Consider the following 90,014-nt stretch of genomic DNA (forward strand, 5'->3'; position numbering starts at 1 on the left):
AGGGCGGCTTCAAGGGCTGGCTCGGCCTTGCCGAGGAGGTCTCGGATATCTCGCTGGCCTGCCGCCAGGTCGGTCCGATCAAGTTCAAGAACAAGATGGAGCAGGGCGACGACATGTTCCGCCAGCGCCGCTCGCTGTTCTTCAAGAAGATGCAAATCGTGCGCGGCTGTGACGCCAAACGCAATGTGCTGGTCTACATGGTCTATTCGGACCGGCTGATCGAGGGCTCGCCGAAGAACTCGACCTCGACGGTGCCGGTCATGCCGTGGGGACCGGCTGACGCAAACGTCCAGAAGTGCGGCGAGTTCTTCACTCAGTGACGCGCTTGCGTTCACCCAGTGACGCGCTCGCGTTCACTCAGTGACAAGAGTGCGGCTGGCGCGCGGCTTTGCGAGATGCGAGCCGGTCAGCCGCACGAATGCTTGTGGCGCGGCCTCGTGGCCGCGGCCCGACTGCAGCGACATTGCCCCGATTGAAGCGACCCGGCTGGGTTGGTCGGCGCGGTCCGTCCGCAGGTCCGCGTCGCGCGGCGTTGCGCGATCTTGCGCCGTCATGATGGCATCCCTCAACTGAACGCGCCCGGTGGTTCCGGGCTTCTCGGTTTCGATGGCTTGGGTCGCAGTCGAATCGCGCCCGGTTCGACGGAACCCAGCCCCCGTTCGGGCTTCTCTTCAGCAGAAAAACGTAAAATGCATGTGAAGTGCGGAAGGCGCGCGTGTGACGGCGCGCAGTGTGGGCCTGCTTCCAAGCGCGAACAGAGCCTGCAAGACCACTTTCAGGCGCCGCGCGACCCCTCTGAAAAGACTGGGATTTTCCGCTGAATGTTTCGTCGCCTGGCGCATGACGAAACAATTCTCACAAAGACGAAACCATTTTCCGCTTTTGGCGCATCACGCGCGAAACGACGCATGGTTATCAGCTTCACAACGACGACGCACCGCCGGCCAAGGAATTGGGACACGAGATCATGCGCACGCTCAGCTTCATCCTTGCCTTCGCTTTCGTGCTCGCCGGCTCTTCGTTCGCGGGGGCGCCGGACGGCAATCTCCCGGGTGTCGGCACCTTCCAGTACAGCGGCTCGCCGGTCACCACCACGGCGCCGCAGCCGATCGTGGTCGCTGCGCGTTTCTGATCGACAGCCAAGAAAATCAAAAGAAAAATCACAAGAAAAACCAGCCGATAAAGGCCATCATGATTGTCCGATTCTGCGCCGCAGCGTTCGTTTCGCTTCTGACGATCAGCGCTGCCCACGCGCAGGTTCGCGCTCCTTCGAGGCTACCGGATCCCCGCAGCGAGTTCATGCGTCAGTGTGCGCCGCGGATGCTCGGGCGCTGGGAGCATCCCGAGGAGGTCTGCGGCTGCCTGCATGATCACGCCGTTGCTGCCGTCGAGGACCGCGATCTGCGCGAGGCGCTGTTGCGCGGCATCAGCGAGACCGGCGTGCCAACGATCGAGACTGATTGGGTGCCCGCGTCCAAGCAGGGCGAGATCGGCTCGACCTTCACCAAGATCGCCAAACCGACCTTGCAGTGCATGTTCGACCCGGCGAAGTCGTAACCATCACTTCGATTTCGGACCGTAGCGCGGCACGCAGGCGATGGTCCGCGCCACGCCCTTGTCGGTCATTCTCGCACCGCGCACTTCCTTGACCTGCCCGGCGGGGCAGGTTCCGTCATCCACTTGCACGCGCTGGCCGAGCTTGAGATCCGTGATGTCCTGTTCACGTCCGACGGTGACGGCATGCGCCGCCGTCGCGAGGGCGAGGGAGATCAGCAGCGAGAGGCAGGTCGCGCGGCGCAGCAGCATGATGTGAGGTCCCGGCATCGATGCCGCAATGTAGGGAGCGGCAGGCGATTCTCATAGTGAACGTTCGTCACGCCCGCCGGGTAGATTTGCTCCTCGCGCGCAAGGCGCCGCGCGACGCCAGCGCGAGCCGTTCGGCGGAGGCCACGAGTTGCGGAACCGCGTGGCCGGAAAATCCCAGCACGAACCCGGGCAGGGGACGCGCGCGCGAATAGGTGTCGGCCAGCAGCCAGCCTTCTGCGCCCGCGGCCTGCTTCGCCTGCGCCGCGACCGTAAGCTCGACCGACGGATCGAACCGGGCGACGAGGTGCAGCCCTTGCGACGGTACAGGCACCGACAGCGCGCCGTCGGATGCTGCTTCCAGGGTCTCAGCCAGCGCGTCGCGCGCCTCGCGATAGAGCTTTCGTACCCGCTTCAGGTTGGCGGCGAACGCGCCGGAATTGAGCATGTCGGCCACCGCGCCCTCCATCAGCGTGCCGGGAAAGCGGTCGAGCGCGGCGCGCGCGGCCGTGACGTCCGCGATCAGGCGCTCGGGCAGCGCGCAATAGCCGATGCGCAGGCCCGGAAACAGCGTCTTGGCGAACGTGCCCATGTAGATCACGCGCTGGAGATGATCGATGCCAGCAAGCGACATCAACGGCGCGCCGTCATAGCGGAACTCGCTGTCGTAATCGTCCTCCAGCACGAAGGCGCCGGCCTGCCTCGCCCAATCCAGCAGCTCCAGCCGTCGCGGCATCGACATCTGCACGCCCAGCGGAAACTGGTGCGACGGCGTCACATAGGCCGCGCGTGCGGACGATGCGGCGGTGCGGCCCTTGGCGACACGTATCCCGTGCTCGTCGACGGGAACGGGTACGGCGCGATAACCGCAATGCGAAATGGTTTTTCGCGCGGCGGGGTAGCCCGGGTCCTCGCACCAGACCTGGTCGTTGGGCTTCAGGATCGCGCTCAGCACGATGCGCAGCGCATGCAGCGTGCCTGAGGTCAGCATGATCTGATCGGGGTCGCAGCGCAGGCCACGTGCCGACAGCAGATGATCGGCGATCGCCGCGCGCAGCTCGCGGCTGCCGCGCGGATCGCCATAATGCAGATGCTCGGACCCGAACGCGCGCATGCGCCGCCCGACGAAGGCACGGAAGCGCTGCACCGCACGCTCGTCGATATGGGTGCAGCCGAGCGAGAACGCGCCTTGCCGCGGCGCTTCGACCACGGCCTTCGGCTTCTTCGGTTCGGCGGCGCGCGCCGGTATCCGCGCTGCAACGAAGGTGCCGGAGCCGACGGTCGCAGCGGCAAAGCCGTCAGCGATCAGCCGTTCATAGGCAGTGACGACGGCGTTGCGGCGGAAGCCGGTCTGCTTGGCCAGTGTCCGCGACGGCGCCAGCGGCTCACCGGGTTTGACCAGGCCAGAGACGATCATCTCGCACAGCGCCTGGTACAGCCGGTGCGCCGACGACGCGCCCGCGGTGATGTGCGGGCCGGTCAGGTCGAGCGGCAGTTCGGCCTTGGCCGGCGAGGGGACTAAATTGGTCGGAATTTTTTGCATGGAATTGGCACTATCGCAGACCAAATCCGCGGCTACAACTCTCCTGGAATTGTTCCAAGCCCGACAGGAGCGGCCGTGAGCCAGACCGAAAGCCAGAATTCCTATCCGACGTCAGCGCGCAACCAGGTCAAGCGCCGTCACGACCGCGGCTTCTACGATCACGACACCGTTCACCGCATCCTGGATTCCTCGATGCTCTGCCACGTCTCCTATGTCATCGACGGCCAGCCCTATTGCACGCCGACCTTCTTCTGGCGCGAAGGGACCAAGCTCTATTGGCACGGCTCGAGCGCGAGCCGCATGCTGCGCAACCAGACCACGGGCGAGCGCGTCTGCCTCACGGTCGCCCATCTCGACAGCCTCGTGCTGGCGCGCTGCGGCTTCAACCATTCCGCCGACTATCGCGCCGTGATGGCGTTCGGCACCGCCTATCTCGTCACTGATCCCGAGGAAAAGGAGCGGGCAGTGATCGCGATGGTCGACCGTTTTTTCCCGGACCGCACCGCGACCCTGCGTCAGAGCAACACGCAGGAGATCAAGGCGACCTCCTTCATCGCGATGGAGATCGAGGAAGCCTCGGCCAAAGTCCGCGCCAAGGGTGTCGCCGATGACGACGAGGACTACGAATTGCCGATCTATGCCGAGCGCATCCCCGTGCGCACCGTCTTGGGCGCGCCGGAGCCGTGCCCGCGCCTGCTGGATGGTGTAACCCGGCCTGCGACGCTGAATGGCTATTCGGAAGGCCGGCTGCTCGAAGATGCATTGCGGGATGCTTATTTTGTGGAGTACCCGAACGGCTGAAATCGGCTAGCTTGCGCGCACCATTGACCAATTGGATGCCTGGAGTCGCCCGATGAATGCCGAAACGCAGCAGAGGATTCTTGACGCCGTCGATGTCGGCTTCGAAGCCCAGCTTGCGACCACAAGCGATTTCGTTGCGATCCCTTCGACCCGCGGGGCCGAGGGGCCGTGCCAGGACATGATCGGCGACCTCCTGCGCGAACGCGGCTACGAGGTCGACGACTGGCACATCGATGTCGATGACCTCAAGGATCTGCGCGGTTTCGGTCCGATCGAGCACGATTTCTCCAAGGCGCGCACGGTGGTGGGCACCTACCGCCCGCAAACGAATCGCGGCAAATCGCTGATCCTCCAGGGGCACTGCGACGTGGTGCCCGCGGGGCCGCTGGAACTGTGGGACACGCCGCCATTCTCGCCCGTCATCAAGGATGGGAAGATGTTCGGCCGCGGCGCCTGCGACATGAAGTCGGGCACGATCGGCGCGCTCTACGCGCTGGACGCGATCAAGGCGGCGGGTTTCAAGCCGACGGCGCGGATCCACTTCCAGTCCGTGATCGAGGAGGAGAGCACCGGCGTCGGCGCGCTCTCGACATTGCAGCGCGGCTATCGTGCCGACGCATGCTTCATCCCGGAGCCGACCGGCGGCAAGATGGTGCGCTCGCAGGTCGGCGTGATCTGGTTTCGCCTGCGCGTGAAGGGCCATCCGACCCACGTTGCCTTCGCCGGCTCCGGCGCCAACGCAATCATGGCGGCCTATCATTTGATCCAGGCGCTGCAAAAACTCGAGGTCGAGTGGAACGAGCGCGCGAAAGCCGATCGGCACTTCAAGACGCTGAACCATCCCATCAACTTCAACCCCGGCATCATCAAGGGCGGCGACTGGGCCTCCAGCGTGCCGGCCTGGTGCGACGTCGATTGCCGTATCGCGGTCCTGCCGGGCTGGTCGATCGCCGATCACCAGAAGGAGATCATGGCCTGCGTTGCGGCTGCCGCGCGCAACCACCGCTTCCTCGCCAACAATCCGCCGGAGGTCGAATGGTCGGGCTTCCTGTCGGAGGGGTATGAACTGACCGACGCCGCGGCGCCCGAGGCCGCGTTCGGCAAGGCCTTCAACACCGTCTATGGCGGCGAAATCCAAGACCTCGTCTTCACCGCGCTCACCGACACCCGCTTCTACGGTCTCAATCACGGCATCCCCAGCCTCTGCTTCGGCGCGAGCGGCGGCGAGATGCACGGCTTCAACGAATTCGTCGACCTGGAGTCGCTGAAGAAGTCGACCAAGGCGATGGCCCTGTTCATCGCGGATTGGTGCGGGGTGGAGAAGGCGTAGGTCTCTCCGCCGTCATTGCGAGGAGCCCTTGCGACGAAGCAATCCAGAGCGTCGCTGCGGAAGCAGACTGGATTGCTTCGCTGCGCTCGCAATGATGGGCGGACGGTCCTGTAGGGTGGGCAAAGGCGCCCTTGCGCCGTGCCCGCCATCTCTCTTCTACCCCGAACGAAGTGGTGGGCACGCTTCCGCCTTCGCTCTTCGAGCTACGGCGGACAAGTCGCTTTGCCCACCCTACGGCATCTCGGCTGAGGCGACCGCTGCCCGAAACACGGGCGCGTCCAAATGCTTTAAGCTTAAAAGAAAGACTAGGACGCCGTCCTGACTGGTGGCAGACTGGCGCCCAGTTCGACGGCCGAATCCTTGGGTGTCACGATGCGAGATTGGGATGATGCTTATGCCAATTCGGCCCATATCCCGGGCTCGGACAAGATGCCGGCCCAATGGGCGGAGCGGGCGGCGGCTTACCGCGCCGGCCTGAAAGACTTCCGCGCGGACGTCGCCTACGGCCCGGGCGAACGCCAGCGTCTCGACCTGATCCTGCCTGACGGCGACAGCAAGGGCCTCGTCGTCTTCGTCCACGGCGGCTACTGGATGCGCTTCGACAAGTCGACCTGGACCGATCTTGCCGAAGGCGCGCGGCATCACGGCTGGACTGTCGCGCTGCCGAGCTACACGCTGACGCCGGCCGCACGCATCTCCGACATCACCGTAGAGATCACCGCCGCGATCACCAAGGCGGCCTCGCTCGTCTCCGGCCCGATCCGGCTCGCTGGCCATTCCGCCGGCGGCCATCTCGTCACGCGCATGCTGTGCAACGACAGCCGGCTCGAGCCCGCCGTCTACAACCGCATCGCCGGCACGCTCTCGATCAGCGGGCTGCATGATCTGCGACCGCTACTCAAGACGAAGATGAACGAGACGCTGCGCATGACCATGGAGGAGGCGACGCTTGAAAGCGCGGCGCTGCACCTGCCGCGGGGACATTCGCCGGTCACGGCGTGGGTCGGCGGCGGCGAACGGCCCGAATTCATGCGTCAGTCCGATCTGATCGCCAATGTCTGGACCGGCTTCGACGTGCCGACGCGCCTCGTCGTCGATCCCGGGCTCAACCATTTTACGGTGGTCGACGGACTGAAGGATCCGTCGTCCCCGATCACCGCGCGCCTGATCGGCCTCGACTGACGCGGCGAGGATTGATCGATCGAAAGGGCCTGCCATGACGTCCAGCGATTACGATCCGACGAGCGAAGGCGCCGAGACCGATTTCGCCCGGCGCATGTCCTACGGCGACTATCTGGCGCTGGATGCGATCCTCGGCGCGCAGCATCCGCTCTCGGAAGCCCATGACGAGATGCTGTTCATCATCCAGCATCAGACCACGGAGCTGTGGATGCGGCTTGCCATCCACGAGCTCAGCGCCGCGCGCCGCGCCATCGCCAGGGACGAAGTGCAGCCCGCGATGAAGATGCTGGCTCGGATGTCGCGCATCTTCGAGCAGCTCAACGGCGCCTGGGACGTGCTGCGCACCATGACGCCCAGCGAGTATACGCGTTTCCGTTCGCAGCTTGGCCAGTCCTCGGGCTTCCAGTCGCGTCAGTACCGACTGATCGAATTTCTGGTCGGCAACCGCAACCACGCCATGCTCAAGCCGCACGCGCACGATGTGGAAACGACCAGGCTGCTCGAAGGCGAGCTTGCCACGCCGAGCCTGTACGACGAGGTGCTGCGGCTCGCCGACCGCAACGGGCTCAAGATGCCCGCGTCCGTGCTGGCGCGCGACGTTCGCGAAACCCACAGCTTCAACGAGGGCGTGCTCCAGGCCTGGCGTATCGTCTATGAAGCGCCGGAGACGCATTGGATGCTCTACGAGCTTGCCGAGAAGCTGGTCGATTTCGAGGACTACTTCCGGCGCTGGCGCTTCAACCATGTCACGACGGTCGAGCGCGTCATCGGCTTCAAGCGCGGCACCGGCGGCACCGGCGGCGTCAGCTATCTCAAGCGCATGCTGGAGGTCGAGCTGTTCCCCGAGCTCTGGCGCGTCCGCACGATTCTGTAGAGATCCCATGACCAAGCTTCGCGTCTATGACGACACCAGGGCCTTGTTCCATTTGCCTGAGGGCGTGATCTATCTCGACGGCAATTCGCTCGGCGCGTTGCCGCTGGGCGTTGCCGAGCGCGTCAGCAACGTCATCACGGCTGAGTGGGGCAACGAGCTGATCCGCGCCTGGAATAGTGCGGGCTGGTATGCCCAGCCGCGCCATGTCGGCGATCGCATCGCGCGATTGGTCGGTGCGGAAGCCGGCTCCGTGATGGTCGGAGACACCCTGTCGCTCAAGGTCTACCAGGCCCTCGCCGCCGCGCTCGACATGAACGCATCGCGCAAGGTCGTGCTATCGGACACCGGAAACTTTCCGACCGATCTCTACATGGCCGAGGGCCTGATCGCGACGCTCGGCCGCGGCCATCAATTGCGCCTGGTGGCGCCGGAAGAGATCGAGGCCGCGTTGTCGGAGGAGATCGCTGTCCTCTACATCACCGAGGTCGACTACCGCACCGGACGGCGCCATGACATGGCGACGCTGACCGCGAAGGCGCATGCGCTCGGCATCGTCACGGTCTGGGACCTCGCGCATTCGGCCGGCGCGCTGCCGGTCGATCTCGCTGGCTGCGGTGCCGATTTCGCCGCCGGCTGCACCTACAAATACATCAACGCCGGCCCCGGCGCGCCGGCCTTCCTCTACGTCGCCCCGCGCCACGCCGACGGCGTGCGCGCCGCGTTGTCGGGGTGGATGGGTCACGCAAAGCCGTTTGCGTTCGAGCTTGGCTACGCGGCGGCCGGCGGCGTCGAGCGCATGCGCGTCGGCACTCCGCCGGTGCTCGCAATGGCGGCGCTGGAGGCCTCGCTCGACATCTGGGACAGGGTCGACATTCGTGAGGTCCGTGCGCGCTCGCTGGCACTTGGCGATCTCCTGATCGCCGAGGTCGAACGCCGCTGCCCGGAGCTCAAGCTCGTCACCCCGCGCGCGCACGAGCACCGCGGCTCACAAGTCTCCTTCGCCTTCGACGGCGGCTACGCTGCCATGCAGGCCCTGATCGCCCGTAGCCTCATCGGCGATTTCCGCGCGCCTGACATCATGAGGTTCGGGATTACACCGCTCTACATTGGGGAGAGCGAGATCATGCGAGCAGCCGAGATCATCGAGGAGGTGATCGCAGGCGAGGTCTGGCGCCGGCCGGAATATCAGGTGGTGAACGCGGTGACCTGAAGAAGGTCTCGTGCGCCGGACGCGGCGCAGCGCCCCCGGCGATGCGAAGCATCGTCCGGTGCGGTGCGCCGCAGAGCCTGGGCCCACGCTGCACTGAACTCCGTATCGAGATGGGTCCCGGCTCTGCGCAGCAACGCTGACGCGTTGCAGCGCGTCCGGGACACGAAAGCTGCGATCAAGCTATTTGAGTCCACCCCACAACGCCGTCACGATCGCATCCAGCCCATCCGTCAGCGCCGCCGGCCCCGGTTGCAAGATGATCGGCGACTTGATCTCGACGATGCGGTCGTCGCGCACGGCGGGGATCTCGTTCCAGCAATCGCGCGCGCGGATGCGGGCAGGGACGACTTTCTTGCCGCACCAGGAGGCAAGGATCACGTCGGGCGCTGCCTCGCGCACTGCCTCCGCCGAGACGATGCGATCCTTTGCCGCCTGCCGATGTCGCAATTCCTGAAACACATCCTCACCGCCGGCGATCTCGATCAACTCGGACACCCAGCCGATGCCGGAGATCAACGGATCGTCCCATTCCTCGAAATAGACCTTTGGCCGCGCCGAGGGGCGAGGTGTTGCCGCTATCTCTGCGAGGCGCCGTTCGAGATCACGGGCAAGGCCTTCGGCGCGTTCAGCGGCGCCGACCAGCGCACCAAGTGTCCGGATCATCGCCAAAATCCCGGCGATGTCGCGCTGGTTGAAAACATGGACGTCGACGCCCGCGCGCACGAGATCGGCGACGATGCCGGCCTGGAGGTCGGAGAAGGCCAGCACCAGCTCCGGTTCCAGCGCCAGGATCTTCGGGATGTCTGCGGAGACGAAGGCCGACACCCGCGGCTTTTCCCGCCGCACCTGAGGCGGGCGGACGGCGTAGCCGGAGACGCCGACGATGCGGTCCTGCTCGCCGAGCAGGTACAGCGTTTCGACCGTCTCTTCGGTCAGGCAGACGATGCGGCGGGGCGGGAAGTGGCGCATGGGAAGAGCATATGCGCAAATGCCGTCGCCGATGTCAGCAGGGCCATTACCTCGGACGTCATTGCTTTGCCGCCCGAAGCAATTCACGCTGAAACAACAATGAATTGGGAGGAGATCCGATGACGCCGCTCGAGAAGCTTAAAGCGATGAAGATGCCGTTTGCCGAGCTCAAGGGCGTCGAGTTCGTCGAGGCCGAGAAGGACCGCGTGGTGGCGCGGATGACGGTCAGGCCCGACCTCTGCACACTCCACCACACCATCCACGGCGGCGCAGTGATGGCGCTCGCCGATTCCGTCGGTGCCGCCGCGACCGTGATCAATCTGCCGGAGGATGCCAAGGGCACCACGACGCTCGAGAGCAAGACCAATTTCATCGGCGGGGCGAAGGAGGGAACCACGGTTATCGCCACGGCTACACCGGTCCATCGGGGACGGCGGACCCAGGTCTGGAGCACCCGGCTGGAGACCGAGGACGGCAAGCTGGTTGCCGTGGTGACCCAGACTCAGCTGGTCCTCGTATGACTACGGGGGCTTGATTTTATTAACGAATTGGTCGCTTTCGATGCCTGAAACTTGGGCAGGTTCCCGTCTTGAAAAATATGCTGCGACGCACAATATTGGGGACCTAGGGATTCGAACGCCTCCTCGAGGGACACCAAGAGGAGTTTTGACGTGGTACTTGAAGACACGACCCGCACGACGCCCGTTCCGGGCTATGTCCGGACCTTGAGCCAGCAGGAAGAATTGCCGCTTCTGCGCGATCACCTCCTGCGGCTTGATTCCGCAAGCCGGCACGACCGTTTCAACGGCTTTCTCGACGACAGCTTCATCGAGCGATACGCCGCCCGCTGCGCCGAGGACGGCACCGTGATTGTCGCCTACATCGTCGACGGCGTGGTCCGCGGTGCGGCCGAGCTGCATCCGCCGGAGGACGATTCGTTGCCCGAGGTCGCCTTCAGCGTGGAAGCCTCGGCACGGCGCCAGAATGTCGGCACCATCTTGTTCAGCCGGCTGATCGCGGAAGCGCGCTGGAAAGGCTACAAGCGCCTGCGCATCACTACCGGCGCCGAGAATCACGCCATGCGCGCGCTCGCCAGGAAGTTCGGGGCGAATCTGCAATTCCGCCATGGCGAATCGACCGGCACGATCGATCTCGCCAAGACGCCCGAGGCCGAGCTCGCTGAACTCGCGGCCTCGCCCTTCACGGCCGGCCGCGCTCTTCTCAGCTTCAACTCGACCTGCTGGAAGATCATCTCCAGCATGTACGGCAATCGCGCCGCCTAAATCCCAACGCGGACTGGAATCAAAAAAGCGGACCGGCAAAACCGGTCCGCTTTCGTATTGGGGATAGGGAATTGAGCGCTCAGGTACCGGTGCGCTTGTCGTTGCCGAAGCGGCGGACGACACGGCGTTCGACCACCACCGAGCGCTGCGCACCCTGTTCGCCTGCGATCACGCGTGTGGCGGTGATGCGGCCGTTGGTGCGGGCCTGCTTCTTCACCTCGGCCTGCACGATTTCGATCGGCATCCCCATCAGCGCTGCCGCGATCTCGGCCTGCTGCTCATGATCGTCGGTGATGCCGACGGCGGCGAAGATCGCCTCGTCCAGGGTCGGCGGATCGTGGCGCACGCGCCGCGTGCCATATTTAGTGTTCCAGTCTGCGCTCATAACGGCCTCGGTTTGATGCCGGGATACCTAGTGCCGGAGATGTTGCATTGCAATATGAATTTGGTGTGGCATCACAGCTATGCGCTCACAGCTTTTCGAGCCTGTCGGCCTCATAGAGGTCGAGCGTGGTTGGCCCCGTGGCCAGCGAGCGCAAGGTGCGCACGAACTCGCCGGATGCAGGTACCGCAAAGTGGGCGGCGAGCGCGGCGCGGTCGGCCCATTGCTCGAGGAACACCAGCCTGAGCGGATTCTCGCAGTCGACATGCACTCCATGGGAGATGCAGCCGGGTTCCTGTCGCGACCGATGAACATGCTCGAGGCTCAGGCGGCGCGCCTCGTCGAACGTCTCGGTGCGGACCGTTACGCTGCCAGTCACAACGATCATGCGCTGTCTCCCGACGTGATTTCCGCTAGGGGGGCGATGCCTCGCGGGGCGTTTCTTTCATCGGTGCCTGCGGCCAGCGTTTCAGCGCCGCGTGTCCGGCCTCGGTCAGCCCGTAGATTCCCCGGTCCGCACGTTCGAACCAGCCATACACATTGTTAAGCAAGATCTTGCCGGCATCGGGACAGCGCTTGCGCAATTCGCGCACCTTTCGTGGCCCGCCGACGAGTTCCGACGCACAGGCCAGCGCCTGCTGGCGATAGGCCGTCATGATCGGCGCGCGGGTGCTGCCGCCGAGCACGGGATCGCCCTGGCGGCGCTGATGTTCGGCGACGAGGCGAGAGCGCTTTTTCGGCTCGCGGCGCGGCGCTGCCGTCGGTGGCTTCACCAGCACCTCGACCTGGCCGCGGTCAGTGACCCCAAGCATACCGAAGCCGAGGCGGCGGCACAGATTGCGATAACGCGCATCGCTCTCGCGTCCCTTGCCGCGGATCGACATCTTTGCAGCGATCCAGACCTCGTCGCCGGCCGGTGCGCGGTCAACCGCCTGGAGGATCAGCTCGAGATTGAAGGCGAGCTTGAGCTCACCAATCACCACGACAGGCGGATCGCCCGCGCTGAGGCCGACGAGGTCGCAGCCGCCGATCTCGCCCTTGACCGTGAAGCCGAGCTCTTCGAGGAAGCGTTTGACGGGTAGATAAAGCGCGGTTTCCAAGGAAAGCGTCCGGGTCTTGCGTTCCGATCCGAGAATCAGTTGCGGCCAGTTTAGCCCGGAACGCAGTTGTGGCTCTGCGCCATTTGATCGGGAACCGATGGTGCGGTTATCCTGCGACCGGGACAGTCGGGCGCTTTACGAAGATGACGATCAGGAATGGCCTCTATCACATTCGCATCGAGATGCTGGATGCCGTCCAGGGCGGCAATCAGGGCGTCATGGTGCTGCGCGACGGCACCATGCGAGGCGGCGATTCATTCTTCTTCGCCTATGGCAGCTACACCTCGGCCGACGGCAAGTGGAAGGGCGAGTTGACCAACGAGGAGCATTCGCCCTCGTTCGACGAGCGCCCGGTGTGGGGCCGCAAGGTCGTGACTATCGGCTTCAGCGGCACCTACACAGGCGAGACCGCCTATGGCGAAGGCATCGCGCTCGCCGGCAAGCAGAGCATCCGCTTCAAAGGCGATCTGCGGCTATTGGTGCCGGACTAAACCCGGCCGCTCACCGGGATCAGCGCGCCGGTGACGCCGCTCGCGGCATCGCTGACGAGGAACAGGATCACTTCGGCGAGTTCCTGCGGCGTCACCCATTTGGAAAAATCCGCCTTCGGCATGTCGGCGCGGTTGGCCTTGGTGTCGATGATCGATGGCAGCACCGCGTTCACGGTCACCTTGCCCTTCCACTCGTTGGCAAGCGCCTCGGTGAGGCGATGCACGCCGGCTTTCGACGCCGCATAGGGGCCCATGCCGGAACCTGCCTGAAGCGCGCCCATGGCGCCGATATTGACGATGCGGCCAGCCCCGGACGCGGCGAGATGCGGCAGCGCCGCGTGCGAGGTGTTGAGGGCCGTCAGCACGTTGAGCGCATGCATGCGCTGCCACGTCTTGATGTCGCCGTCGCCCACGGTCTCGAACGCGAAGCCGCCGGCGATGTTGATCAGCGCATCCAGCCTGCCGAAGTGCTTTGCCGCCGCCTCGACCGCCGTCTTCGCTTGTGCTGGGTCGGACAGATCAACGCCGCCGATCTCGATGCGTTCGGGCGTTGCCGACATCTGCGAGGGCGCGTGATCGATGCCGGCCACACGCGCGCCGCGCGCCAACGCTGTCTCGGCGACAACCTTGCCAAGGGCGCCGAGCGCGCCCGTCACGATCAGAACCTTGCCTTGCATCGTCGTTCTCCCGGCACGGCCGCTTACGATTGCAGATAACGCGCCTTCAGCGCGGTTTGCTCCGGTGTGCCGAGCTTGAGGCCGTCGCGCAAGTAGGTTTCGAGACCGCCATATTCGTTGGAGACGGCCTCGAAGGCAGCACCAAGATATGAGGCTTCGACGCCGCCGATCGCATCGAGGACGTCGGCGGGAAGATCGGAAGCGTTCGATGCGTCGCGCCTGTAGTGTTGGTTGGTCAACAGGTAGTCCTCGGCAATGACCTCGTCGGCCACGCCGAGCGCATGCAAGATCAGCGCGCTTGCAAAGCCAGTGCGGTCCTTGCCGGCGGTGCAGTGGATCACCAGCGGCGCGCGGTCTTCCAGGAGATGGTCGAACAGCGCGCGAAAACTGTGCGTGTTGTGGCGGACATAGTTGCGGTAGGACTCCCGCATGAGCTCGAGCGCGACCGGCGCGGTGAGCCTGCCCTTGGCAAGCTCGGCGCGCAGCGCGGCCACCACGGTCGGCTCGATCGGCAGCGAATGCACGGTGATCTCGTTCACGACGCAGACGCCGGCCGCGCGCTCCTCGACGCCGCGAAAATCGAAGGCGCTACGCACGCCTAGCGCACGGACGATCTCGACGTCGGCGGCCGTGAGCTGGCCGAGATGGTTGGAGCGGAAGATGTGGCGCCAGCGCGTGGTGCGGCCATCCGAAGTCGGATAGCCGCCGAGGTCGCGAAAATTGCTGGCGCCTTGCAGGGCGAGGTGGCGGGCAGGGGAATCTGGCATGAGATCAGCTTGGGTTATGTTTCCACTGGACGCACTACGGCGTCCTTGAGTGCATTCAGGGGGTAATCATGGGCCGGCACAAGGCCATTGTTTTGGCGATCACCATGCTGTCGGGCGGAATTATCGGTGCGGGACAGGCGGATGCGCAGACGTTCCGGACCTATCGCTGTGCCGATGGTACGCAGTTCATCGTGGGATTTTATGACGATGACAAACGCGCCTTCCTCCAGATCGACGGCGAACCTGTCACGCTGAAGAAGCGGCTGGCGCTTTCTGGCACCCGCTATTCGGGGGCAGGGATCACACTGAGGATCGGCAAGACCGGAGCGACCACGGTCCAGCATCTGAAGCGGCCGGTCACTTCCTGCACGGTGATCGAAAAGCCCGCCCTCTAGCCGGGAGTCCAGCAGGAATCAAAAAGGGCCGAAACCTCGTTGTTTCGACCCTTTTTCAAACTTCCGTCGGACGCTTGCGCGAGCGCGGCGGTATCATACCAAACACAAACATTAGCGTTCCCATTTGGGCTTTGCTTCGTCGACCGCATCCTGGTGGTACCAGCTGTCGCTGCAGATCGAGACGTTCGCGGGAAGCGAAGCATGATCGGCGGGAAGACGGGTGTCGCCATAGCGGCGTCCGGCGAGAGCCGCGCGGCCCCCGACAGGGAATTGGTAGATCGTTGCAGATCCGTGATTCAGACCATTATTCATCATTGCGATTGCTCCTGGGTCGAAGCGCCTTGGCCTCCATGGTGCGCCCGACTCGTTCGATTGTGGTTACTGGATTCTCCATATCGGCCGCGCATCCCGAATTGGAAAGTGCTGAAAAGGAAATCAGTTGCTGCCTAATCTGTAGGCATGTGACCCTCTGCATCCCCTAAGGCACCGTGTCGGTGGCTAACGCCTGGGCCATTCCAAAGGTTGCTAGGCAGGGCGCAGGACTTTGCGAAAGTTGCCGGACGTTGATGCGCGTTTCATCGGCAACCTCCGGCAACGGTGCGTCTGCTCCAGAATCAGGCGTTTTCCGCGGGATTTTTGCGGTGCAGCTTCACGCGAAGGTGCGCGGCTATGACGCATGCCGCCGAGGACGGTTTGCCGTCGGCGGGCCGATCCCGGCGGCGGTGGAAAACCTCCCGCGCTGCGGCCTTTTGGCACGCAAAATGCTTGTAGAGGGTCGGCCGATGATGGCCGGGTACAAACGTGCGGGGGCTCTCAACCCCACCTTTCGCATCATCTACAGAGAGGCTCAATGACCAAGTATAAGCTCGAGTACATTTGGCTCGACGGATATACGCCGACTCCGAACTTGCGCGGCAAAACACAGATCAAGGAATTCGCGTCGTTCCCGACGCTCGAACAGCTTCCGCTCTGGGGCTTCGATGGCTCCTCCACGCAGCAGGCCGAAGGCCACAGCTCCGATTGCGTGCTGAAGCCGGTCGCCGTGTTCCCGGACGCCGCGCGCACCAACGGCGTGCTCGTGATGTGCGAAGTCATGATGCCCGATGGCAAGACCCCGCACGCCTCCAACAAGCGCGCCACCATCCTCGATGACGCCGGCGCATGGTTCGGCTTCGAGCAGGAATACTTCTTCTACAAGGACGGCCGTCCGCTCGGCTTCCCGGCCTCGGGTTATCCGGCGCCGCAGGGCCCGTACTACACCGGCGTCGGCTTCTCCAACGTCGGCGACGTCGCCCGCAAGATCGTCGAAGAGCATCTCGACCTCTGCCTGGCTGCCGGCATCAACCATGAAGGCATCAACGCGGAAGTCGCGAAGGGCCAGTGGGAATTCCAGATCTTCGGCAAGGGCTCCAAGAAGGCCGCTGACGAAATGTGGATGGCCCGCTACCTGATGCTGCGCCTGACCGAGAAGTACGGCATCGACATCGAGTTCCACTGCAAGCCGCTCGGCGACACCGACTGGAACGGCTCGGGCATGCACGCCAACTTCTCGACCGAGTACATGCGTACGGTCGGCGGCAAGGAGTACTTCGAGGCGCTGATGGCGGCCTTCGACAAGAACCTGATGGACCACATCGCCGTCTACGGCCCGGACAACGACAAGCGTCTGACCGGCAAGCACGAGACCGCGCCGTGGAACAAGTTCAGCTACGGCGTTGCCGATCGCGGCGCCTCGATCCGCGTTCCGCACTCCTTCGCCAACAACGGCTACAAGGGCTATCTGGAAGACCGCCGTCCGAACTCGCAGGGCGACCCATACCAGATCGCTTCGCAGATCCTGAAGACGATCGCGTCCGTGCCGGCCGACAAGAAGGCCGCGGCCTAAGATCCTCCCGGCCCGGGCCGGGGGGCTGGCCCGGGTTGGTCTTCAATCCGCCGGAGCCGAAAAGGCTCCGGCGGATTTTTGCATTCCGATGACAGCCGTCGTTGTGGGTCTGCCGGCCATGCCGGCTTGAAGTCTGTCCATCGCCGGCGAAACCGGGATAGAATGCCCCGGGATGCGCGGGGCCGGGGACACGGCTGGTGTTTGAAGGCTTCTACAAGGTGCGATTTCAGCTCGGCGACGCGGTCGGCCGGAGCGTGATGCATGTCGGCAATGGCAAGATGCTCGGCGGCAATTCGGCCTTCGCTCATATCGGCAGCTATGAGAGGACCGAAGCCGGCGTCGACATCGTCATCAAGACGGTCCGCCACAACCCCGACCCGAACTACCGCGCCATGGCCGGCACCGACGATGCGACCTTGCTTGCGAAAGGCTGGGCGGACGGCGATCTCTATCGCTTCAAGGGCGAGCTGAAAGAGCTGCCCGGCGTGCCCTTCCAGTCGGTGATGACGCCGATCACTGAAGACGAGGTGCCGATCGCGGGCGGCGTCGGCGAGGCCGGCATCGCCGACGGGCTCTATTCGGTGCACCTGCGCATGCTCGACGGCGTCGATGGCGGCCTGACCGGCGTGATGCTGCTCAACCAGGGCCGCATCCTCGGCGGCGATGCCTCGTTCTACTATCTCGGCAGCTACACTGCTGCGAATGGCCGCTGGAAGGGGCAGATCCTCAACCAGGAGCACACGCCGGCCAAGGACGATCCGATCTTCGGCGGCCACGAGGTCGGCATCGGTTTCTCCGGCACCTATGACGCGGAGCAGGCGGTGCTGGAGGCAACGGCGCTCGCCGGCAAGCGCAGCCTGCGCCTGACCGCCGCGCTCAAGCTGATGCATCGCGCCTGATCGCGACAGGAATAGCCCATGGAAAAAATTCGCATGCTCTCGACGCTCGGCCTGATGGGCGCGATGCGCAGCCTGTCCTCCGCCTTCGAGGCTGCCCACGGCATCCATGTCGATGCCGACTTCGCGCCAACCCTGGCACTGCTGAAACGGCTACGCGACGGCGAGGCCGCCGATCTCGTGATCCTCACCCGTGAGGGGCTCGACGAGATGATCGGCGAGGGCCGCGTGGCGGCAGGTAGCGCGGCCGATCTGGCGCGCTCCTTCGTCGGCATTGCTGTGCGGGCAGGGCGCGTGCATCCCGACATCTCCACCGAAGCTGCATTGCGCAAGTCGCTGCTCGCGACGCGATCCGTCGCCTATTCGCGGCTGGGCGCGAGCGGTGTCTATTTCGCCCAGCTGATCCAGCGATGGGGTATCGCGGCCGAGATCAACGCCAAGGCCACCATCGTCGAGCAGGGCTTTACGGCGGAGCGGCTCGTCAGCGGCGAGGCCGACCTCGCCGTGCAGCAGATCAGCGAGCTGAAGCAGGTCGATGGCATCGAGGTCGTCGGCCCGATCCCGCAGGATTTGCAGACACCGGCTGTGTTCTCCGCCGGCCGCATGGCCAACGCCAGACATGCCAAAGCGGCCGATCGGCTGCTGCGCTATCTGGCATCGCCGGAGGTCGTACCGGTGCTGCGCCAATCGGGACTCGAGCCTTGAATTTGCCGGAGCAGAGACGCAACGTGGCGCCCATGCGGACTTGTCTCCTTGCCATCCTCCTCGCGCTTGCAGCGCCGTTATCGGCGCATGCGCAGTCGGCCGATCTCGTCCTGTGCGACCGGCTGGCCGCCGATCCCAGCGACCCCGACAAGCCGGCCGATGTGAAGGGCGTGACGGAGCTTGCTGCATCCGACATTGCGACCGCCGTCAAATTCTGCAAGCAGGCCGCACCGTCGTCGCGGCGCGCGATGTTCGCGCTCGGCCGCGCCTATGCCGCCAACCGGCAGACGGCGGAGGCGATCGCTGCCTGGCGCAAGGCGGCCGACAAGGGATCGAGCGCGGCGATGGTCGAGCTCGGTGTCGCCTACGGCACCGGCTCCGGTGTTGCGAAAGACGAAGCACAAGCACGCAAGCTGTTCGAGCGGGCGGCGCAGGCCGGCAATCCTCGCGGTGTCAGCAATCTTGCCGCGCTCGGCGGCGCCGGCGGTGCTGCGCCGGCCGACCCCGCACAGGCGCGCGCGCTGCTCGGCAGGGCGGCCGAGACCAACGCGGAGGCGCAGTACCAGCTTGGCCTGATGCTCTCCAACGGCAACGGCGGGGAGAGGGACGACGTCGCGGCGCGCGCGATGTTCGAGAAGGCGGCGGCGCAAAACCATCCCGGCGCGCTGGAGCGGATGGGCGCCTTCGCGCAGGAAGGCCGCGGCGGTGCCAAGGACAAGGACGCCGCAAAGACCTACTACGAACGTGCCGCCGCGCTCGGCGACGAGGACGCCAAGAAGGCGCTGGAGCGGCTGCGCTGCCCCTATGCGATCAAGGACAAGCAGGGCAAGCTCGTCACCACGCTGTGCTTCTAGCTCACTTGTAGTAGTAGGCGACGTTGTTGCGGGCGTCGCGATAAGTCGTCTCGAGAAAGTCCGGATATTGAGCGGCCGCGCGCGCGACGGCGCGCACGACGCACTCCCAGAAATCGCCGTTCCAGTTGAAGTGCTCGAAGGTGGCATCTTCGAACTTCACGGCGATGATGATGGCCTCCCGGATTGCTGCGTCATCGGCGCGTGGATGGGCGCGCTTCACATAACCGAACATCGGCCCTTCATGGGCGTGGTCGCGGTCGTAGCGGTACTTCGCGCGGAACTGCTCCGGCGTGAGCGTGCGATTGACGCGAACCTCTTCGTCGCTCGGGCGTCCGTCGAGTGAGTCGAGCCGGTAGCGCCGGCACCAGAGCTCGAAGGCCGCATCGAGCAGCGGCTGCTTTGCAGCGCTGGCAATGATCGTTGCGATTTGCGCTTCGGCTGAAGGCTCTGTCTGGTTCATGCCGCTTTGTCGTGCGCTCACTCCGGCGGGTTCGAAGGGGCCTCAAGGATGAACCAGCTCCGGCACGGGCCGTTGAATCACAACATGAGGAGGGCCGCCCGGGATCGCACGAAACAAAAAGTCAAAAACAACCCCATGCACAGTAGCCAAGTCGTCGAAATCACTAAGTTCGTATTTTACGAAAATCAATTGACCCGTCGGGCAAAACAGGGGCATGATGGCATCATGCGGCGAGTGGGCTCCGCTCCCGGCCCTGCGCTGAAAAGCCGGATGACCTCGGTGCGTCTGAGTTCGTAGCGCATGATTCGAGGCTCCAGTTTCGGGGCTTGAATCATGTCCGCGGTGATACCATCAAGCCGCATTGGCCCTGCGAGGCGCCGCTAACTGGTTCGACCTGGTCGCGAATGACCCGCAACGGACCTCGCCTCTTAAGCCAACTGGTGACGTTCATATCCTGTCCGCGTTCCTCCTGTGATATTAATGACGCAATCGGCCAGATACGGCGCGCACTTTGTCGGAAGACCGATATTAGTCGGACACCGCGATGTTCCCCCGCTAAACCTGATACCGCAGAGCCCCGCTTAACGGGTCCATGCGCGACGGGCGCCGCAACGGCGCAACGGAATTTCAAACGTCGCTCTCTGGGCTGCGGGGAGATTTGGGTTGTCTTATTTTGTAGCGTCTGAAGGCGCGCTGGAAGCCGGCGCGGCCGTTGTTGCGCGCAAGCGATCGATTAGCCGCTTTGCGGCGCTGACCTTGGCCGCGTTGTCCCGCCGCCTGCTGGGCACCAGCTCCATGGTGGCGCTCGGACTGGTCCTGGCGACATCGACGCCATCGCGCGCCACCGACTGGACCGGCGGAACCTCAACCGACTGGTTCACCGCCACCAACTGGTCGGCCGGCGTTCCAACCAGCGCGGGCACCGCGAAGATCGACACCGTCGCGCCCAATGCCACAGTGGTCGGAGCGACCGGCGCGCAAGCGAACACTGTCATTGTTGGCTATTCAGACACCGGCACGCTGACGATCCAGAACGGCGGCACGGTGAGCAGCGGTCTCGGCTATCTCGGCCTCTTTGCCGGCTCGACCGGCACCGCGACGGTTGATGGCGCCGGCTCGGCCTGGACCAATTCCGGCTTGTTCATTGTCGGCCAAGCCGGCACCGGCACGCTGACGATCCAGAACGGCGGCGCTGTGAGCAGCGCCACCGGCTATCTCGGCGCCTTTGCCGGCTCGACCGGCACCGCGACGGTTGATGGCGCCGGCTCGGCCTGGACCAATTCCGGCAACCTCGTTGTCGGCAATTCCGGCACCGGCACGCTGACGATCCGGAACGGCGGCACGGTGAGCAACGCCGGCACCGGCTATCTCGGCGGCGCCTCGACCGGCACCGCGACGGTTGATGGCGCCGGCTCGGCCTGGACCAGTTCCAGCCTCATTGTCGGCTTTGACGACACCGGCACGCTGACGATCCAGAACGGCGGCGCGGTGAGCAACGTCACCGGCCATCTCGGCGTCAATGGCGGCTCGACCGGCACCGTAACGGTGGATGGCGCCGGCTCGTCCTGGACCAATTCCGGCGACCTCGTTGTTGGCAGTTTCGGCACCGGCACGCTGACGATCCGGAACGGCGGCGCGGGGAGCAACGTCATCGGCATCCTTGGCGCCAATGCCGGTTCGACCGGCACCATGACGGTCGATGGCGCCGGCTCGTCCTGGAGTTCCAGCGGGCTCTATGTCGGCAATTCTGGCGCCGGCACGCTGACGATCCGGAACGGCGGCACGATGAGCAACGCCGGGTTCGGCTATCTCGGCTTCAATGCCGGCTCGACGGGCACCGCGACGGTTGACGGCGCCGGCTCGACCTGGACCAATTCCGGCGACCTCAAAGTTGGCAATTCCGGCACCGGCACGCTGACGATCCAGAACGGCGGCGCGGTGAGCAACGCCGTCGGCTTTCTCGGCTCCCTTGCCGGCTCGACCGGCACCGCGACGGTTGATGGTGCCGGCTCGGCCTGGACCAATTCCGGCAACCTCGTTGTCGGCAATTCCGGCGCCGGCACGCTGACGATCCGGAACGGCGGCACGGTGAGCAACGTCATCGGCGATCTCGGCAACAATGCCGGCTCGACCGGTACCGTAACGGTGGACGGAGCCGGCTCGTCCTGGAGTTCCGGCGCGCTCTATGTCGGCGATTCCGGCGCCGGCACGCTGACGATCCGGAACGGCGGCGCGGTGAGCAACGCCACCATCGGCCATCTCGGCTTCAATGCCGGCTCGACCGGCACCGTGACGGTTGATGGCGCCGGGTCGTCGTGGACCAATTCCGGCCTCGTTGTCGGCTTTCGCGGCACCGGCACGCTGACGATCCAGAACGGCGGCGCGGTGAGCAACGTCGGCAACGGCTTCCTCGGCTACAATGGCGGCTCGACCGGCACCGCGACGGTTGATGGCGCCGGCTCGACCTGGACCAATTCCTTCAACCTCTTTGTCGGCTATTTAGGCACCGGCATGCTGACGATCGCCAATGGCGGCACCGTCTCGACGGCTTCGGGCATGCAGATCGCCGCTTTTGCCGGCTCGACCGGCACGCTCAATATCGGCGCCGCCTCCGGCCAGGCCGCGACCGCGCCGGGCACGCTGACCACGCCCTCGGTCGCGTTCGGGGCAGGCACCGGCAGCATCGTCTTCAACCACACCGCCTCGAACTACAACTTCGCCCCGGTCATTTCCGGCGCGGGGTCGGTGACGGTGGAGAACGGCACCACCATCCTGACCGCGACCAACACCTATAGCGGGGCGACCACGGTCAATGGCGGCACGCTGGCGGTCAACGGCTCCATCGCCAATTCGGCGGTGACGGTCAATGCCGGTGGCACGCTCGGCGGCAACGGCACCGTCGGCAATACCACCATCAACGGCGGCGGCGTGCTCGCGCCCGGCAATTCGATCGGCACGCTGACGGTCGGCGGCAATCTGGCGTTCAGCACCGGCGGCCTCTACCGCGTCGAGGTCTCGGCATCGGCCGACCGCACCAATGTCACAGGCGCCGCAACGCTCACTGGCGCCACCGTGCAAACGGTCTTCCAGCCGGGCAGCTATGTCAGCAAGAACTACACCATCCTGTCGGCGGCCGGCGGCCTCGGCGGCACCAGTTTCGGTGGTGTGAGCGGGCTGCCGAATTTTAATGCCGGCCTGAGCTACACGCTGTCCGATGTGTTGCTGAACCTCACGGCCTCGCTCGGCGCCGGCACCTCGCTGCCGGGCAATCCGCAGACCGTCGCATCCACGCTCAACAACTTCTTCAACAATGGCGGCGCGCTGCCGCCGGGCTTTGTCGCGCTGTTTGGTCTCACCGGCAGCAATCTTTCAGCCGCGCTGTCGCAAACCTCCGGCGAGACCGCGACCGGCTCGCAGCAGACGACCTTCAACGCGATGAACCAGTTTATGGGATTGCTGACCGATCCCTTCATCGACGGTCGCGGCGATGGCGTTTCAGCGGGATCATCGGCGGGCGCATCGGCCTATGCCTCGCCGGACAGGTCGCGCTCCGGTGCGGCGCGGGACGCCCATGCGATGTTCACCAAGGCGCCCGTCATGGCCGATCCGTTCGCGCAGCGCTGGAGCGTGTGGGCGGCAGGCTATGGCGGCTCGCAGACCACGGACGGCAACACGACACTCGGCTCCAACAACACGACCAGCCGCATCGCAGGCACCGCGGTCGGCGCCGATTACCGTATCTCGCCGAATACGCTGGCAGGCTTTGCGCTGGCGGGCGGTGGTACGACCTTCAGCACCGTCAATGGCGGCTCTGGCCGATCCGATATGTTCCAGGCCGGCGCCTTCGTCCGGCACAATGCGGGCGCGGCATATCTCTCCGGCGCGCTGGCCTATGGCTGGCAGGACATCACCACCAACCGCACCGTGACGGTGGCCGGCATCGACCAATTGCGCGCGCAGTTCAACGCCAATGCCTTCTCGGGTCGCGTCGAAGGCGGCTATCGCTTTGTCAGCCCGTGGATGGGCGGCATCGGCATCACGCCCTACGCAGCAGGCCAGTTCACCACCTTCGACCTGCCGGCCTATGCCGAGCAGGCGGTATCCGGCGTCAACACCTTTGCGCTGGCCTACGCATCAAAGAGTGTCACCGATACGCGCAGCGAACTCGGCCTTCGCAGCGACAAATCATATGCGATGCCGGACGGAATCTTCACGCTGCGAGGGCGCCTGGCATGGGCGCATGATTTCAACCCCGGCCGCAATATCGGCGCGACGTTCCAGACGCTGCCGGGCGCATCCTTTGTCGTTGGCGGCGCCGCGCAAGCCAGCGACTCCGCGCTCGTCACCGCTTCTGCCGAAAAGAAATGGCTGAACGGCTGGTCCGCCGCCGCCACTTTCGAAGGCGAGTTCTCTCAGCTCACCAAGAGCTACGCCGGCAAGGGCGTCGTGCGGTATGCGTGGTGAGGTGGCGGCTTCCCGAACGACGCCTCTCCAAAGCCATCTGGTGATGTCGATATCCGCGTTCCTCCTGTGATATTAGTGACGCAGTCGGCCAAATACGGCGGCGCGCTTTGTTGGATGCCGATATTGGTCGGACTCCGCGATGTTCCCCCGCTAAACCTGATTCCACAGAGCCCCGCTTAACGGGTCCATGCGCGACCGGCGCCGCAACGGCGCAATGGAATTTCAACGGTCGCTATTTGGGCTGCGGGGAGGTTTGGGTTGTCTTATTTTGTAGCGTCTGAAGGCGCGCTGGAAACCGGCGCGGCCGTTGTTGGGCGCAAGCGATCGATTAGCCGCTTTGCGGCGACCATGCGCGCGGCGATGACGCGCGCGGCGCTGTTCGCCGGCGTCTTGCTCGGCGCGCTCGCGACCGGAGCGCAGGCCCAGACGGTGATCAACGTCACGGTCGCCAACGACACCGGCACCACCTCGGGGGGCTCGACTGGCGGCGCCGGCACGCTTAGCGCCGCGCTCGCGCAGATCAATGCTTCCACGCCCCCCGGCGGCTTCATCATCAACCTGCAGACCAATGTCACGCTGTCAGGGCCGCTGTCGCCGATCTTCAACTCGGTGACCATCAACGGCAACGGGTTCACCATCAGCGGCAACAATTCGCAGCGCATCTTTATGGTCGGCGTTGACACCGCGACGCAGACCATCGCGGGGGTGGCGGGCTCGATCATCGCGGACCGCCCTCAGGTGGCGATCAGCAACGTCATCCTGTCCGCGGGCCTCGCCCAGGGCGGCGGCAACGGCGCCGGCGGCGGCATGGGGGCGGGCGGCGCGCTGTTCGTCAACCAGTCGGCCGACGTGACGCTGAGCAATGTCAGCTTCGCCAACAACAACGCGAAGGGCGGCAACGCAACAACCAACACGTTTCGCGGCGGCGGCGGCCTCGGTGGCAGCGGCGGCGGCAGCGGCGGCGGCGGCATCTTCGGCGGCGGCGGCCCCGGCGGCGGCGGCATTTTCGGCGGTTCCGTTGCCGCTGCCGGCGGCGGCGGCTATAGCGGCGCCGGCGGAAACGGCACGAACGGCACCGCGGGCCTCCTGTCGATAGCCGGCCTCAACGGCGCCGGCGGCGCCGGATTTGGTGGTGGCACCACGGGTGGTGCCAATGGCGGCGGCGGCGGCGGTATCGGAAATGCGGGCGGGGGTGGCGGCTTCGGCGGCGCAAGCAGTTCCGGCTCGACCGGCGGGGCGGGTGGTTTCGGCGGCGGCGGCGGCACCGGCTTGAACGGCGGCGGCGGCGGTGGTTTCGGCGGCGGCGGTGGTGGTTTCAGCGGCCCTGGCGGCGCCGGTGGCTTCGGTGGCGGCGGCGGCGGCGGCGGCGGTGCGGGCGGCTTTGGCGGCGGCGGCGGTGGCGGCGGCGGCGCGGGTGGGTTTGGCGGTGGCGGCGGAGGCGGCGGGACCGTTGGGGCGGGTGGCTTTGGTGGCGGCGACGGCGCCAGTGGCGGGAACGGCGGCGGCGGCGGCATGGGCGGGGCGGTGTTCGTGGTCAAGGGCGGCTCGCTCACCATCAACGGCAACGGCTCGACCTCGGGCGGCAGCGTAGCCGGCGGCACCGGTTCCAATGGCGGCGGTGCGGGCTCGGCCTTAGGCACGGGCCTCTTCGTGCAGGGCTCGACGCTGACCTTCGGTGGCAGCGGCAGCTACACGGTGTCGGACGCCATCGCCGATCAGAACGGTTCCGGCGGCGCCGCGGCCTCGGACGGCCTCGGCGGCACCGGTGGATCGAGCGCCATTACCAAGAGCGGCATCGGCACGCTCAGCTTTTCTGGCGCCAACACTTATACTGGAGCTACGACGATCAATGCCGGCACGCTAAGGGGCGCTGCGGCGAACACATTCAGCGCTACGAGCGCGACGACAATCAACACCGGCGGCACGCTCGATCTCGGTTTGCTGGCACAAACGATCAATATCGTTTCGCTATCGGGCGGCACGTTGGCCAACGGCGCGTTGACCGGCGCAGTGACCTCAAGCGGCGGCACGCTGAACAGCCTCGGCGGCGGCATGACGCTGACGGCGAATAGCGGCGCGACCAATGTGACGGGCACCAACACCTTCACAGGCGCGACCACGGTCAACGGCGGCCTGCTCTCGGTCAACGGCACGAGCACGGCCAGCGCGGTGACGGTGAATGCCGGCGGCACGCTCGGCGGCAACGGCACGGTCGGCAACACGACCATCAATGGCGGCACGCTGGCGCCCGGCAATTCGATCGGTACGTTGACCGTGCAGGGCAATCTCGTGTTGACGGCCGCATCGAGCTACATGGTCGAGGTGTCGCCTTCGGCGGCCGACCGCACCAACGTCACCGGCGTGGCGACGTTCGGCGGCGCCACCGTCAAGGCATCTTTCGCAGCCGGGGCCTATGTCGCAAAGCAATACACCATCCTCAACGCCACCGGCGGTATCGGCACCAGCACGTTCGGCTCGATCGTCAACACCAACTTGCCGGGTGGTTTCGCGTCGAGCCTGAGCTATGACGCCAACAATGCGTATCTCAATCTCGTTCTCAGTTTCGGGCCGCCGCCCGGGACGGGTCTCAACAACAACCAACGGAACATCGCCGACCCGATCGTCAATTTCTTCAACTCCAACGGCGGTATTCCGCTGGCGTTCGGCGGGCTGACGCCGGCGGGACTGACCCAGATCTCCGGCGAGACCGCGACCGGCTCGCAGCAGACGACCTTCAACGCGATGAACCGGTTCATGGGGGTGATGACCGATCCCTTCATCGACGGTCGCGGCGATGGCGTTTCAGCGGGGTCATCGGCGGGCGCATCGGCCTACGCCTCGCCGGACAAGCCGCGTTCCGGTGCGGCGCGGGACGCCCATGCGATGTTCACCAAGGCGCCCGTCATGGCCGATCCGTTCGCGCAGCGCTGGAGCGTGTGGGCGGCGGGCTATGGCGGCTCGCAGACCACCGACGGCAACACGACACTCGGCTCCAACAACACGACCAGCCGCATCGCAGGCACCGCGGTCGGCGCCGATTACCGTATCTCGCCGAATACGCTGGCAGGCTTTGCGCTGGCGGGCGGTGGTACGACCTTCAGCACCGTCAATGGCGGCTCTGGCCGATCCGATATGTTCCAGGCCGGCGCCTTCATCCGGCACAATGCGGGTGCGGCGTATCTCTCCGGCGCGCTGGCTTATGGCTGGCAGGACATCACCACCAACCGCACCGTGACGGTGGCCGGCATCGACCAGCTGCGCGCGCAGTTCAACGCCAATGCCTTCTCGGGCCGCGTCGAAGGCGGCTATCGCTTTGTCAGCCCGTGGATGGGCGGGGTGGGCATCACGCCCTACGCCGCAGGACAGTTCACCACCTTCGACCTGCCTGCCTATGCCGAGCAGGCGGTAACCGGCGTCAACACCTTTGCGCTCGCCTACGCCTCGAAGAGTGTCACTGATACGCGCAGCGAGCTCGGCCTTCGCAGCGACAAATCATATGCGATGGCGGACGGAATCTTCACGCTGCGAGGGCGCCTGGCATGGGCGCATGATTTCAACCCCGGCCGCAATATCGGTGCGACGTTCCAGACATTGCCGGGCGCATCCTTTGTCGTTGGCGGCGCCGCGCAAGCCAGCGACTCCGCGCTCGTCACCGCCTCCGTCGAGAAGAAATGGCTGAACGGCTGGTCCGCCGCCGCCACCTTCGAAGGCGAGTTCTCCGACGTCACCACCAGCTACGCCGGCAAGGGCGTGGTGCGGTATTCCTGGTAAGTTGACGATTTCCGGTTTTGGCCCTTCGCATCATTTCGCTGTGCTGCGGAATTTGGTAGCTATCGGGGGCATAGCGGACTCTGGCAAGCCGACCGATCGGCTGATTTATGGGATCACGGCCTAGGTAGCCCGCGATTCTTTTCTGATTTTGTGGACTTATTGAATTGCTGGACGGACTCTACAAGGTTGAATACGGCGTCAACGATGCGTTCGGCCGCAGCATCATGTGCCTGCATGACGGTAAGATGCTGGGCGGCAATTCGGCCTTCGCGCACCTTGGAACCTATGCCGAGCGCGATGGCGAGATCGTCGCCGAGGTGATCACCGAACGGCACAACGAGGATCCCAATCACAAGCCGCTGATGGGAGCCGATATCGCCTCGATCGGTGCGCGCGGGCGGCTGCACGGTAACCAGATCCGTCTCGAGGGTGGCGCGGACACCATGCCGGGCGCCAAATTCTGGGCCAATCTCACCCGGCTCGACGACGAGGGGTTGCCTCCGAGTGGTGCGGTCGGTCCGGGCGGCATCGCCAACGGACTCTATGGGATGAGCCTGCGCGCGCTTGACGGTGTCGATGCCGGATTATCGGGCGTGATGCTCCTGATCGACGGCCGCATCCTCGGCGGCGATGCGTTCTTCTACTATCTCGGCTCCTATTCCTCGGCGGACGGCCGCTGGAAGGGCGAGATGCTGAACCAGGAGCACACGCCGGCGAAGGGCGAAAACCCCGTGTTTGGCGGCTATGAGGTCGGGATCGGCTTCTCCGGAACCTGCACGGCGGATAGCGGTGAGCTCGAAGGCATCGCGCTCGCCGGCAAGCGCAGCCTGCGCCTTGCAGCCTCGCTCAAGCTGATGCGGCGGGCCTAGGACGTATCCTCATCGAAGCCGCGTCGGCTTATGCCAAAAAGTGACATCGAAGTGGTCTGGGACGAATGTCGTCCTTGGGCCAGAGGCGGGAAGGCCAGTTCTTCTACCTCTCGCGCTTCATTTCATCGCAACATCGCGGTCGATGTCTTGCAGGTGCACGAAAGTTGCCCAAGCCTTTCGATATTCGCTGTCTGTGGGATCGATCGCAAGCAAGGCGCGACACGCCTCTTTGATTTCGTCCGACGAGGGACGCATCGCGACGTTTCCGGACGACTTAGCTTGGTTCCAGCGCTCCTCGACGCCCTTTGCGAAGGCGAGTGCCTCGGAGGGGCTCCGTTTCCGGGTTGACCTCGCCAAAGGGTGATCCGGAGGGAATTTGGGCCATGCGACGGGAGGCTGATCGGCTCGCCACTCACTCTCCTTGCCGGTCCCACGCTCTCCCGGCAAATTTGCCTGGGCTCCATTGGCCGATTCAGGCGGGACAGTCCGTGCGCCCAGCTCGCGGAGCTGCTGCTCCATGGTCCCGCCGGACGCCGTTGCGCCTGCCGCAGGTGCACGCGTCGTCAGACCTGACACAGTTGAGGTGCCGGCCTGCGGAGCGACCTTCTGAACGGTTTGCGCAACGGACAGCATGCCAGGCGAAAGAGCAGGCTTCTGCTGCGCGAGCTTGTCATTTTCAGTGGGGCAACGCCGAAATCCCGAGCGCAGCTGCGTGATCCGGCCGTCGTCGTCGATGCGGGCAAAGTCAACGGCCACAGTGTAGACGAAAGCGGCATCGATGGATTGGCCGGATTTGTCTCTCGCGTTGACGGCGCCGCAGACATATCGCGCCGCATCGGCCTCGACTGAACGCAATGCGCTGAATTTGGCGGAGTCCGGATCGATCAGCACGTGCCGAACTGCTGCGCGAGCTTTCATGTGCTCGTTAGAGAAGATGCTGAGCACGACATCCGGATTGAACATGTCGGGCTGATAGTACCACTTGTACTCCACAGCAAGGAATGCTGCGCCAAAGGCCGTCGCGATCAGGAAAGCAGATGCATTCATGGATTTGGTCGGGGCCACAGCTGGTTTTGCTCAAGGGGGCAGTTGCCGGTGCGGGAAACACACTGAGCAAAGTCAACCAAGGGGGCACAGGCTGACGCCTGACGGGTGGCAGCGGCAGGTCCACATCAACCAGCGAAGGACCGTGGGTCTCACAGCACTGGCGTACACTGCATGTCTGCTCCGACGATGAGCGGCCCGTTGTAGGCAGTTCGCAAATCAGCGATGGCCGCATCGAGTTCAAACAGACCGAAATGACTGACGATGAGCTGCTTGACCGCAGCCTCTTGGGCAACGCGTCCGACGACTGCCGGTGTTGCGTGCAAGGGAACATTCGCACCGGGCGCGATTGCAAGATGCATGATCAGGAGGTTCGCGCCCTTTGCGAATTCGACGAAGCCTGGATCGGTGCCGTTTTGGTCGGAGCTAAACACGATCGACACATTTCCGGTCTGCACGCGATAGGCCAAGGTTGGCATATTTCCATGCGGGATTTTCCGTGCCGTGACTGTCGTTCCCTCGCGCTGCAAAACCACGGATGGATCGCTTTTGACAGCGTCAATCACTCCGACATCAAGTCGAACGCCACCCGCCACAACGCGCCCCATATCGGGCCGCACGCCGCTGCCCCCGTATGAGCCGCCTAACGCCGATCCGAGCACTGGAAATGCGCCAGTCTTCTCGTCAAAAAGCCTGTTGAGGAAAATCGCAAAGTCAGGGGCCGCATCGTTACCTGTAGGACCGAAAACCTTGAGAGGTTCCTTGCGGACCTCGTGGCTCAGCCAAAGGAACGCTGGCAAGTCGGAAACGTGATCTGGATGAAGATGGCTTATTCCGACCATCCACAAGTCTTCGAGTTTGGCTTGCGATTCACCAAAGCGGTGTTGAGCACCACCGCCCATGTCGATGAGTATTCTTGCGCGCCCCTCGATCCAGACCAGATAACTCGTCGATGCCCGAGTGGGATTCATTCTGGGGCCACCAGAACCGAGGATTTGCACGTCGAGCGGCGTTGTACCGCAACTCTGTCCGAAAGCGCTCAAACTGCTCAGTGACGCACAGAAAATTCCCAGCAAGAAAATAACCGGAAGCCGAACCATGAAGACACCCATGTTGTTCAAACAGAGTCTATCAAATCGGTCTTGCAAATTTCACGACAGGGCATTTTGCCAGCAGCTAAGCTAGTCAACGGGGGTAACTGCGGCAAGTCATGATCGCTAGGGATCGACGTCTGCTCCGGGTCACAAGTCGACATCTGAGCAAAGACTACAAAGCGTCCGCTGTGGGCCAATAGCGGAAGTTGCGCTTATTCGATCACCTCGTTGCCAAGGCGAGTACCTTGGCCGAGATGGTCATTCGGGCAGCCCTGCTTGCCGCAATCCTTCCTCATATCGTGCGACGTCCTCAGCACGTCGATAAGGGCCAAGCACATCTTTGAGATTGGAAAGGCGCAGCGTGGGGCTCAGTTCTCGCAGCCGAGCCACGGCCTTGTGTGCTTGCTCCGGCCGACCGGCCATTGCGTTGCTTGCGGCGGTGATACGTAATCCAGGTCGATAGTCCGGACTGCACTGCAATGCCATTGCCGCCCATGATGCCGCTTCGTCATAGCGGTCCAAAAAGAAATGTGCATACGCGGTCCCGGCTCGCATGCCCATCAGCCACGGATCAAGTGGGCTCAGGCGAATGGCTCGTGCGAAGCGCTCGATCGCCGATTCCGGCTCGCCGAGCCAGAGTTTTACCCAGCCGCCGAAATTCCATGCCTCAGCCAAATTGGAATTAAGCGCGATCGCGCGATCAACTAAGCCGGCACCTACCCCGAGATCCCCAACAACAAACGCTAACGCATTCCCGCCAGCGGAGAGCGCGTTCGCGTCATCCTTGCCCAACTCAACTGCCCGTTGGGTGAGCTTCTTCACTTCGGCAATCGCGTTCGCCGTGTCCGGAATCCAGCCATTGATCCTGGCAATGAGGTAGCAAAAGGCTGCGCGACCGTAGGCGGTGGCAAATTCCGGGTCGAGCTCTATCGCGCGGTTGAACAGACGCAATGCCTCGTCGTTCGCTTGCCGGTTACCAAACTGATGAAGCCGGGCCAGACCGCGCAAATAGTGGGCATAGGCGTCGAGACTAGCGGTCGGCTTGCGTTTGGCGCGCTCGATCTCAGCTTTCTCCACCGCAGGCGCGATCGCCCCGACAACGCTTTCAGTCACCTGGTCCTGCAAATCGAAGATGTCGCCGAGCTCGCCATCAAACCGATCGGCCCAAATATGTGCTCCAGTAGCGGTATCGACGAGTTGTCCCGTAATGCGCACTCGGTTTGCCGCCTTGCGAACGCTCCCTTCCAACACGTAGCGCACCCCAAGCTCGCGCCCCACCTGCTTCACGTCGACAGCGCGCGCCTTGTAGGTGAAGCTGGAGTTTCGGGCGATGACAAATGGCGCCTTGAAACGGGACAGCGCCGTGATGATGTCCTCGGCCATTCCATCGGCAAAGTATTCCTGTTCGACATCGCCAGACATATTCTGAAACGGAAGCACCGCAATGGAAGGCCTGTCGGGCAGCGGAGGTGGACTCCCGGCCTCGGCAGCAAAAACTGGCGCAGCCTCTCGCGTTTCCGTCGGCGCATCGACCTCAAAGGCCCTGATAGGCTCCTGAATGTTCTTTACATGTTGAACGCCAAGATCCGTACCTGGGTCTGTGACCGAGGCTCGCGCGGGCAATCCTTCCTCGGTGATCTCGCCAACAAACCGGAAGCCTCTGCGAGCAACCGTCCGGATCAGGCGTTGCTCCTTGCCGGTATCCCCGATTGCCTTGCGCACGGCATTGACGTGGCTGGTCAGCGTGGATTCGGACACGATCCGTCCTTCCCACACCGCCTTCAGAAGATCGTCCCTTGTCACGACCTGTTCCCGGTTTCGGACCAGGAAGAGCAGCAGGTCGAACACCTTCGGTCCGATGGGGATGAGCTCGGAGCCTCGCTTGAGCTCGCGCCGGTTGGCATCGAGACAATAATCTTCGAATAGAAACGACACTTGTGATCCTTCCTGGACAAGAAGCCAAGGAAAACTCGATCGCAATTCAGGCCGGCTGCAAGGTCTTTTCCGTTCGAAACAGTACACATTTTCTCACCCTTCGGGAACGAGGGTTCGAGAAATGGTTGGCCCGCCTGCACTCGACGCGCACTGACGTTCGCAATCAACGCAACAAACCTGGCCGAGCCGAGGCAGGCTTACCACCTGCATCGCCTCCCGAGTGCGAGGATACGTTCATGAACAAGCATATCTTGCGCGCTTCCCTGGAGGACGCGTCAGTTGCGCCTGAGGCGTGCCAAGTCACTCCGGCTCATGCCGGGCGCCCTCCCGCCGGTGCAGAAATGGCGCGGGTGCTCGGGACCACGCCATTTCACATGGCTTTGGATTCCTCCGGCGCAGGAATCGCCCACTGGAAGCATGACCCGCTGCACGACGTCGTCGCGCCCATGAGCCATCACGTCATCATGGCTTACAACGGCACGGTGCAGCGCATGGAGCGGCGGATGGGAAGCGCGGTTGCGATCGGTACGTTTCGTCCCGGAGTCGTGATCATCATCCCCGAAGGATCGAGCTCCCGGTGGGATATTCCGAAACCTGTCGATGTCATCCAACTCTATCTTCCGCACGCCACGCTCGAGCGGGTTGCAGGTGAGGTCGACCGCGCCACCTCGGCCGATCTGCTGGAGCGAACGGCGCATCCCGACCCCATTACATCCCAATTGCTCCTGACCGCGACCGACGCCGTGGTGGGCAATGTCGTCGTGGATACACTGTTCAGGCATCAGCTGATGGACCTCTTGGCCACGCGCCTGCTGGCGGCGCATGTCGGCGCGCCGTCCACGTTCCAGCCGACGCGGGGCGGCCTCTCACCGGTCGTATTGCGCCGCGCCATCGAGCGCCTGCACTCGGGCATCGACGCTGACGTATCGCTCGCGGCGCTCGCTTCTGATGCCGGTCTTTCGCGATTCCACTTCTGCCGCGCCTTCAAGGAAAGCACCGGGCTTTCCCCACATGCCTGGCGGCGCCAGCAACGGCTCGAGGAGGCCAAAAACATGCTGCGCGGCACCGACGCGTCGGTGCTCTCGATCGCGGTCGCGCTCGGCTATTCTTCCCAGACCGCGTTCGCCGCCGCCTTCAGGAAGCTGACCGGGGACACCCCGAGCAATTGGCGACGGCGTGCACGTTGACAGCATCGCCTATGCTGAGAACAGCATCATTGCGAGAAAGGCTCCCGGATGCAGGCGGGCAAAAGAAGGTCCCATGACCGCTATGGGTCACAAGCCGACGCCTGACGGGCGGTAGCGGCAAGTCCGCTATATGGGACATTGGCGGACGTCACGCCTTGCCGCTCGGACAGCGCGCTTCGGCTGGAAGCGGACAGCAAGACGGCAGGCAGCGGGCGCGAAGCGTCGCGTCGGGATGAATTACAGGAAGCTGGCGTCTGGCGGAGGTGGAATCCGGGCCCGGCCGGGCTTCCCCCGGCGGCCCGTATGGCCTATGACGCTGCAACGCAACATTCCCTCTCAAAAAGACCCCATGATCCGCCTCGACAACGTCAGCAAGCAAGCCGGCCACCAGATCCTGTTCATCGAAGCCTCGGCCGCCCTCAACAAGGGCGAGAAGATCGGCCTCGTCGGCCCGAACGGCGCGGGAAAGACCACGCTGTTCCGGATGATCGCCGGTGAGGAACTGCCCGATGAAGGGCAGGTTTCGACCGATCGCGGCATTACCATCGGCTATTTCAACCAGGACGTCGGCGAGATGAGCGGCCGCAGCGCCGTGGCCGAGGTGATGGATGGTGCAGGTCCCGTGAGCGAGGTCGCAGCCGAATTGCGCGAGCTCGAGGCCGCTATGGCCGACCCCGACAAGGCCGACCAGATGGACGAGATCATCGCGCGCTATGGCGAGGTGCAGCACGCGTTCGAGGAGCTCGACGGCTACGCGCTCGACGGCCGCGCGCGCGAGGCGCTGTCCGGCCTCGGCTTTAGCCAGGAGATGATGGACGGCGATGTCGGCAAGCTTTCCGGCGGCTGGAAGATGCGCGTGGCGCTGGCGCGTATTCTCTTGATGCGCCCCGACGTCATGCTGCTCGACGAGCCGAGCAACCATCTCGATCTCGAAAGCCTGATCTGGCTGGAAAAATTCCTGCACGATTTCGAAGGCACGCTGCTGATGACCTCGCATGATCGCGAGTTCATCAACCGCGTGATCTCCAAGGTGATCGAGATCGATTCCGGCTCGCTCACGACCTATACCGGCGACTACGAGTTCTACGAGCAGCAGCGGGCGCAGAACGAGAAGCAGCAGCAGGCGCAGTTCGAGCGCCAGCAGGCCATGCTCGCCAAGGAGATCAAGTTCATCGAGCGCTTCAAGGCGCGCGCCTCGCATGCAGCGCAAGTGCAGAGCCGGGTGAAGAAGCTCGACAAGATCGAGCGGGTCGAGCCGCCGCGCCGCCGCCAGAGCATCGCGTTCGACTTCCTGCCGGCGCCGCGCTCGGGCGAGGACGTCGTGGCGCTCAAGAACGTCCACAAGGGTTACGGCAGCAAGCGCATCTATGACGGCCTCGATTTCATGATCCGCCGCAGGGAGCGCTGGTGCGTGATGGGCGTCAACGGCGCCGGCAAGTCGACGCTGCTCAAGCTCATCGCCGGTGCGAGCGAGCCGGACGAGGGCACGGTGGCAGTCGGCGGCAGCGTCAAGATGGGCTATTTCGCCCAGCACGCGATGGATCTGCTCGACGGTGAGCGCACCGTGTTCCAGTCGCTCGAAGACCAATTTCCGACCGCGGGGCAGGGCTCGTTGCGCGCGCTCGCCGGCTGTTTCGGCTTCTCCGGCGACGACGTCGAGAAGCGCTGCCGCGTGCTGTCGGGCGGCGAGAAGGCGCGCCTGGTGATGGCCAAGATGCTGTTCGATCCGCCGAACTTTTTGGTGCTGGACGAGCCGACCAACCATCTCGACCTCGCCACCAAGGAGATGCTGATCACGGCGCTGTCGGATTTCGAGGGCACCATGCTGTTCGTCTCGCATGACCGCCACTTCCTGGCGACGCTGTCGAACCGCGTGCTGGAACTGACGCCGGAAGGCATCCACCAGTTCGGTGGCGGCTACACGGAATATGTCGCGCGCACCGGGCAGGAAGCGCCGGGGTTGCGGTCTTAATTGGAAGCCGTAGCCCGGACGGAGCGAAGGGCCATCCGGGATTCGTTCCACGCGAGCGGTCGCGTGATGCAGTTGCTCCGGCCCCGGATTGCGCTTCGCTCCATCCGGGCTGCAACCAAATCGAGAGACTCGCAATGAACTGGCGGGATGGGCGGCGGTACAGCGCCCATCCGTTGTGGCCGTAAACCGCTACCGCAAAATCTCGCGCAGCACCTCGCCATCGACCTGGTGCGGTCTGACGCCCAGGATCTGCATGATGGTCGGCGCGACGTCGAGATTGTGCATGCGTCGGATCGTGGCGTTGTTGCGGATCTGCGGGCCGGCGGCGATGAAGGTCGCGCTCATCACCGGCAGCTTGGGATCGTGGCCGTGGGCACCATAGAAATTGGGCATCGACAGCGTGGTCGTCGCCGCATTGAACGGAGCATCGCCGAGCCGGGCGACGCCGGGGCTCTGGATGCCGTCGAAATTGTATCCCGGGGCCATCAGCGCGAACACGTCGCCAAAGTCCTGACCGATGGTCTTGCTGGTGCACTGTCCGAGCCCGGCCTCGCATTGTAGCGGGCGGGTCTCGACCACCGTGAACAGCCGCCCGTCCTCGAGCGAACCGTTGAATTTGGGGTTGGGATCGACGGCATTCCTCACGGCCTCGGTGATCTGCGTCACCAGCGCCTTGTAGGTGGCAGGATCGACGGTGCCACCCTGTTCGCGCTGTTGCAGGTTGACGTAGATGTTGGCCGCCGGACCGGAGGTGCGGATCGCCACCTTGGTGGTATCAATGCCGGCGTTCTTCAGGATATTGGCCATGCTGACCGAGGTGTGGAACGGCGCAAAGCCGTGGTCCGACACGACGATGACGTTGCTGTCCGGCCCTGCGGCATCGGCGATCCGCTTCACCGCCTTGTCCGCGGTCTGATAGGCGAAGCGAATGTAGGACTTGTAGCGGGCGACCTTGGCTGCGTCCTGGTTGGCCCCGATCGAGTTCGGGTCCTTCGGGTTGGTGCCCTGGCGCGGGTCGGTGAGCAGGAACTGATGCTCGGAGCCGTCGGGCTGCTCGATATAGACCATCACGAGATCGGCGTCGGGATTGTTCAGGATGGCGCGCTCGCCGATATCGGCCTGATAGCGCACGAAGGTCTTGACCATGTCCTCGAACATCGCCTCGATCTCGATGTCCGGGAAATTGGTGAAGCCCGGGCTCAGCCGCTCCGGAATGCGGAAGTCGGCCTGCGGACGCCAGAAGCCGATAGTGTTGTTGATGTCGTCGACGTCGGTCAGGACCGGTGCGTTGCGCGGAATGAAGTTGGCGCCGTAACGGGCGAAGCGCACCACCGAGAGATCGGGCGCAAGCTGCGAGACGAAGTAGGCCGCACCGACCTTGGCGCCGCTGCCGTCGAAGAAGAACGGCGCGTTCTCGCCACCGAACTTCGCATAGGCCGGTCCGGTCGCCGGGGGCTTGAACGGTCCAGCCGTGATGCCGCGCGTGGCGTCGAAGAACACGAGCGTGTCGTAGTTCACCCTGCTGTCATTGGTGGTGTCGAGCGCCGCTACCCGGATCGCGTATTTCATGTCCTGGGTAGCCGCGTTGGTGCAGGTTACGGTCGGAGCGGATGCGCATGAGAACGTCTCGATCGGCGCGGAGGTTGCCAGCACCGGGCTGAACGAGAAGCGGCCAGCCGCCTGGAGGGCCGTGGCCACGGCCGGATCGGCGGCGAAGTCCGCCGATGTGAGCGAAAAGCCCTGGGCGCCGATACCGCCGAATGCGCCGAACGGCACGGTGTAGTCGGTGATGCGGATCGGCTGGGCCGGTTGCACCACCGTGCCGTTGATCGAGATGTCGGCGCCGTCGCCGCCCGGCCACGTCGCAGTGACGACTTTCCTGCCCTGCTGGCGCAGTTGCACCCACAGCGGCAATGCCGTCGGACGCGGCGAGGGCCCGAGCGGGCTCTCGCGATAGCCGCCGATCGGCGCGGCGAAACCGCTGAGGCTCGACGTAGCCGGCCCGACGATCGCCTGGAAGGTGTTCGAGGGAATGTCGTTGTGGACGGCGGTCGAGCCGGTGGCGATCTCGATATGCGAGACGGCGGTAAGTGACGGCGACGCCGTGATGTTTTGCTGCGCCACCGCGCCATGGCGGCTCAGCCGCGCCAGAGCGCCGTCGCGCGGCAGTACGCCTTCGTCGATAAATTGCTGGATGAAATCGGGCTTTGCACCGTCGAGCGAGATGACGACTACCGGCGGCGAGCGGTGTCCGTGATGATGGTCGCGATCGTGGTCGCGATCCCTGGAATTGTCGAAGCCGCGGTCGCGGCCGTTGTCGTCCTGATCGGCGTGCGCCGGAATTGCGGTGCCGGCCAGCGATGCAGCGAGCGATATCGACGAGATCACGGAGAAGAGCGCTTTCATGTCCACGTGGTGCCCCATGTTTCTTGCTGCGCAACCTGCGCGGGTTTGACCTGGAATGACGCGGGGATTATCGAGCGCGGCCCACGACGCGCGTGTGACGCCTCGGCGACGTGTGTGCGTCGTTGAGATAACGCGGCGTGGCTGTGGTCACGTCACACCGAAATCAAGGTCCCGGCCGCACAGGCATGCGCAAGCCTCGCGCAACCCTCACGGGCGATGGTCCGTTCGAGAGCGAAGGTTGCGGAACGGGGCATGATCACCAAACTGAAAGAGATTTCCGCGGCGCCTCTGCCGTGCAAGATCTGCAGCGCAGAGGCCGCACTGTTCGGCGTGGTCGACTTCGCCAAACACTGCAATGAAGCGCGCGGCAGGCGGCTGCCGCTGTTGGGGAAGCCGGTCTATTACCACCGCTGCCAAGGCTGCGGGTTCCTGTTCACCGATGCATTCGACGACTGGAGCGAGGCGAACTTCAAGACCGAGATCTATAACGACGATTATATCGAGGTCGATCCCGACTACAGGGAGGCCCGGCCGGCCAGCTGCGCAAAACTGGTGCAGGATCTGTTTGGAGCCAGCAAGGCCGAGTTGCGCGTGCTTGATTATGGCGGCGGTGGCGGCCTGCTGAGCACGACATTGCGCAGCTCCGGATTCCTGGAGGCGGAGACCTTCGATCCCTTCGTGGCCGATTTCTCGCGGCCGCCGCAGGGGAAATTCGATATCGTCACCTGCTTCGAGACGCTGGAGCACATGCCCGATCCGACGGCTGGCATCGCCGCCATCGTCTCGAGCACAAAGGAGACCGGACTCGTGCTGTTCTCCACGCTGCTGCAGCCGCCTGATTTCGAGGCGCACGGCGTCAATTGGTGGTATGTCGGCCCGCGCAACGGTCACGTCTCGATCTTCAGCCGTGCAGCGCTTGTCCGTGCCTGGCAGAACCACGGCTATCTGACCGCCTCCTTCAACGACAATCTGCACATGGCCTTCCGCTCGCTGCCCGGATTTGCCCAGCATCTGCTGAAGCAGGCCTGAGCGGCGGCCGGCGCGTCTTGAGCGCGGTGGTCTTGCCCGCTACGTTTCCTCCCAAAAAGGGAGCGAACAACCATGAAGCAACTCCGGATCGGCGACATCACCATCGATGCGGTGATCGAGCGGGAAGGGCCGTGGCGGCGGCCGCAGGATTTCTTCCCGGCCTATGACGAGGGCGTGTTCGCCCGTCATCTGCCGACGATGGAGCCGGAGGTGTTCGATGCCGCGCGCGGCATGATGGTCATCACCTACCAGACGTTTGTCGTGCGCACGCCGCGCTACACCATCCTCGTCGACACCTGCACCGGCGAGGACAAGGGCCATCCGCCGCCGTTCGACTTTCCCGGCAAGGAGCGCTGGTGCAACGAATTGTTCGCGCTCGGCATCTCTTTCGAGCAGATCGACTACGTCTTCTGCACGCATCTGCACATCGATCACACCGGCTGGAATACGACCTTGCGCGACGGGCGCTGGGAGCCGACGTTTCCGAATGCGAAGTACGTCTTTCACAAGGGCGAGTACGCGGCCTGGGAGGCCGAGAATGCCAAAGGCAACAACCCGCCCGGCACCGTCTTCCGCGACAACTGCCTGCCGATCGTCGAGGCCGGGCAGGCGCTGCTGGTGGACGACGACTACGCGCTCGATGACACCGTCACGCTGACGCCGACGCCGGGGCACTCACCCTGTCATTGCTGCGTGAATATCTTTTCGAGGGGTAGCCGCGCGGTGGTCGCGGGCGATCTCATGCATCACCAGATCCAGTGCCGCGAGCCGGACTGGTCGGCGAAGCCGGATTGGGATGCCAGGCAGTCGGCGGTCTCGCGGCGAAAGTTCTTCGCCTCCGTTGCGGACACCGACACGCTGATCCTGCCGATCCATTTTCCGGCGCCGACGGTCGGGCTGATCAAGCCGCTGGATGGGGCGTTCGACTATCGGTTCAAGCGGGACTAGGCCGTGTACGCCCAAATCAGTCCTTTCCCGCCGTATTGATCAAGGCCCGGCTGCCGTCGATATATGAAATAGGCGGCCATTATCGAACGATTTCAAGCGTGACATTGACCACGCCGATCTTGATCATTCCAAGGGCCTGGGCCGCACCCGATGTAACGTCGATGATGCGTCCATGAACAAATGGACCACGGTCGTTGACTCTCACGATCACGGACTTTTTGTTCAAGACATTAGTCACGCGCAGGCGCGTTCCGAAAGGCAAGGACGGATGCGCCGCATGCAGCGCATGCTTGTTGAACCTCTCGCCACTCGCGGTCATCTGGTCTTCCGAGTAGAAACTCGCAAGCCCAAACAGTGGGGTTTCCCTTCTGGGATGCTTTTTATGAAGTGCATGCCGATGGTTGCTCTTCCGATGCGTTGCGCGCCGAATGTCGCCGTGAGCTTTCGGGCCTTGCCCTGTTGCGCGCTGACGCCGTCGGGGTGACTTCGTGGCAAGCGAGGGGAGGTCGTTGGCGCTCGGCGAACCGTTTGCGTCGCGGGTATGGTCATGCACTTCCCGCGGCGTTGCGCCAGGGACAATCGCCGACTTCGTTATTCGACTGAACTTCGCATGCGCAGAGTCAATTCCACCATCGAATGCGATGCATGATGCAGCAATCGCGGTAGCAGCAAGCAGTGCAGGTTGACCGCTCCATCGTTTCATGATGGCCCCCAGCGCCTCAGCTGGTTGGAGTAGTTCGGTTCCAGGAATTGCCGGCTTTGACATATGTCAACGTTGCCGTGGAAGGCAGCGGAGTTGCCATTTCGGTCAGCGCCCAGCCGACGCGCAACGAGAATTTGCCCAACTGCCCGCACATCGCCGCAAAGAACAGCCGCTGGCCTTGGGGAAGCCAGCGGCTCTGGCATCCCGCAAACCAATGGTGCAGGGCGCGTAGAGGTGGGCCGTGCGGCCCACCGAGATCAGATGCCAAGCGCGCTGGAGATTTCGCCGAGGGTTGCTTTCTCGGCGTCGCTGACCTGAACGCCCCCACCGAACCACCCTCCGCCTTCCGATGCAGCCTCAGCCGTCTTTTGACTAATCTGACGCAGCCAGCCCTTGAAAGCCGCGGCATCATCCGGAGCTTTCGCAGCAAGCAGCGCCGTGACTTCATGCAACGATGCGATTGTCTTGGTCTTGATCTCGGCCGGCGTGCTCTTGCCGAGCTCTGCCTTCAACCCGTCATGAGCCGCGGCCCGGCCGTCGCTCGTCTGGAAGTCGGCGACCACAGCCTTTACCAAGGGGTTGGCATTGGGATCGGTGGCCGCCTGGGCGAGCGCGGTGCCGCCAGCAAATGATTCCTTCAGAAGGCCAAACAATCCGCTCGGTTCGGCAGCCGTAATGGCCATTCCAGCATTCATCGGGCTTCTCAGGAGGAGCGCCCATTCATCCTTGGTGAAACTGGTCTTGTCGGCCATGGAGTCTTCTCCTTTCATCTTGCAGGACGGGAGGGTGGGAAACACGTCCCGTCCTGAAGTGTGGCGAGTTTATTGCGTGTGACGTCTCTGGCTTTCAGGCTTTCGCCAACTGGTCGAGCTTGGCACGAAGATTGTCGATCACTGGCTTTGCGATCGTGCCGGCCGGTGTCGCCGAGACCTTGTCGCACATCTGATTGATGGCCGGCGCCGCCGCGACGATCAGCTTGGCAAGCGCGCGTCGCGCTTCCGGAGAAAGCTTGGCAGCTCGTGCCGTGACGCCATCCAGCTGTGAGATGGCGTCGTTGATCTTCGGCAGGGCCGCCTGCGCGCTAGCTTCATCGGTGATGGTCGGCAGTTGAGCCTGCAGCGTACCAAGGGACGAATTGACCTGGTTCGCCAGATTCACGCCGTCAACGGTCAGATCCGCGGGCGCCATGCCCACAGTTCCGGTTGAGGGCCGCGTAATGTTTGTACTCTGAGCGACCGTCTGCTCGGTCGGACGCTGAAGCGCATATATGGCAAGTCCGGCAACGATAACGAGCGCGGCGAGCCAATATGGCCATTGCGCCCGGCCGGCGGCCATGGCGGCCTGGCTCGCGCCAGTAGCGCCGGAAACGCCGGCGATCCGGCTCCCTGTGGCGGCGGCCGTGGCCATTCCACTGCGTGCCTTGTCGATCAGGCCCGCGGCGCCGAGTTGATCACTGAGGCCCGATGGAATCGCCGCCATGATCTGATCTTTCTGCGAGCGCAGAAGCGATGCCAGTCCGTTTGCATCCATCCCGGCGTCATGCTGCTGCTTGCCGAGCATACCCAGGACCAGCGGCCCGACCACGGCGAGTAACGACTTGCCGCCGCCATCGCCCATTCCCGCGAAACTACCGATCGCCTGGGCCATGGTATCCATGGTTCGGCCTCCAAGCAGTCCGGACAACATGCTTGAACCCGTCTGAGCCAGGTCAGGGGCGCCAGCGTTGCGCAACATATCCAAGGGATTGCTGCCTTGCTGTTGTGACAGCAGTTTTGACAGTTGATTGGCGCCGGCCGGGGTTCCGACCAGATCCGACAGGCTGGCCAGTATTGTCGGGATGGCCGCTATTGCGGCCTTCTGCGTCGCGCTTCGGTCCATCCCAAGAAAGGAGGAAATCTGCGCAATGACTTCAGGGGTCAGGAGCTGTTGTGCAGCTGAAATGAGATTGACGGCCATGGCGGTCTCTCCACTACGTTGCAGGTCTGTTGGTTGCCCCCTAATTCGCGAATTTGATGTGAAAGGCGTCGATGGTTCCGAATGTCGCCTATCGCCCAAGTTGAGATTGCATCGATAGTTCGACTCCTTGATCCAGATCAAAGGTCTTCGGTACAGGGCAAATGCGAAGAGTTCGGCGCGAGATATCCAGTGCGCTGCGGCCCATCAGGCGGACCTGGTTGAGAGGCATCGATGTTTCGCTGACGGGCCAGGATTGGCTATCGGCTCCGAGCACCGCAATGCCCGCTAGCGGGCATGATGACGCGCAGTGGGATTGTACCAGAAGACAATTGTTCGCCGCGCGGACATCCACGTTACTGGCAGTGCGCGGGTGGGCTGCGGTCCGCGCCTCGATGACGGTCCCGGAACCTCACACTCAACCCAAGTCCGGGGCCGTCGTTTGGATAATCCAAATTGATCAGAAGGATCGTCGACCGCGTATCGAACTTCGCCAGTTTCTTGCTCGCAAGCCCTGGATGCGGGCGCGCGGCGCTAGCTTGCCCGCGCTGCGGATGTGAAGCCTCCCGCGAGAACGTTCAGCGGGGACGAGCTAGGGGATGCTCTCACCTGAAATGCGAGCAATGCGGAAAGACCAGTGATATTGCAGGATGGCGGCTGCAGGGTCTTTCCGAGCAAGGCTCAGGGCCACTTATCGGATGAGTTATGTCCGCCGGCCCGGGGCGAGCGCTGAGGCGCCGATATGGGCGCGACGGAATCGTTCCCCGCTTTTGTCGAGCGACGACGCAGGAGCTATGAAGCGTCGCAAGGCGTCTCCTGTCTCCACATGAGCGGCGGTCGAACCGGAAAGCTGGATGATCCATTTGGAGGAGACGGCGATGCGGATGCTCCGTTGGCTAATTCTGGGCAGTGCGGCGATCCTGGCGATCGCCTCGGCTACAGCCCAAACTTACGATCCCGGCCATCCCGTCTGCCTTCAGAGATGGGAGTGGGGTGGCAGCACCTATTTCGAATGCGCTTATACGTCATGGGATCAGTGCCGAGCGTCGGCGATCGGACTTTCCGCGATGTGCGTGGAAAACCCGTATTGGCAGCAACCGCAGGCGAGGCGATCAGGCGGCCGCTTGCGTTCATCAACCCCATACTGATGCGCCCGACGACAGCGGCGATGCAGCAGACACCGACCGTCGCATGGAGCCGGTACAGGAAGGGACCGGACCTATTCGATAGCATCGTCGGCGCGCGCGAGCAGTCAGGCCGACGCGTCCGGGCTAAAGACCCCGCCGCGGCACACGAGCCGGCGATCAAGTCGCACCACATTTGCGGGCGCGCCGGAATCGTTCGCCGCCTTTGGCGCGCGACGACGCAGGAGGAATAAAACGCCGCAGAGCGTGTCCTTTCTCCATACGACGCGGCAGTAGAAAATTCCGGAATGGCCGTCGAACGACAACACAAACTCGTCGGCAAATATGTAGCACGGCGTGGAAATGCGGGCACCCAAGGCGTTGATATCGCGCACCAGGCACGGATGAGTCCCGTGAATTTCACCAAACGATAGCCGTGCGGCCCGGTTGATCGGTATGCGCTTCATTGCACGACGTTCGATCATGGCGAGATGCTCCCAATGAAAGACGATCGCACTCGACGAAGTCACTTTCCCGGTCCCGCCGATATCCGGAAAACGGCAATTCCCGCACGTTGATCTGTGCGGCTCGCGCTAACAAGCAGCGTTGTTGTCTTATTAAAATTGGATCGAATTGGTGGTTAATTCGAACGGCTTGACGACGATGTTACCAGAGGACGTTCGTGCTTTCGACTTGGCCCGGCCATCTGATCTGTGCCGCACGGACACACATATGTGGATGCCCGGGACAGGCCCGGGCACGACGGAGTTGCAGAGTGTCCGTGCAGCAGTGGCGAACCAGCAGCGATCAGGCGCCGACCTCGCACTTCTTCATGAAGCTGTTCTTGGCGGCACCGGCAAGCGGCTTGCCGTCGGCGCTGACGGCCTTGGGCGTGCAAGCGTCGGCCTTGCACTTCTTCATGAACGAGGTCTTGGCGGCGCCGGCGAGCGCCTTGCCGTCCTTGCCGACCGCCTTGCTCTCGCAGGTGTCGTCCGCGAAGGCCGAACCCGCTGCAAAGGTGGCGACGATCGCTGCGAGAAAAATCCGCTTCATCATGGGTGTCTCCCTAGGACAAAATTGCCGAGCGGATTGGAGCCGCGAATCGTGGCGCAATCAAGCAGGATCGATGCGTGCCACGACCGATGTCGCGGATTTTTCCATTCATCTGCGGTTCAGATTCCGCGCGCGAGCAGTGTCTTGAAATCGGCCCGTGCGCGTTGCGCCTCGGCCTTCGCGGCCGCGGAAGCATCGCCAAGGCCGAAATAGCCGTGGATCAGGCCGGGGCCCTCATGGTGCTTGACGCGGACGCCGGCGGCCTCCAGCGCCCGTGCATAGGCCGCGCCTTCGTCGCGCAACGGATCGAACCATGCGGTGGTCACGATCGCGGGCGCGAGCCCTTTGAGCGAAGCGGCGCGGAGCGGCGAGACCCGCCAGTCGGCGGCATCCTTGGGATCGGCGAGATAGTGGCCGCAAAACCATTCCATCGTCGCGCGTGTCAGAAAATAGCCGTCGGCATTCTCGGTGCGTGACGGATAGGGCGCGTTCTCGCGCGCATCCGCGTAGCCCCCGACGACGTCGGTCACGGGATAGACCAGCAATTGTGCGGCCAGCTTGATGCCGGCATCGCGGCAGGCGATCGCGGTGGCGGCTGCGAGATTGCCGCCGGCGCTGTCGCCGGCAACGCCGAGACGCTTTGCATCGCCGCCAAATTCCGCGACGCGGTTGAAGATGTCACTTGCGGCGGCGAACGCGTCCTCGAAGGCGCCGGGAAAGCGCGTTTCCGGCGGGCGCCGATAATCGACGGAGACGACGACCGCGCCGGTTTCGATCGCGAGATTCCGCGCCTGCCGGTCGTGGGTTTCGAGGTCGCCCGCGACCCAGCCGCCGCCGTGGAAGAAGACCACGGTTGGCGCAGGATTGGGGCCGACGCGATAGACACGTGCATTGAGCGGCCCGGCGCCGCCTTTCACCTTGATATCCTGCACCGTGTCGACGGGGGGCGGCGGCACATCCGCACGCGAGGCAGCCAGTGCGCGCAAGGCATCGCGCGCGCTCTGTGGCGTCATCGTGGTGGGATCGCGTAGCGGCAGCAGCGGAATGATCTGGGCGATGACGGGATCGAGCGGTGCGGGCATTTGCAGGTCCTCGCTGGGTTCTTGGTCTTGCTTGCGGGGTAGCATAGATTTGGCGTACCGCATCGGCAACCGGTTACGCGTTACAATTGCAATGCCGCGGAATGAACGGTCAGGGAGGTCAAGAGTTGGAATTCGAAACGCTGGTCCGGTCGCGCCGCAGCGTGCGCGGTTTCAAGCAGCAGCCGGTGCCGCGCGCGGTGATCGAGGCGATCATCGAGAGCGCCAAGCGCGCGCCGTCGTCGATGAACACCCAGCCCTGGCATGTGCATGTGCTCACAGGCCCTCCGCTTGAAGAGTTGCGCCGCCGCAACATGGAGGAGATGGTCGGCGGCGCCAAGGTCAAGCGCGATATCATCAGTCATGGCGAATACCAGGGCATTCATCGCACCCGGCAGGTCGACATCGCCAAGAAGCTGTTCGGCGCGATGGGGATCGAGCGCGACGACAAGCCGATGCGGCAGGACTGGGTGCTGCGCGGCTTCCGCCAGTTCGACGCGCCGGTCTCGCTGGTGCTGACCTATGACCGCGTGCTGGATCCCGGCGCGGTCTGCCATTTCGATCTCGGTGCGCTCTGCTACGGCATCGTGCTCGCGGCCTGGGACCGCGGTCTCGGTTCGGTGATCAACGGGCAGGGCATCATGCGCTCCGACATCGTGCGCGAGGTCGCGAAGATTCCGGAAGACGAAGTCATCATGACATGTGTGGCGATGGGGTATCCCGACGACAGCTTCGCCGCGAACGCCGTTCGCTCCGATCGCGAGGGTAACGACGATTTCGTGCGTTATGTCGGCTTTGCCGACTAGTGCGGGAAGTCACTGATGCGCAGAGCCGGCTGACGCTGCGAGCCGACTAACGCGGAGAGCCGGCTGAGGTGGAGGAGAGGAGATTATTCTCTCGTCGATTTTTTTGATGCTGAGCCGTTGGTGGCCTCTTGCAATCTCGATCGCGCGGGAGGAACAATACGCGGAGTGAAAGGTTTGTTGCTGGCGCGAGGGAATCGACATGCGGCGGCTGGCTAGCCTGGTTCGACGGTTCTTCGGTCCGCGACCGCGGTATCCGATTGATGATGATCCAAATCTGCCCTTCACACCCGATGAGCTCGGCAAGCTGATCCGGAGTGGCAGACGCGAGGACATGAAGCTGCTTGCGGAAGGACTTGCCTCCCGGTCGATTCCGCACCGCGCCAAATACCGGGCCACGCACTAAGCGCGGTTCGTGACGAGGTCCTCGCTGCGGGATCGCCCAGCCTGCGCGGTCATCGCGTGAGCGCAACCTCCTTGAACGAGGTTACGAGGGCCTTTTCGAGCTTTCCGGTCATCCCGCAAAGAATGTTGTAGGCCTCGGTGCGCGGCATCGTCGGCTTGTAGTGCCGGTGTTCGATCAGCGCGGCGAAGATGTCCGAGATCGTCAGAATGCGGACGATGTCGTTGATGCTCTCGCCGCACAGCGCGTCGGGATAACCGCTTCCGTCGAGATATTCGTGATGATGCCGCACGGCGTCGAGAATCTCGGGCGAGATTTTCTCGTGATCCTTCAGAAACTCGTAACCCGCCGCCGGATGCTTCTCGATCATGGCGCGTTCGTCGGTGTCGAGGCGGCCGGGCTTGTCGAGGATCGCAAGCGGAATCTGCGCCTTGCCGATGTCGTGGAACATGGCTGCGGAATACAGCCGCTCGAGATCGGTTCGCCCGACGCCGAGGCTCAGTCCGAAGTCGATCGCCACGCCGGTCACGAGCAGGCAATGCTGGTAGGTTCCCTCATGGTGACGCCGCACGGTGGCAAGCCATTCGGACAGGCCGTGCTCGGTGATGTGGTCGGCGATCCTGCGGCCCGCTTCCTTCGTGCCGTCGACGTCGAGGGGCTCGCCGAGCGTGACGGCCGTGAACATCGAAGCGATGGCGGTCGCCGCGGTCTCGACGGCGTTGTCCGGTTGGGCTGCGTCGCTTGAGCCAGCAGAGGCCGGCTCGGCCGGGTCAGCCAGCGCTGCCAGCAGCTTGCTCTTGTTGAGCGCCCCGGGAAGAACGAGGGTGGCGCCGAGTGCGTAGGCCTGCGAGATGCCGACGTGAGACGAGTGCTCGACGAGGAAGATGCGCTTCGTGGCTTTCGCGAGCTTGCCGGCACGCTTCTTGATGGCCGCGATGTTGCCGACGTCACGCAGCTCCGCGCGAACGACGACCGCGAATGGCACTTGTGACAGCCTGGCTTCCGCATCGAGTCGTTCGCCGGCGACGGTAAATTGCCGTTCAAGGGCCGAGCAGACGCCCGCCAGTTTGTCGGACGAATCGGCCAGCACATGCACAAACGGGCGAACCGCTTCCGTCATTCGGACGCCGCCGTCGTTTTTGGCGGGGCTGGATATGGTTCGGGCACTCTGCACGGCGGACCGGACTATGATGACATTGAATGAGCTCGATGAATTCTGGAGCCTATTTGCTCGGCGTGGAGTTTGGCGCGGCGGCCGCCTTTGCGCTCGCCGGCTTCTTCTTGCCGTCTGCGGTGATGAAGTGCACGCCGGCCATGGTGCCGTCGATCCACACCAATTCGCACCGCCGGTAGGCAAGCCCCGTCGACGACAGCAGCATGAAGAATTCCTTGGCCTGGAGCACGTCGAGCGTCCCTTCGACCTCGATCTTGGCGCCACTTTGCGACACGTCGAGCAGGAAGCAACTGCGTCGCCATGTGCCGTCGGAGCCCATCAGATTGACAGCCTGCTTGTGATCCATCCGTACGCGAAGCGCCTTTCGACCGTCGAACCTCATCGGCTAACCCCCATTTTTGTGCCGCGATGTCCCGCATCGCTTGGGTTGGCACTCGCTGCAATTTCCCCCCAGCGCACTGTCCATTGGCTGGTCGACAAGAGAAGCGTTTCGAAAATCTGCTGAGCCCGTTCGCGCTCGACGAAGGAGAGCCGTGAGCCGCTGCGGTTGCTCAGGATCGCGAGCGTGGTGGCCCAGTTCAGCCGCGCCGCCCGGCAGGCCATGACGAGGCCCTCGCAATCGTCATCGGTCATGACATGCTCCACGATCTCGATCGGAGCGCCGGAGAGCACCGAGAGCGCCGTGAACAGATTGGCCGTCTCGCCGCGGATCGTGAAGCGGTTGACGGTGGAATCGTTGAGCTTGCCGACGCGGCTGAGGGCGACGATCTCCGGCCTCGCGCTCGCATATTCGGCCGGGCAGGGCAGCTTGGGCGGAACCGGCGCGGCGTGTTGTGCGGGCGGAATGGTGGATGCGTTGGCCTTGGCCGGCGCCTTCGGGGCCGGCGCCTTCTGGGAGAGCAGCTTCCGGACGACCAGGTCGGGCGTGCCGGGCCGCAGCACCAGCGCCTTGGCAATCTCGCCGTCCGGATCGGCGCTGGCGATCAGCGCGGTGTAAGCTGCCTCGGAGAATTGGGTTCCCGGGTTCTTGATCAGCGCAAGGCAGATCGGGCCGCTGCGTTTGATCAGCGCCTCGGTTACTTCAGGCTCGATCGAGTTGCGTGCGGCGATCGCGCGTTGGTGCCGCTCGCCGCACGAGGCCGCGATCGCCGCGAGATCGGCGGCGGAGACCGCCAGCGATTTGAGGAGGACAGGACAGGCCACGTCCGGGTCGTCGTGCGAGGCAAGGCGCTGCAATGTCTCGGGCGGGGCCACCTTGAGCTCGGCAAGCGCCGTGCTGAGTTGAACGAGCGCCTTGGCCTCGACGCGTTCCGCCAAGCGCAGTAGAACGCCGTCAACCACCCCGGCGAGCAATTCCTGAGGCCGGTCGCGGCTACCGGTGAGCAACTGCACAATGCCGGATAGGATGCGAGCACAGCGGTCCGGCGGGCAACTAGCGACCGCCTGTTCCAGCTCAACCAGAATATCAGCAGGCAAATTTGCCATCATGGCAGGGGCCTGACTCAAAAAAATCGCGACTATCCAATGACCTTCATTCCGCCTGACAGGCGTTAATTTGAAATTTAGAGCTTGATCGATGGGGTATCAGCGCACCGCTGGCTGCGCTGGAAACGCTATCGAAATTCGGCGAGACTCGATGCGGCGACTTGTCCTTTGAACGGGACCCTCGCCAATTGAACGAGACGAATTAGGATGATTCTTTCGGTCGAACGGGACAACCGAAAGGGGGAAACTCGGGCCGGCATCGCCGCCGGACGCGCGTTGGTTACGACGCGCCGTTTCACATTGCCATGAACGATATTGCGCCCAAGGTATTTCGCTTCTCCGACGTCGATGAATTTCGAAATGCCATACGAGGCCTGAATTTCGAGTTCACGCCCTTCGTACGGAGGATTTCGGCCGAGCAGACCATCCTGTCGCTGCCCGGTTGCGACGTGAATTTCACGCGGGCGTTTCCCCGCGTCGTCGACGCGCAGCTCGTCGAGAATTGCACCGCCATCGGATTCACGATGGATGAGCTCAACGTGCCCATCCGCTTCAACGGCTCGCAGCGCGCCCGACCGGTCATCGTGATCGGCAGCGGTGGCGCCGCCTACACCACCATCGAGGAGGTGCAGCGGCAAATTGCCTCGGTGGTGTTCAGGCCGGAGGTGATGGATCGCGGCTGGCCGCACGCGACATCCAGCTTCAAGATATTTGAAACGACGGCCGCGAGCCTGAACCGGCTGCGCAGCCTGGTTCGGGAGGTGCTGGCTGCCGCGTCGGAGCCGATCGCAGCCGCGGACGTGCCGCTGAAGGCCGCAGCCATGAAGGAGTCGCTGCTTGGCGCTGTCGACGACGCATTCGAAAGCGTCGTTGCCGCGCGATGGACCCTGCGGCCCAATGACGAGCGCAACTTCAGGATCTTCCGCGAGATCCGCGCGCTTCTGTCCGACGACCTCTCGCAGCCGATCTACAGCGAGGAGATTGCGCGCAAGCTCAACCTGTCCGTCCGCACCCTGCACGACGTCGTCCGCCGCTATCGCGGCATGAGCCTGCATCGCTATTTGCGCCTGCGCCGGTTGTGGCTGGTGCGCCAGCGCCTGCTCGCCGGTGCCGATAGCGTCAAGGCCGTCGCACTGGCGTTCGGCTTCTGGCATCTCAGCGACTTCTCCAGAAGCTATCGCGACCAGTTCGGCGAGACGCCGTCGCAAACGCTGGAGCTCGGACGGCAACGGTAGCGCGGCAAATCGGTTGAGGCCGTACCGCTGTTTCGTGCTAGCGTGCCGGCCATGAGTAATCGCATCCTCGTCCTCTACGGCTCCTACCGTTCCGACCGCATGGGCGTCCGCCTTGCGAATTTCGTCATCGATCGCCTGCGCCAGCGCGGCGAGGAGGTCGAGTTCATCGACGCCAAGGCGATCGGCCTGCCGATGCTCGATCGCATGTACAAGGAATATCCCAAGGGGACGGCACCCGAGGCGCTCGAGAAGCTGGCGGGGCAGATCCGCGGCGCCGACGGCTTCGTCTTCGTCACCGGCGAATACAATTGGGGCATCCAGCCTGGCCTGAAGAACCTCACCGATCACTTCCTGGAAGAGTGGTTCTGGCGCCCGGCCGCGATCGTGAGCTATTCGGCCGGCCGACTGTCCGGCGCACGCGCCTCGACCGCCTGGCATGGCACGCTGTCGGAGATGGGCATGGTCGTGGTGTCGAGCACCATCGGCGTCGGCCCGATCGCGCAGACGCTGTCGGCCGAGAGCGAGCCGATCGGCGAGGGCGGCAAGGCACTCGAGCGCTCGTTCCCGCGTTTTGCCGACGACCTCTCCTGGTGGATCGAGGCCGCCAAGGCGCAGCGGACGCGCAAGGCGCCGCCATACTAAGCTGACTAGGCGGCCCTGACCTCGCCGAGGAAGCGGTCGAACTGGCCGGCGAGATCACGCGACTGGGTCGAGAGCTGCTCGGCCGCGCCCAGCACCTCCCTCGCGGCCGCACCGGTGTCGTCGGCGGCGCGCTGCACGCCCGTGATGTTGGTGTTGACCTCCTGGGTGCCGCGCGCGGCTTCCTGCACGCTGCGGGAGATCTCCCTAGTTGCCGAGCCCTGTTCTTCGATCGCAGCCGCGATCGCGGTGCCGATCTGGTCGATCTCGGCGATGACGTCGGCGACGTTGCGGATCGCGTTCACGGTCTCGTCGCTTGCGGACTGGATCGCGGTGATCTGCTCGGAGATTTCGGTGGTGGCCTTGGCGGTCTGGCCCGCCAGCGATTTCACTTCGGATGCGACGACCGCAAAGCCGCGACCGGCGTCGCCGGCGCGGGCGGCTTCGATGGTCGCGTTGAGCGCCAGCAGATTGGTCTGCTCGGCAATGCTCTGGATCAGCGTGACGACGTCGCCGATCTTCTGGGCACCCTCGGCGAGCGCGCGCGCGGTGTCGCCGGTGCGGCGGGCGTTGTCGACGGCGCGGGCCGCGATCTCGGTGCTTTGGGCCACCTGACGACCGATCTCGGAGATCGAGGAGGTCAGCTCTTCGGTGGCGCTCGCGACCGTCTGCACGTTGGTCGAGGTCTGCTGCGAGGCGGCGGCGACGACCGCGGCCTGGCTGTTGGTCTGGGCCGCCGTCGAGGTCATCGATTGCGCCGTGCTTTCCATGGTGGAGGAGGCGCGGGAGAGGCCGCCGACGAGCTCGGTGACCTTGGCTTCGAATGCGCGGGTGAGCCCGTCGAGCGCCTGGGCGCGGCGCATCTTGCCGTCGTTCTCGGCCTGCTTCTCGGCTGCGAGCCGGTCGGCCCGGATCATGTTGTCCTTGAACACCTGGACAGCGGAGGCCATCGCGCCGATCTCGTCGGAACGCTCGGCGCCCGGAATCTCGTCCGCAACGTCGCCGTCGGCAAGGCGCGACATCCGCGTCGTCAGGCTGACGATCGGAGCGCAGACGCGGCGGCGGACCATCACGATCAGGCCGGCGCTGGCGATCAGCACGGCGAGGAGGCCGGCCAGCGCGATGGTGAAGCTGGTGCGCGCGGCGGAGGAAGCGCCGGCGAGGATCTGCTCGGCGTTGTCGTAGAAGGCGTCGCGGACGCCGATGATGGACCCGAGGCCCTTCTGGGACGCCACGTAGAAGGTTTCGACATCGTGTTCGTATTTGCCGCTGACGGCGCCGTCCTTGACGAGCTTCATCTCGCGGCCGAATTCCTCGACATAGTTCGAGTTCATCGTCTCCAGCGCCGCGGCGACGTTAGCCGGAGTTGCCGCATTGCCACGCAATTCCATCAGCGACATCACGATCTGGTCGTTGCGGCCCTGCATGCGGGCCATGTCGGCCTTCTCGCCGTCGTTGGCCACTTTCTTCGCGCCGACGAGGTTCTTGTGCACGCTGGAATTGAGGCCGCCGACGTCGCGCAGCGTCATGGCGATGTTGGCGTAGTTGGACTGGCGATAGGCGTCGCCGTTCAGGATCGCCATGCGTCGGACCTGCTCGTTGAGCAGCGCGGTGACTCCCGCGTTGAGCACGGCATTGTCGGCGACGACCTTTTTGGCCGCGTCCTTGCGGGCATCCGCAGGTCCTGCGATCGCCTTGTCGATAGCCTCGCGGAGCGCGGTGAATTTCGAATTGATCGCGTCGATGTTGCTGCCGATGGTGGCGCCGTCGTCGAACGGGCCGGGTAGCTCCTTGCGCAGCGCGTTCATTCTGTCGCGGGCGCCGTCGGTCTGCTTGCGCAGCTTGTCGTGCTCGGTGAGCTGCGCCGGATCGACCGTCGCGGGCCCGTAGAGGATGTTGGTGGCGAAGCCGCGCTCGGGGTTGAGGTAGCGCGGGATGTCGCTGGCGGCGCGGACGATCGCGAGTCGGCCCTGCGCTTCGGCGATCCTGTCCATCGTCTGGTACTTCGTCACGGCGACGTAGACGGCGAGGCCCCCGCCGACTGTCGAGAGCGAGACGATGGCGGTGGTCAGCAGCGTACCGATTTTCATGATCTGTCCGGCAATTGGCGCGGGGAAGAAAATTATTCTGCGCAAACGATAGGCAGCCGGTGTTAATCCGGAGTTTACGCTGCCGGCCGCCATGCTCCGCCTGCATGCGTCCATTCGTCTAGGCGTAGGTCGCGCTAGCGCGCCGGCCGATCGAGCCTGGTGAGGATCTCCAGCGTCGCGCCATCGCGCTCGCCTGCGAAATATCGGGCGAGCGCCTGGTCGAAGACGGGTTCGTCGGAGACCGCGCCGAACAACGTCATCGACGAGCGGAATTTGGCGTCATCGGGCGCGCCGAGGATCGCGTTGATGGTTCGTCCCTCGACGGCAAGCACGAGCGTGGTGCATTCAATGAGTCGCGGACCGAGTACGGGGTGGGCGAGGTAGGCTCTGGCCTCCGCGCGCGAGCCGATGGCGTAGCGCTGCGACATGGTGCTGAAGCCGAGGCCGGCGATCTGCGGGAAGACGAACCACATCCAGTGAGTCTGTTTCCGGCCCCGGACCAGCTCCCCCTGGACGTCGCGAAAAACCGGGTCCTGGGCCCTGACAAAGCGCTCTAGGTCGAAAGGATCGGTCATTGGATACCTCAAGGGGGGCTTGTCGGCCGCGATTATGCCTAAGTTTTGGCTCCCAATGCGATAGCTGGTATAGAGTCTCCGGACGGGGGTTGGGCCCCTCCGGGGGTTGATTTGGGGATCTGATGGTTTCCGACCGCGCAAGCGCCGAAAGGCTGTTGTCGCGCCGCCGTATTGGGCGAGCGGAGACGATACTGCTGTCTTTGGCAGCCGTCGCGCTGGCACTGGGAGCGGCCGCCTGGGTCGCTGACATGGGCGATTCGGCGCCGCTGGTCACCGCCTCACTGCCTCCGGCCACCGCACTGCCTCCGGCCAATGGCCCTTCGTTTGACGACCGTTTCGCTTCGGTATCCAGCAGCCCGCCGGCCCGTGACTTCGGCCTGCGGACGCTGGAGCGCTCCGCGGTGAGCGTGGTCCAGCTCAAGCTGCGCGACGCCAAGGCGATGCTGGCCCAAAAACTCCAGGGCGACGACTGGCGCTCGACCCTGACCGGCTCGACCCTGACCGATGACGACCGGCACGTGGTTGACGAGACGAGGCCGTCGCAGCGCGCCGACGCCATCCCGGTGCCGCGCTCGCGCCCGGCCCAGGCAGACCTTGCGTCCCAGATCGCCTCGAGCCAGGCCTATGCCGAGACCAACCCCAGGGTCGACAACCGCAATTTCTTCGAGAAGTTCACCGACAAGATCAAGCTGGCCTCGCTGACTCCCGGCGACGGCCTGCTCAGCAGGGCGCCTGATCTCGCCGCGCTCGGCTACGATTCACGCACGGCGGTCTATGACATCAAGGCCAAGGCGCTTTACCTGCCGAGCGGCATCGCGCTGGAGGCGCATTCGGGCATGGGCGCGCTGATGGACGACCCCGACCATGTCGACCAGCGCATGGTTGGCGCGACCCCGCCGGCGACCTATGATTTGAAGCCGCGCGAAAAGCTGTTCCACGGTGTCCGTGCCCTGCGCTTGACGCCCACGGACGGCACCAGTGCGCTCGGCCGCGTCGGCCTGCTCACCCATAACTACATGCTCGGGCCACGCGGCGACTCCAATGGCTGCGTCTCGATCAAGGACTATGATCGCTTCCTGAAGTCCTGGGACAATGGCGAGTTCAACCGCCTGGTCGTCGTGCCTAGCCTGCGCGGATCGGCGACCGCCTCGCAGCGCGCGAGCACCGACTCCTGATATTTGCTGGACGGCGGGGCTGCCGTTTCCCCTTCGTTAAGCCGACCTCGTCCAGAAGCAGCCCATGAGTGATCCCCAGAGTTCCGAGACCCCGCTGCGTACGACGTTCAAGATCAAGCTGAACGGCGACACGCTGGCGATTGCGACCGTTGGCCAGGCCTATCAATTCCTCACCAACTTCAAATCGGTCGAGTGGATGGAATTCCGCTCGCTCCATGAAGAGGCGGTCGCGGCGCTCGAAGGCGCCGCCGACAACGCCATGCTCGCGGTGCAGGCGACCAACGCCGTGCGCGCGCTGTTCGTGAGTGCGAAGCTGCTCTGAGCGGCCCTTCAATGCGCTCTCGTCGCCCGGATTGCGCTTCGCTCCATCCGGGCTATGGACGCCGGCAGGCCTTCCGCTCCCAGCTTGAACTCCGCTATAGGAACGGGCAAACGGTCCGCGAAGACCGTGGCCAGACCCCGATATGTTTGAAACTTACTTCCAGGGAGAGACCCCAACATGAAACGCCGTACATTCCTCAAGGGCGGCGCGGTCGCCGGCGCGACGACGCTGGTTGCTGCACCTGCGATTGCGCAAGGCGCGCCCGAGATCAAATGGCGCCTGACCTCGAGCTTCCCGAAGTCGCTCGACACCATCTACGGCACGGCGCAGACCTTCGCGAAATATGTCGCCGAAGCCACCGACAACAAATTCCAGATCCAGACCTTTGCGGCCGGCGAGCTCGTCCCCGGCCTCCAGGCGCTCGATGCCGTCAGCGTCGCGTCCGTCGAGATGGCGCAGACGCCGCTGTATTTCTACATCGGCAAGGAGCCGGCGCTGGCCTACGCCACCGGCGCGCCGTTCGGCATGAACCATCGCCACCAGGAATCCTGGTGGTATTTCGGCGGCGGCGCCGACCTCACCAACGAGGCGCTGAAGCCGTTCAAGACGCACGCCATCCTCTGCGGCAATTCCGGCACCCAGATGGGCGGCTGGTTCCGCAAGGAGATCAAGACCGTCGACGATCTCAAGGGGCTCAAATTCCGCATCGCCGGCATGGGCGGTCATGTGCTGGCCAGACTCGGCATCGTGCCGCAGCAGCTCGCCGGCGGCGACGTCTATGCGGCGCTGGAGAAGGGCTCGATCGACGCCGCTGAATTCGTCGGTCCCTATGACGACGAGAAGCTCGGTTTCCAGAAGGTCGCCAAGTACTATTATTTCCCCGGCTGGTGGGAAGGTGGCGCGATGCTGCACATGATCGTCAATGACGAGAAGTGGGCGAGCTTGCCGAAGCAGTACCAGGCGATCGTCAATCAGGCCGCCTCGGCGGCCGGCGCCTGGATGCTGGAGAAATACGACAGCGTGAATCCGGCAGCGCTGAAGCGGCTGATCGCCAACGGCGCGGAGCTGAAGGCGTTCCCGCAGCCTGTGTTGGAAGCCTGCTACAACGCGACCCAGGAGCACCTGAACGAGCTCGCCGCCAAGAGCGACCTGTTCAAGCGCACCAAGGAAAGCCACGACGCCTATATGAAGGAGCTGCTGTTCTATACGCAGATCGCGGAAAACTTCTACGACAACTATCTGCTCAGCAAGATGCGCAACAAGACCTGAGTATGAAGGGGGCGCGGTGGTTACGCCGCGTCCCGCTTCCGTAGCCCGGATGGAGCGAAGCGAAATCCGGGATCTCGCACGTCAACGGCACCGCCCCGGATTACGCTTCGCTCCATCCGGGCTACGGACTCAAGCCGCACCCAGGCCCAGCTTCGCATAGATCCGCCGCGCATAGGCGCCGAACGCGGCCGTCGTCTTGAGCGGCAGGTCACGCGGGAAGGGCAGGTCGATCGGGAAGTAGTCGGCCATCTTCGCCGGTCCCGCCGTCAGCACGGCGCAGTGCGAGGACAGGAACACGGCTTCCTGGATCGAGTGCGTGACGAAGATGATGGTCTTGCCGTTCTCGCGCCAGATCCGCAGCATCTCCAGATTCATCTGCTCGCGCGTCAGGGCGTCCAGCGCCCCGAACGGCTCGTCCATCAGGATCAGTTTTGGATCGTGAATGAAGGCCCGCGCGATCGCGGTGCGCTGCTGCATGCCGCCGGAGAGCTCTCGCGGATATTTCTGCTCGTAGCCGGCAAGCCCGACCAGGTTGAGCAGATCGCGCGCCCGCTCGCGCGCGGCCTTGATCGGCAGGCCAACGATCTCGGCCGGCAACAGCACGTTGTCCAGGATGGTGCGCCACTTCAGCAGCAGCGCCTGCTGGAACACCATGCCGATGTCGCGGGTCGGATCGAACGGGCTTTTGGCATTGCCAATTCTGATGGTGCCGCCGTCGGAGCTGTGCAGGCCGGCCAAGATCTTCATCACCGTGGTCTTGCCGCAGCCGGAGGGGCCGACCAGCGAAACGAGCTCACCTTCCTGCACGTCCATCGTGACGTCGGACACCGCCAGGAACTCGGCGCCGCCGCTGCGATAGACCTTTCGGACGCCGCTCAGGCTGATGAAGGGCTCGGCGCTCATGCCAACCATTTGCTCAGATTGGCGGCGACGAACGCATCGTCGCTGAGGTCGGCGTGCTCGCGAGTGACGCGGTCGATCTCCTCCTTCTGGCCGGGGCTGAGGCCCTCGTTCGGGTCGAGGCACCACAGGCCCTGCATCAGGCCCTGACGCCGCAGCACCTCGTGGCAACCGGCGATGCAGCCGTGAAAATTATTGGCGACGTCGAAGAAGGCGCTGTTGCAGTCGGTGACGCGGGCATCGAGGGCGAGCAGATCGGCCGGCACGGCCTCCTTGTGCCGCGCCGCCTTGCAGCGCTCGAACTGTTTGATGGCGCTCGCGGTCCACACCGACCAATGGCCGAGCAGACCGCCCTTGAAATAGGTGCGCGTGGTGATGCCGTTGTCGCGCAGGTCGAACGGCAGCATCAGGTCGAGCAGGATGTGGTCGTCGTTGCCGGTGTAGAGCGCGACGCGGTCGAGCGCACCGGCGGCTGCGACGCCGCGCAGCACATCGAGCGTGCGGTAGCGGTTGAACGGCGCGATCTTGATCGCGATCACATTGTCGATCGCGGCGAAGCGCTGCCAGAACCGGCTCGACAGGATGACCCCGCCGACGGCCGGCTGGAGATAGAAGCCGACCAGCGGGATCTCGGCGGCGACCGCCGTGCAATGCGCAATGATCTCGTCCTCGGAGGCGCTCTTCATCGCGGCGAGGCTGAGGAGCCCTGCGTGATAGCCGATATCGCGCGCGGTGCGGGCCTCAGCCGTTGCCTGCTGTGTCGGGCCGGCGAGGCCCGCGACCATCGCCAGCGGACGCTTGGTCCAGTTGGCTGCGGTCTCGGCGGCGAGTTCGAGCACCGGGCGATAGAGACCGACGTCACGGATCGCGAACTGCGTGGTGTGCACGCCGACCGCAAGGCCGCCCGAGCCGGCGTCGATGTAGTAGCGCGTCAGCGCACGCTGATGCGTCTTGTCGAGCTGGCGCTCCGCCGTGAGCGCGAGGGGGTGCGCCGGCAGCACGGTGCCGTCGGCGATCAGCTTGCGGACGTCGCTGTTGATCTGGCTGTGGTGCATGATGTCCTATCCGAATTCAGGGCCGGCGACGGCGAATGGCGTTTCCTTGGCAGCGGTGGTGGCGGGGCCGAACCGCATGCGCTGGAACGGCCGCTCGATGGTCCAGCCCGAGGCGGTCAATCCGTCCAGGAATGCGGCTTGCGGCGCAACGGCATCGATCAGAATCGGGCCGGTCTCGGAGCGCACGATCGCATGAACCAGGGCCAGCGCTGGCGCGGCATTGTTGGCAAGCAACGGTCCGATATGGCGCGCGGTTCGGCCGTCGCGAACCAGCGCGATGGCGCCATGCGCGGCGACGATGCGCGAGCCGGAGCGCAGGGCGATGGCGGCGAGGAGCGCGGTGCGGTCGAAGCCGGTGGCGCGCCGGTCCCGCGCTCGCAGCGCATCGATGGTCGCCGATGAAGGCGGTGGGGCTTCGGCTCGCCCGGATTTCACCAGCTTCAGCCGGCGCAATTGCAGCGTCGGCGTGAAGCCGAGCGGGCCGTAGACGGCGGCGCCGTCGGGCGTCGCGTCGAGCCAGCTCGTCAGCCCGTTCTTGCGCGCGGTTTCCAGGCAGGCATCGACGAGACGGGTGGCGAGGCCGCGGCGGCGATGCGTGCCCGATACCAGCACCATGCTGATCCAGGCGTTGTTGCCGGAATAGGGCAGCAGCGCCGCGGTCGCGACCAGCCGTAGGCCGTCGCGAATACCGAACACCACGCCCTCGTGCAGGAAGATTCGCCAGTCCTCCTCGGTCTGGTTCCAGTGCGCTTCCGTCGACAGCACCAGCCCGGCGATCGCTTCGTCGACGCCGAGCTTGAGGATGGGCGGACCGTCAGTAGCGTCCATCGCGCACCTCGTATTTGGTGGGCTTGCCGAGGCTTGGCATGGAACGCGAGACCCAGTCCGCGGTCCAGGCGATCAACTGCTCGGTGTCGACCACGGGCAGGCCGAACAGCTCGACCGCCCTGGACGTGTCGGTGAGCCACGCCGTCGGCTCTTCCTTGCCTGTCAGCATCGGCGCGCGGCCGAAGCGCGCGCCGAATTTTGCTGCGAGATCTCGCACCGCCAAAATCTCGTGGCCGCTGACATTGATCGGCGAGGTCGGCGCGGTGCAATGCGAAAGGCACCGCAGCGCCTGCGCGGATGCATCGCCCTGCCAGATGAAATTGACGTGGCCGAGACTGACATCGATCGGCGTTCCCGTGAGCACCTTTGTGGCGATGTCGTGCAGCACGCCATAGCGCATGTCGATCGCGTAATTGAGCCGGAACAGCCGGCCCGGCGTTTCAAACTTGCGCGAAAAATACTCGAACATGCGCTCGCGGCCGACGCAGGACTGGGCGTATTCGCCGGGCGGGTTCGGGGCCATGTCCTCGGTCGCGCCTTTGCCGTCGACGGGGACGAAGGGATAGATGCAGCCGGTCGAGAACGCCACGATGCGCGACGTCGGGAAGGCCTGTGCGACGAGGGCCGGCACATGCGCGTTCATCGCCCAGGTCAGCGACAGGTCGCCCTCGGCGCCGAACTTGCGGCCGGCCATGAAGACGATGTTGGGCGCCTTAGGCAGCGCTTGAATCGCCGTCTCGTCCATCAGGTCGCAATTGATCGTCTCGACGCCGCGCGCGTGCAGCCAGTCCTTGACGCTCGCATCGCTGAAGCGGGCGACGCCGATGACGCGGCGATCGGGTGCGGCGGCTTTCGCGAGCCCCGCCAGCGTCGGTCCCATCTTGCCGGCGACTCCGAGGATCATGATGTCGCCCTCGACCTTCTTGAGGTCGTCGATCAGCGCCTGGGTCGGCCGGCACAGGAGATCGTCGAGGGCTGCGATATCCGGGATCGTCTTCGGCAGCGTCTGGCGGGTGAGCAGCATGGATCGGTCCTTGTCGTTAGTTCTGCCTGGCATCGCCGACGACGAACATGCGTTCGAGGGCGAGGACCAGGCCGTAGAGAGCGACGCCGAGCAGGGTCAGCAGCACGACGGCCATCACCATCGCGGGCGTGTCGAGCGACGACTGAACCTGGATCATGAGATAGCCGAGCCCGCGCTCGGAGGCGATGAACTCGCCGACGATGGCGCCGGCCACCGCGAGGATGGCGCCGACCTTCATGCCGGAGAATACGTAAGGCAGCGATCCCGGCAACTGGATCTTGCGGAACAGCGTCCAGCGCGAGCCGCGCAGCGATTTGACGAGGTCGAGCAGGTCCGGCTCGACCTCGCGCAGGCCGCGCGCGGTGGTCAGCAGGATCGGGAAGAAGCAGATGCTGAAGGCGATCAAAATGTTCGGCACGATGCCGTAGGAGAACCAGACGATGAAGAGTGGGCCGAGCGCGACCTTCGGGATCATGTTCATCGTCACGAACAGCGGCAGCAGCACGAGGCTCAGCAGCGGTGCCCAGCTGAAAATCACCGCGAGCGCGACGCCGACGAACGCGCCGAGGGCGAAGCCGCCGAGGATCTCGATCGCCGTGACCAGCGTGTTGGCGCCCCAGGCATAGTTCGCGGTGCCCAGCGTCTGCACCGTCGCGAGCGGGGAGGGCAGGATGAATTTCGGTACGTGGAAGGCATCGACCGCGACCTGCCAGAGCACGAGCACGGCGAGATGCACGATCAGGATGATCGCAAAGCTGCGCGAGGTGCGTGCGCCGTCTCCGGTCACCGGTTGCTCCCTGTCACTGCGGCGACGATGCCGCTGGAAGTTAAGCCTAGCCGGCCTTTCGGAAAGTTTCAACCAGTTGGTTGATTAGGGCCGGAGCGAATGCAGCACGAGATCGGCGACATGCCTGCGGCGGGCGCGCCTTGCCGCCCGGCTCGACAGGTCCTTGCCGAAGATCGCCGACAGCGTCGGCGTGTTGGAGAGATAGAAATAGCTGAGGCCGGCGATCGAGATATAAAGCTGGATCGGGTCGATCCCCTTGCGGAACAGGCCGGTGCGAACGCCCTCGTGGAGGATGTGGGACACGCTCTTCACCAGCGGCGAATGCATCGCCTCCAGCCGGGTCGAGCCGCGGACGTGGCGGGCGCCGCCGCGGTTCTCGTCGTTCAGAAGCACGATGAAATCGGGGTTTGTCGCGAGGTAGTCGAACGAGGCCTCGATCAGCTTCCGGATCGCCTTTTCCGGCGGCAGGCCTTCGAGGTTGAGCTGACGCTCCTGCTCGCGGATGTCGGCGTAGACCCATTCGAGCACAGCGAGATAGAGCGCGTCCTTGTCGCCGAAGTAGTGGTAGACGAGCTGCTTGTTGACGCCCGCGCGCTCGGCGATCTCGTCGACGCGGGCGCCGGCAAAGCCGTGCCGGGCGAACTCCAGGCGCGCCGCCGTGAGCAGCTTCTTGCGGGTGGCGACGGGATCGCGCCGCTGCGGCACGGTGTCGCCTGAACGTTTTGCGGGCATTTCCAACCAGACAGTTGACAAGTCGAGGGCGGCTTGTTGCATTGGTATCCTCACACGGGGAGAGCGACAAGCCGGGTCGCGGCAATGAGGAGGGATGCGATGAAGCGTTTGCAGGCTGCGGGCTCGGCTTTGGCTTTGGCCCTGATGCTCGGTGTGCCGGCGGTGCCGGCGAGCGCGGGGGAGGCGGTCAACCTGATCCTGAACTGGACACCGACGGCCGACCATTCGCCGTTCTATTTCGCCAAGGCGCAGGGCTGGTACGAGAAGGCCGGCATCGACCTGACCATCGAGGTCGGCAAGGGCTCCGGCGTCTCCGCCGCCAAGGTCGGCTCCGGCGGCTCGCCGTTCGGCATCGCCGATCTCGCCACCATGCTGGTCGCCAAGAGCAAGGGCGCCGACGACGTCGCGCTGATGAGCATCTACGCCAACACCGGCCAGACGTTTTATTGGCTGAAGAGCTATGGCGTGAACGGGGTGAAGGATTTCCCGAGCCACAAAATCGGCAACCCGCCCGGCGACGCCTCGCGCGTGATGTGGCCGGCCTTTGCCAAGGCCGCAGGCATCGCGCCTGATGCCGTCAGCTTCGTCAATATCGGGCCGACCGCGAAGATCGCCGCGCTGAAGAGCCATACCGTCGACATCATCAGCGACTTCTACAACGAGCACGATCTCAAGGTGATCGAGTTCGGGCCCGATCTCGGCTTCGTCAACTGGAAGGACATCGGGCTCAACCCCTACGGCAATTCGCTGATCGTCAACGGCGCCTATCTCCAGAAGAATCCCAAGCTGGTTGAGGAATTCGTGCGCATCTCGCAGAAGGCCTTTGCGGCCTGCGTCGCCGACGTCACGCCGTGCCTGAAGGCGCTGCTCGACCAGGTCTCGGGTCTCGACAAGGAGAACCAGGAACGCCAGTGGGAGCGCATCAAGTATTTGATGACCGACGAGTTCACGACCACCAAGGGTCTCGGCTGGATCGACGGCGAGCGGATGAAAAAGGACTATGAGCTGGTCCAGACCTATCTCGGCATGGAGAAGCCGTTCGACGTCTCTACGGCGTTCACGACGAAGATGCTGGATCCCGCTGTCAAGATGGATGCGAGCAAGGTGAAGAAGTAGGGCACCCGTACGCTTCCGCTTGTAGCCCGGATGGAGCGAAGCGCAATCCGGGAAACCTGCCGCTGAGGATGCGCTGTCCCGGATTTCGCTGCGCTCCATCCGGGCTACGGTGCTACCCTTAGCTTTTCTTCATCTCGTAGACGTGTTCGGGCCCGGGAAAGGCGCGTGACCGCACGTCGGTGGCATACCCTTCGATCGCCGCTTCGATGGCCGGACCAAGATTGCCGTACCGCCGGACGAATTTCGGCGTTCGCGGCGATAGCCCGAGCATGTCCTCGAGCACGAGCACCTGACCGTCGCAGGCCGCGCTCGCGCCGATGCCTATGGTGGGGATCGCAATCGTTTCCGTAATCCTGCGCGCCAACGGTTCTGCTACCGCTTCGACGACGACCGAGAATGCACCGGCATCGGCGACGGCCTTCGCGTCGTCCTCGATCGGGCCCCAGTCCACCTCGTTGCGCCCCTGGGCACGAAACGATCCGAGCGTGTTGATGGATTGCGGCGTGAGGCCAATATGACCCATTACCGGGATGCCGCGCCCGGACAGAAATGCAATCGTCTCCGCCATGCGGACGCCGCCTTCAAGCTTCACCGCGCCGCATTGCGTCTCCTTCATGATCCGCACTGCGGAGTTGAACGCCTGCTCCCTGGACGCTTCATACGAGCCGAACGGCATGTCGACGACGACCAGCGCCTGCTTCGAGCCGCGCATCACCGCGGCGCCCTGAAGGATCATCATGTCGAGCGTAACCGGCACCGTCGTCTCGAAGCCATGCATGACGTTGCCAAGGGAATCGCCGACCAGGATGACGTCGCAATGCCGATCCACCAGTGCGGCCGTATGCGCGTGATAGGACGTCAGCATCACGATCGGCTCGCCCCGCTTGCGTGCACGGATGTCCGGCGCGGTCTTGCGCCTGATGGAAGACTGAATTGACATGATCGGCTCCGTCTGCGGGGGAGGCGGATCGAAACCAGATGCCATGAGCATGTCAATCCGGATGGTCGGGCCTGCGATCACAATGGACGGCGTGAGGGCCCACTGTCTCGACATTCTCAGTGTCATCGCCCGCGTAGGCGGGCGATCCAGTATTCCAGAGGCCGTGCCATGATGCGGATAAGCCGCGGCGTACTGGATGCCCCGGTCAAGCCGAGGCATGACAGCGGTGTGTTGCGCGGAAGCGCTCGCCCAAGCCCTTCCGCAGGCCCAGCCCGTCCACACCCCCACGTGCCCCAGGATAAATTAACCAGCCATTAACCAAATTCGCCGCATCGTTAACCATTCAATAACAGGGATCGAGTCGGCCGCTATGGAGGCTGCAGCAAAAGTCCAACGCCAAATGGTTCGCCTGCGCGGGCGCTCCTACGTGGCCTTCGTGTTCGTGCCGACGGTTCCGATCCAGGACTGGCTGCAGGAGATCGACGCCACGATTGCGCGCTCGCCGGGTTTCTTCGCCGGCCGGCCCGTGGTGATCGATCTGTCCTCGGTCGATCTCAGCCAGTCCGGCATCGCCCATCTGCTCACGAGCCTCCAGGATCGCAACATCCGGGTGCTCGGGATCGAGGGGGTGGAGGAGGGCCGGCTGACGCCGACGATGCCGCCGCTGCTCTCGGGCGGGCGCAGCTGCGTGGTCGAGCCGAGCGCGCCGAAGAAGGCCGAGGCGAAGGCCGTAACCAAGCCGACCTCGCTCCTGCTCGATAGCCCGGTGCGCTCGGGCCAGACCGTGATCTTCCCGGAAGGCGACGTCACCATTCTCGGATCGGTCGGCTCCGGCGCCGAAGTCGTCGCCGGCGGTTCCATCCACATCTACGGCGCGCTCCGCGGCCGTGCCATGGCGGGGGTCAATGGGCACACGAGCGCCCGCATCTATTGTCAGAAGATCGAGGCTGAACTGCTTGCAATTGATGGATTTTACCAGACTGCGGATGACATCGACGCCGCTTTGCGCGGCAAGCCGGCGCAGGCCTGGCTGCAGGGGAATACCATGCGAATTACAGCACTGAACTGACCAGCAAAGGAGACATTTCAGATGAGTAAGGTACTGGTCGTGACATCAGGCAAGGGTGGGGTCGGCAAGACCACGACGACCGCCGCACTGGGGGCTGCGCTGGCGCAGCGCGGCGACAAGGTCGTCGTCGTCGATTTCGACGTCGGCCTGCGCAACCTCGACCTCGTCATGGGCGCCGAACGCCGCGTCGTGTTCGATCTCATCAACGTGGTGCAGGGCGTCGCAAAGCTGCCGCAGGCGCTGATCCGCGACAAGCGGCTGGAGAATCTCTGGCTGCTGCCGGCCTCGCAAACCCGCGACAAGGACGCGTTGACGGAAGAGGGCGTCGGCAAGGTCATCGACGATTTGCGCGACCGCTTCGACTGGGTGATCTGCGACAGCCCGGCCGGCATCGAGCGCGGCGCCTCCATGGCGATGCGCTTTGCGGATGAAGCCGTGATCGTCACCAATCCGGAAGTCTCCTCGGTGCGCGATTCCGACCGCATCATCGGCATGCTCGATTCCAAGACGGTGCGGGCCGAGAAGGGCGAGCACGTCCAGAAGCACATTCTCATCACCCGCTACGATGCCTCGCGCGCCGCGCGCGGCGAGATGCTGACCATCGACGACATCCTCGAAATCCTCGCAACGCCCTTGCTCGGCATCATCCCCGAGAGCCAGGACGTGTTGAAGGCCTCCAATGTCGGCACGCCGGTGACGCTGTCGAACGTGGACGGTGCACCCGCACGGGCCTATATCGACGCGGCGCGGCGGCTGTGCGGCGACACGGTGGCGATGCAGGTTCCGGCCGAGCGCAGGCGCTTCATGGATCGTCTGCTGCGACGGAGGGCTGCATGAGCATGGGTCTGCTTCGGCTTCTCCGCGGCAAGAAGGCCTCTGCCCCGGTCGCTCGCGAGCGATTGCAGATCCTGCTTGCCCATGAACGCGGATTGCGCGGCCAGCCCGATCTGCTCGGCGTGCTGCGCGAGGAAATTCTTGCTGTCGTGTCCAGGCACGTCACGCTGGACCCGACCAAGGTCATCGTCCGGCTCGAGCGCGGCGACGAGGTATCGACCCTGGAGGTCGATATCGAGGTGCCGAACGATTTGGAGCGCAAGCGCGCGGCGGTCGGGTAGGGGATCCGGCCGGTACACTGCAAATTTGGGGTGGGTGAGAAGGCGGTCCGCTGGGCATAGCGGACCGCCTTTGTCTTGCTTGCTCGTCACGTCAAATTCCAGGCCTGCCGATGTGATCGGTCGTGGGCGGAACGGGACCTGCGGCGAAATCGTTGTCAGAGGCCGCGGAGCGCCAAGCCAGGCGCTGCGGTTTCCTGAACAGGAGAGCGCCCATGATATCCGAGATCCAGGTCCACACCATCGCGCGCCAGATGCTGGAAAAACATGGTTTCGCTGCGATTGCGAAGGCCGCCGAGCAGGCCCAGGCCTGTGAGGGCCGCGGCGAGGCCGATGAGGCCAAGGAGTGGCGTCACATCGAGGACGCCATGAAGATCATCCGCGGCCCGCACCAGAGCTGATCCGCGGCCAGCGCGCTCAGCGCTCCCCGCGGTCGGCGCCCGGCTGCGGAGTGCGATTTTGTGTCTGCGGCTGAGGACGCTCGCCTGTCTCTTTGCAGGGCAGCGGTTCCCACGAGCCGTCGGGTGCCTGCTGGTAAGCACTGCAGGATGACGAGGTGGATTTTTCCTCGCCTTTCTGGGCATCGGAATTCTTCGCCAGGGCGGGCGCGGTCAGCACAGCGGCGGCCGCAAATGCGCTGGCGAAAACGAAATGGATACTCCGCACGTGGGCTCTCCTGTTCGAATTCGAAGAGGCCGCATGGTGTCGAGGATTATGACGATAGTTGGCCGCCGCGACGGTTCCGCCACGGCGTGCTTAACGCCGCGAGAGCGCCTAGCCGCCCTTGCTGCGGATCAGGCCGGCGAGGTTGGTCTTCTGGGCCTCGCACCAGCCGGGCATGCCGAGGCGGCGCTGGTCCATGTCGGTCGCCTGGGTCGCGACCGCGACCTCGGCCATCAAATCGTCGTCCTGCTTCTCGCCCATCTTGCCGCCGGTGTGCATCCAGGCGATCGCCTTGCGCACCTTCTCGGTGGTGCCGTCAGGCAGCTGCATCTGCTGCGCCTTCTGCACGAGGTCCTGATAGACGAGATCGGTGTTTGGACATTCCACCTTAGCGGCGAAGGCCTGCAAGACCATCGTCACATAGGTCGAGCGTGCACGGTCCGCCGCTTGGGCCGGCGCGGCGAGCAGTAACAGACCTGCGATCAGGAAACCGGTGCGCATCCTTGGTATCTCCTCCGTTTTTTGGGAGGCTAGCGTCCGGCAAGCCACTCCGCAATGGTGCCGGGACGTATTTGTCGCTCCCCGGTGCGGTGCGCTATCGTCACCCCGTCTTGGCCACGGAGAGCGACATGAGCCTGTTGAGCACGCCGTTCGACCCCGCACGCGACACTGCGCTCGTCACCGGCGCAGGCAACGGCATCGGCCGCGCGATCGCGCAGGCGCTGGTCGGCGAGGGCGTTCGGACCGTGTTCGCCGATGTGAGCCTGGAACGGGTGAGCGCGGCGATCAGCGCGAGCAGCAGGCCTGACTTGGCGGTACCGTGGGTCGGCGATCTCGCCAGGTCAGACGCTTGCGACGCCCTGCTGGCCGCCGCAGAGGCACTCGGCGAGGTCTCGCATTTCGTGCACAGCGCATCGCCGCCGCGGCGGGAGGCCGATCATGCGCTCGCGGTCGACCGCAAGACCTGGCAGGAGATGCATGCCGTCAATCTCGATGCCGGATTCCATCTGGCGCGCGGGCTGGCAAAACGGCTGATCGCTGCGAAACGGCCGGGCTCGTTCCTGTTTCTCACCTCGCTGCACGCGGGCACGCCGCGCAACCTGCCGCATTATTCGACGGCGAAGGCGGGAATGGCGATGCTGGTGAAGGAGCTCGCGAAGACGCTCGGGCGTCACGACATCCGCGTCAACGCGCTGGTGCCCGGCGCGATCGCGGCGGGCGGGTTCGTTGCCGATGCCTCGCTGGCGAAGCACATTCCGCTCGGGCGTCTCGGCGAGGCCAAGGACCTCGCGCCGATGGCGCTTGCGGTGCTGTCGAACAAGCTCTCGGGTTACGTCACCGGCGCAGCCTTCGTCGTCGACGGCGGATTGTCGCTGACGAACTGGTTCGAGCCGCCGGTGCTGGACGACTAAAGTCCCGTTCCGATGACCCGGAACGGTACTTTTGATTCCCGGATCGACGCGCCTTTACGCGAACCGGTTTCCAAATCGCTCGAAAACGCTGTGACCTAGCGTCGCCAGGCCGGCACGGGATCGAGCGGCGTGCGATAGACCTCGTTGTGATCGCGATCGGTGACGCGCACCGCGCAACCCTTCCGTTGCAGCTCCGGCTTCACCTGCGACAGCTCGGTAGCCAATTGAACGGCGCGATCGGAAGCGACCTCGATGTCTTCGAGGATGATTCCACCCTGGTTCTTGAACTCTTCACCAACCACGAGATCGAAGGAATAGTAGGGCATTCGATTTCCCCGGTGTGACGACGTGAGCTTCAGTGGAAGTCTCAACACGTCCCGGATGATACCACTGAGTCGATATTTTCGAATGAACAGGTCGCGCAATCTCTGTGCTTATGGCGCAGAAATCATGTGCAGCATTTGTGCGCGTTAAGATTTTATTAAACATGTCGACGTGATCATAAGGCATAGAATTGCAGCAGAACCGGGCTCCGGGAACCGGCAGCTGCAAGAGAAGGCCGGCGGCATAAATCCCGACGGCCTTTTCTCTTGACGGAAGACGATCGAAATATCGGTCTCCGTAATTGCCCGGACTCAACGCGTCGCATCGACTCGGACAGCTTGGACGACGTCGCGACAGCGACGCTGCGTCGGCGCCTGATCTAGCGCAGCGGCATCGGCGGACGCACGACAGGTCCGTCGTCATCGGCAACGGCTTGCGTCGTGGCGACCGGGGCTGCTGTCGGCGCGACCGCGGCAGCCTGCGAAGGTGCAGGCGGCGCGGGCGAATAGGCCGGCATGTAGGTTTGCGACACGACCGGCTTCGGCTTGCGCACCGGAGCCGCCGGAGACCGCGGCGGGAGCGTGGACACACGCGCGCGCGGATCGACCGGCTTGGCCTCAGCCACCGGCTTTGGCGCGGGCGGTTTCGCCATCTCGCGCGCGATCTGCTCCTGCCCGGCCTTCAACTCGGCGATGTTGGCCTTGAGCGATTCGATCTGCTGCGCCATCGCTGCGAGATCGCGCGTCATCGATTGGACCGATTGCGCGGGATCGGGCTGTGTTGCGACAGGTGCTGCTGCTGCAACCTGAACCGGAGGCGGCGGCGCAGGTTGAGCAGATTGATCGGTCGCTTGATCCGTTACGGCTGGCTCCGCGGGCGGCGCGGCCTGCGCGGCGGTGACGGGCGCGGCGGTCACCGGTGCCGCCGTTCGCGATGTCGAAGGCAGCAGCGAGGTCAACGCAGTCAATGCTGGTTTCCATTCGTCGAGCATCTGCCTGGCCGTGTCGCCATGTTTCTCCCAGGCGACAGTGGCGGCCGCGCTTCCGCCCGCAAACAAGATCATGACGAACGCGCCGCGCAGCCATTTGCCGGCGGAGGATCGCTTCTGCCGGCGACCATCGCTGGCGGCGACGCGCACGGCGGTGTCGACCGAGGGCGCTGCCGTCTGCGGCTCCAAGACGGGACTGAATTTCGGCTCCGGATTAATGGTGCGCTCCGGCGCGAACTTCGGATCTATTTTCGGCTCTGGACGGGTTGCGATCTCAGGGGCCAACGCGGGCGCACCACTGATGGGGCGCGAAGCCAGCACCATATCGGGTGAAATCTGAATGGCGTCGTGCGGATCGTTGTCCTTGACCGTGTCCTTCACGATCTCATCGACGATTTGCCTAGAGTTCAGCGTCGCGAGCATCGCAGCTCCTTTGAAGTCCGAGTGTTTAAAGTATGGGCGTCCGCATTGGCGCGAGCCGATCTGTCGAGGTGAACCCATCCCAAATCCGATGAGTCAGCACGATACCCACGAGTCCAGTCGGGTTTGACCAAAGCAAGGCGAGGGGATGGAGACTGTGCGACGCTTCTCCGCCGTTTGTGGTGATGGAACCAAGCCAGTCGAACACGGGCACGTGTTCCGCATTGCCTTGTTTTCAGCACGATTTGGGCAGCATCTGGCGTCGCTGGGAGCGCAACTATCCGCTATCGGGGGGCCGGTGGTGCCAAAATCTCTAATCGTATTGTTCGTCATGGCCATGCTTCCGCTCGCCGGCTGCATGCAGACGACGCTTTCTCCATCGACGGATGCGAGCATGACGCCGCGCGACCGGCAGTTGCTTGCGCACACGCCCTACGCGCAGGCGAACGTGCCTGAGCAATATCTCCGTCATATCGTCGACTATCCGCGCAAGGAGCAGCCGGGCACGATCCTGGTCGATACCGATGCGCGCTACCTCTATTTCGTGCTGCCCGAAGGCAAGGCGATCCGCTACGGCGTCGCGGTCGGCGAGGAAGCCATGGCCTTCTCCGGCGTCGCGCGTGTCGGCCGTCTGGCGGAATGGCCCGACTGGGTTCCGACAGCGGAGATCCAGGCGCGGCTCGGACCCTATCCGGCGCGCGTCGCCGGTGGCCCCGCCAATCCGCTGGGCGCGCGCGGCATCTATCTCTACCTCGGCAACAAGGACACGCTCTACCGTATCCACGGCACCAACCAACCGGAATATATCGGGCAGGCGATCTCGTCCGGCTGTATCCGGATGCGCAACGAGGACGTGATCGATCTGTTCGACCGGGTGAAGCTGAATGCGACGGTGGTGGTGCTGCCGCCCGGGCAGAACGCGCGGGTCGCCGCGGGGTCTAGCTGGCGCGGGTAAGCGCGGTGCGATCGGTCATTCCACTGCTCACGAGGCCTTCGTCGTGGGCAGGGTTGCCGGTTGAGACCTAGTTCTCAGGCCGGGCGACGCGCCATTGCAACGTCGTGGCATTGCCGTTGGCATCGCCTGGCGTCTTGTCGGCCGGCGAGGTGTAGAGCGGACGATAGCGGTACGCCCACATCTTGCTTCCGTCGTTGCGACTGATCACGGTGAAGTCGCCGATGGCCTTGGCGTCGACCGTAGCGGATAACGGTACCCAGCTCTCGGTGCACTTGCCGTTGCAGTTCGACGTCTTGCCGGTGGTGTCGCGCTCGTAAGTGTAGAGCGTCATGCCCTTGAGGTCGACGAGCGTGGGACCCTGCTTGGTCAGGACCACCTTCGCCGGTGCGGTCGTGGCCTCGGGCTTCGGCGGTGCAGGGTCGCCGCCGCCATGGCCGTTGGCAAGCACGGGACCGGCCGAGAGCGCGATGGCTGTCGCCGCAATGAGGAACCTGAACATCCGAAACTCCCGAGCGGCAAAGTTAATCGCGCGTTAAACGCCGAATGCTGCCGACCGTATCAGCCGAAGGTTAGTTCCTGGTTTCGCGGCACTGCGACAATTACGGATAGAAATACGGGATTCATGCTTCCACCCCGCGCAGCGGGGCGCGGCTGAGCTCGTTGCCGGCGGCAATGGCCTTGCGCAGCAACCGCATCAGCTCTTCACCTTCCTTCGCGCTGAGACCGCGCAGCATGACGCGCTGGGCCGACTCCACCGCCGGAGTGATCTTGCGCAGCGTGCGTCGGCCCTCGTCGGTGATTTCGAGCTCGCGGGCGCGGCGGTCGCGGCTGGAGGCGCGGCGCTCGGCAAGGCCTTTCTGGACGAGGCGGTCGATGACCCCGGTGATGGTGGTGCGGTCGTAGGCGATCAATCCTGCCAGCGTCACCTGGTCGAGCCCCGGATTGGCCTTGATGGTCGCAAGGGCCGCGTATTGCACCGGCGTGAGGTCGAAGCCGGCTTCGCCGACCTCGGCCAGAAACACCGCCACCGCGATCTGCTGGAACCGGCGCGCCAGATGCCCGGGCATGTCGTTGTTGTCTTTCACCGAATTCTCCGTTGCGGCAGGGAAGGCGCGGATCGTTGACAAGTATACTGATAGTCAGCATACTGAGCAATATCGAAGAAGACGTTGACGGGAGAGGTGCTCATGCAATTCCATCTCAATGGATTTCAGCCGGGCGATCCTGAAATCGCCGATCCCGCCGAACGCATTCTGGCTTCGGGCGCAGCCGGGGCCGTGCCTGAAGAGGTCGATGTCCTCATCGTCGGCTGCGGCCCTGCGGGCCTGACGCTCGCGGCCCAGCTTGCGCAATTCGGCGAGATCAAGACCTGCATCGTCGAGCAGAAGCCGGGCCGTTTGCTGGTCGGGCAGGCCGACGGCATCGCCTGCCGCACCATGGAGATGTTCCACGCCTATGGGTTTAGCGAGCGCGTGCTGAAGGAAGCCTATTGGGTTAACGAGACCACGTTCTGGAAGCCGGACGAACGGAAGCCCGAGACGATCGTCCGCAGCGGGCGTGTGCAGGATGTCGAGGACGGGCTGTCTGAATTCCCGCATGTCATCCTCAACCAGGCGCGCATCCATGACGGCTTTCTCGATGTCATGCGCAAAGCTCCGGCCAAGCTCGAGCCCTATTACAGCCGCCGCCTGCTCGATCTCGTGGTTGATCCGGCGGCGGGTCCCGCCAACCATGCCGTGACGGTGCGCCTCGAACGTGCCGATGCCGGCAATGAGGGGAAGGTGGAGACGATCAGGGCGCGCTACGTCGTCGGCTGCGACGGCGCGCGCAGCACGGTGCGCAAGTCGATCGGCCGCGAGCTGCATGGCGATTCCGCCAACCACGCCTGGGGCGTGATGGACGTGCTGGCGGTGACCGATTTTCCCGACATCCGCTTCAAGGCCCTGATCCAGTCGGCGAAGGACGGCAGCCTGCTGATCATTCCGCGCGAAGGCGGCTACATGGTCCGCCTCTATGTCGAGCTCGCAAAGCTCGATGTCGGCGAGCGCGTCGCCAATCGAAACATCACCGCCGATGACGTGATCGCGAAAGCGCGGCGGATCCTGAAGCCGCACACGTTGGATGTGAAGGAGATCGCCTGGTGGTCGGTCTACGAGATCGGCCAGCGCCTGACCGACAAGTTCGACGACGTTCCGGAGGCCGAGATCGCCTCGCGCCTCCCGCGCATCTTCATCGCCGGCGATGCCTGCCATACCCACAGCCCGAAGGCGGGGCAGGGCATGAACGTCTCGATGCAGGACGCTTTCAATCTCGGCTGGAAGCTCGCCGCCGTCCTCCGGGGGCAGTGTGCACCGAGCCTCCTGCATTCCTATTCGGCCGAGCGCCAGGCGGTGGCGAAGGAGCTGATCGATTTTGACCGCGAATGGGCGGGCATTCTCGCCTCCGCGGCCAAGGCCGGTGGCGCCGATGCGGCGAAGACGCAGGATTATTTTGTGAGGCACGGGCGCTACACCGCCGGCACGGCGACGCATTACCGCTCTTCGCTTCTCACGGGCGCGACATCACACCAGCATCTTGCCGAAGGCCTCGTCATCGGCACGCGCTTCCATTCCGCGCCGGTCATTCGGCTCGGGGATGCCAAGCCTGTCCATCTCGGCCACGCATCGCAGGCCGATGGCCGCTTCCGCATCTACGCGTTTTCGCCCGCGGAGGATCCCGCCGCCGCGGGATCGGCGATCCGCGCGCTGTGTGATTTTCTCGCAGAGGCCCGTGAATCGCCGGTCCGTCGCCATACGCCCGCTAGAGCCGACATCGATAGCGTGATCGACCTGCGTGCCGTCTTCCAGCAGGATCATCGCGCGCTCGCCGTGGAGGCGATGCCGGCGCTGCTGCTGCCGCGCAAGGGGCGACACGGCTTGATCGACTACGAGAAGATGTTCTGTCCGGACCTCAAGAGCGGCCAGGACGTTTTCACCATGCGCGGTATCGATCGGAGGGCTGGCTGCATCGTCGTGGTGCGCCCCGACCAATATGTCGCGCAGGTTCTTCCGATCGACGCTTTTTCTGCGCTCGCGGCGTACTTCGACGCGTTCATGCTGCAAGCGAGCTGACGCTCAAACAGCCCTGGCGTTGCCAACGAAAGCCCGGTCCTCGCGCCGGGCTTTCCGTTTGGTTCGAGTCAGGTTCCCGGCTTGTCCAATTTAAGAAAGTTCTTCGCGGGCAGATTTCATCGATCGTAATATGTGTACTCAAAGCTGTAAGCATCCACTCGGGGCAGCGGGGCAACGGGAGGATGACGATGAGACAGAGCCAGGCGGAGACGCGCCGCCAAAATGTCGCGAAGCGGTCGATGACCAAGGAGGCCAAACAGCTGTCCAGCCTGATCGCCGGGCTGCGCAAATCCCTCGACGGGATTCACAAGGAGCGGACGAGCACGAAGCTCACCGGTGCCGAGATGGGCATGCTCGACGAGCGCCGCAACAACCTGTTGCTGACCATCGCAGCGCTGGACGACCGTCTCTCGGCGGTGCAGGGGCTGATCGATCTCGGCCGTCCCCATATCATTCGCGTCCACTAAGCGGATCGCGATACCTTAACGGTTCCGTCGCGGCGGCGATGGACCCGGGCCCGGTGGCCGGCTCCGCAGGGCATAAGGGTTGGCGTAGCACTGGGCGGACTGCCCGGAAGCAGTCGCGGCGCACTGCGTGATCGACGTGAAGCTGCAATCGATGCTGCTGCCGTCGATGGTGTAGATCTCGATGCAGACGGGATAGCGCGGATCGTAGGTCTGCGCCCGCGCAGGTGCGGTGGCAAGCAGCGCCACGCCAGGCAAGCCCGCGACAAGCAGAATCGCATTTCTGATGCTGCGCACGATCAATCTCCGTCGCTCAGTTGGAACCAGGGCACAATGCTGCCGTCGATGGCACCAAATTGCCACGCTCCCGGCGAATTGCCGCCAAAGCCCGCTGCCACGAGGGAGCGGGTGCAGGACGACGCAAGGGGATGCGCATTGGCCTATAAGATGGTCGCAGAACGCGACAATGAGAAGTGCAGTTTTGCCCGCGAGAGCCGGTTGCTCATCGTGGCGAAGGCAAAAGTATGGGCGAGCGAGGGATGGAAGGTCGTCATCACCGACCCGGACGGCAAGGCCTACACTCCGCCCGAATTCGATCAGCTGTTGGCGGCGTGACCGCGCGACGGGGCCGATTCTTCTTTTGACGCGTTTTCTTTACGCGAACCGGAATCCACTTCGCTCGAAAACGCTCTAGGGGGCGACATTGATTTCGCTGTTTCGACCGGGGCGCGACGTGATCGCGCCCCTGGTGACTCTCGCGGCCGCGGCGCTGACGGTGACGGTCGCGTCCGCGCAAAATCTCGATGCCGGCAAGCCGGCCGCAAAGCTCTTCGCGGACGGCTGCGCGACCTGCCATCGCAGCCCGCGGGGATTGGCGAAAGGGCGCTTTAGCCTGACGCTCGCCTGGTTCCTGAAGGACCATTACGTAACCAGCTCCGACTCCGCCAAGGCGCTCGCCGCCTATCTGGTGTCCGTCGACGAACCGCCGCCGCGCGCGGCGGCCAAGTCCGGTGCAAAGCCGGCCAAATCCGCGCCGCGTCCGCCCAAGGCGGTGCAGAGCCAATAGCCGTCGTTCCGGCTATCCGCGCCGATAGGTCTGTGCGATCAGGCGGTCGTGCACGGCACGCAAGTCCGCGCCCATGCGCGTCTGTCCCGTCGTGATGTATGACAGCCAGGCGCCGTCGGCGGCGAGGCGTACGACGTGGAGTTCGGGCGCCGCGTCGGTCGTACGGTGACGCTTCAGGCGCGCCTTCATCCAATCGTTCCAGAGCCGGCGCAGGGACGGATCTGTGACCACGACCATGCTCAGCGCCGCCCAGGGCGTCGCAAAGCCGAAGGCCTTGCCGGTGAAGACCGCATTGACATAGGCCCGCGTAAAGCTGCCGCGCGGCTTCGGGTCCGTTTCGATAGCGGCGTCGATCTCGGCATCGACGCGGGCGAGGAGATCGGCGAACAGGCCCTCGATCAGCGCCTGCTTGCTGCCGAAATGATGAAACAGCCCGCCCTTGGTGACGCCGGCCGCCGCCGCCACCGCCTGCACCGTGATCCCCGATACGCCGTGATCCATGGCGATCGCCGCGGCATGGTCGAGCAGGGCGCGCCGGACCTGCTCGGGCTGCTTGGCGCGGGTGTAGGCGCTGGCCGGCATCAATGCGCCGTCGTCTGCGAGAACAGGTTGATGACCACGACCCCTGACACGATCAGCCCGATGCCGACGAAGGCCGCGGCGTCCAGCATCTGGCGGAACAGCACGAAGGAGACGGTGGCGGTCAGGATAATGCCGACGCCACCCCAGATCGCATAGGCGATGCTGAGCGGAATGACCCGAATCGCCACCGACAGCGCGTAGAACGAGGCGACGTAGAACAGCACCATGGCCAGCGTCGGCCATGGCCGCGTGAACTGCGCGGACTGCTGCAGGAAGGCGGACGCGGTCACCTCGAAGACGATGGCGAGGGCAAGCGCTGCGTAGGCATTGAAGGCGGAGGTCATGGCGAGCTCAGATGTGGCGCGCGAAAGATACCGCGCGGTAGGTATGTTTAGCACGCGGAACATGGCTTTTGGCGGGTGGAGGTATCACGTGTGAGTGACGAGCCTGCGACAGGCCGGAGCCTGTTGGCGGCGGTTTGCCGGAGTTTTGGCTGTTTCGCCGAAAAGACGAAGCCGCCGCGCGACAGATCGCACGACGGCTCAGAGTATCGATTTTATGCAGTGTCAGCTGATCCGTACGGACAGCTCGACGTCTTCGGCGAAGGGCGTGGACATGTAGCCGCTTGCGGGCCCGCGTACGCGCGCGAGATAGTCGGGGCTGTCGTCGGCATTGTCGGCGACGATGATCGCGCCCGGCTTGAGATGGCCTTCGACCAGATCGAGGATCTCCGGGTAGAGCGCCTTGGCGCCGTCGAGCAGCACGAGGTCGATCGTGTCGGGCAGATCGGCGCTGAGCGTCTTCAGCGCATCGCCCTCGCGGATTTCGACGAGATCGATCAGCCCACCAGCCGAAAGATTGTCCCGTGCCCGTGCCGCCTTGGACGGCTCGAACTCGCTGGTGATGAGACGGCCGCCGCCATTGTCGCGCAAGCCTGCGGCAAGGTGCAGGGTCGAGATGCCGAACGAGGTCCCGAACTCGACGATCGCCTTGGCGCGCGAACTGCGCGCCAGCATGTAGAGCAGGTGACCCGTCTCGCGCGAGACCGCGAGCGGTGCGTCCTTCAAGCGTCCGTAGAGGTCGCGGTAATCGGTCTTGCTCCGCATCATCCGCGCCCGGTCTGCGTCGGACAAATCGGCGACGGCGGCATGCGTTGCGCCCCTGGCTGCTTCGGCCTCGTCAAACAGGCGATCCAGCAGCGGCGCAAGCGTTGTGATGGTCGGGGTGGTCATTTGATGTCTCCGGAGTTCGCGAAGAAGCGCGTGCTTGCGCAGGGATTGAAATACGACTAATTCGTCGCATTTCCTATTCGCATTGTCCGAGCACACCATGGCCGACCGCCGAAGCCGTTCAATTTCCTCACGAAAACAGCCGCAACAGGCCCGATCGAGCGGGCTGGTGGCGGCGATTCTGGATGCCGCTGTTCAGGTCCTGGCCAAGGAGGGGGCGCAGCGTTTCACCACGGCACGGGTGGCGGAGCGGGCCGGTGTGAGCGTCGGATCGCTCTACCAATATTTTCCGAACAAGGCGGCGATCCTGTTCCGCCTCCAGAGCGACGAATGGCGGCGCACGAGCGAGCTGTTGCGCGGGATCCTCGCGGATGCGGCGAAGCCGCCACCGGCGCGGCTGCGCGCGCTGGTCCACGCCTTCATTCGTTCCGAGTGCGAGGAGGCCGCGATCCGCGTCGCACTCAGTGACGCTGCACCGCTGTATCGCGACGCGCCCGAGGCGCAGGACGCCCGGGCAGCCGGCGAGGGGATCGTCGCCGCGTTCATGCGGGAGGCGCTGCCGAAAGCCTCGGATACGACGCGTATCCTTGCCGGCGAGCTGATCACGGCGACGCTGAGCGAGGTCGGCAAGAGTTTTTCGGAAGAGACGCGGAGCGAGACGGAGATCGCGGCCTATGCCGATGCCATGGCCGACATGTTCTGCGCCTATCTTGCGACGCTGGCGCGGCGCTGAGGCATTGCTGACATCGGCGTTTGCGGGCCGATTATTCTTCAGATCTTGCCGGCTGGTGGGTTAGCCTTCGCTCGCCATTCCCTATTCGAGCCATTGAGACCCGTGCCATGCATGTGCTTCGCCCCCAGTTTCGCATCGAGGAGCAGCGTGCGCTGGAATTTGCCGGGCAACGCGGCTTCGGCATGATCGTCGCGGCGGACGAGCACGGTCCGCGGGCCTCGCATGTGCCGTTCGTGCTGGTCGAGCGCAACGGGCAGGTGATCGTGCAGATCCATTTCACCGCCAAGAATCCGCTCGTGTCGCTCGCAGACGGCACGCGGCGCTTCCTGCTGATCGTTGCCGGCGACGACGCCTACATCTCCAACGACTGGTACTCTTCGCGCGACAATGTCTCGACCTGGCTCTACGAGGCCGTGCACCTGTCGGGCGTGGCGCATCTGCGCGAACTGGACGAGAACCGCGGGCATGGCGATGCGCTGCTTGCGGTGTCCGAGGCACGGTTGCCGAAGCAGCCCTGGGACCTCGCGCAAATGGAGCCGGGCAAGCGCGAGAGCATGCTGGCTGCGATCCGGGTCGTCGATCTCGTGGTCGACACGGTCGAGGGGCAGGCCAAGCTCAATCAGCACAAGAGCGATGCGGACCATATCGCGGTCGCCGACCGGCTGGCGCGGTCGGAGGAGACGGGGCACCGGCGGCTGGCGCGGAAGATGCAGGCGCTGCGGCCGGGGCTGGGGTATGAGACGCTCTAAACTTGTAGCCCGGATGGAGCGCAGCGTAATCCGGGATTCATGCCGCGATCTGAGAACCCCGGATTGCGCTTCGCTCCATCCGGGCTACGCCAGCCGTTCCTGCTACGCTTGCTTCGCTCAGCATTTGATCTTACGGACCTCTCAATGCTCGTCATCTCCATTCAAAGCCAAGTGGTCCACGGCCATGTCGGCAACAGCGCGGCCGCCTATGCCATGCAAGCGGAGGGCGTGAACGTCGCGGCGGTGCCGACGACGCTGCTGTCGAACCATCCGCGTTACCCGACGTTGCGCGGGCGGGTGCTGGAGACCGAACTCGTCGCCGATCTCCTCAAAGGCGTCGAGGAGCGCGACCTCGTCGATGAGGCCGCGGTGCTCGTCACCGGCTATCTCGGCTCGCCTGGCAACGCGGCGGTGATCGCCGACTTTGTCGAGCGGGCGCTGACGCGGAATTCGAAACTGGTCTATCTCTGCGATCCCGTGATCGGCGATGACGGCCGCGTCTATGTCGCCGATGGCATTCTGGACGTGGTGCAGCACCGGCTGTTGCCGGCCGCCAACCTGACCACGCCGAACCAGTTCGAGCTCGAGCTGCTGTCGGGCGTCACGATCGCGGACACGCAGGGCCTGCGCACGGCCTGCGCGGCGCTGGCGGGGCAACGTCGGATCGACGTCGTCGCTACTGGCTGCACGCTCGCTGACACGGCAGAAGGGCAGGTGGAGACGATCCTGTGCGCCGACGGCCAGCTGTCGCGCTTTGCGACGCCGCGGTTGCCGATCCGCCCCTCAGGCACCGGCGATCTCCTTGCCGGCCTGATTGCGGCGCATCTGGCCAAGGGCAAGGCGATGCAGGCGGCCGTGCGGCTTGCGGTCGAAACCATCTTTGCGGTGCTGGTGCGCACGCAAGACGCCGGCACCGCCGAGATGCGCCTCGTACCGCTGCCGATCCCCGGGCGGAAGCCGTAACAGGGTCAGGTCGCGCGCTTGGCCGCCGATTGCGCCGACTTCTGCGGCTTGGCCAAACCCTTCTGCTCGCGTGCGGCGTGTGTCTTTCGCAGCTTTGCGTGGGCCGCGGCCCGCGTCACCTTCTTGGACCTCACGTTGGCCGCTTCCTTGTGGTCTCCCGTGCCACGCTTCGAGATGTATTCCTTGCCGTCGACCGGGCCGACATGCGGCGGATCGCGGCCGAGATAGGGCCGGCCGATGCCGAATGCCTTGCCGTTGGCGTCGACCCACTTCCACAGGATTTCGGTCGAGACCCAGCGCTGCGCGCGGTTGTTGCCCTGGGTGCTGACGATGTCGGCCGCCATGCCGTGGCCGTAGCCACCGCGCGTGCTGCCGCCATGATAGGAGCGGTCGGAGGCGGCCTTCAGGCCGCTCGCGATCGACTGGCGGTAGTCGTCGCGAAACGCGCTGGTGATGCCCGGCGACAGGCCGGCGGCCTCTGCTGCGAGCATCATGCGAAACAGCTTTCGTTTGAAGCTCTTGTCCATGCCGCCGATGACGTAATCCATCATCGGCATGCTAGCGCGCTCGGCCGCTTTCGGATCCTTCCAGCCAAAATCCTGATCGACCAGCTTTGTGAAGCTGCGCATCACCGTGACCATCTTGCCCCTGCGCTTGATGGTGACGGGGCGGCGATCCTCGACCTTGATCGAATCCTCCTTCGCGGTGCGCTGATAGAGCGTCCACAGATAGCGGTCGATGCAGGCGTCCATGACAAAGCACTCATCGAGCACGGCGACGGTATCGGCCGGCGGCGACGGCATGCTCGCGGCAGGCGCTGGGCCGGTCGCGATCGCCGCGGGCGACAACGCATCTGTCGTTACAATCTCGGTGGGATCGGCGGATGCGAGTTTGATCGCAGGCTCCGGCGCCGGTGCGGCTTCTGCCGGTGCAGCCTCGCTGAGGATGGGCGGCGGGGGTTCAGGTGATATCTGTAGTGCCGGCGGCGCCTCCGCCGGCAAGATCAGCGCCGGATCGGCCGAGGCGAGCTTGACGACGGCGGCGGGCATCTCGGCTGTTGTGGACTCGGGGGCCGGATCCGGATTCGGTGTCGCAGCGACAGCGGCCGCGATATCGGCGGTCAGGGCGATGCCATCCTCGATGGCCGCAGCATGCGGGACGTCGGCGAGCTCGAGCCGGCCAAGATCTTTCGCGCGCGACACGGCGGCAGCATTGGCGCTGCTTTTCTCGATGAGGGCCGGAGCGGAGGCGGACAGGGAGAGCACCAGCCAGCCGGCGAGGACGGCCGAGGGGCACGAGACCGCCACCAGAAGAGACCGCCGATCATTCATGATCCCTGCCTCCAAACGGTTCTGTTCGAACCAATCTTGCACAGCCAGGCACGCGACGCGTCGATTGTTCGGAGGATGGTGTGGCGGCGCAATGGCGCAAATGGGCGAAACGGGGCTTTTCGGGCGGGTGTTGCCGAGGTGCAACGCAAGTTCCCTGCGGTTTCAGGCGCGGCAAGTGGCTGAAAAGCGGCAGCCATTCATTGTCATCAAATTGAAAGGATTGAATTTACTCAATCTTGGATTGCGGCTTGGTATCTCTCCCGTGCCGGCAACGTGCGGTAGAGTTGGAAGGATGCGAGTTGTGAAATTGAAATGCCTGTTGATTGAATTTGCCGCCGATGAATCCGGCGCCACCGCGATCGAATACGGTCTGATTGCAGCCGGTATCGCGTTGGCGATCATCGAGATCATCTATGCGCTCGGCACCAATCTCGTCGCAAAGCTGCAATCGCTGGCGACGGCGTTGAAATAAGCCGCGTGGACGCGGGGGCATGTGCTCGGTGGCTGACCGCCGCCCATAAAAGCGTCATGTCGCGTCCGGCGGGGCTTCGACCAAGCGCTTGTGCGCATTAAACATATTGCCATGCAGCGGGCGCGCTGTTGCAATGCAACAGAGCATGTCGCAATGCAGCAAAACGCGCTTAAATGTGCTCCGAACCTTCCACTCAGGAGCATCACCAATGAACAAGAAGACTCTGTCGATCGCCGCCGCCATCCTGACGATCGCGGGCAGCACCGCGGCCTTCGCCGCCGAGCTGCCGACCTATGAGGCCAACGGTTTTCCGGTCTCCCCCCTGCAGGTGCGCGTGCTTGGTGCCGCGCATGTCGAGCAGCAGGCAACCGTGCCGACCACGGTCGCTTCGGTCCACCAGGCCCGCGTGCTGACGCCGCGCAAGGTCAAGACCGCGGATGTCACGACGGGCACGGCCCGCTGATCTCAATCGCTTGAAGACATGAAACAGGCTCGTCTCCTCCCGAGCCTGCATGGACCGCGTTCCCTATCCGGAGCGCGGTCTTTTTTTTGAGAAGCGAGCCACGTTCTGGCGCGGCCGTGCGCGGGTTGAGAAAGCTGCGGCAAGAAAAATCGCCGTCGCGCGCCGATTGTGGACGGCCGTTCAAGACGCGTGTGATCTCTTTAATAGTTGCTTTGCAGATCGCGGCGCCTGATGCGGGCGCCGCTCATTGGCGGCCAAAAATCGTTTTCATAATGGAGGGCGTCATGCCCGTTGCGCAGAAAGCCGTTATTGCCACCACCTCGCCGCGCGCGTTCATTCTCAGGCATCTTGCATTGTTCGCAGCCGCCGCGCTGTTCGTGTTCGTGCTGAGTCTGACCTACGGGCTCGATCTCAGCCCCGGATTTTTCTGAGCGAACTCGCGCAGCTCGATTCGGGCTACGCATGTTTCGATGAGCGCAGACTGGACGGCGATCTTCCATAGAGCTCGGCGAACGCGGCGTTGAATCTCCGCAGGCTGCCGAAGCCGGCCTGAAACGCGATGTCGGTCATGGTGTGTTCGCCGCCATCGAGCAGGCGTTTTGCGCGCTGGACGCGCAGCGTCTTGGCAAGCTGTTGCGGCGTCGCGCCGACATGGCGTTCGAACAAGCGCGCCAGGTGACGCGAGGAGATGCCGAGCCGCATCGCAAGCGTCACCACCGAATCTTCATCGAGCGCGCCCTCGTTGATCAGCTTCACCGCGCGCGCGACCGTCGAACGCGTGCCGTTCCAGGCCGGGCAGAACGGTGCGGTTTCTGGGCGGCAGCGCAGGCAGGGCCGGAACCCCGAGGCTTCGGCCGCAGCCGCCGTCGGGTAATAGACGACGTTGCGCGTCAGCGGCTGCTTGGCTGGACAGACCGGGCGGCAATAGATGCCCGTGGTCTTCACTGCGGTGAAGAAGCGGCCGTCATAGCGGGGATCCCTGCGCAGGCGCGCGGCGTTGCAATCGTCAAAACTCAGCATGGCCGGATGATAGCGCATGCCTGCGCGGGCGGAAGGGCCGCGGGATGACCGAGTCCGATTGTGGCGAGCCGCAACGCGCATGGCGGCCTAGAAGGCAGCCCTCGATGCAAGCCCCCTCAATACCAGTTCTGGAGCGCGCCGTGACCAGCCCGAAAGACATCGTTCTCAACGCCTGGAAGATCTTTTCGTCGCGCGATGCCGGCCGCATCGCCGCACTGTTCACCGATGATGCCGAATGGATCGCGCCGAAGGGCAACGCCACCGCCGTTGCGCTCGATCACACCGATCACATGGTGGGCGCGCAAGCGATCGCGCGCTTCATCGCGCAGGAGATGCACAGGATGTTTTCCGAGATCGATATCGCCTTTCGCGGCGTCTACGCCGACGGCGATGTCGTGATCGTGGAGGAGCGGATGCGTGCCACGCTTGCGGGCGGCAAGCCCTACGAGAACGACTATTGCTTCGTGTTCACGGTGGCCGGGGACCGTATTCGCGAAGTGCGGGAATACATGGACACGCGCAAGGGATGGCGGATGGTGTTCGGCGAGGAGGCATGATGGTTGGGCTACGCTGCGTGCCAGACCTGCAACGGCGTGGGTTGAGGCGGCTCACGCACTGACATAAGGCTTGCCCATGGATCAGCGAACGAGCGGCGCTGACGCTCTCATTCAGAAGAACGATGCGGCGCCGGCGTTACTCGGCGTCGTCTGCGGCCTGTCGGCTGCGCTGTTCTGGGCGCTGGGCTTTGCCGGCACGCGGCACGGGCTCAAGGTCGGTTTCACCCCGGTCGATCTGCTCGTGCATCGCTATGTCTGGTCGGGCATCGCGTTCCTGCCGCTGGTCGCACGCGCCGGCATCGGTGATCTCTGCGGCATCGGTTGGGGCAGGGGCCTTGTGCTGATGGTGCTCGGCGGTCCCGTGATGTCGCTGATCTCCTACACCGGATTCCTGTTCGTGCCGCTCGGCCACGGCAGCGTCATCCAGCCTTCCTGCGCGACGCTCGGCGGCCTCCTGCTCGCGGCGGTCGTGCTGAAGGAGCACATCTCCGCGTCGCGCCTTGCCGGCGCCCTGGTTATCGTCGGCGGCCTCTGCGTGATCGGCGCGGAATCGATCGGCCATATCGGAGCCGACGGCGTGCTCGGCGATCTGACCTTCGTGCTCACCGGATTCATGTTCGCCGGTTTTGGCGCGCTGCTGCGGCACTGGCGCGTCTCCGCCGTGTCGGCCGCGCTCGTCATCAACGTGCTGTCGCTGCTGCTGTTGCCGATCTATCTCGCCACCGTCGGTCTCGCCCATGTCGCGGCGATCGGTGTGACCGAGAATGCCATTCAGGCGCTGGCGCAGGGCGTGCTCGCCGGCCCCGCCGCGCTTTATCTGTTCGCCGTCTCGGTTCAGCGCCTCGGCGTCGCCCGCGCCGCCGTGATCCCGGCCTGCGCGCCGGCGCTGACGCTCCTGGTCGGCTGGCTGCTGCTCGGCGAGCCGCCGACGATGTTGCAGGTGGCGGGCCTGGTCACGGTGCTGTGCGGGTTCTATCTGGCGCAGCGGCAGCGGTGATCGACTAGCCTGGAGCGGAACCGAAGTCCGGGACCGAAAGGTGCGGCAACATTCCGGATTATGCGTCCACTCCGTCCGGGTTACGCTGCCCGTCATGACCATCCTGCTCAACATCGACGTTCCCGACGCAGCGCAAGCGACCACCTTCTACACCGCCGCCTTCGGCCTCACGGTCGGCCGCCGCTTCGGCACCGACTTCGTCGAGCTGCTCGGCTGGCCGGCGCCGGTGTATCTTCTGACCAAGCAGGCCGGCACGCCGGGCGCGGGCAGCGACCGCCGCCGCTACGAGCGGCACTGGACGCCGCTGCATATCGACGTCGTCGTCGATGACGTCGATGCCGCCGTCGCGCGCGCACTTGCCGCCGGTGCGATCCTCGAGGCGCCCGCGCGCGATGCGCCGTATGGACGGATCGCGATGCTGGCCGATCCGTTCGGGCACGGGTTTTGTCTGCTCGCGTTCAGCGCGAAGGGGTATGACGCGCTGCTGGAGGAATAGCTCGAGGGGACGCGGGCGGCTCAGGCTTTCTTCACGAACTCCGATTTCAAATTCATCGCGCCGATGCCGTCGATCTTGCAGGCGATGTTGTGGCCGTCGGTGGCGTCCTGGAGGCGGATGTTCCTGACCTTGGTGCCGCCCTTGACGACCGACGACGACCCCTTGACCTTGAGGTCCTTCATCACGATGACGCTGTCGCCATCGGCGAGCGCATTGCCATGCGCATCGCGCACGCCGGCCTCCTGCGCGACCGGAGTGGCCGCATCGCCCTCAGCGCGCCATTCATGGGCGCACTCCGGACAGACCCAGAGATCGCGGTCCTGATAGGCGTGCTCGGACTGGCAGTTCGGGCATTTCATCGATTCGGTCATTGCTTGCCTCGTCACCCCCTAGAGCCTTTCCCGTTCCGATGGAATCGGAACGGGAAAGGCTCCAGGTTTTTGTTTTGGCGCGTTTTTCTTTACGCGAACCGGTATCCACTTCGCTCGAAAACGCTCTCACGGGCGCGCCGCACGCATTCCGCCGGAAAAGATGGATTGGGAGCAAATCCTTTACCATGGCGTCCGGTCCCGGTTGAAGTGCCGGAGCCTTAGGAGTTCGGGAAAAATTCCGCGGTATCCATGTCCTGATCATACGGATGCGTCGGCTACGCCGTTCGACGCTGCCGCAAGCTTTGGGAGTCCAGGTCATGAGCGAGCATCGTGCCGCCGCCAGACATCAGACGTTGCGAACCGGGATTGTCGAGTTCGACAACGGCACCGGCAGCCTCATCAGCGTGCCCTGCACGATCCGCGATGTCTCCGGCACCGGCGCCCGCCTGCAGCTCAACTCGTCGCTATGGGTCGCCGAGCAGTTCACGCTGGTCTTCAGCAGCGGACTGCGCAAGGACTGCCGCGTCGCCTGGCGCAAGGGGAGACTGATCGGCACCGCGTTCGCCGACGGTTATGCGAGCCCGGACGAACAGGCCGTCATGATGACCGCGGACGAGCAGTCCCGGCACCGGCTCGGGATCGGTGCGCGCGTCAGAGCGGCGCGCGAGACCCGCGGCTACACCGAAGTCCAGCTCGCCGAGCGCATCGGCGTCACGCCCGCCTTTCTGGCGCTGGCCGAGAATGGCGAGGCCGACATTCCGCTCTACCAGCTGATGCACATTGCCGATTTGCTGATGGTCGGCCTCGACGGGCTCGTGGCAGGTCCGGCGCCTGAGGACGTCGACGCGGCGTAGGGAGACACCTCGCGGAGCTGTCCGCCAACAAAAATGTCGAAAACAACCCCATGCACCGTAGAAAACTCGCGTGATTTCAGGGGGCTGCGGGACCGAATATTGTGCTGCTCCGTCGGCAATTCCGGTCGTTGCTTGCCTCGGATCAATTTCGGTGATCCCGAATAAAATTTGACTCGTCGGGCAAAACAGGGGCACTATGGCATGGTGGCGCCGGTGCGAGGGAGAGGTGCTTCGCCGGGCCGCGGGGCGACATGCCGAAAGACCTGAAGAGAAAACTGAAGACCTACCAGACCTCGCTCGGCTTCTACGACCAGGCGGTCGCCGCACCCTCGATGAAGGCGGCGCTGGAGGCCTGGGGCGCGAGCTCCAACCTCTTCCATCAGGGCGCCGCGAAGGAGACCGACGACCCCGACATCGTCGCGGCGACCATGGCGAGCCCGGGCGTCGTGCTCCGGCGCCCGGTCGGCTCCGGCGGCCCGTTCACCGAGAGCGCCGCGCTGCCGACCGATCTCGCCGACGATGAGGCCAAGCGAAAACCCAAACCCAACTCCAAGTCCAAGCCCGAGTCCAAATCCGAGTCGAAGCAGCGTCCGGCCAAGGGCGTAACAAAACAGTCACGCAAGATTGACGATCAAGACGCGCGCAAAGCCGCCGCGGCGTTCGAGAAGGAAGAGCGGCGGCGAGACGCCGAGCGACGCAAGGAAGAGGCCGCCCGCGCCAAGGAGCGCGCGCGCCGCGACAAGGAGGTTGCCGCAGCCCAGGCGGCGCTGGACAAGGCGAGGCGGGAGCACGACGTGAAGGCGGAGGCGATCGAAGCCGAGCGTGCCGCGCTCGACGAACGCGCCGAGGCCGAGCAGGGCCGTTGGGACAAGCAAAGGAAAAAGCTCGAGGAGGCTCTGCGCCGCGCGCGCACGTAGCGCGAGCGAATTTAGCTTGCCTTGCCTTGCGTCCTTTTGCACTCTTCCAGGGAAGGAGACCAACGCATGAAGATCATCACCGCCGCGTGTGCGCTCGGAACGGCCCTGGTGCTGTGCAACCTCGGGATATCGGGCGCTGAGGCCCGGACGCGGAAGGCCCAAGTGGTTCGCGAACCACAGCAGAGGCTTATCGTCACGGCGCCCGTGCTCAGGCCGACGCCGTGGGATTACTACATTGTTCCACGATATCGTTATCGCCCTGAAGACGACCGGGTCGATCCGAACGGCCCGCCCTATGTGTCGTCATGGGTCCGCTATGAGGGATGGCGGTGGCCGTACTGGTGGTAAAGGCCGCCGACGGACGCGGAGCGGAATAGACGGGAAGCGAAGCCCATCGATAGCTGTCGCGGCACGATGGGTTTCGCAGGCGCTCCACCCATCCTGCGCGCTGCTCCTCGAGGCATCCCCGAGACGTGCTATGCTCCTGGGCGGGAGGAATCAGCATGAGAGTCCCTACCGCGATACTCGCCCTGCTTCTTTCAAGCCCGGCCGCCGCCCAGGAGTGCCAGACATGCTCAATGGCCGACGCCTGCATGAAGGAGTACCTCAAGGCGACGTCGGAGGCCCAAAGGGCCACGAAGCAAGCAATCCGGGACTGGAAGCAGAATCTGGACCGAAAGGCCTCCGCCGAATTGTCCAGCAGAGGCATACTCGCATTGCAGGACGCGATGGAAGCGCAGGTTCGTTCGGAGCTGGAGCGGCTGAAGGAGTGCCTGGCGAAGATCAGGTAGGGCGCAAGCGCGCGGCGGAAAGCACCCGCATATAGGGACGGGTTGAGCCTTTGCGAAAACGCACGATCTTCGCGGCTGGCAAGACACTGGTTAAGACACTGGTTGCGCCTTCTTCGCGGCAAGCCTCGCATAAGCACGCGTTGGGATAGTGGCATCTCCGAGTTAGAGGAGATTCTGCAATGCCGATCGCAGGGCAAAAGCTGGCCTTTGTCATGGCCTCGTCCAACCATGGAACGATGATCGTCAATCGCTTCGACTATCGCATGGTCGCTCCCGACCGCGGCTACGGCGTGGGGTTTCAGATCCTCGAAACGGCTGCTTTCGATCCAGTCGAGGTCAAGATAGCTCTCGAACTGCTGGCACTACGACGGCGGTACCACGGTGACGGGGTGGTCGCCATCGACTGTGGCGCGAATATCGGCGTCCACACGATCGAATGGGCTTCGTTGATGACGGGCTGGGGTTCGGTGGTTGCGATCGAAGCCCAGGAACGGATCTACTATGCTCTGGCGGGCAACATTGCCATCAACAACTGCTTCAATGCGCTGGCGGTGCATGGTGCCGTTTCCTCCGAATCCGGCACGATGAAAATTCCACATCCAAACTATTTTGCGCCTTCCAGCTTCGGCAGCCTGGAATTGCGGCAGCGCCCGAGTAACGAATTCATCGGTCAGCCGATCGACTACACCAACAACACCGTCCTCATCCGAAAAATGACGCTGGACGAGCTCAACTTGCCGCGAGTCGACTTCATCAAGATCGATATCGAGGGCATGGAGATGGAGGCCCTTGCGGGTGCTCGGGAGACAATCAAAAAGTACCGCCCGATCCTCCTGATCGAAAAAATCAAGACGGATAACCGGCAACTCGAGCAATGGCTCAACGACAACGGCTACCGGTTCATGGGTCTCGACATCAACATTCTCGCAGTCCATCAAAGCGATGAGTGTTGGAAGGATATCAACGCGCCTCAAAGCGCCGGCCAGCCCGCTGAAGCGCGCGCCCTCGCGACAATGAATGTCTAGCCCGGATATCTCACAGCCGGGCGTGTAGCGATCCGATTGTGAGCGGGGAGCGAGTTTGCGGGGACGGGAGGTTGGTTTGGACGCCTGGGTC

At 64.3% G+C, this 90,014-nt stretch carries 102 protein-coding genes (1 of these 102 only partly in view); 56 read left to right on the forward strand and 46 right to left on the reverse strand.

What is annotated here, in order from left to right; all coding sequences use genetic code 11:
* Nucleotides 1–320, forward strand: the 3' portion of a protein-coding gene (locus tag ABIB95_RS05065; protein WP_354238094.1) for a CreA family protein. It extends 229 nt beyond the left edge of the window; only the last 320 of its 549 coding nucleotides appear in the window; its start codon lies beyond the left edge, outside the window; it ends in the stop codon at nucleotides 318–320.
* 33 nt (nucleotides 321–353) lie between these two features.
* Here the strand turns inward: ABIB95_RS05065 and ABIB95_RS05070 are convergent, their stop codons facing one another.
* Nucleotides 354–554 (reverse strand): hypothetical protein, encoded by a 201-nt coding sequence (locus ABIB95_RS05070; protein WP_063986413.1) that lies wholly within the window; start codon nucleotides 552–554, stop codon nucleotides 354–356.
* Nucleotides 555–967: 413 nt separating this feature from the next.
* On the opposite strand from ABIB95_RS05070, the gene ABIB95_RS05075 reads away from it, so the two are divergent.
* Both ABIB95_RS05075 and ABIB95_RS05080 read left to right on the forward strand, forming a co-directional pair.
* Nucleotides 968–1,132, forward strand: a complete 165-nt coding sequence (locus ABIB95_RS05075; RefSeq protein ID WP_166096179.1) for a hypothetical protein — start codon at nucleotides 968–970, stop codon at nucleotides 1,130–1,132.
* Nucleotides 1,133–1,191: 59 nt separating this feature from the next.
* Nucleotides 1,192–1,557 carry a hypothetical protein gene (locus ABIB95_RS05080; RefSeq protein ID WP_063983641.1) on the forward strand — a complete coding sequence of 122 codons (366 nt, stop codon included), beginning with the start codon at nucleotides 1,192–1,194 and terminating at the stop codon, nucleotides 1,555–1,557.
* 3 nt (nucleotides 1,558–1,560) lie between these two features.
* Here the strand turns inward: ABIB95_RS05080 and ABIB95_RS05085 are convergent, their stop codons facing one another.
* Nucleotides 1,561–1,806, reverse strand: a complete 246-nt coding sequence (locus ABIB95_RS05085; RefSeq protein ID WP_247311256.1) for a DUF6719 family protein — start codon at nucleotides 1,804–1,806, stop codon at nucleotides 1,561–1,563.
* Nucleotides 1,807–1,873: 67 nt separating this feature from the next.
* Nucleotides 1,874–3,346: a MocR-like pyridoxine biosynthesis transcription factor PdxR gene (gene pdxR / locus ABIB95_RS05090; protein ID WP_354238095.1), complete on the reverse strand. Its 1,473-nt coding sequence runs from the start codon at nucleotides 3,344–3,346 to the stop codon at nucleotides 1,874–1,876.
* Between the two features lie 75 nt (nucleotides 3,347–3,421).
* Here pdxR and ABIB95_RS05095 point away from each other — a divergent pair, with 75 nt between their 5' ends.
* From ABIB95_RS05095 to kynU, 5 genes are all read left to right on the forward strand, one after another.
* Nucleotides 3,422–4,147, forward strand: coding sequence for a pyridoxamine 5'-phosphate oxidase family protein (locus ABIB95_RS05095; protein WP_354238096.1), 726 nt, complete (start codon nucleotides 3,422–3,424; stop codon nucleotides 4,145–4,147).
* Between the two features lie 52 nt (nucleotides 4,148–4,199).
* Nucleotides 4,200–5,477 (forward strand): ArgE/DapE family deacylase, encoded by a 1,278-nt coding sequence (locus ABIB95_RS05100; RefSeq protein WP_354238097.1) that lies wholly within the window; start codon nucleotides 4,200–4,202, stop codon nucleotides 5,475–5,477.
* Nucleotides 5,478–5,849: 372 nt separating this feature from the next.
* Nucleotides 5,850–6,659 (forward strand): hormone-sensitive lipase, encoded by an 810-nt coding sequence (locus ABIB95_RS05105; RefSeq protein ID WP_354238098.1) that lies wholly within the window; start codon nucleotides 5,850–5,852, stop codon nucleotides 6,657–6,659.
* A 34-nt stretch (nucleotides 6,660–6,693) separates the two neighbouring features.
* The gene (kynA, locus tag ABIB95_RS05110) at nucleotides 6,694–7,533 is read left to right on the forward strand and encodes a tryptophan 2,3-dioxygenase (RefSeq protein WP_014495717.1); all 840 of its coding nucleotides are present in this window, start codon (nucleotides 6,694–6,696) and stop codon (nucleotides 7,531–7,533) included.
* A 7-nt stretch (nucleotides 7,534–7,540) separates the two neighbouring features.
* Nucleotides 7,541–8,743, forward strand: coding sequence for a kynureninase (gene kynU, locus ABIB95_RS05115; protein ID WP_354238099.1), 1,203 nt, complete (start codon nucleotides 7,541–7,543; stop codon nucleotides 8,741–8,743).
* A gap of 180 nt (nucleotides 8,744–8,923) precedes the next feature.
* On the opposite strand, the gene ABIB95_RS05120 is transcribed toward kynU, so the two are convergent.
* A complete protein-coding gene (locus tag ABIB95_RS05120; RefSeq protein WP_354238100.1) occupies nucleotides 8,924–9,712 on the reverse strand; it encodes a cobalamin-binding protein in 789 nt (262 codons plus the stop codon).
* A gap of 119 nt (nucleotides 9,713–9,831) precedes the next feature.
* On the opposite strand from ABIB95_RS05120, the gene ABIB95_RS05125 reads away from it, so the two are divergent.
* Both ABIB95_RS05125 and ABIB95_RS05130 read left to right on the forward strand, forming a co-directional pair.
* Nucleotides 9,832–10,233 carry a PaaI family thioesterase gene (locus tag ABIB95_RS05125; RefSeq protein ID WP_028157491.1) on the forward strand — a complete coding sequence of 134 codons (402 nt, stop codon included), beginning with the start codon at nucleotides 9,832–9,834 and terminating at the stop codon, nucleotides 10,231–10,233.
* Between the two features lie 150 nt (nucleotides 10,234–10,383).
* A complete protein-coding gene (locus ABIB95_RS05130) occupies nucleotides 10,384–10,995 on the forward strand; it encodes a GNAT family N-acetyltransferase (RefSeq protein WP_028147806.1) in 612 nt (203 codons plus the stop codon).
* Between the two features lie 79 nt (nucleotides 10,996–11,074).
* Here the strand turns inward: ABIB95_RS05130 and ABIB95_RS05135 are convergent, their stop codons facing one another.
* The 3 genes from ABIB95_RS05135 to ABIB95_RS05145 all read right to left on the reverse strand — a co-directional run bounded on the left by ABIB95_RS05135 (nucleotide 11,075) and on the right by ABIB95_RS05145 (nucleotide 12,477).
* The gene (locus ABIB95_RS05135) at nucleotides 11,075–11,380 is read right to left on the reverse strand and encodes a hypothetical protein (protein WP_063983633.1); all 306 of its coding nucleotides are present in this window, start codon (nucleotides 11,378–11,380) and stop codon (nucleotides 11,075–11,077) included.
* Nucleotides 11,381–11,465: 85 nt separating this feature from the next.
* The gene (locus ABIB95_RS05140) at nucleotides 11,466–11,765 is read right to left on the reverse strand and encodes a putative quinol monooxygenase (protein ID WP_063983632.1); all 300 of its coding nucleotides are present in this window, start codon (nucleotides 11,763–11,765) and stop codon (nucleotides 11,466–11,468) included.
* A 25-nt stretch (nucleotides 11,766–11,790) separates the two neighbouring features.
* On the reverse strand, nucleotides 11,791–12,477 hold the full coding sequence (locus tag ABIB95_RS05145) for a DUF2161 domain-containing phosphodiesterase (protein WP_063983631.1): 687 nt from the start codon (nucleotides 12,475–12,477) through the stop codon (nucleotides 11,791–11,793).
* 143 nt (nucleotides 12,478–12,620) lie between these two features.
* Here ABIB95_RS05145 and ABIB95_RS05150 point away from each other — a divergent pair, with 143 nt between their 5' ends.
* Complete coding sequence (locus tag ABIB95_RS05150; protein ID WP_063983630.1) at nucleotides 12,621–12,968, forward strand: GrlR family regulatory protein; 348 nt, start codon at nucleotides 12,621–12,623, stop codon at nucleotides 12,966–12,968.
* On the opposite strand, the gene ABIB95_RS05155 is transcribed toward ABIB95_RS05150, so the two are convergent.
* Complete coding sequence (locus ABIB95_RS05155; RefSeq protein ID WP_063983629.1) at nucleotides 12,965–13,645, reverse strand: SDR family oxidoreductase; 681 nt, start codon at nucleotides 13,643–13,645, stop codon at nucleotides 12,965–12,967. The two genes, ABIB95_RS05150 and ABIB95_RS05155, sit on opposite strands and share 4 nt — an antisense overlap.
* Before the next feature lie 23 nt (nucleotides 13,646–13,668).
* Nucleotides 13,669–14,412, reverse strand: a complete 744-nt coding sequence (locus tag ABIB95_RS05160) for a tyrosine-protein phosphatase (protein ID WP_354238101.1) — start codon at nucleotides 14,410–14,412, stop codon at nucleotides 13,669–13,671.
* 68 nt (nucleotides 14,413–14,480) lie between these two features.
* On the opposite strand from ABIB95_RS05160, the gene ABIB95_RS05165 reads away from it, so the two are divergent.
* On the forward strand, nucleotides 14,481–14,807 hold the full coding sequence (locus tag ABIB95_RS05165; RefSeq protein ID WP_063983627.1) for an MliC family protein: 327 nt from the start codon (nucleotides 14,481–14,483) through the stop codon (nucleotides 14,805–14,807).
* Nucleotides 14,808–14,918: 111 nt separating this feature from the next.
* On the opposite strand, the gene ABIB95_RS05170 is transcribed toward ABIB95_RS05165, so the two are convergent.
* A complete protein-coding gene (locus ABIB95_RS05170) occupies nucleotides 14,919–15,122 on the reverse strand; it encodes a DUF2735 domain-containing protein (protein WP_028147811.1) in 204 nt (67 codons plus the stop codon).
* A 535-nt stretch (nucleotides 15,123–15,657) separates the two neighbouring features.
* Here ABIB95_RS05170 and ABIB95_RS05175 point away from each other — a divergent pair.
* From ABIB95_RS05175 to ABIB95_RS05190, 4 genes are all read left to right on the forward strand, one after another.
* Nucleotides 15,658–16,692, forward strand: a complete 1,035-nt coding sequence (locus ABIB95_RS05175) for a glutamine synthetase beta-grasp domain-containing protein (protein WP_063983625.1) — start codon at nucleotides 15,658–15,660, stop codon at nucleotides 16,690–16,692.
* 197 nt (nucleotides 16,693–16,889) lie between these two features.
* The gene (locus ABIB95_RS05180; protein ID WP_354238102.1) at nucleotides 16,890–17,591 is read left to right on the forward strand and encodes a GrlR family regulatory protein; all 702 of its coding nucleotides are present in this window, start codon (nucleotides 16,890–16,892) and stop codon (nucleotides 17,589–17,591) included.
* Between the two features lie 18 nt (nucleotides 17,592–17,609).
* Nucleotides 17,610–18,293 (forward strand): substrate-binding domain-containing protein, encoded by a 684-nt coding sequence (locus tag ABIB95_RS05185; RefSeq protein ID WP_354238103.1) that lies wholly within the window; start codon nucleotides 17,610–17,612, stop codon nucleotides 18,291–18,293.
* Nucleotides 18,294–18,325: 32 nt separating this feature from the next.
* On the forward strand, nucleotides 18,326–19,147 hold the full coding sequence (locus tag ABIB95_RS05190; protein ID WP_354238104.1) for a tetratricopeptide repeat protein: 822 nt from the start codon (nucleotides 18,326–18,328) through the stop codon (nucleotides 19,145–19,147).
* Between the two features lies 1 nt (nucleotide 19,148).
* Here ABIB95_RS05190 and ABIB95_RS05195 read toward each other — a convergent pair whose 3' ends face one another.
* The gene (locus ABIB95_RS05195; protein ID WP_354238105.1) at nucleotides 19,149–19,607 is read right to left on the reverse strand and encodes a hypothetical protein; all 459 of its coding nucleotides are present in this window, start codon (nucleotides 19,605–19,607) and stop codon (nucleotides 19,149–19,151) included.
* A gap of 48 nt (nucleotides 19,608–19,655) precedes the next feature.
* Between ABIB95_RS05195 and ABIB95_RS05200 the strand changes: the two genes are divergently transcribed.
* The 4 genes from ABIB95_RS05200 (at nucleotide 19,656) to ABIB95_RS05215 (ending at nucleotide 28,711) form a co-directional block, all read left to right on the forward strand.
* The gene (locus tag ABIB95_RS05200) at nucleotides 19,656–19,904 is read left to right on the forward strand and encodes a hypothetical protein (RefSeq protein ID WP_354238106.1); all 249 of its coding nucleotides are present in this window, start codon (nucleotides 19,656–19,658) and stop codon (nucleotides 19,902–19,904) included.
* A 366-nt stretch (nucleotides 19,905–20,270) separates the two neighbouring features.
* Entirely contained in the window at nucleotides 20,271–24,071 is a 3,801-nt protein-coding gene (locus ABIB95_RS05205; protein ID WP_354238107.1) for an autotransporter domain-containing protein, read from the forward strand.
* 258 nt (nucleotides 24,072–24,329) lie between these two features.
* The gene (locus ABIB95_RS05210; protein WP_354238108.1) at nucleotides 24,330–27,842 is read left to right on the forward strand and encodes an autotransporter domain-containing protein; all 3,513 of its coding nucleotides are present in this window, start codon (nucleotides 24,330–24,332) and stop codon (nucleotides 27,840–27,842) included.
* Nucleotides 27,843–28,006: 164 nt separating this feature from the next.
* Nucleotides 28,007–28,711 carry a GrlR family regulatory protein gene (locus tag ABIB95_RS05215; RefSeq protein ID WP_354238109.1) on the forward strand — a complete coding sequence of 235 codons (705 nt, stop codon included), beginning with the start codon at nucleotides 28,007–28,009 and terminating at the stop codon, nucleotides 28,709–28,711.
* A gap of 117 nt (nucleotides 28,712–28,828) precedes the next feature.
* On the opposite strand, the gene ABIB95_RS05220 is transcribed toward ABIB95_RS05215, so the two are convergent.
* From ABIB95_RS05220 to ABIB95_RS05230, 3 genes are all read right to left on the reverse strand, one after another.
* The gene (locus tag ABIB95_RS05220) at nucleotides 28,829–29,758 is read right to left on the reverse strand and encodes a hypothetical protein (protein WP_354238158.1); all 930 of its coding nucleotides are present in this window, start codon (nucleotides 29,756–29,758) and stop codon (nucleotides 28,829–28,831) included.
* 149 nt (nucleotides 29,759–29,907) lie between these two features.
* A complete protein-coding gene (locus tag ABIB95_RS05225; protein WP_085399220.1) occupies nucleotides 29,908–30,867 on the reverse strand; it encodes an MBL fold metallo-hydrolase in 960 nt (319 codons plus the stop codon).
* A 240-nt stretch (nucleotides 30,868–31,107) separates the two neighbouring features.
* Nucleotides 31,108–32,784: a winged helix-turn-helix domain-containing tetratricopeptide repeat protein gene (locus tag ABIB95_RS05230; protein WP_354238110.1), complete on the reverse strand. Its 1,677-nt coding sequence runs from the start codon at nucleotides 32,782–32,784 to the stop codon at nucleotides 31,108–31,110.
* A 236-nt stretch (nucleotides 32,785–33,020) separates the two neighbouring features.
* Between ABIB95_RS05230 and ABIB95_RS05235 the strand changes: the two genes are divergently transcribed.
* Nucleotides 33,021–33,971 carry a helix-turn-helix domain-containing protein gene (locus ABIB95_RS05235; protein ID WP_354238159.1) on the forward strand — a complete coding sequence of 317 codons (951 nt, stop codon included), beginning with the start codon at nucleotides 33,021–33,023 and terminating at the stop codon, nucleotides 33,969–33,971.
* Nucleotides 33,972–34,320: 349 nt separating this feature from the next.
* Entirely contained in the window at nucleotides 34,321–35,943 is a 1,623-nt protein-coding gene (locus tag ABIB95_RS05240; protein ID WP_354238111.1) for an ABC-F family ATP-binding cassette domain-containing protein, read from the forward strand.
* Between the two features lie 189 nt (nucleotides 35,944–36,132).
* Here ABIB95_RS05240 and ABIB95_RS05245 read toward each other — a convergent pair whose 3' ends face one another.
* A complete protein-coding gene (locus tag ABIB95_RS05245; protein WP_354238160.1) occupies nucleotides 36,133–38,349 on the reverse strand; it encodes an alkaline phosphatase family protein in 2,217 nt (738 codons plus the stop codon).
* A gap of 252 nt (nucleotides 38,350–38,601) precedes the next feature.
* On the opposite strand from ABIB95_RS05245, the gene ABIB95_RS05250 reads away from it, so the two are divergent.
* Nucleotides 38,602–39,378, forward strand: coding sequence for a class I SAM-dependent methyltransferase (locus ABIB95_RS05250; protein ID WP_354238112.1), 777 nt, complete (start codon nucleotides 38,602–38,604; stop codon nucleotides 39,376–39,378).
* Between the two features lie 72 nt (nucleotides 39,379–39,450).
* A complete protein-coding gene (locus tag ABIB95_RS05255) occupies nucleotides 39,451–40,326 on the forward strand; it encodes an MBL fold metallo-hydrolase (RefSeq protein ID WP_354238113.1) in 876 nt (291 codons plus the stop codon).
* Between the two features lie 79 nt (nucleotides 40,327–40,405).
* On the opposite strand, the gene ABIB95_RS05260 is transcribed toward ABIB95_RS05255, so the two are convergent.
* The 3 genes from ABIB95_RS05260 to ABIB95_RS05270 form a co-directional block, all read right to left on the reverse strand.
* Complete coding sequence (locus ABIB95_RS05260) at nucleotides 40,406–41,029, reverse strand: septal ring lytic transglycosylase RlpA family protein (RefSeq protein WP_354238114.1); 624 nt, start codon at nucleotides 41,027–41,029, stop codon at nucleotides 40,406–40,408.
* A 257-nt stretch (nucleotides 41,030–41,286) separates the two neighbouring features.
* Complete coding sequence (locus ABIB95_RS05265) at nucleotides 41,287–41,781, reverse strand: alpha/beta hydrolase family protein (RefSeq protein WP_063983612.1); 495 nt, start codon at nucleotides 41,779–41,781, stop codon at nucleotides 41,287–41,289.
* A gap of 94 nt (nucleotides 41,782–41,875) precedes the next feature.
* Nucleotides 41,876–42,985: a DUF937 domain-containing protein gene (locus tag ABIB95_RS05270; protein ID WP_354238115.1), complete on the reverse strand. Its 1,110-nt coding sequence runs from the start codon at nucleotides 42,983–42,985 to the stop codon at nucleotides 41,876–41,878.
* Nucleotides 42,986–43,866: 881 nt separating this feature from the next.
* Here ABIB95_RS05270 and ABIB95_RS05275 point away from each other — a divergent pair.
* Nucleotides 43,867–44,130: a DUF3551 domain-containing protein gene (locus tag ABIB95_RS05275; RefSeq protein ID WP_354238161.1), complete on the forward strand. Its 264-nt coding sequence runs from the start codon at nucleotides 43,867–43,869 to the stop codon at nucleotides 44,128–44,130.
* 104 nt (nucleotides 44,131–44,234) lie between these two features.
* Here ABIB95_RS05275 and ABIB95_RS05280 read toward each other — a convergent pair whose 3' ends face one another.
* The 3 genes from ABIB95_RS05280 to ABIB95_RS05290 all read right to left on the reverse strand — a co-directional run bounded on the left by ABIB95_RS05280 (nucleotide 44,235) and on the right by ABIB95_RS05290 (nucleotide 46,241).
* Nucleotides 44,235–44,591 carry a PilZ domain-containing protein gene (locus ABIB95_RS05280; RefSeq protein ID WP_354238116.1) on the reverse strand — a complete coding sequence of 119 codons (357 nt, stop codon included), beginning with the start codon at nucleotides 44,589–44,591 and terminating at the stop codon, nucleotides 44,235–44,237.
* A 322-nt stretch (nucleotides 44,592–44,913) separates the two neighbouring features.
* The gene (locus tag ABIB95_RS05285) at nucleotides 44,914–45,162 is read right to left on the reverse strand and encodes a hypothetical protein (RefSeq protein WP_071914505.1); all 249 of its coding nucleotides are present in this window, start codon (nucleotides 45,160–45,162) and stop codon (nucleotides 44,914–44,916) included.
* A 116-nt stretch (nucleotides 45,163–45,278) separates the two neighbouring features.
* A complete protein-coding gene (locus ABIB95_RS05290) occupies nucleotides 45,279–46,241 on the reverse strand; it encodes an alpha/beta hydrolase (RefSeq protein WP_354238117.1) in 963 nt (320 codons plus the stop codon).
* 125 nt (nucleotides 46,242–46,366) lie between these two features.
* On the opposite strand from ABIB95_RS05290, the gene ABIB95_RS05295 reads away from it, so the two are divergent.
* Entirely contained in the window at nucleotides 46,367–47,044 is a 678-nt protein-coding gene (locus ABIB95_RS05295) for a nitroreductase (RefSeq protein ID WP_354238118.1), read from the forward strand.
* A 452-nt stretch (nucleotides 47,045–47,496) separates the two neighbouring features.
* On the opposite strand, the gene ABIB95_RS05300 is transcribed toward ABIB95_RS05295, so the two are convergent.
* The 3 genes from ABIB95_RS05300 to ABIB95_RS05310 are packed head-to-tail and all read right to left on the reverse strand — an operon-like array spanning nucleotide 47,497 to nucleotide 50,106.
* Nucleotides 47,497–48,618, reverse strand: coding sequence for an HD-GYP domain-containing protein (locus ABIB95_RS05300; RefSeq protein WP_354238119.1), 1,122 nt, complete (start codon nucleotides 48,616–48,618; stop codon nucleotides 47,497–47,499).
* A gap of 49 nt (nucleotides 48,619–48,667) precedes the next feature.
* A complete protein-coding gene (locus tag ABIB95_RS05305; RefSeq protein ID WP_028152715.1) occupies nucleotides 48,668–49,000 on the reverse strand; it encodes a PilZ domain-containing protein in 333 nt (110 codons plus the stop codon).
* Nucleotides 48,997–50,106 (reverse strand): DUF2336 domain-containing protein, encoded by a 1,110-nt coding sequence (locus ABIB95_RS05310; RefSeq protein ID WP_354238120.1) that lies wholly within the window; start codon nucleotides 50,104–50,106, stop codon nucleotides 48,997–48,999. Before ABIB95_RS05310 ends, ABIB95_RS05305 begins: the two co-directional genes overlap by 4 nt.
* A gap of 302 nt (nucleotides 50,107–50,408) precedes the next feature.
* On the opposite strand from ABIB95_RS05310, the gene ABIB95_RS05315 reads away from it, so the two are divergent.
* Both ABIB95_RS05315 and ABIB95_RS05320 read left to right on the forward strand, forming a co-directional pair.
* Nucleotides 50,409–51,338 carry an AraC family transcriptional regulator gene (locus ABIB95_RS05315; protein WP_354238121.1) on the forward strand — a complete coding sequence of 310 codons (930 nt, stop codon included), beginning with the start codon at nucleotides 50,409–50,411 and terminating at the stop codon, nucleotides 51,336–51,338.
* 51 nt (nucleotides 51,339–51,389) lie between these two features.
* Nucleotides 51,390–51,980 (forward strand): NADPH-dependent FMN reductase, encoded by a 591-nt coding sequence (locus tag ABIB95_RS05320; protein WP_354238122.1) that lies wholly within the window; start codon nucleotides 51,390–51,392, stop codon nucleotides 51,978–51,980.
* Nucleotides 51,981–51,985: 5 nt separating this feature from the next.
* Here ABIB95_RS05320 and ABIB95_RS05325 read toward each other — a convergent pair whose 3' ends face one another.
* Together ABIB95_RS05325 and ABIB95_RS05330 are read right to left on the reverse strand one after the other, a co-directional pair.
* A complete protein-coding gene (locus ABIB95_RS05325; RefSeq protein ID WP_354238123.1) occupies nucleotides 51,986–54,067 on the reverse strand; it encodes a methyl-accepting chemotaxis protein in 2,082 nt (693 codons plus the stop codon).
* A 134-nt stretch (nucleotides 54,068–54,201) separates the two neighbouring features.
* Nucleotides 54,202–54,642 (reverse strand): DUF1810 domain-containing protein, encoded by a 441-nt coding sequence (locus tag ABIB95_RS05330; RefSeq protein ID WP_354238124.1) that lies wholly within the window; start codon nucleotides 54,640–54,642, stop codon nucleotides 54,202–54,204.
* Between the two features lie 191 nt (nucleotides 54,643–54,833).
* Here ABIB95_RS05330 and ABIB95_RS05335 point away from each other — a divergent pair, with 191 nt between their 5' ends.
* The 3 genes from ABIB95_RS05335 to ABIB95_RS05345 all read left to right on the forward strand — a co-directional run bounded on the left by ABIB95_RS05335 (nucleotide 54,834) and on the right by ABIB95_RS05345 (nucleotide 57,408).
* Nucleotides 54,834–55,817, forward strand: coding sequence for a DUF2778 domain-containing protein (locus tag ABIB95_RS05335; RefSeq protein WP_354238162.1), 984 nt, complete (start codon nucleotides 54,834–54,836; stop codon nucleotides 55,815–55,817).
* 64 nt (nucleotides 55,818–55,881) lie between these two features.
* Complete coding sequence (locus tag ABIB95_RS05340; RefSeq protein ID WP_014495671.1) at nucleotides 55,882–56,139, forward strand: hypothetical protein; 258 nt, start codon at nucleotides 55,882–55,884, stop codon at nucleotides 56,137–56,139.
* Nucleotides 56,140–56,316: 177 nt separating this feature from the next.
* A complete protein-coding gene (locus ABIB95_RS05345) occupies nucleotides 56,317–57,408 on the forward strand; it encodes a TRAP transporter substrate-binding protein (protein WP_028151794.1) in 1,092 nt (363 codons plus the stop codon).
* A gap of 129 nt (nucleotides 57,409–57,537) precedes the next feature.
* On the opposite strand, the gene ABIB95_RS05350 is transcribed toward ABIB95_RS05345, so the two are convergent.
* From ABIB95_RS05350 to ABIB95_RS05375, 6 genes are all read right to left on the reverse strand, one after another.
* On the reverse strand, nucleotides 57,538–58,320 hold the full coding sequence (locus ABIB95_RS05350) for an ABC transporter ATP-binding protein (protein ID WP_354238125.1): 783 nt from the start codon (nucleotides 58,318–58,320) through the stop codon (nucleotides 57,538–57,540).
* Complete coding sequence (locus ABIB95_RS05355; RefSeq protein WP_354238126.1) at nucleotides 58,308–59,363, reverse strand: dihydrodipicolinate synthase family protein; 1,056 nt, start codon at nucleotides 59,361–59,363, stop codon at nucleotides 58,308–58,310. The genes ABIB95_RS05350 and ABIB95_RS05355 overlap by 13 nt, the downstream gene beginning before the upstream one ends.
* 6 nt (nucleotides 59,364–59,369) lie before the next feature.
* On the reverse strand, nucleotides 59,370–60,191 hold the full coding sequence (locus tag ABIB95_RS05360; protein ID WP_354238127.1) for a GNAT family N-acetyltransferase: 822 nt from the start codon (nucleotides 60,189–60,191) through the stop codon (nucleotides 59,370–59,372).
* Nucleotides 60,178–61,215: an NAD-dependent epimerase/dehydratase family protein gene (locus ABIB95_RS05365; protein WP_354238128.1), complete on the reverse strand. Its 1,038-nt coding sequence runs from the start codon at nucleotides 61,213–61,215 to the stop codon at nucleotides 60,178–60,180. The genes ABIB95_RS05360 and ABIB95_RS05365 overlap by 14 nt, the downstream gene beginning before the upstream one ends.
* A 16-nt stretch (nucleotides 61,216–61,231) precedes the next feature.
* Nucleotides 61,232–62,002 (reverse strand): ABC transporter permease, encoded by a 771-nt coding sequence (locus ABIB95_RS05370; protein ID WP_283018704.1) that lies wholly within the window; start codon nucleotides 62,000–62,002, stop codon nucleotides 61,232–61,234.
* An 84-nt stretch (nucleotides 62,003–62,086) separates the two neighbouring features.
* A complete protein-coding gene (locus ABIB95_RS05375) occupies nucleotides 62,087–62,734 on the reverse strand; it encodes a TetR family transcriptional regulator (protein ID WP_354238163.1) in 648 nt (215 codons plus the stop codon).
* 99 nt (nucleotides 62,735–62,833) lie between these two features.
* On the opposite strand from ABIB95_RS05375, the gene ABIB95_RS05380 reads away from it, so the two are divergent.
* Nucleotides 62,834–63,850 carry an ABC transporter substrate-binding protein gene (locus ABIB95_RS05380; protein WP_354238129.1) on the forward strand — a complete coding sequence of 339 codons (1,017 nt, stop codon included), beginning with the start codon at nucleotides 62,834–62,836 and terminating at the stop codon, nucleotides 63,848–63,850.
* Between the two features lie 118 nt (nucleotides 63,851–63,968).
* Here the strand turns inward: ABIB95_RS05380 and panB are convergent, their stop codons facing one another.
* A complete protein-coding gene (gene panB / locus ABIB95_RS05385) occupies nucleotides 63,969–64,790 on the reverse strand; it encodes a 3-methyl-2-oxobutanoate hydroxymethyltransferase (protein WP_028151786.1) in 822 nt (273 codons plus the stop codon).
* A 370-nt stretch (nucleotides 64,791–65,160) separates the two neighbouring features.
* On the opposite strand from panB, the gene minC reads away from it, so the two are divergent.
* The 4 genes from minC to ABIB95_RS05405 all read left to right on the forward strand — a co-directional run bounded on the left by minC (nucleotide 65,161) and on the right by ABIB95_RS05405 (nucleotide 67,372).
* The gene (gene minC / locus ABIB95_RS05390) at nucleotides 65,161–65,859 is read left to right on the forward strand and encodes a septum site-determining protein MinC (protein ID WP_063983592.1); all 699 of its coding nucleotides are present in this window, start codon (nucleotides 65,161–65,163) and stop codon (nucleotides 65,857–65,859) included.
* Between the two features lie 21 nt (nucleotides 65,860–65,880).
* A complete protein-coding gene (gene minD, locus ABIB95_RS05395) occupies nucleotides 65,881–66,696 on the forward strand; it encodes a septum site-determining protein MinD (protein WP_063983591.1) in 816 nt (271 codons plus the stop codon).
* Nucleotides 66,693–66,974 (forward strand): cell division topological specificity factor MinE, encoded by a 282-nt coding sequence (gene minE, locus ABIB95_RS05400; RefSeq protein ID WP_063983590.1) that lies wholly within the window; start codon nucleotides 66,693–66,695, stop codon nucleotides 66,972–66,974. The genes minD and minE overlap by 4 nt, the downstream gene beginning before the upstream one ends.
* Before the next feature lie 212 nt (nucleotides 66,975–67,186).
* Complete coding sequence (locus ABIB95_RS05405) at nucleotides 67,187–67,372, forward strand: hypothetical protein (protein WP_028161169.1); 186 nt, start codon at nucleotides 67,187–67,189, stop codon at nucleotides 67,370–67,372.
* A 16-nt stretch (nucleotides 67,373–67,388) separates the two neighbouring features.
* Here ABIB95_RS05405 and ABIB95_RS05410 read toward each other — a convergent pair whose 3' ends face one another.
* The gene (locus ABIB95_RS05410) at nucleotides 67,389–67,637 is read right to left on the reverse strand and encodes a hypothetical protein (RefSeq protein WP_354238130.1); all 249 of its coding nucleotides are present in this window, start codon (nucleotides 67,635–67,637) and stop codon (nucleotides 67,389–67,391) included.
* 108 nt (nucleotides 67,638–67,745) lie between these two features.
* Nucleotides 67,746–68,135: a hypothetical protein gene (locus ABIB95_RS05415; RefSeq protein WP_063983589.1), complete on the reverse strand. Its 390-nt coding sequence runs from the start codon at nucleotides 68,133–68,135 to the stop codon at nucleotides 67,746–67,748.
* A 128-nt stretch (nucleotides 68,136–68,263) separates the two neighbouring features.
* On the opposite strand from ABIB95_RS05415, the gene ABIB95_RS05420 reads away from it, so the two are divergent.
* Nucleotides 68,264–69,046, forward strand: a complete 783-nt coding sequence (locus tag ABIB95_RS05420; RefSeq protein ID WP_354238131.1) for an SDR family NAD(P)-dependent oxidoreductase — start codon at nucleotides 68,264–68,266, stop codon at nucleotides 69,044–69,046.
* Between the two features lie 95 nt (nucleotides 69,047–69,141).
* Here the strand turns inward: ABIB95_RS05420 and ABIB95_RS05425 are convergent, their stop codons facing one another.
* On the reverse strand, nucleotides 69,142–69,372 hold the full coding sequence (locus ABIB95_RS05425; protein WP_027530842.1) for a DUF6894 family protein: 231 nt from the start codon (nucleotides 69,370–69,372) through the stop codon (nucleotides 69,142–69,144).
* Nucleotides 69,373–69,749: 377 nt separating this feature from the next.
* The gene (locus tag ABIB95_RS05430; protein ID WP_354238132.1) at nucleotides 69,750–70,781 is read right to left on the reverse strand and encodes a hypothetical protein; all 1,032 of its coding nucleotides are present in this window, start codon (nucleotides 70,779–70,781) and stop codon (nucleotides 69,750–69,752) included.
* 334 nt (nucleotides 70,782–71,115) lie between these two features.
* Between ABIB95_RS05430 and ABIB95_RS05435 the strand changes: the two genes are divergently transcribed.
* Nucleotides 71,116–71,733, forward strand: coding sequence for a L,D-transpeptidase (locus tag ABIB95_RS05435; protein WP_247311545.1), 618 nt, complete (start codon nucleotides 71,116–71,118; stop codon nucleotides 71,731–71,733).
* 67 nt (nucleotides 71,734–71,800) lie between these two features.
* On the opposite strand, the gene ABIB95_RS05440 is transcribed toward ABIB95_RS05435, so the two are convergent.
* Both ABIB95_RS05440 and ABIB95_RS05445 read right to left on the reverse strand, forming a co-directional pair.
* Nucleotides 71,801–72,232, reverse strand: a complete 432-nt coding sequence (locus tag ABIB95_RS05440) for a COG4315 family predicted lipoprotein (RefSeq protein WP_354238133.1) — start codon at nucleotides 72,230–72,232, stop codon at nucleotides 71,801–71,803.
* Between the two features lie 121 nt (nucleotides 72,233–72,353).
* The gene (locus tag ABIB95_RS05445; protein WP_354238134.1) at nucleotides 72,354–72,818 is read right to left on the reverse strand and encodes a MarR family winged helix-turn-helix transcriptional regulator; all 465 of its coding nucleotides are present in this window, start codon (nucleotides 72,816–72,818) and stop codon (nucleotides 72,354–72,356) included.
* 102 nt (nucleotides 72,819–72,920) lie between these two features.
* Between ABIB95_RS05445 and ABIB95_RS05450 the strand changes: the two genes are divergently transcribed.
* Both ABIB95_RS05450 and ABIB95_RS05455 read left to right on the forward strand, forming a co-directional pair.
* Entirely contained in the window at nucleotides 72,921–74,843 is a 1,923-nt protein-coding gene (locus tag ABIB95_RS05450; protein WP_354238135.1) for an FAD-binding monooxygenase, read from the forward strand.
* Between the two features lie 239 nt (nucleotides 74,844–75,082).
* Nucleotides 75,083–75,310, forward strand: a complete 228-nt coding sequence (locus ABIB95_RS05455) for a hypothetical protein (protein ID WP_224580733.1) — start codon at nucleotides 75,083–75,085, stop codon at nucleotides 75,308–75,310.
* A gap of 15 nt (nucleotides 75,311–75,325) precedes the next feature.
* Here ABIB95_RS05455 and ABIB95_RS05460 read toward each other — a convergent pair whose 3' ends face one another.
* On the reverse strand, nucleotides 75,326–75,604 hold the full coding sequence (locus ABIB95_RS05460) for a DUF3551 domain-containing protein (RefSeq protein WP_193560920.1): 279 nt from the start codon (nucleotides 75,602–75,604) through the stop codon (nucleotides 75,326–75,328).
* A gap of 111 nt (nucleotides 75,605–75,715) precedes the next feature.
* On the opposite strand from ABIB95_RS05460, the gene ABIB95_RS05465 reads away from it, so the two are divergent.
* A complete protein-coding gene (locus ABIB95_RS05465; RefSeq protein WP_167768232.1) occupies nucleotides 75,716–75,922 on the forward strand; it encodes a hypothetical protein in 207 nt (68 codons plus the stop codon).
* Between the two features lie 88 nt (nucleotides 75,923–76,010).
* A complete protein-coding gene (locus tag ABIB95_RS05470; protein WP_354113124.1) occupies nucleotides 76,011–76,373 on the forward strand; it encodes a hypothetical protein in 363 nt (120 codons plus the stop codon).
* Between the two features lie 12 nt (nucleotides 76,374–76,385).
* Here the strand turns inward: ABIB95_RS05470 and ABIB95_RS05475 are convergent, their stop codons facing one another.
* From ABIB95_RS05475 to ABIB95_RS05485, 3 genes are all read right to left on the reverse strand, one after another.
* On the reverse strand, nucleotides 76,386–76,955 hold the full coding sequence (locus ABIB95_RS05475) for a TetR/AcrR family transcriptional regulator (protein ID WP_354238136.1): 570 nt from the start codon (nucleotides 76,953–76,955) through the stop codon (nucleotides 76,386–76,388).
* A complete protein-coding gene (locus ABIB95_RS05480) occupies nucleotides 76,955–77,299 on the reverse strand; it encodes a DMT family transporter (protein ID WP_014495640.1) in 345 nt (114 codons plus the stop codon). The genes ABIB95_RS05475 and ABIB95_RS05480 overlap by 1 nt, the downstream gene beginning before the upstream one ends.
* Before the next feature lie 222 nt (nucleotides 77,300–77,521).
* The gene (locus tag ABIB95_RS05485; protein WP_135216140.1) at nucleotides 77,522–78,187 is read right to left on the reverse strand and encodes an O-methyltransferase; all 666 of its coding nucleotides are present in this window, start codon (nucleotides 78,185–78,187) and stop codon (nucleotides 77,522–77,524) included.
* Nucleotides 78,188–78,284: 97 nt separating this feature from the next.
* Here ABIB95_RS05485 and ABIB95_RS05490 point away from each other — a divergent pair, with 97 nt between their 5' ends.
* The 3 genes from ABIB95_RS05490 to pdxY all read left to right on the forward strand — a co-directional run bounded on the left by ABIB95_RS05490 (nucleotide 78,285) and on the right by pdxY (nucleotide 80,629).
* Nucleotides 78,285–78,917, forward strand: a complete 633-nt coding sequence (locus ABIB95_RS05490; protein WP_354238137.1) for a TetR/AcrR family transcriptional regulator — start codon at nucleotides 78,285–78,287, stop codon at nucleotides 78,915–78,917.
* Nucleotides 78,918–79,024: 107 nt separating this feature from the next.
* On the forward strand, nucleotides 79,025–79,666 hold the full coding sequence (locus ABIB95_RS05495) for an FMN-binding negative transcriptional regulator (protein ID WP_354238138.1): 642 nt from the start codon (nucleotides 79,025–79,027) through the stop codon (nucleotides 79,664–79,666).
* Between the two features lie 144 nt (nucleotides 79,667–79,810).
* Nucleotides 79,811–80,629, forward strand: a complete 819-nt coding sequence (gene pdxY, locus ABIB95_RS05500) for a pyridoxal kinase (RefSeq protein WP_038943789.1) — start codon at nucleotides 79,811–79,813, stop codon at nucleotides 80,627–80,629.
* A gap of 5 nt (nucleotides 80,630–80,634) precedes the next feature.
* Here the strand turns inward: pdxY and ABIB95_RS05505 are convergent, their stop codons facing one another.
* Complete coding sequence (locus ABIB95_RS05505; protein WP_354238139.1) at nucleotides 80,635–81,960, reverse strand: hypothetical protein; 1,326 nt, start codon at nucleotides 81,958–81,960, stop codon at nucleotides 80,635–80,637.
* A gap of 307 nt (nucleotides 81,961–82,267) precedes the next feature.
* On the opposite strand from ABIB95_RS05505, the gene ABIB95_RS05510 reads away from it, so the two are divergent.
* The 3 genes from ABIB95_RS05510 (at nucleotide 82,268) to ABIB95_RS05520 (ending at nucleotide 83,326) form a co-directional block, all read left to right on the forward strand.
* Complete coding sequence (locus tag ABIB95_RS05510; RefSeq protein WP_166105775.1) at nucleotides 82,268–82,432, forward strand: Flp family type IVb pilin; 165 nt, start codon at nucleotides 82,268–82,270, stop codon at nucleotides 82,430–82,432.
* A 208-nt stretch (nucleotides 82,433–82,640) separates the two neighbouring features.
* A complete protein-coding gene (locus ABIB95_RS05515) occupies nucleotides 82,641–82,895 on the forward strand; it encodes a hypothetical protein (protein ID WP_028161188.1) in 255 nt (84 codons plus the stop codon).
* 284 nt (nucleotides 82,896–83,179) lie between these two features.
* Nucleotides 83,180–83,326 (forward strand): hypothetical protein, encoded by a 147-nt coding sequence (locus tag ABIB95_RS05520; RefSeq protein WP_167541704.1) that lies wholly within the window; start codon nucleotides 83,180–83,182, stop codon nucleotides 83,324–83,326.
* Between the two features lie 25 nt (nucleotides 83,327–83,351).
* Here the strand turns inward: ABIB95_RS05520 and ABIB95_RS05525 are convergent, their stop codons facing one another.
* Nucleotides 83,352–83,933, reverse strand: coding sequence for a bifunctional transcriptional activator/DNA repair enzyme AdaA (locus tag ABIB95_RS05525; protein ID WP_207794726.1), 582 nt, complete (start codon nucleotides 83,931–83,933; stop codon nucleotides 83,352–83,354).
* Between the two features lie 122 nt (nucleotides 83,934–84,055).
* Here ABIB95_RS05525 and ABIB95_RS05530 point away from each other — a divergent pair, with 122 nt between their 5' ends.
* The 3 genes from ABIB95_RS05530 (at nucleotide 84,056) to ABIB95_RS05540 (ending at nucleotide 85,965) form a co-directional block, all read left to right on the forward strand.
* Nucleotides 84,056–84,472 carry a nuclear transport factor 2 family protein gene (locus tag ABIB95_RS05530; RefSeq protein WP_354238140.1) on the forward strand — a complete coding sequence of 139 codons (417 nt, stop codon included), beginning with the start codon at nucleotides 84,056–84,058 and terminating at the stop codon, nucleotides 84,470–84,472.
* Between the two features lie 76 nt (nucleotides 84,473–84,548).
* Complete coding sequence (locus tag ABIB95_RS05535; protein ID WP_354238141.1) at nucleotides 84,549–85,469, forward strand: DMT family transporter; 921 nt, start codon at nucleotides 84,549–84,551, stop codon at nucleotides 85,467–85,469.
* A gap of 94 nt (nucleotides 85,470–85,563) precedes the next feature.
* Entirely contained in the window at nucleotides 85,564–85,965 is a 402-nt protein-coding gene (locus ABIB95_RS05540) for a VOC family protein (protein ID WP_354238142.1), read from the forward strand.
* A gap of 20 nt (nucleotides 85,966–85,985) precedes the next feature.
* Here ABIB95_RS05540 and ABIB95_RS05545 read toward each other — a convergent pair whose 3' ends face one another.
* Nucleotides 85,986–86,336 carry a zinc ribbon domain-containing protein YjdM gene (locus ABIB95_RS05545; protein WP_354238143.1) on the reverse strand — a complete coding sequence of 117 codons (351 nt, stop codon included), beginning with the start codon at nucleotides 86,334–86,336 and terminating at the stop codon, nucleotides 85,986–85,988.
* 317 nt (nucleotides 86,337–86,653) lie between these two features.
* Here ABIB95_RS05545 and ABIB95_RS05550 point away from each other — a divergent pair, with 317 nt between their 5' ends.
* The 5 genes from ABIB95_RS05550 to ABIB95_RS05570 all read left to right on the forward strand — a co-directional run bounded on the left by ABIB95_RS05550 (nucleotide 86,654) and on the right by ABIB95_RS05570 (nucleotide 89,923).
* A complete protein-coding gene (locus tag ABIB95_RS05550) occupies nucleotides 86,654–87,190 on the forward strand; it encodes a helix-turn-helix domain-containing protein (RefSeq protein WP_354238144.1) in 537 nt (178 codons plus the stop codon).
* Between the two features lie 251 nt (nucleotides 87,191–87,441).
* The gene (locus ABIB95_RS05555) at nucleotides 87,442–88,107 is read left to right on the forward strand and encodes a cell envelope biogenesis protein TolA (RefSeq protein WP_354238145.1); all 666 of its coding nucleotides are present in this window, start codon (nucleotides 87,442–87,444) and stop codon (nucleotides 88,105–88,107) included.
* A gap of 66 nt (nucleotides 88,108–88,173) precedes the next feature.
* Nucleotides 88,174–88,455, forward strand: a complete 282-nt coding sequence (locus tag ABIB95_RS05560; RefSeq protein ID WP_071914421.1) for a hypothetical protein — start codon at nucleotides 88,174–88,176, stop codon at nucleotides 88,453–88,455.
* 230 nt (nucleotides 88,456–88,685) lie between these two features.
* A complete protein-coding gene (locus tag ABIB95_RS05565; protein WP_354121591.1) occupies nucleotides 88,686–88,898 on the forward strand; it encodes a hypothetical protein in 213 nt (70 codons plus the stop codon).
* Between the two features lie 179 nt (nucleotides 88,899–89,077).
* Entirely contained in the window at nucleotides 89,078–89,923 is an 846-nt protein-coding gene (locus ABIB95_RS05570) for an FkbM family methyltransferase (protein WP_354075775.1), read from the forward strand.
* Nucleotides 89,924–90,014: the final 91 nt, after the last annotated feature.

Source organism: Bradyrhizobium sp. LA2.1, from assembly GCF_040547725.1.
Lineage (GTDB): Bacteria > Pseudomonadota > Alphaproteobacteria > Rhizobiales > Xanthobacteraceae > Bradyrhizobium > Bradyrhizobium barranii.

Excerpts from the sequence above, each read along its gene's own strand:
- ABIB95_RS05070 (WP_063986413.1), bottom strand. The coding sequence starts at position 554 with ATGACGGCGCAAGATCGCGCAACGCCGCGCGACGCGGACCTGCGGACG.
- ABIB95_RS05075 (WP_166096179.1), top strand. The coding sequence starts at position 968 with ATGCGCACGCTCAGCTTCATCCTTGCCTTCGCTTTCGTGCTCGCCGGC.
- ABIB95_RS05080 (WP_063983641.1), top strand. The coding sequence starts at position 1,192 with ATGATTGTCCGATTCTGCGCCGCAGCGTTCGTTTCGCTTCTGACGATC.
- ABIB95_RS05085 (WP_247311256.1), bottom strand. The coding sequence starts at position 1,806 with ATGCTGCTGCGCCGCGCGACCTGCCTCTCGCTGCTGATCTCCCTCGCC.
- pdxR (WP_354238095.1), bottom strand. The coding sequence starts at position 3,346 with ATGCAAAAAATTCCGACCAATTTAGTCCCCTCGCCGGCCAAGGCCGAA.
- ABIB95_RS05100 (WP_354238097.1), top strand. The coding sequence starts at position 4,200 with ATGAATGCCGAAACGCAGCAGAGGATTCTTGACGCCGTCGATGTCGGC.
- ABIB95_RS05105 (WP_354238098.1), top strand. The coding sequence starts at position 5,850 with ATGCGAGATTGGGATGATGCTTATGCCAATTCGGCCCATATCCCGGGC.
- kynA (WP_014495717.1), top strand. The coding sequence starts at position 6,694 with ATGACGTCCAGCGATTACGATCCGACGAGCGAAGGCGCCGAGACCGAT.
- kynU (WP_354238099.1), top strand. The coding sequence starts at position 7,541 with ATGACCAAGCTTCGCGTCTATGACGACACCAGGGCCTTGTTCCATTTG.
- ABIB95_RS05120 (WP_354238100.1), bottom strand. The coding sequence starts at position 9,712 with ATGCGCCACTTCCCGCCCCGCCGCATCGTCTGCCTGACCGAAGAGACG.
- ABIB95_RS05125 (WP_028157491.1), top strand. The coding sequence starts at position 9,832 with ATGACGCCGCTCGAGAAGCTTAAAGCGATGAAGATGCCGTTTGCCGAG.
- ABIB95_RS05135 (WP_063983633.1), bottom strand. The coding sequence starts at position 11,380 with ATGAGCGCAGACTGGAACACTAAATATGGCACGCGGCGCGTGCGCCAC.
- ABIB95_RS05140 (WP_063983632.1), bottom strand. The coding sequence starts at position 11,765 with ATGATCGTTGTGACTGGCAGCGTAACGGTCCGCACCGAGACGTTCGAC.
- ABIB95_RS05150 (WP_063983630.1), top strand. The coding sequence starts at position 12,621 with ATGACGATCAGGAATGGCCTCTATCACATTCGCATCGAGATGCTGGAT.
- ABIB95_RS05155 (WP_063983629.1), bottom strand. The coding sequence starts at position 13,645 with ATGCAAGGCAAGGTTCTGATCGTGACGGGCGCGCTCGGCGCCCTTGGC.
- ABIB95_RS05160 (WP_354238101.1), bottom strand. The coding sequence starts at position 14,412 with ATGCCAGATTCCCCTGCCCGCCACCTCGCCCTGCAAGGCGCCAGCAAT.
- ABIB95_RS05165 (WP_063983627.1), top strand. The coding sequence starts at position 14,481 with ATGGGCCGGCACAAGGCCATTGTTTTGGCGATCACCATGCTGTCGGGC.
- ABIB95_RS05170 (WP_028147811.1), bottom strand. The coding sequence starts at position 15,122 with ATGATGAATAATGGTCTGAATCACGGATCTGCAACGATCTACCAATTC.
- ABIB95_RS05175 (WP_063983625.1), top strand. The coding sequence starts at position 15,658 with ATGACCAAGTATAAGCTCGAGTACATTTGGCTCGACGGATATACGCCG.
- ABIB95_RS05185 (WP_354238103.1), top strand. The coding sequence starts at position 17,610 with ATGGAAAAAATTCGCATGCTCTCGACGCTCGGCCTGATGGGCGCGATG.
- ABIB95_RS05190 (WP_354238104.1), top strand. The coding sequence starts at position 18,326 with ATGCGGACTTGTCTCCTTGCCATCCTCCTCGCGCTTGCAGCGCCGTTA.
- ABIB95_RS05195 (WP_354238105.1), bottom strand. The coding sequence starts at position 19,607 with ATGAACCAGACAGAGCCTTCAGCCGAAGCGCAAATCGCAACGATCATT.
- ABIB95_RS05200 (WP_354238106.1), top strand. The coding sequence starts at position 19,656 with ATGAACCAGCTCCGGCACGGGCCGTTGAATCACAACATGAGGAGGGCC.
- ABIB95_RS05220 (WP_354238158.1), bottom strand. The coding sequence starts at position 29,758 with ATGAATGCATCTGCTTTCCTGATCGCGACGGCCTTTGGCGCAGCATTC.
- ABIB95_RS05225 (WP_085399220.1), bottom strand. The coding sequence starts at position 30,867 with ATGGGTGTCTTCATGGTTCGGCTTCCGGTTATTTTCTTGCTGGGAATT.
- ABIB95_RS05235 (WP_354238159.1), top strand. The coding sequence starts at position 33,021 with ATGAACAAGCATATCTTGCGCGCTTCCCTGGAGGACGCGTCAGTTGCG.
- ABIB95_RS05240 (WP_354238111.1), top strand. The coding sequence starts at position 34,321 with ATGATCCGCCTCGACAACGTCAGCAAGCAAGCCGGCCACCAGATCCTG.
- ABIB95_RS05245 (WP_354238160.1), bottom strand. The coding sequence starts at position 38,349 with ATGAAAGCGCTCTTCTCCGTGATCTCGTCGATATCGCTCGCTGCATCG.
- ABIB95_RS05250 (WP_354238112.1), top strand. The coding sequence starts at position 38,602 with ATGATCACCAAACTGAAAGAGATTTCCGCGGCGCCTCTGCCGTGCAAG.
- ABIB95_RS05255 (WP_354238113.1), top strand. The coding sequence starts at position 39,451 with ATGAAGCAACTCCGGATCGGCGACATCACCATCGATGCGGTGATCGAG.
- ABIB95_RS05260 (WP_354238114.1), bottom strand. The coding sequence starts at position 41,029 with ATGAAACGATGGAGCGGTCAACCTGCACTGCTTGCTGCTACCGCGATT.
- ABIB95_RS05265 (WP_063983612.1), bottom strand. The coding sequence starts at position 41,781 with ATGGCCGACAAGACCAGTTTCACCAAGGATGAATGGGCGCTCCTCCTG.
- ABIB95_RS05270 (WP_354238115.1), bottom strand. The coding sequence starts at position 42,985 with ATGGCCGTCAATCTCATTTCAGCTGCACAACAGCTCCTGACCCCTGAA.
- ABIB95_RS05275 (WP_354238161.1), top strand. The coding sequence starts at position 43,867 with ATGCTCCGTTGGCTAATTCTGGGCAGTGCGGCGATCCTGGCGATCGCC.
- ABIB95_RS05280 (WP_354238116.1), bottom strand. The coding sequence starts at position 44,591 with ATGATCGAACGTCGTGCAATGAAGCGCATACCGATCAACCGGGCCGCA.
- ABIB95_RS05285 (WP_071914505.1), bottom strand. The coding sequence starts at position 45,162 with ATGATGAAGCGGATTTTTCTCGCAGCGATCGTCGCCACCTTTGCAGCG.
- ABIB95_RS05290 (WP_354238117.1), bottom strand. The coding sequence starts at position 46,241 with ATGCCCGCACCGCTCGATCCCGTCATCGCCCAGATCATTCCGCTGCTG.
- ABIB95_RS05305 (WP_028152715.1), bottom strand. The coding sequence starts at position 49,000 with ATGAGGTTCGACGGTCGAAAGGCGCTTCGCGTACGGATGGATCACAAG.
- ABIB95_RS05310 (WP_354238120.1), bottom strand. The coding sequence starts at position 50,106 with ATGATGGCAAATTTGCCTGCTGATATTCTGGTTGAGCTGGAACAGGCG.
- ABIB95_RS05315 (WP_354238121.1), top strand. The coding sequence starts at position 50,409 with ATGAACGATATTGCGCCCAAGGTATTTCGCTTCTCCGACGTCGATGAA.
- ABIB95_RS05320 (WP_354238122.1), top strand. The coding sequence starts at position 51,390 with ATGAGTAATCGCATCCTCGTCCTCTACGGCTCCTACCGTTCCGACCGC.
- ABIB95_RS05325 (WP_354238123.1), bottom strand. The coding sequence starts at position 54,067 with ATGAAAATCGGTACGCTGCTGACCACCGCCATCGTCTCGCTCTCGACA.
- ABIB95_RS05330 (WP_354238124.1), bottom strand. The coding sequence starts at position 54,642 with ATGACCGATCCTTTCGACCTAGAGCGCTTTGTCAGGGCCCAGGACCCG.
- ABIB95_RS05340 (WP_014495671.1), top strand. The coding sequence starts at position 55,882 with ATGAGTGATCCCCAGAGTTCCGAGACCCCGCTGCGTACGACGTTCAAG.
- ABIB95_RS05345 (WP_028151794.1), top strand. The coding sequence starts at position 56,317 with ATGAAACGCCGTACATTCCTCAAGGGCGGCGCGGTCGCCGGCGCGACG.
- ABIB95_RS05350 (WP_354238125.1), bottom strand. The coding sequence starts at position 58,320 with ATGGTTGGCATGAGCGCCGAGCCCTTCATCAGCCTGAGCGGCGTCCGA.
- ABIB95_RS05355 (WP_354238126.1), bottom strand. The coding sequence starts at position 59,363 with ATGCACCACAGCCAGATCAACAGCGACGTCCGCAAGCTGATCGCCGAC.
- ABIB95_RS05360 (WP_354238127.1), bottom strand. The coding sequence starts at position 60,191 with ATGGACGCTACTGACGGTCCGCCCATCCTCAAGCTCGGCGTCGACGAA.
- ABIB95_RS05365 (WP_354238128.1), bottom strand. The coding sequence starts at position 61,215 with ATGCTGCTCACCCGCCAGACGCTGCCGAAGACGATCCCGGATATCGCA.
- ABIB95_RS05375 (WP_354238163.1), bottom strand. The coding sequence starts at position 62,734 with ATGCCCGCAAAACGTTCAGGCGACACCGTGCCGCAGCGGCGCGATCCC.
- ABIB95_RS05380 (WP_354238129.1), top strand. The coding sequence starts at position 62,834 with ATGAAGCGTTTGCAGGCTGCGGGCTCGGCTTTGGCTTTGGCCCTGATG.
- panB (WP_028151786.1), bottom strand. The coding sequence starts at position 64,790 with ATGTCAATTCAGTCTTCCATCAGGCGCAAGACCGCGCCGGACATCCGT.
- minC (WP_063983592.1), top strand. The coding sequence starts at position 65,161 with ATGGAGGCTGCAGCAAAAGTCCAACGCCAAATGGTTCGCCTGCGCGGG.
- minD (WP_063983591.1), top strand. The coding sequence starts at position 65,881 with ATGAGTAAGGTACTGGTCGTGACATCAGGCAAGGGTGGGGTCGGCAAG.
- minE (WP_063983590.1), top strand. The coding sequence starts at position 66,693 with ATGAGCATGGGTCTGCTTCGGCTTCTCCGCGGCAAGAAGGCCTCTGCC.
- ABIB95_RS05405 (WP_028161169.1), top strand. The coding sequence starts at position 67,187 with ATGATATCCGAGATCCAGGTCCACACCATCGCGCGCCAGATGCTGGAA.
- ABIB95_RS05415 (WP_063983589.1), bottom strand. The coding sequence starts at position 68,135 with ATGCGCACCGGTTTCCTGATCGCAGGTCTGTTACTGCTCGCCGCGCCG.
- ABIB95_RS05420 (WP_354238131.1), top strand. The coding sequence starts at position 68,264 with ATGAGCCTGTTGAGCACGCCGTTCGACCCCGCACGCGACACTGCGCTC.
- ABIB95_RS05425 (WP_027530842.1), bottom strand. The coding sequence starts at position 69,372 with ATGCCCTACTATTCCTTCGATCTCGTGGTTGGTGAAGAGTTCAAGAAC.
- ABIB95_RS05430 (WP_354238132.1), bottom strand. The coding sequence starts at position 70,781 with ATGCTCGCGACGCTGAACTCTAGGCAAATCGTCGATGAGATCGTGAAG.
- ABIB95_RS05435 (WP_247311545.1), top strand. The coding sequence starts at position 71,116 with ATGCTTCCGCTCGCCGGCTGCATGCAGACGACGCTTTCTCCATCGACG.
- ABIB95_RS05440 (WP_354238133.1), bottom strand. The coding sequence starts at position 72,232 with ATGTTCAGGTTCCTCATTGCGGCGACAGCCATCGCGCTCTCGGCCGGT.
- ABIB95_RS05450 (WP_354238135.1), top strand. The coding sequence starts at position 72,921 with ATGCAATTCCATCTCAATGGATTTCAGCCGGGCGATCCTGAAATCGCC.
- ABIB95_RS05455 (WP_224580733.1), top strand. The coding sequence starts at position 75,083 with ATGACCAAGGAGGCCAAACAGCTGTCCAGCCTGATCGCCGGGCTGCGC.
- ABIB95_RS05475 (WP_354238136.1), bottom strand. The coding sequence starts at position 76,955 with ATGCCGGCCAGCGCCTACACCCGCGCCAAGCAGCCCGAGCAGGTCCGG.
- ABIB95_RS05480 (WP_014495640.1), bottom strand. The coding sequence starts at position 77,299 with ATGACCTCCGCCTTCAATGCCTACGCAGCGCTTGCCCTCGCCATCGTC.
- ABIB95_RS05485 (WP_135216140.1), bottom strand. The coding sequence starts at position 78,187 with ATGACCACCCCGACCATCACAACGCTTGCGCCGCTGCTGGATCGCCTG.
- ABIB95_RS05490 (WP_354238137.1), top strand. The coding sequence starts at position 78,285 with ATGGCCGACCGCCGAAGCCGTTCAATTTCCTCACGAAAACAGCCGCAA.
- ABIB95_RS05495 (WP_354238138.1), top strand. The coding sequence starts at position 79,025 with ATGCATGTGCTTCGCCCCCAGTTTCGCATCGAGGAGCAGCGTGCGCTG.
- pdxY (WP_038943789.1), top strand. The coding sequence starts at position 79,811 with ATGCTCGTCATCTCCATTCAAAGCCAAGTGGTCCACGGCCATGTCGGC.
- ABIB95_RS05505 (WP_354238139.1), bottom strand. The coding sequence starts at position 81,960 with ATGAATGATCGGCGGTCTCTTCTGGTGGCGGTCTCGTGCCCCTCGGCC.
- ABIB95_RS05515 (WP_028161188.1), top strand. The coding sequence starts at position 82,641 with ATGAACAAGAAGACTCTGTCGATCGCCGCCGCCATCCTGACGATCGCG.
- ABIB95_RS05520 (WP_167541704.1), top strand. The coding sequence starts at position 83,180 with ATGCCCGTTGCGCAGAAAGCCGTTATTGCCACCACCTCGCCGCGCGCG.
- ABIB95_RS05525 (WP_207794726.1), bottom strand. The coding sequence starts at position 83,933 with ATGCGCTATCATCCGGCCATGCTGAGTTTTGACGATTGCAACGCCGCG.
- ABIB95_RS05535 (WP_354238141.1), top strand. The coding sequence starts at position 84,549 with ATGGATCAGCGAACGAGCGGCGCTGACGCTCTCATTCAGAAGAACGAT.
- ABIB95_RS05540 (WP_354238142.1), top strand. The coding sequence starts at position 85,564 with ATGACCATCCTGCTCAACATCGACGTTCCCGACGCAGCGCAAGCGACC.
- ABIB95_RS05545 (WP_354238143.1), bottom strand. The coding sequence starts at position 86,336 with ATGACCGAATCGATGAAATGCCCGAACTGCCAGTCCGAGCACGCCTAT.
- ABIB95_RS05550 (WP_354238144.1), top strand. The coding sequence starts at position 86,654 with ATGAGCGAGCATCGTGCCGCCGCCAGACATCAGACGTTGCGAACCGGG.
- ABIB95_RS05555 (WP_354238145.1), top strand. The coding sequence starts at position 87,442 with ATGCCGAAAGACCTGAAGAGAAAACTGAAGACCTACCAGACCTCGCTC.
- ABIB95_RS05560 (WP_071914421.1), top strand. The coding sequence starts at position 88,174 with ATGAAGATCATCACCGCCGCGTGTGCGCTCGGAACGGCCCTGGTGCTG.
- ABIB95_RS05565 (WP_354121591.1), top strand. The coding sequence starts at position 88,686 with ATGGCCGACGCCTGCATGAAGGAGTACCTCAAGGCGACGTCGGAGGCC.
- ABIB95_RS05570 (WP_354075775.1), top strand. The coding sequence starts at position 89,078 with ATGCCGATCGCAGGGCAAAAGCTGGCCTTTGTCATGGCCTCGTCCAAC.